The 109980-nt window shown below is 64.0% G+C and carries 114 protein-coding genes and 1 other RNA gene (1 of these 115 only partly in view); 48 read left to right on the forward strand and 67 right to left on the reverse strand.

Annotated elements, in window-relative coordinates; translation table 11 throughout:
- Positions 1-47 precede the first annotated feature (47 nt).
- Positions 48-182, forward strand: a complete 135-nt coding sequence (locus tag NDB2M4_RS20605; protein WP_280173537.1) for a hypothetical protein — start codon at positions 48-50, stop codon at positions 180-182.
- Between the two features lie 316 nt (positions 183-498).
- On the forward strand, positions 499-918 hold the full coding sequence (locus tag NDB2M4_RS13875) for a GFA family protein (protein ID WP_072376367.1): 420 nt from the start codon (positions 499-501) through the stop codon (positions 916-918).
- A gap of 8 nt (positions 919-926) precedes the next feature.
- On the opposite strand, the gene NDB2M4_RS13880 is transcribed toward NDB2M4_RS13875, so the two are convergent.
- The 18 genes from NDB2M4_RS13880 to NDB2M4_RS13965 form a co-directional block, all read right to left on the reverse strand.
- Positions 927-2219 (reverse strand): adenylosuccinate synthase, encoded by a 1293-nt coding sequence (locus NDB2M4_RS13880; RefSeq protein WP_072376084.1) that lies wholly within the window; start codon positions 2217-2219, stop codon positions 927-929.
- A 137-nt stretch (positions 2220-2356) separates the two neighbouring features.
- Positions 2357-4069, reverse strand: coding sequence for a mucoidy inhibitor MuiA family protein (locus NDB2M4_RS13885; protein WP_072376369.1), 1713 nt, complete (start codon positions 4067-4069; stop codon positions 2357-2359).
- Between the two features lie 118 nt (positions 4070-4187).
- Positions 4188-5345 (reverse strand): phosphoserine transaminase, encoded by a 1158-nt coding sequence (locus tag NDB2M4_RS13890; protein ID WP_072376085.1) that lies wholly within the window; start codon positions 5343-5345, stop codon positions 4188-4190.
- A 101-nt stretch (positions 5346-5446) separates the two neighbouring features.
- Positions 5447-6277, reverse strand: coding sequence for an outer membrane protein (locus NDB2M4_RS13895; RefSeq protein WP_072376086.1), 831 nt, complete (start codon positions 6275-6277; stop codon positions 5447-5449).
- A 233-nt stretch (positions 6278-6510) separates the two neighbouring features.
- The gene (locus NDB2M4_RS13900) at positions 6511-7341 is read right to left on the reverse strand and encodes an outer membrane protein (RefSeq protein ID WP_072376087.1); all 831 of its coding nucleotides are present in this window, start codon (positions 7339-7341) and stop codon (positions 6511-6513) included.
- Positions 7342-7588: 247 nt separating this feature from the next.
- Positions 7589-8941 (reverse strand): phosphoglucosamine mutase, encoded by a 1353-nt coding sequence (gene glmM, locus NDB2M4_RS13905; RefSeq protein ID WP_072376088.1) that lies wholly within the window; start codon positions 8939-8941, stop codon positions 7589-7591.
- Between the two features lie 302 nt (positions 8942-9243).
- Positions 9244-10329: a dihydropteroate synthase gene (folP, locus tag NDB2M4_RS13910; RefSeq protein WP_072376089.1), complete on the reverse strand. Its 1086-nt coding sequence runs from the start codon at positions 10327-10329 to the stop codon at positions 9244-9246.
- A gap of 90 nt (positions 10330-10419) precedes the next feature.
- Complete coding sequence (gene ftsH / locus NDB2M4_RS13915; RefSeq protein WP_072376090.1) at positions 10420-12348, reverse strand: ATP-dependent zinc metalloprotease FtsH; 1929 nt, start codon at positions 12346-12348, stop codon at positions 10420-10422.
- Positions 12349-12542: 194 nt separating this feature from the next.
- On the reverse strand, positions 12543-13907 hold the full coding sequence (gene tilS / locus NDB2M4_RS13920) for a tRNA lysidine(34) synthetase TilS (RefSeq protein WP_171988105.1): 1365 nt from the start codon (positions 13905-13907) through the stop codon (positions 12543-12545).
- Positions 13894-15000 carry a tol-pal system protein YbgF gene (gene ybgF, locus NDB2M4_RS13925; protein WP_072376091.1) on the reverse strand — a complete coding sequence of 369 codons (1107 nt, stop codon included), beginning with the start codon at positions 14998-15000 and terminating at the stop codon, positions 13894-13896. Before ybgF ends, tilS begins: the two co-directional genes overlap by 14 nt.
- 165 nt (positions 15001-15165) lie before the next feature.
- Positions 15166-16092, reverse strand: coding sequence for an OmpA family protein (locus NDB2M4_RS13930; RefSeq protein WP_083556370.1), 927 nt, complete (start codon positions 16090-16092; stop codon positions 15166-15168).
- A gap of 205 nt (positions 16093-16297) precedes the next feature.
- Positions 16298-16807: a peptidoglycan-associated lipoprotein Pal gene (pal, locus tag NDB2M4_RS13935; protein WP_072376373.1), complete on the reverse strand. Its 510-nt coding sequence runs from the start codon at positions 16805-16807 to the stop codon at positions 16298-16300.
- 557 nt (positions 16808-17364) lie between these two features.
- On the reverse strand, positions 17365-17490 hold the full coding sequence (locus NDB2M4_RS20610; protein WP_280173538.1) for a hypothetical protein: 126 nt from the start codon (positions 17488-17490) through the stop codon (positions 17365-17367).
- Positions 17491-18105: 615 nt separating this feature from the next.
- Positions 18106-19590, reverse strand: coding sequence for a Tol-Pal system beta propeller repeat protein TolB (gene tolB, locus NDB2M4_RS13940; protein WP_244536178.1), 1485 nt, complete (start codon positions 19588-19590; stop codon positions 18106-18108).
- Positions 19591-19652: 62 nt separating this feature from the next.
- A complete protein-coding gene (locus NDB2M4_RS13945) occupies positions 19653-20717 on the reverse strand; it encodes a hypothetical protein (protein ID WP_072376093.1) in 1065 nt (354 codons plus the stop codon).
- 180 nt (positions 20718-20897) lie between these two features.
- Positions 20898-21347 (reverse strand): protein TolR, encoded by a 450-nt coding sequence (gene tolR / locus NDB2M4_RS13955; RefSeq protein WP_072376097.1) that lies wholly within the window; start codon positions 21345-21347, stop codon positions 20898-20900.
- Between the two features lie 35 nt (positions 21348-21382).
- Complete coding sequence (tolQ, locus tag NDB2M4_RS13960) at positions 21383-22102, reverse strand: protein TolQ (RefSeq protein WP_072376098.1); 720 nt, start codon at positions 22100-22102, stop codon at positions 21383-21385.
- 264 nt (positions 22103-22366) lie between these two features.
- Positions 22367-23017, reverse strand: coding sequence for a carbonic anhydrase (locus NDB2M4_RS13965; RefSeq protein ID WP_083556374.1), 651 nt, complete (start codon positions 23015-23017; stop codon positions 22367-22369).
- Positions 23018-23261: 244 nt separating this feature from the next.
- On the opposite strand from NDB2M4_RS13965, the gene NDB2M4_RS13970 reads away from it, so the two are divergent.
- Positions 23262-23957: a hypothetical protein gene (locus tag NDB2M4_RS13970; RefSeq protein ID WP_139247287.1), complete on the forward strand. Its 696-nt coding sequence runs from the start codon at positions 23262-23264 to the stop codon at positions 23955-23957.
- 572 nt (positions 23958-24529) lie between these two features.
- Positions 24530-24895: a hypothetical protein gene (locus NDB2M4_RS13975; RefSeq protein WP_139247288.1), complete on the forward strand. Its 366-nt coding sequence runs from the start codon at positions 24530-24532 to the stop codon at positions 24893-24895.
- Between the two features lie 201 nt (positions 24896-25096).
- On the opposite strand, the gene NDB2M4_RS13980 is transcribed toward NDB2M4_RS13975, so the two are convergent.
- The 6 genes from NDB2M4_RS13980 to NDB2M4_RS14005 form a co-directional block, all read right to left on the reverse strand.
- Positions 25097-25381: a hypothetical protein gene (locus tag NDB2M4_RS13980; protein WP_072376105.1), complete on the reverse strand. Its 285-nt coding sequence runs from the start codon at positions 25379-25381 to the stop codon at positions 25097-25099.
- A 175-nt stretch (positions 25382-25556) separates the two neighbouring features.
- Positions 25557-25859 (reverse strand): HU family DNA-binding protein, encoded by a 303-nt coding sequence (locus NDB2M4_RS13985; protein ID WP_072376107.1) that lies wholly within the window; start codon positions 25857-25859, stop codon positions 25557-25559.
- Between the two features lie 166 nt (positions 25860-26025).
- Entirely contained in the window at positions 26026-26508 is a 483-nt protein-coding gene (locus NDB2M4_RS13990) for a YbgC/FadM family acyl-CoA thioesterase (RefSeq protein ID WP_072376109.1), read from the reverse strand.
- Positions 26509-26574: 66 nt separating this feature from the next.
- Positions 26575-27471 carry a metallophosphoesterase gene (locus NDB2M4_RS13995; protein WP_072376111.1) on the reverse strand — a complete coding sequence of 299 codons (897 nt, stop codon included), beginning with the start codon at positions 27469-27471 and terminating at the stop codon, positions 26575-26577.
- 104 nt (positions 27472-27575) lie between these two features.
- Positions 27576-28655 (reverse strand): Holliday junction branch migration DNA helicase RuvB, encoded by a 1080-nt coding sequence (ruvB, locus tag NDB2M4_RS14000; RefSeq protein ID WP_072376113.1) that lies wholly within the window; start codon positions 28653-28655, stop codon positions 27576-27578.
- Complete coding sequence (locus NDB2M4_RS14005) at positions 28652-29317, reverse strand: TMEM175 family protein (RefSeq protein ID WP_072376115.1); 666 nt, start codon at positions 29315-29317, stop codon at positions 28652-28654. Before NDB2M4_RS14005 ends, ruvB begins: the two co-directional genes overlap by 4 nt.
- Before the next feature lie 174 nt (positions 29318-29491).
- On the opposite strand from NDB2M4_RS14005, the gene NDB2M4_RS14010 reads away from it, so the two are divergent.
- Positions 29492-29887: a hypothetical protein gene (locus tag NDB2M4_RS14010; protein ID WP_072376117.1), complete on the forward strand. Its 396-nt coding sequence runs from the start codon at positions 29492-29494 to the stop codon at positions 29885-29887.
- Between the two features lie 130 nt (positions 29888-30017).
- The gene (locus NDB2M4_RS14015) at positions 30018-31268 is read left to right on the forward strand and encodes a S41 family peptidase (protein ID WP_171988106.1); all 1251 of its coding nucleotides are present in this window, start codon (positions 30018-30020) and stop codon (positions 31266-31268) included.
- Positions 31269-31271: 3 nt separating this feature from the next.
- Here NDB2M4_RS14015 and NDB2M4_RS14020 read toward each other — a convergent pair whose 3' ends face one another.
- From NDB2M4_RS14020 to ruvC, 4 genes are read right to left on the reverse strand one after another with little or no spacing between them, the layout of a single operon-like run.
- Complete coding sequence (locus NDB2M4_RS14020; protein WP_072376121.1) at positions 31272-31745, reverse strand: DUF992 domain-containing protein; 474 nt, start codon at positions 31743-31745, stop codon at positions 31272-31274.
- A gap of 60 nt (positions 31746-31805) precedes the next feature.
- Entirely contained in the window at positions 31806-32219 is a 414-nt protein-coding gene (locus NDB2M4_RS14025; protein ID WP_072376123.1) for a hypothetical protein, read from the reverse strand.
- Between the two features lie 10 nt (positions 32220-32229).
- Positions 32230-32844 (reverse strand): Holliday junction branch migration protein RuvA, encoded by a 615-nt coding sequence (gene ruvA / locus NDB2M4_RS14030; RefSeq protein ID WP_072376125.1) that lies wholly within the window; start codon positions 32842-32844, stop codon positions 32230-32232.
- Positions 32845-32885: 41 nt separating this feature from the next.
- Positions 32886-33401, reverse strand: a complete 516-nt coding sequence (gene ruvC / locus NDB2M4_RS14035) for a crossover junction endodeoxyribonuclease RuvC (RefSeq protein ID WP_072376127.1) — start codon at positions 33399-33401, stop codon at positions 32886-32888.
- Positions 33402-33754: 353 nt separating this feature from the next.
- Here ruvC and NDB2M4_RS14040 point away from each other — a divergent pair, with 353 nt between their 5' ends.
- Both NDB2M4_RS14040 and NDB2M4_RS14045 read left to right on the forward strand, forming a co-directional pair.
- Positions 33755-34645 carry an alpha/beta fold hydrolase gene (locus tag NDB2M4_RS14040; RefSeq protein ID WP_139247289.1) on the forward strand — a complete coding sequence of 297 codons (891 nt, stop codon included), beginning with the start codon at positions 33755-33757 and terminating at the stop codon, positions 34643-34645.
- Between the two features lie 118 nt (positions 34646-34763).
- Positions 34764-35411 (forward strand): 2OG-Fe(II) oxygenase, encoded by a 648-nt coding sequence (locus NDB2M4_RS14045; protein WP_210186551.1) that lies wholly within the window; start codon positions 34764-34766, stop codon positions 35409-35411.
- Positions 35412-35429: 18 nt separating this feature from the next.
- Here the strand turns inward: NDB2M4_RS14045 and NDB2M4_RS14050 are convergent, their stop codons facing one another.
- The 7 genes from NDB2M4_RS14050 to NDB2M4_RS14080 form a co-directional block, all read right to left on the reverse strand.
- Positions 35430-35870, reverse strand: a complete 441-nt coding sequence (locus NDB2M4_RS14050) for a hypothetical protein (protein WP_139247290.1) — start codon at positions 35868-35870, stop codon at positions 35430-35432.
- A 10-nt stretch (positions 35871-35880) separates the two neighbouring features.
- Positions 35881-36630, reverse strand: a complete 750-nt coding sequence (locus NDB2M4_RS14055; RefSeq protein WP_072376133.1) for a YebC/PmpR family DNA-binding transcriptional regulator — start codon at positions 36628-36630, stop codon at positions 35881-35883.
- A 234-nt stretch (positions 36631-36864) separates the two neighbouring features.
- On the reverse strand, positions 36865-37689 hold the full coding sequence (locus NDB2M4_RS14060; RefSeq protein ID WP_072376135.1) for a TIGR00282 family metallophosphoesterase: 825 nt from the start codon (positions 37687-37689) through the stop codon (positions 36865-36867).
- Positions 37690-38271 carry a 5-formyltetrahydrofolate cyclo-ligase gene (locus NDB2M4_RS14065; RefSeq protein ID WP_072376137.1) on the reverse strand — a complete coding sequence of 194 codons (582 nt, stop codon included), beginning with the start codon at positions 38269-38271 and terminating at the stop codon, positions 37690-37692.
- 5 nt (positions 38272-38276) lie between these two features.
- Positions 38277-38441, reverse strand: a non-coding RNA gene (gene ssrS / locus NDB2M4_RS14070) — 6S RNA.
- A 68-nt stretch (positions 38442-38509) separates the two neighbouring features.
- Positions 38510-38749, reverse strand: a complete 240-nt coding sequence (locus tag NDB2M4_RS14075) for a cell division protein ZapA (protein ID WP_072376139.1) — start codon at positions 38747-38749, stop codon at positions 38510-38512.
- A gap of 38 nt (positions 38750-38787) precedes the next feature.
- Positions 38788-39045 carry a hypothetical protein gene (locus NDB2M4_RS14080; RefSeq protein ID WP_072376141.1) on the reverse strand — a complete coding sequence of 86 codons (258 nt, stop codon included), beginning with the start codon at positions 39043-39045 and terminating at the stop codon, positions 38788-38790.
- Between the two features lie 309 nt (positions 39046-39354).
- Here NDB2M4_RS14080 and gap point away from each other — a divergent pair, with 309 nt between their 5' ends.
- Entirely contained in the window at positions 39355-40365 is a 1011-nt protein-coding gene (gene gap / locus NDB2M4_RS14085) for a type I glyceraldehyde-3-phosphate dehydrogenase (RefSeq protein ID WP_072376380.1), read from the forward strand.
- A 77-nt stretch (positions 40366-40442) separates the two neighbouring features.
- Positions 40443-41153 (forward strand): NAD-dependent deacylase, encoded by a 711-nt coding sequence (locus tag NDB2M4_RS14090; RefSeq protein WP_072376143.1) that lies wholly within the window; start codon positions 40443-40445, stop codon positions 41151-41153.
- 8 nt (positions 41154-41161) lie between these two features.
- Here NDB2M4_RS14090 and NDB2M4_RS14095 read toward each other — a convergent pair whose 3' ends face one another.
- Positions 41162-42412: a class I SAM-dependent RNA methyltransferase gene (locus NDB2M4_RS14095; RefSeq protein ID WP_244536179.1), complete on the reverse strand. Its 1251-nt coding sequence runs from the start codon at positions 42410-42412 to the stop codon at positions 41162-41164.
- Positions 42390-43124, reverse strand: coding sequence for a TlyA family rRNA (cytidine-2'-O)-methyltransferase (locus NDB2M4_RS14100; protein WP_171988107.1), 735 nt, complete (start codon positions 43122-43124; stop codon positions 42390-42392). Before NDB2M4_RS14100 ends, NDB2M4_RS14095 begins: the two co-directional genes overlap by 23 nt.
- Positions 43125-43201: 77 nt before the next feature.
- Here NDB2M4_RS14100 and NDB2M4_RS14105 point away from each other — a divergent pair, with 77 nt between their 5' ends.
- A complete protein-coding gene (locus tag NDB2M4_RS14105) occupies positions 43202-43675 on the forward strand; it encodes a DUF4399 domain-containing protein (protein WP_072376148.1) in 474 nt (157 codons plus the stop codon).
- 92 nt (positions 43676-43767) lie between these two features.
- Here NDB2M4_RS14105 and dxs read toward each other — a convergent pair whose 3' ends face one another.
- Together dxs and NDB2M4_RS20050 are read right to left on the reverse strand one after the other, a co-directional pair.
- Entirely contained in the window at positions 43768-45690 is a 1923-nt protein-coding gene (dxs, locus tag NDB2M4_RS14110; RefSeq protein WP_072376150.1) for a 1-deoxy-D-xylulose-5-phosphate synthase, read from the reverse strand.
- Positions 45691-45835: 145 nt separating this feature from the next.
- On the reverse strand, positions 45836-46018 hold the full coding sequence (locus tag NDB2M4_RS20050) for a hypothetical protein (RefSeq protein WP_139247291.1): 183 nt from the start codon (positions 46016-46018) through the stop codon (positions 45836-45838).
- A 312-nt stretch (positions 46019-46330) separates the two neighbouring features.
- On the opposite strand from NDB2M4_RS20050, the gene NDB2M4_RS14115 reads away from it, so the two are divergent.
- Positions 46331-46846: a hypothetical protein gene (locus NDB2M4_RS14115; protein WP_072376152.1), complete on the forward strand. Its 516-nt coding sequence runs from the start codon at positions 46331-46333 to the stop codon at positions 46844-46846.
- Between the two features lie 12 nt (positions 46847-46858).
- On the opposite strand, the gene NDB2M4_RS14120 is transcribed toward NDB2M4_RS14115, so the two are convergent.
- The 3 genes from NDB2M4_RS14120 to NDB2M4_RS14130 form a co-directional block, all read right to left on the reverse strand.
- On the reverse strand, positions 46859-47122 hold the full coding sequence (locus NDB2M4_RS14120) for an exodeoxyribonuclease VII small subunit (protein WP_072376154.1): 264 nt from the start codon (positions 47120-47122) through the stop codon (positions 46859-46861).
- Positions 47123-47150: 28 nt separating this feature from the next.
- The gene (locus NDB2M4_RS14125; protein ID WP_072376156.1) at positions 47151-48095 is read right to left on the reverse strand and encodes a histone deacetylase family protein; all 945 of its coding nucleotides are present in this window, start codon (positions 48093-48095) and stop codon (positions 47151-47153) included.
- A gap of 123 nt (positions 48096-48218) precedes the next feature.
- Positions 48219-49745, reverse strand: coding sequence for a hypothetical protein (locus NDB2M4_RS14130; protein ID WP_139247292.1), 1527 nt, complete (start codon positions 49743-49745; stop codon positions 48219-48221).
- 122 nt (positions 49746-49867) lie between these two features.
- On the opposite strand from NDB2M4_RS14130, the gene NDB2M4_RS14135 reads away from it, so the two are divergent.
- The 3 genes from NDB2M4_RS14135 to NDB2M4_RS14145 all read left to right on the forward strand — a co-directional run bounded on the left by NDB2M4_RS14135 (position 49868) and on the right by NDB2M4_RS14145 (position 52752).
- Positions 49868-50821 (forward strand): L-threonylcarbamoyladenylate synthase, encoded by a 954-nt coding sequence (locus NDB2M4_RS14135; RefSeq protein ID WP_072376160.1) that lies wholly within the window; start codon positions 49868-49870, stop codon positions 50819-50821.
- Positions 50822-51029: 208 nt separating this feature from the next.
- Positions 51030-52415: an FAD-binding oxidoreductase gene (locus tag NDB2M4_RS14140; RefSeq protein ID WP_072376382.1), complete on the forward strand. Its 1386-nt coding sequence runs from the start codon at positions 51030-51032 to the stop codon at positions 52413-52415.
- Positions 52416-52449: 34 nt separating this feature from the next.
- On the forward strand, positions 52450-52752 hold the full coding sequence (locus NDB2M4_RS14145; RefSeq protein ID WP_072376162.1) for a DUF6156 family protein: 303 nt from the start codon (positions 52450-52452) through the stop codon (positions 52750-52752).
- A 21-nt stretch (positions 52753-52773) separates the two neighbouring features.
- Here NDB2M4_RS14145 and NDB2M4_RS14150 read toward each other — a convergent pair whose 3' ends face one another.
- Together NDB2M4_RS14150 and NDB2M4_RS14155 are read right to left on the reverse strand one after the other, a co-directional pair.
- Entirely contained in the window at positions 52774-54423 is a 1650-nt protein-coding gene (locus tag NDB2M4_RS14150) for a Clp protease N-terminal domain-containing protein (RefSeq protein ID WP_072376164.1), read from the reverse strand.
- A gap of 144 nt (positions 54424-54567) precedes the next feature.
- The gene (locus tag NDB2M4_RS14155; RefSeq protein WP_072376166.1) at positions 54568-55254 is read right to left on the reverse strand and encodes an SOS response-associated peptidase; all 687 of its coding nucleotides are present in this window, start codon (positions 55252-55254) and stop codon (positions 54568-54570) included.
- 40 nt (positions 55255-55294) lie between these two features.
- Here NDB2M4_RS14155 and NDB2M4_RS14160 point away from each other — a divergent pair, with 40 nt between their 5' ends.
- The 3 genes from NDB2M4_RS14160 to NDB2M4_RS14170 all read left to right on the forward strand — a co-directional run bounded on the left by NDB2M4_RS14160 (position 55295) and on the right by NDB2M4_RS14170 (position 56624).
- Positions 55295-55753 (forward strand): NUDIX hydrolase, encoded by a 459-nt coding sequence (locus NDB2M4_RS14160; protein WP_072376168.1) that lies wholly within the window; start codon positions 55295-55297, stop codon positions 55751-55753.
- 40 nt (positions 55754-55793) lie between these two features.
- A complete protein-coding gene (locus tag NDB2M4_RS14165; RefSeq protein ID WP_072376170.1) occupies positions 55794-56201 on the forward strand; it encodes a TIGR02301 family protein in 408 nt (135 codons plus the stop codon).
- Positions 56202-56375: 174 nt separating this feature from the next.
- Positions 56376-56624, forward strand: a complete 249-nt coding sequence (locus tag NDB2M4_RS14170) for a hypothetical protein (RefSeq protein ID WP_072376172.1) — start codon at positions 56376-56378, stop codon at positions 56622-56624.
- 13 nt (positions 56625-56637) lie between these two features.
- On the opposite strand, the gene NDB2M4_RS14175 is transcribed toward NDB2M4_RS14170, so the two are convergent.
- Entirely contained in the window at positions 56638-57303 is a 666-nt protein-coding gene (locus tag NDB2M4_RS14175) for a LysE family translocator (RefSeq protein WP_072376174.1), read from the reverse strand.
- A 69-nt stretch (positions 57304-57372) separates the two neighbouring features.
- On the opposite strand from NDB2M4_RS14175, the gene NDB2M4_RS14180 reads away from it, so the two are divergent.
- The 3 genes from NDB2M4_RS14180 (at position 57373) to NDB2M4_RS14190 (ending at position 60515) form a co-directional block, all read left to right on the forward strand.
- A complete protein-coding gene (locus NDB2M4_RS14180; RefSeq protein WP_072376176.1) occupies positions 57373-57999 on the forward strand; it encodes a hypothetical protein in 627 nt (208 codons plus the stop codon).
- Positions 58000-58176: 177 nt separating this feature from the next.
- Positions 58177-59436 carry an Hsp70 family protein gene (locus NDB2M4_RS14185; protein ID WP_072376178.1) on the forward strand — a complete coding sequence of 420 codons (1260 nt, stop codon included), beginning with the start codon at positions 58177-58179 and terminating at the stop codon, positions 59434-59436.
- A 194-nt stretch (positions 59437-59630) separates the two neighbouring features.
- Positions 59631-60515: a L,D-transpeptidase gene (locus tag NDB2M4_RS14190; protein ID WP_072376180.1), complete on the forward strand. Its 885-nt coding sequence runs from the start codon at positions 59631-59633 to the stop codon at positions 60513-60515.
- Here NDB2M4_RS14190 and NDB2M4_RS14195 read toward each other — a convergent pair whose 3' ends face one another.
- The gene (locus tag NDB2M4_RS14195) at positions 60516-61844 is read right to left on the reverse strand and encodes a dihydroorotase (protein WP_072376182.1); all 1329 of its coding nucleotides are present in this window, start codon (positions 61842-61844) and stop codon (positions 60516-60518) included. It abuts the gene before it with no gap.
- 93 nt (positions 61845-61937) lie between these two features.
- Between NDB2M4_RS14195 and NDB2M4_RS14200 the strand changes: the two genes are divergently transcribed.
- The 8 genes from NDB2M4_RS14200 to NDB2M4_RS14235 all read left to right on the forward strand — a co-directional run bounded on the left by NDB2M4_RS14200 (position 61938) and on the right by NDB2M4_RS14235 (position 69414).
- On the forward strand, positions 61938-62837 hold the full coding sequence (locus NDB2M4_RS14200; protein ID WP_072376184.1) for a CAF17-like 4Fe-4S cluster assembly/insertion protein YgfZ: 900 nt from the start codon (positions 61938-61940) through the stop codon (positions 62835-62837).
- On the forward strand, positions 62834-63436 hold the full coding sequence (locus NDB2M4_RS14205; protein WP_072376186.1) for a DNA-3-methyladenine glycosylase I: 603 nt from the start codon (positions 62834-62836) through the stop codon (positions 63434-63436). The genes NDB2M4_RS14200 and NDB2M4_RS14205 overlap by 4 nt, the downstream gene beginning before the upstream one ends.
- Positions 63437-63459: 23 nt before the next feature.
- Entirely contained in the window at positions 63460-64068 is a 609-nt protein-coding gene (locus tag NDB2M4_RS14210) for a YfbR-like 5'-deoxynucleotidase (protein WP_072376188.1), read from the forward strand.
- Between the two features lie 109 nt (positions 64069-64177).
- Positions 64178-65212, forward strand: a complete 1035-nt coding sequence (locus NDB2M4_RS14215; RefSeq protein ID WP_244536182.1) for an NUDIX hydrolase — start codon at positions 64178-64180, stop codon at positions 65210-65212.
- A 232-nt stretch (positions 65213-65444) separates the two neighbouring features.
- Positions 65445-66512, forward strand: coding sequence for a quinolinate synthase NadA (gene nadA / locus NDB2M4_RS14220; protein WP_072376190.1), 1068 nt, complete (start codon positions 65445-65447; stop codon positions 66510-66512).
- Positions 66513-66569: 57 nt separating this feature from the next.
- A complete protein-coding gene (locus tag NDB2M4_RS14225) occupies positions 66570-68243 on the forward strand; it encodes an L-aspartate oxidase (protein WP_072376192.1) in 1674 nt (557 codons plus the stop codon).
- Positions 68240-69109, forward strand: coding sequence for a carboxylating nicotinate-nucleotide diphosphorylase (nadC, locus tag NDB2M4_RS14230; RefSeq protein WP_139247293.1), 870 nt, complete (start codon positions 68240-68242; stop codon positions 69107-69109). Before NDB2M4_RS14225 ends, nadC begins: the two co-directional genes overlap by 4 nt.
- Before the next feature lie 83 nt (positions 69110-69192).
- Positions 69193-69414 (forward strand): hypothetical protein, encoded by a 222-nt coding sequence (locus NDB2M4_RS14235; RefSeq protein ID WP_072376194.1) that lies wholly within the window; start codon positions 69193-69195, stop codon positions 69412-69414.
- Here NDB2M4_RS14235 and ppdK read toward each other — a convergent pair whose 3' ends face one another.
- Positions 69415-72141: a pyruvate, phosphate dikinase gene (gene ppdK, locus NDB2M4_RS14240; RefSeq protein ID WP_072376196.1), complete on the reverse strand. Its 2727-nt coding sequence runs from the start codon at positions 72139-72141 to the stop codon at positions 69415-69417.
- Between the two features lie 204 nt (positions 72142-72345).
- Here ppdK and NDB2M4_RS14245 point away from each other — a divergent pair, with 204 nt between their 5' ends.
- The 3 genes from NDB2M4_RS14245 (at position 72346) to NDB2M4_RS14255 (ending at position 75188) form a co-directional block, all read left to right on the forward strand.
- Entirely contained in the window at positions 72346-73755 is a 1410-nt protein-coding gene (locus NDB2M4_RS14245) for a dipeptidase (protein WP_072376198.1), read from the forward strand.
- Positions 73756-73776: 21 nt separating this feature from the next.
- The gene (locus NDB2M4_RS14250; protein WP_072376200.1) at positions 73777-74607 is read left to right on the forward strand and encodes a ribonuclease T2 family protein; all 831 of its coding nucleotides are present in this window, start codon (positions 73777-73779) and stop codon (positions 74605-74607) included.
- Between the two features lie 158 nt (positions 74608-74765).
- Entirely contained in the window at positions 74766-75188 is a 423-nt protein-coding gene (locus NDB2M4_RS14255; protein WP_072376202.1) for a hypothetical protein, read from the forward strand.
- 23 nt (positions 75189-75211) lie between these two features.
- Here the strand turns inward: NDB2M4_RS14255 and NDB2M4_RS14260 are convergent, their stop codons facing one another.
- From NDB2M4_RS14260 to NDB2M4_RS14275, 4 genes are all read right to left on the reverse strand, one after another.
- Entirely contained in the window at positions 75212-75964 is a 753-nt protein-coding gene (locus NDB2M4_RS14260) for a hypothetical protein (RefSeq protein ID WP_072376204.1), read from the reverse strand.
- 441 nt (positions 75965-76405) lie between these two features.
- Positions 76406-77254, reverse strand: coding sequence for a TorF family putative porin (locus tag NDB2M4_RS14265; RefSeq protein ID WP_072376388.1), 849 nt, complete (start codon positions 77252-77254; stop codon positions 76406-76408).
- A 262-nt stretch (positions 77255-77516) separates the two neighbouring features.
- Entirely contained in the window at positions 77517-78350 is an 834-nt protein-coding gene (locus NDB2M4_RS14270; protein ID WP_072376206.1) for a TorF family putative porin, read from the reverse strand.
- A gap of 291 nt (positions 78351-78641) precedes the next feature.
- Complete coding sequence (locus tag NDB2M4_RS14275) at positions 78642-79439, reverse strand: TorF family putative porin (protein ID WP_072376208.1); 798 nt, start codon at positions 79437-79439, stop codon at positions 78642-78644.
- A 361-nt stretch (positions 79440-79800) separates the two neighbouring features.
- Between NDB2M4_RS14275 and NDB2M4_RS14280 the strand changes: the two genes are divergently transcribed.
- The 3 genes from NDB2M4_RS14280 (at position 79801) to NDB2M4_RS14290 (ending at position 83611) form a co-directional block, all read left to right on the forward strand.
- Positions 79801-80535, forward strand: coding sequence for an SDR family oxidoreductase (locus NDB2M4_RS14280; RefSeq protein ID WP_072376209.1), 735 nt, complete (start codon positions 79801-79803; stop codon positions 80533-80535).
- Positions 80536-80758: 223 nt separating this feature from the next.
- Entirely contained in the window at positions 80759-82078 is a 1320-nt protein-coding gene (locus tag NDB2M4_RS14285) for a glucosaminidase domain-containing protein (protein WP_072376211.1), read from the forward strand.
- A gap of 99 nt (positions 82079-82177) precedes the next feature.
- The gene (locus tag NDB2M4_RS14290) at positions 82178-83611 is read left to right on the forward strand and encodes a glucosaminidase domain-containing protein (RefSeq protein WP_083556378.1); all 1434 of its coding nucleotides are present in this window, start codon (positions 82178-82180) and stop codon (positions 83609-83611) included.
- A gap of 80 nt (positions 83612-83691) precedes the next feature.
- Here NDB2M4_RS14290 and NDB2M4_RS14295 read toward each other — a convergent pair whose 3' ends face one another.
- The 3 genes from NDB2M4_RS14295 to NDB2M4_RS14305 all read right to left on the reverse strand — a co-directional run bounded on the left by NDB2M4_RS14295 (position 83692) and on the right by NDB2M4_RS14305 (position 87075).
- On the reverse strand, positions 83692-84837 hold the full coding sequence (locus NDB2M4_RS14295) for a ceramide glucosyltransferase (RefSeq protein WP_072376216.1): 1146 nt from the start codon (positions 84835-84837) through the stop codon (positions 83692-83694).
- 116 nt (positions 84838-84953) lie between these two features.
- Positions 84954-85925, reverse strand: coding sequence for a hypothetical protein (locus NDB2M4_RS14300; protein ID WP_072376218.1), 972 nt, complete (start codon positions 85923-85925; stop codon positions 84954-84956).
- Between the two features lie 154 nt (positions 85926-86079).
- On the reverse strand, positions 86080-87075 hold the full coding sequence (locus NDB2M4_RS14305) for an NAD(P)H-quinone oxidoreductase (RefSeq protein WP_072376390.1): 996 nt from the start codon (positions 87073-87075) through the stop codon (positions 86080-86082).
- A gap of 133 nt (positions 87076-87208) precedes the next feature.
- On the opposite strand from NDB2M4_RS14305, the gene NDB2M4_RS14310 reads away from it, so the two are divergent.
- Positions 87209-87400 (forward strand): DUF1192 domain-containing protein, encoded by a 192-nt coding sequence (locus NDB2M4_RS14310; protein ID WP_072376220.1) that lies wholly within the window; start codon positions 87209-87211, stop codon positions 87398-87400.
- Positions 87401-87767: 367 nt separating this feature from the next.
- On the forward strand, positions 87768-88328 hold the full coding sequence (locus NDB2M4_RS14315) for a DUF1465 family protein (RefSeq protein ID WP_244536183.1): 561 nt from the start codon (positions 87768-87770) through the stop codon (positions 88326-88328).
- A gap of 121 nt (positions 88329-88449) precedes the next feature.
- On the opposite strand, the gene rpmE is transcribed toward NDB2M4_RS14315, so the two are convergent.
- Entirely contained in the window at positions 88450-88674 is a 225-nt protein-coding gene (gene rpmE / locus NDB2M4_RS14320; RefSeq protein WP_072376224.1) for a 50S ribosomal protein L31, read from the reverse strand.
- A 327-nt stretch (positions 88675-89001) separates the two neighbouring features.
- On the opposite strand from rpmE, the gene NDB2M4_RS14325 reads away from it, so the two are divergent.
- Positions 89002-90732: an ABC transporter transmembrane domain-containing protein gene (locus tag NDB2M4_RS14325; RefSeq protein WP_244536184.1), complete on the forward strand. Its 1731-nt coding sequence runs from the start codon at positions 89002-89004 to the stop codon at positions 90730-90732.
- Positions 90733-90833: 101 nt separating this feature from the next.
- Positions 90834-91451, forward strand: coding sequence for a hypothetical protein (locus NDB2M4_RS14330; protein WP_139247295.1), 618 nt, complete (start codon positions 90834-90836; stop codon positions 91449-91451).
- Positions 91452-91533: 82 nt separating this feature from the next.
- Here NDB2M4_RS14330 and NDB2M4_RS14335 read toward each other — a convergent pair whose 3' ends face one another.
- From NDB2M4_RS14335 to NDB2M4_RS14355, 5 genes are all read right to left on the reverse strand, one after another.
- Entirely contained in the window at positions 91534-92562 is a 1029-nt protein-coding gene (locus tag NDB2M4_RS14335) for a peptidoglycan -binding protein (protein ID WP_072376228.1), read from the reverse strand.
- A gap of 3 nt (positions 92563-92565) precedes the next feature.
- The gene (locus tag NDB2M4_RS14340; protein ID WP_072376230.1) at positions 92566-93609 is read right to left on the reverse strand and encodes a flagellar motor protein MotA; all 1044 of its coding nucleotides are present in this window, start codon (positions 93607-93609) and stop codon (positions 92566-92568) included.
- 135 nt (positions 93610-93744) lie between these two features.
- On the reverse strand, positions 93745-94548 hold the full coding sequence (locus NDB2M4_RS14345) for an inositol monophosphatase family protein (protein WP_072376232.1): 804 nt from the start codon (positions 94546-94548) through the stop codon (positions 93745-93747).
- A 95-nt stretch (positions 94549-94643) separates the two neighbouring features.
- The gene (locus tag NDB2M4_RS14350) at positions 94644-95723 is read right to left on the reverse strand and encodes an SEL1-like repeat protein (RefSeq protein WP_072376234.1); all 1080 of its coding nucleotides are present in this window, start codon (positions 95721-95723) and stop codon (positions 94644-94646) included.
- Positions 95720-96355, reverse strand: coding sequence for a thiamine phosphate synthase (locus NDB2M4_RS14355; RefSeq protein ID WP_072376236.1), 636 nt, complete (start codon positions 96353-96355; stop codon positions 95720-95722). The genes NDB2M4_RS14350 and NDB2M4_RS14355 overlap by 4 nt, the downstream gene beginning before the upstream one ends.
- 148 nt (positions 96356-96503) lie before the next feature.
- Between NDB2M4_RS14355 and NDB2M4_RS19845 the strand changes: the two genes are divergently transcribed.
- The 3 genes from NDB2M4_RS19845 (at position 96504) to NDB2M4_RS14380 (ending at position 99583) form a co-directional block, all read left to right on the forward strand.
- Positions 96504-98321 carry an OmpA family protein gene (locus NDB2M4_RS19845; protein WP_083556382.1) on the forward strand — a complete coding sequence of 606 codons (1818 nt, stop codon included), beginning with the start codon at positions 96504-96506 and terminating at the stop codon, positions 98319-98321.
- A gap of 299 nt (positions 98322-98620) precedes the next feature.
- The gene (locus NDB2M4_RS14375; RefSeq protein ID WP_210186552.1) at positions 98621-99223 is read left to right on the forward strand and encodes an HdeD family acid-resistance protein; all 603 of its coding nucleotides are present in this window, start codon (positions 98621-98623) and stop codon (positions 99221-99223) included.
- Positions 99224-99256: 33 nt separating this feature from the next.
- Positions 99257-99583, forward strand: a complete 327-nt coding sequence (locus NDB2M4_RS14380) for a hypothetical protein (protein WP_244536185.1) — start codon at positions 99257-99259, stop codon at positions 99581-99583.
- Between the two features lie 70 nt (positions 99584-99653).
- On the opposite strand, the gene NDB2M4_RS14385 is transcribed toward NDB2M4_RS14380, so the two are convergent.
- Positions 99654-100088, reverse strand: a complete 435-nt coding sequence (locus NDB2M4_RS14385) for a GlcG/HbpS family heme-binding protein (protein ID WP_072376244.1) — start codon at positions 100086-100088, stop codon at positions 99654-99656.
- 202 nt (positions 100089-100290) lie between these two features.
- Entirely contained in the window at positions 100291-101325 is a 1035-nt protein-coding gene (locus NDB2M4_RS14390) for a class I fructose-bisphosphate aldolase (RefSeq protein ID WP_072376246.1), read from the reverse strand.
- Positions 101326-101518: 193 nt separating this feature from the next.
- On the opposite strand from NDB2M4_RS14390, the gene NDB2M4_RS14395 reads away from it, so the two are divergent.
- The 3 genes from NDB2M4_RS14395 to NDB2M4_RS14405 all read left to right on the forward strand — a co-directional run bounded on the left by NDB2M4_RS14395 (position 101519) and on the right by NDB2M4_RS14405 (position 102424).
- Positions 101519-101938, forward strand: coding sequence for a CHRD domain-containing protein (locus tag NDB2M4_RS14395; RefSeq protein ID WP_072376248.1), 420 nt, complete (start codon positions 101519-101521; stop codon positions 101936-101938).
- Between the two features lie 90 nt (positions 101939-102028).
- A complete protein-coding gene (locus NDB2M4_RS14400; RefSeq protein WP_072376250.1) occupies positions 102029-102178 on the forward strand; it encodes a peptide ABC transporter permease in 150 nt (49 codons plus the stop codon).
- A 15-nt stretch (positions 102179-102193) separates the two neighbouring features.
- Complete coding sequence (locus NDB2M4_RS14405) at positions 102194-102424, forward strand: hypothetical protein (protein ID WP_072376252.1); 231 nt, start codon at positions 102194-102196, stop codon at positions 102422-102424.
- 4 nt (positions 102425-102428) lie between these two features.
- Here NDB2M4_RS14405 and NDB2M4_RS14410 read toward each other — a convergent pair whose 3' ends face one another.
- Genes NDB2M4_RS14410 through NDB2M4_RS14425 form a run of 4 tightly spaced genes read right to left on the reverse strand, consistent with a single transcriptional unit; the run spans position 102429 to position 106296 of the window.
- Positions 102429-103022, reverse strand: coding sequence for a hypothetical protein (locus NDB2M4_RS14410; protein ID WP_139247296.1), 594 nt, complete (start codon positions 103020-103022; stop codon positions 102429-102431).
- An 8-nt stretch (positions 103023-103030) separates the two neighbouring features.
- Positions 103031-104257 carry an aminotransferase class I/II-fold pyridoxal phosphate-dependent enzyme gene (locus tag NDB2M4_RS14415; protein WP_072376256.1) on the reverse strand — a complete coding sequence of 409 codons (1227 nt, stop codon included), beginning with the start codon at positions 104255-104257 and terminating at the stop codon, positions 103031-103033.
- Positions 104258-104285: 28 nt separating this feature from the next.
- Positions 104286-105260, reverse strand: coding sequence for an NAD-dependent epimerase/dehydratase family protein (locus tag NDB2M4_RS14420; RefSeq protein ID WP_072376258.1), 975 nt, complete (start codon positions 105258-105260; stop codon positions 104286-104288).
- A gap of 28 nt (positions 105261-105288) precedes the next feature.
- On the reverse strand, positions 105289-106296 hold the full coding sequence (locus NDB2M4_RS14425) for an NAD-dependent epimerase (protein ID WP_072376260.1): 1008 nt from the start codon (positions 106294-106296) through the stop codon (positions 105289-105291).
- A gap of 390 nt (positions 106297-106686) precedes the next feature.
- On the opposite strand from NDB2M4_RS14425, the gene NDB2M4_RS14430 reads away from it, so the two are divergent.
- From NDB2M4_RS14430 to NDB2M4_RS14440, 3 genes are all read left to right on the forward strand, one after another.
- The gene (locus NDB2M4_RS14430) at positions 106687-107295 is read left to right on the forward strand and encodes an SIS domain-containing protein (RefSeq protein ID WP_083556384.1); all 609 of its coding nucleotides are present in this window, start codon (positions 106687-106689) and stop codon (positions 107293-107295) included.
- A 45-nt stretch (positions 107296-107340) separates the two neighbouring features.
- Positions 107341-108780 (forward strand): adenylyl-sulfate kinase, encoded by a 1440-nt coding sequence (gene cysC / locus NDB2M4_RS14435; protein ID WP_072376265.1) that lies wholly within the window; start codon positions 107341-107343, stop codon positions 108778-108780.
- Between the two features lie 139 nt (positions 108781-108919).
- Positions 108920-109345 carry a hypothetical protein gene (locus tag NDB2M4_RS14440; protein WP_072376267.1) on the forward strand — a complete coding sequence of 142 codons (426 nt, stop codon included), beginning with the start codon at positions 108920-108922 and terminating at the stop codon, positions 109343-109345.
- An 18-nt stretch (positions 109346-109363) separates the two neighbouring features.
- Here the strand turns inward: NDB2M4_RS14440 and NDB2M4_RS14445 are convergent, their stop codons facing one another.
- On the reverse strand, positions 109364-109980 hold the 3' portion of the coding sequence (locus NDB2M4_RS14445; RefSeq protein WP_072376269.1) for an MraY family glycosyltransferase. It continues 421 nt past the right edge of the window; only the last 617 of its 1038 coding nucleotides appear in the window; its start codon lies off the right edge, out of view; its stop codon occupies positions 109364-109366.

The following is a 109980-nucleotide window of genomic DNA, read 5'->3' on the forward strand; positions in this document are numbered from 1 at the left end:
CGTGCGCCTTCGTCCATCGGCGCACCTCACCCTTCAGCGGAACTCTTTTGGTCGTATCGGTGTTTTCCGGCGACAGAAACGAAGGAGTTCTCGTTATGGCCCGCGATCTCTTGCTCTGGCTGTTTGGCGTTCCGATCAGCGTGATCGTCCTGCTGCACCTGTTCGGCGTGCTGCATTGGTAGAACGGTGGATGCATTTTTCGCGCTTCTGAGCAGTCGCCTTGTGCCTTGATTTCAAGTTGCTTTTGGGATGAGCCATGAAGGACCGCTAGTTATTTGGCGCAGACCGGGAACCGAACACTGACCCAGCTCGTTATTCGGGCGGACTTGAGCCTCGCCTCCCCTCCCCCCCATTCCCTCGTCGAGGCGCGGGTCCACCATTGGGCGGGACACTCGCTACACAGCAAGTGTGGTGAGTGTCCCATCCAGCCCTCCCCCTCCGATTGAATTTGTGCGCAGCCGCTTCTAGTGTCGCGGCGTGGCGTCAATGGAGGCGGACGTGACGGGAAAATTTGCGGACGGGCGCTGTCTTTGCGGCGCAGTGACGTTTACCGCTTCGACGCCGCCTCTCCTCATGGTCCAGTGCCACTGCACCGACTGTCAGCGCGTATCTGGCAGCGGGCATTTGTCTATCGCCCGTTTCAAGCGCGATGACATTGCGGTCTCCGGCGAGACGAAAACGCATAGCGTGACAGCGGACAGCGGTAATGCCGTGACGCGGCATTTCTGTCCCAACTGCGGCAGCCGGCTCTTCAGCGAGACGACAGGGCGCCCGGGCATCATCGGCGTGGTAGCCGGCGCGTTCGATAATCACGCGTGGTTCGATGCGGACGTGGTGATCTTCAAGCGCTCGCAGCCGCTCTGGGACATCACCACCGAGGATGTGCCCTGTTACGACGCGCTGCCGCCGCCGACTTGAGGCGTGCCTCAGTCGGCGAACGGGTCCTTCATGAGGATGGTGTCCTCACGCTCCGGGCTGGTCGAGAGCATGGTCACCGGGCGCTCGATCAGTTCCTCGATGTAGCGCACGTATTTCACCGCCTGGGCAGGGAGCTCACTCCAGGAGCGGGCGCCGTAGGTCGACTGCGACCAGCCGGGTAGCGTCTCGTAGATCGGAGTGACGCGCGCCTGGGCGCCGCTGCCGGCGGGCAGCCGATCGATGCGCTCGCCGTCGAGCATGTAGCCGACGCCGACCTTGATCTCATCGAAGCCGTCGAGCACGTCGAGCTTGGTGAGAGCAATGCCGTCGATGCCGGCGATTTTCAGGGTCTGGCGAACGAGCGTGGCGTCGAACCAGCCGCAGCGACGCTTGCGGCCGGTGACGGTGCCGAACTCACGGCCGCGCTCGCCGATGCGATTGCCGATCTCGTCGGTCAGCTCGGTGGGGAACGGACCGGAGCCGACGCGGGTCGTATAGGCTTTGGCGATGCCGAGCACGTAACCGATGCTGCGCGGCCCCATGCCTGAGCCTGTTGCGGCCTGGGCTGCAACGGTGTTCGACGAGGTGACGAACGGATAGGTGCCGTGGTCGATGTCGAGCAGAGCACCTTGCGCGCCCTCGAACAGGATGCGCTTGCCGGCGCGGCGCTCGGTGTCGAGCAAGTCCCAGGTCACGTCGGTGAAAGGCAGAATTTTCGGCGCGATCTCGCTCAGCTCGGAGAGCAGAGCCTCGCGCGAGACCTCGGGCTGCCCAAGGCCGCGGCGCAGCGCGTTGTGGTGCACGAGGATGCGATCGACCTTGTCGCCCAGCGTTGCGGTGTTGCGGAGATCCTGCACGCGGATTGCACGGCGGCCGACCTTGTCTTCGTAAGCGGGACCGATGCCGCGCCCGGTGGTGCCGATCTTGCCGGCGCCCGCCGCTTCTTCGCGCATGACGTCAAGCTCACGGTGCAGCGGAAGGATGAGCGTGGCGTTGCCGGCGATGCGAAGATTTTCGCGGGTGACGGAAACGCCCTGCGTGCCGAGCTTCTCGATCTCGGCGCACAGCGCCCAGGGATCGACGACCACGCCATTGCCGATGACGCCAAGCTTGCCGGGGCGAACGACGCCGGATGGCAGCAGCGACAGCTTGAAGGTCTTGTCGCCGATGACCAGTGTGTGACCGGCGTTATGGCCGCCCTGGAAGCGCACGACGATGTCGGCGCGTTCCGATAGCCAATCAACGACCTTGCCTTTGCCCTCGTCGCCCCACTGGGCGCCGACCACCGTGACGTTCGCCATCTCAAGTCCCACTCACGACTTGGCCCCGGAACGGGCTCCGGGGCCATTCAGGGCCTTATAGCGCAGATTCGCTCCTGCCAACCCCCTCCTGAAGGCCCAACCTGGCCGGTGGGGGGCGGAAAGGGCGGAAATCCGGCCTATTGGTAGACGATGGCGCGGGCACCGGGCCAGATGACGCGGTAGCCGAACTCGATCTGGCGCTCTTCCTCGGGGTTCAGCTTGGATTTAAAGGCGATGACCCCGCGCTTGCCGTCGATGTCCTTCTCGGTCGGAGTGGGGCCAACATATTCGACCTTGATCTCGTCGTTGCGCGAGACGGGGATCTGGTCCTGGACAACGAGGTCCACGGCCCGCTCGTGCATATTCTTAACGGTGATGCGGAAATTGCGGCTGTCGGTCTTGGCCGATGAAATCAGCCCGGTCTCGCCGCGCTTCTCGTCGGCGATGGCATGGCGCACGCGGACCTGATCGTCGGCGCCGAAGCCCAATTCGTAGTCCTCGCCGGCGGCGAGCGCGGGCAGAGCGCCTGAGCCGACGAAGGTGCCGTCGCGGAACAGCGACACGGCACCGGGCAGCACGGGCGATCCCTTGGGTAGCACGAGCTTGGCGTAAAGGTAGGCTTTGGCGTCGAGCTTGGGCACCGTGCGGACGGTGAGGGTCGGCTCGATCTGATCCTGTTGCAGGAAGACGCGCTTGCTTTCGCCCGTCGAGGGCACGGTCAGGCGGCCGGGTACGGTGAAGACCGCCTGGAAGGGTGCGATGGCCGCAGCGGCGCCCTGCTCGGCGATGTCGACGGGAGCGGGAGCGCGCACGTCGGCATCGCGTCCCATCGCGAGCTTCTTCATGCGCCGGGGAGCTGCTTCTTCGGCTTCCATCACCGGCATCGGAGGGGGCGGGGCGAGGGCGAGGGCCGCAGCTTGCGGCTCGGGCGCAAAATCGATCGTCACGGTATCGATGGAGGGTGCCGAGGCATTGGCGGTTGGACGCGTGGTCGACAGCAGCAGAGCAACGCCGTCCCAGCTCTCGCCCGTGCGCTGGATGATGTCGGCGCGGCGCGCCAGCTCGAGGACGGGCGGTGCGGTCTTGGAGCCGGTGACGAGCCGCGCGTCATAGCGCGGGCTCCAGCTGGCATTGGGCACCTGATAGCGCACGGTGAGGTCGGCTTCGAGGGGTGCTGCGGCGACAACGTAGACTTTGACTTCCGTCTGCTCGACGCGTCCGGGCGCCAGCGCAGAGAGCTTCTTTTCCAGTTCCTCGATGCGGCGGTCGAGGTCGCGCTGTTTCACTTCGGCATCGAGCGCGGAACGCTGCGCATCGACCATGCCTGTGCCGATGAGCGAGAGGACCTGCTGCCAGTCGGTCTGCGGCGGAGCTACGGCGCCCGGTGCCGGTTGGCCTTGCTCGGGCTGCGGGCGCGCGGGAAGCTGGGCGAGATTCTGCAGCAGCATCTTTTGCGTCTGCGCGGCGTCCTGCTGGCCCTGGATGAGACCGCGCTCATCGCGCTGCTTCTCGATCTCGTCCTCGATGCTCTTGCGCTCGGCCTGCAGGGCGGCCTGGTCGGCGCGCGGAATGTAGCGGCGGCGCGTGTCGACGGACTGAATGTCGAGGCCGGCTGTTGCCTTGCCGTCAACGCGAATAGAGCCAGGGACGACTTCGGCCGGCAGATCGGTGAGCACCAGTGTGTGTTCGCCCTTCTCAAGGGCGAGCCGCGCGGCGCGGGTGGCCTCGGCGCCGGACGGGAAGACCGTCACCGACTCTATGTGTGAGGTAACTGGAATTTCGGCCGCCATCGCCGGTCCTGCGAGGACGCCTAGAACCACGGCGCCAATAATCGCGGCAGCGGTGCGCATCGTTTGCCCCATCCCTATTCTCGATCCAATGCCCCAAATCACCGGGGTGCCCCGCCCAGACGAGTGGGGGCGTTTCACGTCTGAATTATGACCGCCGGCGGCGCGGCCACGAGCGGCGTTAATTCTGTTGGCCCAAAGCCTTGCTGTAGGCCCAATCGAGCCAAGGCAGGAGCGCCTCCAGGTCGGCGCGTTCCACCGTTGCGCCGCACCAGATCCGCAGTCCGGGAGGGGCGGTGCGGTAGGCGCCGATGTCGTAGGCGACGCCGTCGTCGGCAAGGAGCGCCGTCATGCGGCCGGCGACGTTGCGCTCAGCGGGAGTGCCGCCGGCGACTTGAGTGAAGCGCATGCAGATGGACGTGTTCGAGCGCGTCGCCGGATCGGCGGCGAGGTTTGCGATCCACGGTGTGCGCGCGATCCAGTCGAACAGGACTGCAGCGTTTGCATCGGCACGCTGGCGCAGGGCGGTGAGCCCACCGACAGAGTGTGCCCAGCCCAGCGCATCCAGATAATCCTCGACGCACAGCATGGAGGGCGTGTTGATCGTCTCGCCGGCGAAGATTGATTCATCGAGCCTGCCGCCGTCAACGAGGCGAAACAGTTTGGGGATGGGCCAGGGCGCCCGATGCGATATCAGCCGCTCGATGGCACGCGGCGACAGAATGATCATGCCGTGTGCCGCCTCGCCGCCCAGCACCTTCTGCCAGGAGAACGTGGCGACATCGACCTTGGACCAGTCGATGTCCTGGGCGAAGAGTGCGGAAGTCGCGTCGACGAAGGTGAGGCCGCGGCGGTCGGCGGCGATCCAGTCGCCATTGGGAACGCGGACGCCCGACGCTGTGCCGTTCCACGGGAAGATCACATCGCGGTTGAAATCGACCGCGGAGAGATCCGGCAGGTGGCCGTAGTCGGCATTCAGCACGCGCACATCGCTCGGTCTGAGCTCGGCGACGATGTCGGTGACCCAGCGCTTGCCGAAAGCTTCCCACGCGAGCACATCGATACCGCGTGCGCCGAGCATGTTCCACAGCGCCATTTCGAAGGCGCCGGTATCGGAACCGGGCACGATGGCGACGCGATAGTCGGAAGGCAGTTGAAGCAGATCGTGCGTTGCATCGATCGCGTGCTTGATGCGCGCAATTCCTGCCGTGGAGCGATGCGACCGGCCGAGCAGCGCCGCGCTCAGAACATCAGGCGTCCAGCCGGGGCGCTTGGCGCACGGGCCACTGGAGAAGAGCGGGCGTTGCGGCCGCCGCGTGGGTTTATCGATTTCAGCCATGACGCGCGCATCTAGGTACGTGGGCGAGGGCGCGTCAACAGAAGCACAAAAACAAAAGGGGTGGCACGAGGCCACCCCTACGCGATCGCGGTGCGCCGGGCTCAGTTGACGTAGAAGCGGAAGCCGGCGCGGATCTGGTGCTCGTTGAGGTCGCCGATCTCAACCGTAGAAGTGGGCAGGTCGATATCGTCGAGCGTGACCTGAGAGCCGCCGATGTGGAGGAAGCGGTAGTTCACGTCGATGGCCCAGAAGGAAGAGAAATCATAGGAGACGCCGACCATGGCCGCGGCAGCGAATGCAACGTCGGTGCTGCGCTGGCTGGCTGTGATGCCGTAGTAGTCCTGGCTTTCGGTGTAGCTCTGCGTGATCTGGTTGACGGCAAAGCCGAGGCCGGCGCCGATATACGGCGTCCACGGCGAGCCAGTGCGGAAGTCGTAGTAGGCGTTGAGCATCAGGATGGTCGACATCATCTTGGTCTTGTCTTCAGCGCGACCGTTGGGGAACGCCGTGCCATCGAACGTCACGGCACCGCTGCCGGTCTGCTCGGCGTGCATGATGGAGTGAATATCGACGGTGAAGTCTGTGCGCCAGTTGGGGCTCCAGATGTAGCCGACGCCGACGCCGCCCGTAAAAGAGGGCTCGAAGCTCTGCGAATACTGCGATGAGCCGAAGATCGACTCGACGAGATTGGTGCCGAGCACGTTGACCGAAGGCGAGCCACCGAAGCCAGCGGCGAAGTCACCGCGGAAGTACCATTCGGCTTCCTCGATGGCGACCGGAATGGGAGCCGGCACGGGCGTGCGCACACCTGAGGGGTTGATGCCGTTGGAATAGTACGGGTCGCCGTCGGCCAACGCGGGCGACAAGGCGGCTGCGGCCATGCTGGCTGCGATCGCCAGGGCGAGCGAAATTCTGCTGAGTGCGCGATGCATCTGCGTCGATCCTTGCTTGACGGCTGGCTGGCCTTGAAGCCCACCCGACGTCCTAACTCTGCTTTTTAAGACCGGTCCGCCTCCCTGGCGCCGGTCTCACGCGTAAGCAAACTAGGAAATCGAACTTGGACTTCAGGCAGCCTCGATCGACGCCGGGCTGTTTGTGGCCGGGCCCATTGATTGAGCCCGACCAAGTCTTGCTAGTGGCGCCCCTTATGGGGAGCGCCTGCCGATTACTTCACCGGCATGTAGGAAACGGGCTCACGCTGCAGCTTGTAGCGCACGCCGAGCATCACATCGTTGGAGGTGATGTCCTTGATGTGCTGTCCGGAATACGCCGCAACATCAGTGTCGTAGGCGGTAACGGGTCCGCTCGCCGCACTACCGAGGTTAGCCCAGCGATAGGTCAGATCGAGCGTAACCTGTGAGGTGACGTCGAAGCTGGCGCCAGCGTAAAAGGCATAGGCGAAGTTGGTCGTTGTCTTATCCGCGCCGTAGGCGATGCTCGGGCTGTTATCGAATGCGCCGTAGCTGAGACCATCGTCCCGCAAGCCTTGCACCGAGATGGTCGCAAAACCGATACCGGCACCGACATAGGGCGTGAATCCGCACCAGTTGCCCATATCGATGTAGGCGTTGGCGAGACCAAGCCAGCTCTTGATGTCGGCCGTATATTCGTTGGTACCTGGCGCGTTAGAAAGATCGCTGCCAAGGAAAAGCGCATCTCCTCGATATTCAATCGTTCCGTCGAAGCGAAGCCAGCTGCGTGCCTGCCAGCCGACGCCGATGCCGTACAGCGTGCTCGACTTGATGTCGTGGTCCTGGACGGAAAAGTTTCCGCTATCGTACACCTCGTTCCACATATTGCCGACCTCGGGATTGGCCTGGCCGATGTAACCCTTGATGTAGATTCCGCGGTCGCTCGGCGGCGGAGGGGCAACCTCGTAACCGCCCTTGAGGCCTGCGTCGTAGATGTCTGCTGCGTTGGCAGGAGCGCACAAGGCGAGCACGAGAGCCGACCCGAGCGCGGCGCCTACCGCGTAGGAACTGCGATTGGTATTCATGTACTTCCCCTTCGAATTCGTCATGGCCGCCGGACTGGGCGGGCGCGAGCGGCGAACTCCATACGTGCTCAACGAGGGACTATGGGGAAGAAGGTTTAAAGACCGCTTAATTGCCGGTTCGCTTTGGGACAGTTCGTTTCTGACGGCGTTAACTGCGCATTAACCGGCGCAACGGCGCGCAAAAGATTGCGGCCTCGAGAGCTTGTCCCAAGGCCGCAAGTTGCACGTTCGAGAGAGAAATAAAAGATCAGGCGGCAGCGGCGGCGCGCACGGCTTCGACGATGTCTCCGACGACTGTCGAAACGAGGCGTTCATCGTCGCCTTCCGCCATGACGCGAATGACCGGCTCAGTGCCGGACGGGCGGATGACGAGACGACCGGCTTCGCCGAGCTTGGCCTTACCGGCGTCGATTGCCTTGACGACGCGCGTGTCCTCGAGCGGGCTGCCGTTCGCGTAGCGGACGTTCTTGAGAATTTGCGGCAACGGCTCGAAACGCTTGGTCACTTCGCTGACGGGAGAGCCAGTGGAGACGACGACGGCGAGAAGCTGCAGCGCGGTGATGAGACCGTCACCGGTGGTGACGTAATCGGACAGGACGATATGGCCTGACTGCTCGCCACCGACGTTATAACCGTGCTTGCGCATGTGCTCGACGACGTAGCGGTCGCCAACGGGCGTGCGCACCATGTCGAGACCGAGGCCCTTGAGATAACGCTCGAGACCGAGGTTGCTCATGACTGTGGCGACGACGCCGCCGGCGGTGAGCTTGCCAGCGCGATGCCATTCCTCGGCGATGACGGCCATCACCTGATCACCGTCGACGATGTCACCCTTCTCGTTGACGATGACGACGCGGTCGGCGTCACCATCGAGGGCGATGCCGATGTCGGCGCGTACTTCGCGCACCTTGGCGATCAGCGCGTCCGGCGCGGTGGAGCCGCACTTGTCGTTGATGTTGCGGCCATTGGGTTCGACGCCGATCTTCACGACCTCGGCGCCAAGCTCCCACAGGGCTTCGGGAGCAACTTTATAGCCGGCGCCATTGGCGCAATCGATGACGATGCGCAGGCCGTCCAGGCGCAGGTTCTTCGGCAGCGTGCGCTTGGCGAATTCGATGTAGCGCTCCTGCGCGCTTTCAACGCGGGTGGCGCGGCCGATGGCGCTGGCGGGAGCGAGCAAGCTGCCGGTGTCGGAATCGATCAGATCTTCGATGCGGCGCTCGGTGTCGTCGGAGAGCTTGTAGCCATCGGGATCGAACAGCTTGATGCCGTTGTCGTCGAAGGGGTTGTGCGAGGCGGAGATCATGACGCCGAGGTCGGCGCGCAGCGAGCGCGTCAGCATGGCAACGGCGGGCGTCGGCATCGGCCCTAAGAGAAACACGTCCATGCCAACGGCGGTGAAGCCAGACATCAGCGCCGCCTCAAGCATGTAGCCGGAAAGGCGCGTGTCTTTGCCGATGACGACACGGTGGCGGTAGTTCGATCCGGTCTGGAATATCTTGCCGGCGGCCATGCCCACCTTGAGGGCAATCTCCGATGTCATCGGATGCTTGTTGGCGAGACCGCGAATACCGTCGGTACCGAAGTAGCGGCGCGACATGGGGATCCCCTTGGTCGTTTGAATTGACGGCGTCGGCACGGGTTGTACCGCCTGCGGCACCGAGCGGGAGATAGCCTTGGGCTGTGACGGCCCGTTACGCAAGCTCGCCGGCTTACCGTTGCGCCGGCCAGGCACTTTACCGTTCCGCGAAGCAGATTGCATACGCCACCCTCACCACTCACCACCAATTCGTGGCTGGCAGGCTGGGTTTTACCCAATTCGCCAGCCGGCCCCTGCCCCGTCAATCTGGAGATCGCTCAAATTACCTTTCCTTCGGTAACGAAAGCGAAAACGTAGATGGGTCAGGCGAGGACCTTCTCACTGCCGGCCGCCGACGCGCGCCAGACATTGAGGGCCTGGCGGGTGGCGGCGACGTCGTGGACGCGGATAATCTGAACACCTTGCGCGGCGCCGACCAGGGCGGCGGCGAGCGATCCAGGGACGCGGTCGCGGGGGTTCGGCACGTCGGAGATGTGGTCGATGAGCTTCTTGCGCGAGGCTCCCAGAAGCATCGGCACGCCGAGCGCGTGGTATTGCGACAGCGCCGCCATGACGGCGACGTTGTGGTGCAGGTGCTTGCCGAAGCCGATGCCGGGATCGGTGATGAGCTTGGCGCGGGGAATGCCCGCCGCTTCGCAGACCAGGATGCGGCCTTCCAGATAGTCGAACACGTCGAGCACGACATCGGAGTATTGCGGGTTGTCGTTCATAGTGCGCGGGTCGCCTTGCGCATGCATGAGGATGATCGGCAGCCCGCTTTCGGCGGCGGCGGTCATTGCCTCGGGATCGTGCGTCAAGGCGGAGACGTCGTTGAGGATGTCGGCGCCCGCGGCGGCCGCGCGGCGCATGACCTCGGCCTTGCGGGTGTCGACGGAGATCAACGCGTCGGTGCGCGCGCGCAGGCCTTCGATGACGGGGAGCACGCGGCGCAGCTCTTCCTCGACGGGGACGTAGTCGGCGCCAGGACGGGTCGACTCACCACCGATGTCGAGGATTTCGGCGCCCTCCTCTGCCAGCTTCAGGCCGTGCGCGATGGCGTTTTGCGCCTCGTCGTGCTGGCCGCCATCGGAGAAGCTATCGGGCGTGACGTTGACGATGCCCATGATGCGCGGACGGTCGAGTGCCAGGCCTGCAAGGCGCGGTCGGGGGGCGGAAAGCGCTTCTAGATCGCGGGCGGCGTCGATGGTGCCGCGGCCCCAGTCGCGCTCGACAGCATCACCGAGGGTGACGATGCGGCGGGATACGCGCGAGCCGTGGCGCTCGGCGATCTCGACGGTGGTGAAGCGCAGCGGCTGGCCGGCGAGCGGCAGGCCGGCGAAAGTCGCTTCATCGGGGTCGGCGGGCGCGGGGAAGATGCCGACCGGGCGCAGATAGATCGAGCGCTGCATGCTGCGTATTGCCCTCCGGAAAGCAAAGCGGCCGCGAAAGAGTTCGCGGCCGCTTCTAGTTCGTTTGCAACCCTCAGGTCAAAGGGGGCGTCAGGAGGGCTGGGGCTCCATGGGACCAGCGCCGCCCGAGGGACGCAGGCGGCCGCCTGCGCTCGGCACGGCTGAGCCGCCCATCTCACCCTTGGGCAGGTCGTCGTCCGGCTTGCGCACGATCTTCTCGCCACGCATCAGGGCGGCAACCTCGTCGCCAGAGATGGTCTCGTACTCCATCAACGCCTGGGTGATGGCCTCGAGCTCGTGGCGGCAGGTCTCGATCACCTCACGCGCCTTGTTCTCACCGTCGGTAACGATGCGGCGGATCTCCTGGTCGATCAGGCGCGCGGTGTCTTCCGACATATTCTGGCGCTGCGTGATGGCATGGCCGAGGAAGACTTCCTGCTGGTTCTCGTTATAGAGCAGCGGGCCGAGCTTCTCGCTCATGCCCCACTCGGTCACCATGCGGCGGGCGATGTTGGTCGCCTGCATGATGTCGCTGGAGGCACCGGTGTTGAGATGCTCCTTGCCATAGATGGCCTGCTCGGCGACGCGGCCGCCGAACGACATGGCAACACGCGCTTCGCACCACTGCTTGGAGTAGCTGAGCTTGTCGCGCTCGGGCAGGTTCATGGTCACGCCGAGGGCGCGGCCACGCGGGATGATGGTCACCTTGTGCAGCGGATCGCCGCCGGGAACCTTGAGCGAGACGAGCGCATGCCCTGCTTCGTGGTAGGCGGTGGCGAGCTTCTCTTCCTCGGTCATGGCCATCGACCGGCGCTCGGCGCCCATCATGACCTTGTCCTTGGAATCTTCGAATTCCGACTGCGTCACGAGACGCTTGTTGCGGCGAGCCGCCAGCAGCGCTGCCTCGTTGACGAGGTTGGCGAGGTCGGCACCGGAGAAGCCCGGCGTACCACGCGCGAGCACCCTGGGATCGACATTCGGCGCGACGGGAACCTTGCGCATGTGCACGCGCAAGATCTTTTCGCGGCCGGCGACATCCGGGTTCGGCACGGTGATCTGGCGGTCGAAGCGGCCGGGACGCAGCAGCGCGGGATCGAGAACGTCCGGGCGGTTGGTCGCGGCGATGAGGATGATGCCCTCGTTCGCCTCGAAGCCGTCCATCTCGACCAGCAACTGGTTCAGCGTCTGCTCGCGCTCGTCGTTGCCGCCGCCAAGGCCTGCGCCACGGTGACGACCGACGGCGTCGATTTCGTCGATGAAGATGATGCAAGGCGCATTCTTCTTCGCCTGCTCGAACATGTCGCGCACGCGCGAAGCGCCGACGCCGACGAACATCTCGACGAAGTCAGAGCCCGAGATCGTGAAGAAGGGAACGTTGGCCTCGCCGGCAATGGCCCGCGCGAGCAGCGTCTTGCCGGTGCCCGGAGGGCCGACCAGAAGGGCGCCGCGCGGGATGCGGCCGCCGAGGCGCTGGAACTTCTGCGGATCGCGCAGGAACTCGACGATCTCCTGCAGGTCGTCCTTGGCCTCGTCGACGCCGGCAACGTCCTCGAAGGTGACACGACCGTGACGCTCGGTCAGCAACTTGGCGCGCGACTTGCCGAAGCCCATGGCCCGGCCGGAGCCCGACTGCATCTGGCGCATGAAGAAGATCCACACTGCGATCAGGAGCAGCATGGGGAACCAGTTGAGCAGCATGCCCATGATGGAGGGAACGTCCTCATCGGACGGACGGGCGCGGAACTTGATGCCCTTCTTCTCGAGGCGCTCAACCAGGGTTGGATCCTGGGGCGCATACGTCGTGAAGGAGGTGCCGCCGTCGCGCATCGTTCCGTAGATACGATTGCCGGCGATGGTGGCGTCGGAGACGTTGCCGCTGTCGACGGCCGTCAGGAATTCTGAATAGGAAATGTCGGTGCCGCGCCGGCTCTGCGTCGGATTATTGAAGAGGTTGAAAAGAGCGGCGAGCAGGACGAGGATCGCGACCCATATGGCAAGCTTTTGAAAGTTCGAGTTCATTTCGTTCCCTTAAGGACGCGAACACGGCTTGCGCCCAACCCGCTTCCTGGATGGCTCCAGGCGCCGTTCGCAGCTTCGCGTTAACATAGGAGCCGGGCACGCAGTTGCCAAGTTACACGCCTCTCGCTCCCCAGGAGCTTAACGAGGGACCAAAAACAGGGCGACTGCCTCACGGTCGCAGTAGATTTACGGCTCTAGCCAAGAAATTCGGCCGAATAGAGTTCGGCGGACCCCCGCCACAGGGCCTTTGCTTCGGGTAGCTCAGCGAACAAGGGCACACACATGAGCTCTGTCCCGCGCCAGAAGGCGGGCAGCGTTGCCGCGGCACTGGCAGGCAACTGGACCGTCTTTTCATTAAGCTTACGCCGCAGCTTGGCATAAGCCTCGCCGCCGAGCGCCCGGACTGAAACCGGCTCGGCGCCCTCGCGGGCGATGGCGACGCGGAACCGGCGGTCCCAGATTGCCACCATTCCCGGGCCAAGTTGCATTGTAGGCAGTGGTGAGCGACCGGCTTCGCGTTGCACATGAATCTGGTGGCGGCGGTTTGCAATTGCGGCGCCTGCAAGGGTCGCACCTTCGAAGTCCGGCTCGGACATGCGCGCGAGCAACTGCTCGAGCTGGGACATGCGCAGCGGCTGTTCCTGCCCACCGAAAGCGCGGAGCAAGCGCGCCAGAAGGCGGAGCTTCAATTCATCGGGCGCGGCGTGCCAGGGGGCTGCCGCGAAACTGGCGAACGCGCCTTTGTGCAGATCGAGATGCGCATCGCGCTGGAGAGCGTCGACGCCTGCCTCCAAGGCTTCCTTGGCGCGCGCCAGCCGCCGTGCGCTGAGCGCCATCTTTGCATTGGAGAGGCCGAGCGCTGCGAGGGTCTGCCGCGCCTTGCGGATGCGCACGCGCTCGAAGCGCTCTGCGTCATTGCTCGGGTCTTCGAGCCAGGGGCGGCCGGCTGCACGCAAGGTTGCCCGCAACCGCGCCCCGGGAATGGCCAGCAGCGGTCGCGCCAGAACCACCTCGACCGGGCCGTCGTCGAGGGTTCGCAGCGGCGCCATGGCCGAAAGACCATCCAGGCCGCTGCCGCGGGACAGGCGCATCAGCAGCGTTTCGGCCTGATCGTCCTCGGTGTGTGCGGTGACGATGGCGATGGGGCCTTTGCCAGCCGCGCTGGCGAACTCGGTCAGCAGACGATAGCGGGCGTCGCGGGCCGCATCCTGAATGCCGGTCGTCGGCTTTTCTCCCGACCAGGTCAGCAGCGCGGGGTCGAAACCGAGGGCTGTCGCTTCGGTTGCGACCCGTTCCGCTTCGGCGCGCGCCTGGGCGCGCAGTCCGTGATCGACGGTTGCGACGATGGTCTCGGGCGCATCGGACCTGGCGGCGAGCCAACGGTGAGCGAGCAGCATCAGCGCCATGCTGTCGGCGCCGCCGGATACTGCGAGGATCAAGACTTTGAAGTGGGCGAGCGGCGCAAAGAGCGCATCAAGCTCGCGATCCGAAACCGGCTGATCGCCCGTTCCCGATCCGATGCTGCGCGAGGCAGCGGCGTTCTCGTCAGCTGCAGCCAATGCGCTGGCGCTCTGACTTGGCGCGCATTTTGACGTTCTCCGGCGCATTGGGGAAACGCGTCGACAGCTCACCGAACGATGAGCAGGCGGCGTCCTTCTGGCCAAGACGATCGAGTGACATTGCCAGCTTCAAGAGGCTGTCGGCAGCACGCGGGTTGCCGGCGTAATTCTGATAGCCCTTGAGGAACGAACTGGCGGCGGCCTTGAACTCGCCGCGCACGAAGTGGGCTTCGCCGAGCCAATACTGCGCGTTGCCCGCGAGGGAATCCTGCGGGTAGCGATTGAGAAAGTCTTCGAAGGCGCCCTGGGCGGCAGAATAATCGCGCTGCATGAGATAGCCGTAGGCGGTCTCGTAGAGCTGCTTGGCGCCGCCGGGGTTGTTGTCGGCACCGGGCGCCGTTGCCGCGCCGAATGCCGGCGGGAGCGCTGCCATCTCGGGTGCCGGGCTCGCCGCGGCGCCGCCGGGCGTTGCAGGGGCTGCGGGCGCTGTCGGGACGGCAGCTGTCGCGGCTGCGTCGTTCTCGATCAGGCCGCCGATGGTGTCGCCGGTTGCGGCGGTCACCGTCGTCGAACCGAAGCGAAGATCGTCGGCTGCAGGGGCTGACGAAGCAAATCCGCTGGGCGGGGTTTGGCTGGGCGGTGTCTGGCCGGGCGCGGCGTCCGGCATCGGCGCAGCATCGGACCGACGCGGCTGCCCGCCGAGGGCGCGCATCTGGTCGGTCAGCTGCTGGACCTGGGCAGCCAGCGCGCGAAGCTGTGTTTCGAGGCCATCAATGCGGACGCTATCGGCGCCGCCGCCGCCACTGAAGCTGCCGCCGTCGGCGGCCGGTGCCGCGCCACCACCACCGCGAGCGAGCGATTCGAGTGTGCCGATAACGACCTGCATATCCACCAGCTGGGCTTCGAGCTGGTCGATGCGCTGGCGCAGCGCCGAATCGTCGGCGCCAGCCTGGGGCGCTGCCGCAGCCGCAGCCTTTGCCTTGGCGGGCGGCGTGGCCTGGGCGAGGCGCAGCGGCTCGGCCGCCGCGGCGCCGAAGGCAACCGCAGCGATCGCCGCGCTGGCTAAGATTATGGAGGCGAAGGGGCGAAGCATAGGTACTGACTATCCCGGCTATCGAAGAGATCGCCTTGCGGGCGATCGGGCCAGCGCGGCGCCAGGGGGAGCGACCGATGCTGGGTTGATCAGGCAAGGTGCTGACATCGCTAGACGCTGCACCGGCAAAATTCCTCTCCTAGGCATCACTTGGCACCAGGGTTGTCAACGCGTCATGCCTGCCGTCTGAGTGGCGGTTAGGGCGGCCGCCTCGGCTGCTGTCGGGGTGGGCACGGGCGCTCCGGACAGGGCCGTGGCCATTGGAACGGTGTTGAGCAGGCCGAGCCGCTCGCGGGTGCCCGTGGCGAACACGAGGGTTACGGCGCGGCGGTTCTGGGCGCGGCAGTCGGTGTCGGCGCAGGTGGCGATGCGGACGGAGCGGCCCAGCGGGACGATGGCGATGCGGCTCGGCTCGACGCCTTCCTCGATCAGGCGCTGGCGAACGGCCTCGGCGCGACGCTGAGACAGAGCGACGTTGTCCTGCTCGCTGCCCGGCTCGTCGGCGTGGCCTTCGATAGCCGCTTCGAACTCGTGCCAGCGCATGAGCCAGTGCGCCTGTGCGTCGAGCGCTGAGCGCGCCCGCGATCCGAGTTCGGCGCTGCCCGGCGAAAAGAAGACGCGGTCGCCCGCCTCAATGCGCAGTTTCGACTGGATCGATGCGTTGCGGCGGAGCTCGCGATCCCATGCGGGTGCGCGCTGCTCGCCAGCCGCGGGCATGTCAGCCAGCGCCGGTAGCGAACCCGTCACGGTAATGGCGTCGAACGAATCGGTGTTGCGCGCCTCGACTGGCTCGCGCGCGTCGAGGTCGCCGAGCTGCTGGCGCGCGTTATCGGCTGCTTCGGTTCCCGGGAAGCGGGCGACGACCGATTCGAACGTTTGCCGCGCGTAATCGGGATGGCCACCAGCGAGCTTTTCGACACCATCGAGATAGAGTTCGGCGGCGCGCTGCTCGGCGTCGTAACCGGAGGTGGTGCGCCAGGAGAACGGATCGGCACGCAATGGTACGGACGAGGTGCCAGCGGCGATCATGAGAGCCATCACGAACACACAGCGTCCGGCTACGCTACATTGTGCACGCATGGGCCACCGCATTGCATTCCCCTCGCCGCCAAATCTCTGAAATCGCGGCAATCATTGCTCAGGATTTGCGGCGATTCTTTGCTGTGTTGCGCGGTGGTGCGCAGAGCTGTGGAAGTGGGGCAGGACAGCCACAGCGTTCAATCCGGCGGCGCGGCACAAACGAAAATCCCGCGGACGAAAGCCGCGGGATCAAACCGTCGAAGACTTTGATCGGAAATCAGTTTCCGGCGGTGCGCGAGTTGAGCACCGTTTGTGCGCGGCGATTCTGCGACCAGCACGAGATGTCGTTACACACCGCCACCGGGCGCTCCTTGCCGTAGGAGATGGTGCGCAGTCGGGCGCCATTGATGCCGTTCTGGGCGAGGAAGTTGCGCACTGTGGTAGCTCGGCGGGCGCCGAGAGCGATGTTGTATTCGCGCGTGCCGCGCTCGTCGGCGTGGCCCTCGATGGTGATCGTGTACTGCGGATACTGCTGTAGCCACTGCGCCTGCTTCTGCAGCGTCGCGGTGGCTTCCGGCGTCAGATCCGAGCTGTCGGTGGTGAAGTAGACGATGTCGCCGACGTTGACTGCGAAGTCGCGATGCGTGCCCGGCGTCACCGAGCCGTCGCGGCCCGTGAGCGACGAGTTTGGCTGGTTCTCGTTATTGGCGCAAGCGGCGACCAGACCACCCACAAGCAAGACCGCAAGTAGGCGCGCTGCGCGGGTGAACCAGGATGTCGTGGCCATGCAAATCCCTTTCGTCGCCCACTGATCAACGTAACGTCTGAAGCGCGGCGACTGTTTCATCTCGATGAGGAGTTAGCGTGCCGCTCGTACGAAAATGTGGCCGCTTATCCGCTTCATCAGGACCTTTGTGCGATTCGTCGCCCGGAAGGACCTGAATGCAATCATTATCCGGTGCAAAGAAACCGCGCGCAGCGACCAAAGGACCCGGTGTGGCGCTGCTGCACCGCAGCTATGCCACACGTGCAAGCCTCGCTTGCAGAGCAGACGCCGGCACGTCCTGTGGTGTCGTCGGGGATCGCGTCGAGCAACGCTCGATGGGCGGCGAATCAATCGCACCTGCCCGGCTGAAATCCGAGATGCGCTCGGCTGCCCTATCGAGGCGCCCGGTGCGCCGAGCGTGCCGGCGGCCTGATTAGCGAATCAATCGGCGGCGTGATGGGTGGAGACGAAGCAAAACGATACGCCAGAAACGATCAGGGCCGAGACCGACACACGAAGTGTCGATCTCGGCCCTGTAGATCGGTCTTCCCAGCGAGACGTGCCAGGAAGCTAGCTGTTTAGCGCACCGACTGCGTCGAAGCCGGAACGTCGGCGCCGAGCTTCAGCGGAGCGGGCTCCTCGCGGCGGCAAGCGCCGAGAGCAACAGCAGCGGCAACGGCCGCGATCAGGATGGCCCCCTTCATCGTCGTATCTCCTAAAAAGTTTGTCCCCCTCGACTAAGCGTGATGCTTAGCGAGCAACTTCCGTGGTCATGTCAGCGCCGAGCTTCAGCGGAGCAGGCTCTTCACGACGGCAAGCGCCCAGAGCAACAGCAGCGACGACGACGGCGAGCACGATTGCACTCTTCATAGCATTTTCTCCTAATGTTGTCCTGGCCTTGCCGCCTGCTCTTAGCGAGCGGGCTGCGTAGCGGCAGGCAGATCAGCGCCCAGTTTCAGCGGCGCGGGCTCTTCACGACGGCACGCGCCCAGAGCAACGGCCGCAACCACTGCTGACAAAACGATCAGCCCCTTAAAACCCTGCATGGTCTCATCTCCTGATGCTTTATCGGCACTAGCCATATACTGGGGTACTTGCGCGGCTCGACTTGATCAAGAACAGAGGCGTTTAGCCCTCAGTTTTCCAAGTCGGCAGATGCGAAAATGCAACTGCGTTCCGCGGGGTTCTCAGCGTCTGACTGGGTCCGATGGTCCTCACCGAAAAAGCCCGAATTTACGCGGTAAACTCGCCCCTTCGGTGCCGAGGCGTCTGGGCATCATTGATGCTCGGGGTTAGTTAATTTCAGGTTAAACGGTGTTTCAATTCAGGAGCGGCGACCATGCGGGATCGGACGCGAAGGCCGGCGTCTTGATCACGCGCTCGTTGTAGCCGGTCAAATCGATGGAATAGATTCGCGGACCGCCCGTCGGGCCCTGCGATTCGCGGAAGAACATCAACACGCGGCCGTTGGGTGCCCAGGTGGGGCCCTCGTTGTGGTAGCCCTCGGTGAGGATGCGCTCGCCGGAGCCGTCAGGGCGCATTACGCCGATGAGGAATCGGCCACCGAGCTGCTTGGTGAAGGCGATGTAGTCGCCGCGCGGGGACCAGACGGGCGTCGAATAGGAGCCCTGTCCCTGGCTGATGCGGTGGGCGGCGGACCCGTCCGAATTCATCACATAGATCTGCTGTGAGCGGTCGCGGTCGGATTCGAACACGACCTGACGTCCATCGGGCGAATAGCTCGGGCTGGTATCGATGGCGAGGCCCTGGGTGAGCTGGCGCCGCTGGCGCGTTCTCAGGTCCATCTCATAGATGGCCGAGTTGCCGCCCTCCTGCAGACTGAGAATCACGCGCTGGCCATCGGGCGAGAAGCGCGGCGCGAAGGTCATGCCGGGGAAATCGCCGACCGTTTCGCGCTGGCCGGTCTCAAGATTCATAAGGAAGACGCGCGGCGAGCCGCCGCCGTACGACATGAAGGTGATTTCCTGGTTGGTCGGCGAGAAGCGTGGCGTGAGCACGAGCTCCTGGCCCTTGCTCAACAGGCGGACGTTGAAGCCGTCCTGGTCCATGATGGCGAGGCGCTTGATGCGGCGCTCTTTCGGACCGGTCTCATCGATGAATACGACGCGAGTATCGAAATAGCCCGACTCGCCGGTGAGTTGCTTATAGACCTGATCTGCGATGATGTGGCCGACGCGCCGCCAGTTCTGCGAGTTGGTGGCGAATCGCTGGCCGGCGAGCTGGCGTCCGGTCGCTACGTCCCAGAGGCGGAACTGAGCGACGATGCGGCCGTCGGCGCTGCGCCCGACGTCGCCCACCACGAGTGCATCGGCCCTGATGGCGCGCCAGTCGGGGAAGCGAGGGGCGGCGTTTACGTCGCGCACCTGTTCGAGAAAGGAGCCGCGGTCGAGCGGCTCAAACAGACCCGAGTTGCCGAGGTCCGCGGTGACGACCTCGGCGATATCGGCGGCGAGCTTCTGGTCGGGGCCAAGGAAATAGGGAATCGCAATCGGAATCGGCGCGATGGTGCCCTGCGTCTGGCGACCCTGCAGACCACCGGCGCCGCTGCCACCGGAAAGACCGCCGCCGCCCGGAGGGGCGGAGGAACCGCCCTGGAACTCGCGCAACTGAGCGTCGAGTCCGCCGCCATCAGAGGGGCCTTTATAGCTGTCGTCGGGACGTTGCGCGGAGGCCGGCGTCAGAGAAGCACTGGCGAGGAGTGCGGCGAGCACACCGAACAGCATCGTCCGCCAAGACCTGGCTTTGCGCGCATCCGCTACCATTCGTCCGTTCCCATCGTGCATGTGGCTCTGATCCTCTGCCCTTTCCGGGGCTCCTTAGCACCGAATTGCGCCCGTGCGCATACCTAGCGCTGTACCAATCCTAAGATGACGGGCCAATCAAACGCCCAAGTGACCGTGCTCCAGGCTCCATACATGTCGGGCGGAAGCTGGAACGGGGCACATTGCTTGATCGCACGGACCGAAGCGTCGGCGGCGATAAGAAACAGCGGCGTGTTCTGGCGATTGATTACGACGGGCTCGCCGTTGAGCGAACCATCCTGATTGAGCTGAAAGCGCACGTTGACGACCGGCGTGTCGGGGCCGCCGCCGCCGCCGGGAAGGCGCGCGCATGGCTCCAGCTGCCGGTTGATCATGGACAGGAGAAGATCCTGCTGGCGCGCGGACAAGACCGTGTCGTGTCCCTGCCGCTCGCCTGCCGTCGGCCCCTCGTAATCGGTGGGCTTGGTGGGCGGCGTCGACGACTTGGGAGCGCCGCGCTTGTCGGGCGTCTTGTCGAGCAGAGCGGCGATCTTGTCGGCGTCGAACTTGCTCTTCTCGCGCTGCTTGCGCTTCTCCTCGGCAAGCTTGCGCTTCTTCTCCTCGGCCTTCTTCTTGGCCTCGAGCTTCTTTTTCTCCTCGGCCTTTTTCTTCGCCTCTTCCTTCTTCTTTTCCTCGGCCTTCTTCTTTTCCTCTTCGGCCTTGCGCTCCTGCTCGAGCTTCTCCTCGAGCTTCTTCTTCTCGTCGAGCGTCGGGCCAGGCTCCGGCGTCGGCTCGGGCGGAGCGGCCGCTAGCTTTTCGGCGATCGGGTCTTTCTTCGGCTCGGGCGGCGGCTCGGCCTTTTTCGGCTCGCTCTTTTCAGGCTCGGGCGGCGGCGGTTCGGCAGCCGGGGGCGGCGCGACGACCGGATTGGGCTTGTCGGCTTCCTTCTTGGAAGTCTCCTCGGGCGGAGGCTCCTCCTTGGCTTTGGCTTCAAGCTGCTTGGCGTTCGGATCGCCCTGCTTCAGGCGCGTCAGCTCGGACGGCGTGACGATGGTCGCCTCGATGGGGATCACGGTCGGCAAGTCCAGCGGCTGCTCGTGGAAGGAGAGCAGCGCGTAGGCCAACAGCAGTGCGTGACCGATAAATGAGGTGATGAACCCGCGGTACACGCCTAGTGTCCTGACGCAGAGTTTCGCCAGAGTTCGCTAGTGGCACCACGAGCGAACATCGGCACCATGAAGGGCGGCTTCACGACCGGCACTGGGCGCATGGATTGGCTCGTGCGGCGCAGATTCAGAAATTCGCTCGATACGTGACCGAAAATGATGGCGAATTTCGCTATCACCCCACTAGCCTCCATCCTCCACTTCCGTGACAAGCGACACTTTACGGAAGCCGCCGGCGCTGATGCGCCCCATGACCCGCATGACCGTGCCGTAGGCGACGCCCTTGTCGCCGCGCACGAAGATCTGCTCGTCGTAGCCGTTCTTGGCGATCGCCTTGAGCTTGGGGGCGATCTCGTCGAGCGGGACCGCGGTCTCGCCGATGAAGACGTTGCCGTCTGACTTCACGGAGATGACGAGCGGCTCCTTGTTGGCTTCGAGCTGCTTGCCCTTGGCCTGCGGAAGCTCGATCGGCACGCCGACCTGGAGCAGCGGTGCGGCGACCATGAAGATGATCAGCAGCACGAGCATCACGTCGACCATCGGCGTGACGTTGATCTCGCTCATCGGCGCATTGCGCGCGCGACGGCGACGCTTGCCGCCGCCTCCGGTGTTCGCCTTGATGCTCGCGCCCATACCTGCTTAAGCCTTCCTAGTTGCTGCGCGGAATGTCAGCTTCTCACGTCGATCTGGCGCGAAACGATGGCGGCGAACTCGTCCGCGAACGCTTCAAGCCGATGACTGATGGCAGCGCTGTCAGCGGAGAATTTGTTGTAGAAGATAACCGCGGGAATGGCGGCCACGAGGCCGAGCGCCGTCGCAAACAAGGCCTCGGCGATGCCGGGCGCGACGACCGCAAGGTTGGTGTTCTTGGAAACGGCGATAGCCTGGAAGCTGGTCATGATGCCCCAGACGGTGCCGAAGAGACCGACGAACGGCGCGGTCGAGCCGACCGTCGCGAGAAACAGAAGCCGGCGGTCGAGGCGCTCCATCTCGCGGCTGATGGTGACGTCCATGACCTTCTCGACGCGGAGCTGAATGCCGCCGAGGGCGCGGATGTTGCCTTCGACCGATCGCTTCCACTCGCGCATGGCGGCGACGAACAGGGCGGCCATGGTGATGGGCTTGGTGCGCGAGAGGGCGGTGTAAAGCTCGTCCAGCGACTGTCCCGACCAGAACATGTGCTCGAAGCGGTCGGACTCGATGCGCGCACGGCGGAAGGCGAAGAACTTCTCGACGACGATGGCCCACGACCAGATGGAGGCGATGAGCAGTCCGGCCATGACAAGCTGCACGACGATGTGCGCCTGCATGAACAGCTCAAGGAACGAGAAACCGTGCGCTGCCGCCGGCGGAGCGATAGCTTCCTGCGCGAGATCGGTAGGATTCATTTGGTGGTTATCCAGTGACGGAGGAAGAGCCCGGAATGCGAGCGCCCGCAACAGCGGCGCAAGCGGCCGGTGCAGCCGGCCATGCGCAACCGAAGCTTGAGTTTGTCTTGCTTCGCCCACATCCCCAAGAGGGCATGTTGCCTCGCAATATGACCAAACGGCGGCGGGCGATGCGACTCGACTTGCTGGGCCATACTAGACCATGCGGCAAGCGTCCGGCTGCACGGGAAGGCCGGCAAGCGGCGTCTTTCCCCTACCTCAGTTTCAATCCAGGAGGCCGCGCCAGCCGCCGGTCTGCGGATCGTAGGTGGTGAGCTCGCCCGTGAACATGTCGTAGAGCCAGCCGTGGATGTTGAGGCGGCTGGCGGCGATGCCGTCTCGCACGATGGGGTAGGTCATCAGGTTGTCGAGCTGAAACTGGACGTGAGCCTTCACGGTCTCCGTCAGCCGTTCCTCGTCGGGAACGCGTGCAGCAGCAATGAGTTGATGGGCGGGCCGGGTGAACTCCATCCAGCGGCCCAGCGGGGCGGCGCGGTCGAGCGCCATTGGTTCGAGCAGGGCAGCGATGCCGCCGCAGCCCGTGTGGCCGCAGACGACGATATCGTCGATGCCGAGGTGGCCGACGCCATACTCTATGGCGGCTCCGACCGTATCGTCGGCAGCGTCGGCCGGCGGCACGACATTGGCGATGTTGCGGACCTCGAACAGCTCGCCAGGGTCGGCATTGGTGATGGTTGCCGGCACCACACGACTGTCGGCGCAGCCGATCCACAGGAGGCGCGGCTTCTGCTTCTTGGTTGCCAGGGCACGATAAAAGGCGCGGTCGCGCTCGAATTGCTGGCGGAAGCGCTCGTGGCCCTCCATCGCATCCTTGATGTCGAGGTCTATGCCTTCGGCATCTTTTTCCTGCGTCATCCCCGTCCCTCCCGACAACCGACCCCGAATTCCCGCATCATGGTTAGCTGCGCGGCGGTTGTCGATGCCACGAGTAAATCCTGGGCTAACCAAGCGGCTACACTTTGTTCGGATGCGCCAGGGTAAGGTTATATCGAGGCCGACAGGGGCGATCGGGTTGCAGCGTCCTAATTCGGGCTAATTCAGCCACTTAATTCCCCGCTACCAAGGGTGCCGGGGGGCCGTGCAAGCCTGGTCAATGGTCATGTTGCGTATTCACGCGTTACTCGCCACCGCCCTTTTGGGCTTTGCTGCCGCTGCCATCAGCGATGCAAGGGCCGAGGAAGAGTTTGTCGGACGCAGCGTCACCCTTGCAGGCCGCAAGGTGTCATGCGGGAAAGCCGACATCATGATCGACCGGAGTCTGCCCAGCGAGGGCGGTGCCGGCGATACGATCCTCATTCTCAATCCTACGATGCTGAACCAGCAACCGCCGACGGTGCGGCTGTTCGTGTTCAACCACGAATGCGGCCATCTCACCGTGGGCGATAGCGAGCTCGCTGCCGACTGTCATGCCGTGCACCGCGGCGTCGCCGAGGGCTGGCTGGACCGCAAGGGATTGAAGCAGGTGTGCGACAGCTTCGAGGGGGCCCCGGAAACGGATACGCATCCTTCGGCCAAGCGCCGGTGCGCTTACCTCGACAAATGCTATGCCAAAGCGCTGGCGGAACAGACGCCGATAGCGCCGAAGCCGATACCGGTGCAGGCGCCAAGCAAGGTTCCCGCGACGATTACAGCGTCGGCGCCCGAGCTTCCCGTCGCCAAGAAGGCCGCTCTCGGGCAGCCGAAGGTCATCTCGGCTTGGCGCTGCACCGATCCGCTGGATGTGACCGGCAGCAATCCCGACCCGATCGGGCACGCCATCAACAAAGACGCAGAGCGCGCGGAGCGCTGCCGCTAGAGCCGGCGCGCACCGGGAAGACCGAGCACCGCGCGCGGGCCAGCCGTGGCGTCTTGCGCCCGCCGGCGTGTCTTCATGAGCATGTGCGGAGCATGACCGGCCGAGGAGAGCCGCGCTCTGGTAGATGGAAAGCTGCTTTCCTCGCATCGCCCCCGGCGGCGCCAATGCGCCGGGCAAAAGTTCCTCGCTCGATTTCCAATCGGACTCGAATTGCGTAGGCAATTATTTTTTTGCATTTACTCGAAACGGCCAATTGCGACTCTAATCGTTTCGGCAATCAAACATCGGTTTATTAGCTTTTGAACCGAAATGAACGGTTGCACGGTCACCTCGCTGCTTAACTTACAAAAATATAGTTACCTCCTGTATTTCTGGTCGTTTTGACACGCAAAAAGCAGCAATCGATGCCGTTCATTAACCATAAGCAGCGATGCATTCGTTTTGTTTTTCCGGCTAACCGATTTTTACGTGGCCCGCTGTTATCCATTTTCACGTGCCGTTCGGCGTAACCCGGCAAATTGCCGAAATGTCGAACATTGAAAAATCTACGTGGGTGAATTTGGGAGTTTCGAATGCGTGGGCTTCTTGGAGTTCTGGTTGCCGCTGGCGTAATGGCCGGCACGAGCGTGGCGATGACGTCGTCCGCTGAAGCAGGTTTGTTCCATCGTGACTGCTGCACTGTCGCGAAGAAGGTCTATTATCGCGAGCCGACCACGAAGCTGGTTCCGCGCGTGACCTATGAGCGCGTGCGCAGCTATCGCACTGTCTGGGTGAAGAAGGCCTATTCCGACCGTTGCGGCTGCCGCAAGTTCTATCGTCGCGTCGCCGTTCAGCAGCCGACCGTGTCGGTTGTGAAGAAGGTCGTTTATGAGCGCGTGCGCGCTTATCGCACCGTCGCTGCCGTGAAGTACTTCCGCAAGCGCTGCTGCTGCCACTAAGCGGACCGCAGTTTCTGCTGCCAAGGGAGGATGCGGCCGCTGCCGCATCCTCCCTTGCTTTTTCCGGTCTTACATCGTTCGGGCGAAATCGTCTCATTCGGAAATCGCCAGCCGAAACGGCCAGCCGCCTTGGGCGGCTTTTTTTATTGCCGAATTGATCGGCGCAGGAGCGATTGCGAATTCGCCCCTGTGAGGTGCGCGCTATTTCCCGCGCTCGTGATCGCGCTGCCAATAGACGAACAGCACCGTCACCAATGCGGTCAGCACCATGGTGGCGAGAATGTCGCTGCGATTGATGAAGCTGACCCAGACGTCCCAACCCTGAGACAGGCGTCCGCGCGGCACCAAAAGTCCGCTGCCGATGAGAATCGCGAGGGCGACGCCCGATGTGATCGCGACAGCGGCAAGAATCTGCAGGCCGCGTTTCAAGAGGCGCGGCACCGTCAACTTCTTGCCGGGTACGACAAGGATAGTTTTCTCGGACATGTCACCTCCCTCAATTTCTGCCGGCGCAAAGGTAGCCGATTCGCATTCTATGGCCGGCAGGTGGCAAGACTTTGGTTCGATGCGCGTTCAGGCCAGCGCGTGACCAAAAAGAAACGCGCCAGTGCGTGAGCACCGGCGCGATCATCGTGCGTACAAAGAAACCGCGAGCTTTGGCTCAGATGGATTCCTTGAGCTCCTTGGCGGCGCGGAAAGCGACCTTCTTCGACGCCTTGATCTTGATGGTCTCGCCAGTCGCAGGATTGCGGCCCATGCGCGCCGGGCGCTTGCGAACCTGCAGCACGCCGATGCCGTTGATGCGAATCTTGTCGCCCTTCTTCAGGTGCTTGGTGACCATGATCACCAGATCCTCAAGTATAGCGGCCGTCGTTTTCTTGGGGAGATCATGCGCTTCCGAGAGTGCAGCACCGATCTGGCGGAGCGTGATCGTGTTTTGCTTCGGAGCGGGTTTTTCAGCCATCGGTTGGTTCCTTGAGAGAATCGTTCTGCCGGAGGATACTACGCGAATTGCACGCACAATGTGCCGTCGGCCGAGCGCGAATATGCGGGATAAAGCCCAAAATCAAGCGCTTTTTGCACATCTGCGCACACAAGTGCTGCTCGCAGACCCCAAATAATGCCCTTGTTTAGGGGCTTTCGAAGGATTGGCGCAGCGCGCCGGAGATGCGCAGCGGCTTGCCGGAGACCGAAATCAGCACGACCGTGACCTCTGCTTCTACGAGAGTCGTGGCCCCACGTCTTACGCGCTGAAGAAGCGTCAAACTGGCCGCGCCCACGGCCTTCACGCGCGTTTCGACCTCGAGCAATTCGTCGATGCGGGCGGGCTTCAAGAAGTCGAACGTCATGCGGCGCACGACGAACGCTGCGGGCTCCCCGCCGTCAGAGCCGTCGATCAAGCGTCGATGATCGCCGCCGAGCAGGCGCAGGAAGTCGGAGCGTCCGCGCTCGCACCAGCGCACGTAGCTCGCGTGATAGACGAGGCCGGAGAAGTCGGTGTCCTCGAAGTAGACGCGGATGGGCAGGACGTGCCCGCGGGTGCCGTCGATGTCGACGAGGCGGCCGGCAAGGTCGGGCCACTTGGGATCGGTGTTGCTCGGTGTATCGCTCATGGCAGGTAGAAAGCCGATCGCACCGGGCTTGTCACGTGCGCTTTCGTCACGCGCGCTCGCCTCGGATCAGGCGCTGAGCGCGATCTCCACGATCTCGGGCGGAGAGCCGAGGCGCACGGGCAATCCGCTGCAGCCGAGCCCGCCGGAGACGATCAGGTTGCGCCCATCCTCGACGACGTGACCATAGACGTAGCGGGCGCCGAACTTCGAGGGCACGACCGGCGCATAACCAAACAGGCGCACCTGCCCGCCATGCGTATGGCCCGCGACAGTCAGGGCGACGCGCTCAGGCACTTTGGGGAAGATGTCGGGCTCATGCACCATCAACAGCAGCGGCGCGTCGTCGGTCACCTGTGCGAGCGTGCCGGGAAGATCGTCGATGCCATCGTAGCCGCGGCTGTTCTTGCGCCAGAAGGCCCACTGATCGCCGAGACCGGCGAGCCAGAACGGCTGGCCATTCTTTGCAAGACGCACGCAGGTATTCTCGTGCAGGGTGATGCCGGCGTTCTGGATCGCAATGCCAGCGGGTGTATGGCCTCCGCGGTGTTCCTGAACCTGGGCGTCTTCCCACCAATCGTGATTGCCGAGGACGGCGTGCACGCCGAGCGGCGCTTTGAGGGCGCCCAGCGCGCCGGCCCATTCGCGGTGCGGCACGGGCGCCCCGTAGCGCGAGAGACGATGGCCGGCGACGAAGTCGCCAAGAAGCAGCACGCAGTCGGGCTTCATGGCGTTGACTTGCGCGACGATGCCCTCGATGCGCTCAACGTCCATCCACGGGCGGCACGCGTGCAGGTCGGTGAGCACGACGAGCTTGAGCGCCAGGCCGGTGGGCCAGCCGGGCGGGCTCAGACGATAGCGGGTGACGGTGGTCGAGAACGACTCGGCCAGCGCATAGCTGCCGAAGCCGACGCTGCCGATGGCCGCCGCACCAGCGGTTTTGATGAGTTGTCTGCGGGTGATCAAGACGTTTGCCGGTGCTGCCTGTCGATGGGGTTGCGCGCGTTGTGGCGCAAAAGATGTGCCAAAAATTGGCCCCCATGCGGCAGGCTTGCGACCCCTACGCTTCGTCAGGCTGTCCCTGTCTGGTCCTCGGGATCGTCAGATGTGTCCTCTTCCGGGACATCGAACAGGGTGCTTTGCGGGCTGGAGGAACGCTGGGGACCCGACATCCCGAGATGCTTGTAGGCCTTGAGTGTGGTGATGCGCCCGCGCGGCGTGCGGCTGATGAAGCCCTGCTGCAGCAGGTATGGCTCGACGATCTCCTCGAGCGCGTCACGCGGCTCTGACAGCGCTGCGGCGATCGTCTCGATGCCAACGGGACCACCGTCGTGCGCCTTGGCGATGCAGGCGAGGTAGCGGCGGTCGAGCGCGTCGAGGCCTTCACTGTCGACCTCGAGTGCATTGAGCGCCTTGTCGGCGAGCGTTGCATCGATGATGGGGGCATTGGCGACGGCTGCGAAGTCGCGCACGCGTCGCAGCAGACGCCCGGCGATGCGCGGCGTCCCGCGGGCGCGGCGGGCGATTTCATGCGCGCCGTCAGGCCCGATCGCAGCGTTGAGCACGCGGGCACCGCGGGCGACGACGCGTTCCAGTTCAGCGACGGTGTAGAAGTTGAGGCGCACAGGGATGCCGAAGCGATCGCGCAGCGGCGTCGTCAGCAGGCCGAGACGCGTGGTGGCGCCGACGAGCGTGAACTTGGCGAGGTCGATGCGCACCGAGCGCGCGGCGGGGCCTTCGCCGATGATCAGGTCGAGCTGGAAGTCTTCGAGCGCGGGATAGAGGATTTCCTCGACCGCGGGGCTCAGGCGATGGATCTCGTCGATGAAGAGAACGTCGCGATCCTCGAGGTTGGTGAGGAGCGCAGCAAGGTCGCCGGCCTTGGCGATGACGGGCCCGGACGTGGCGCGGAAGCCGACGCCAAGCTCCTTGGCCATGATCTGCGCCAGCGTCGTCTTGCCGAGGCCGGGGGGGCCCGCGAACAGGACATGGTCGAGCGCTTCGCCGCGGTCGCGCGCAGCCTGAATGAACACGGTGAGGTTAGCGCGCGCCTGCTCCTGGCCGATGAATTCGGCGAGCGATTGTGGGCGCAGCGATGCTTCGGTGGCATCGCTATCGCGCCTTGAGCCGGTGACAAGCCGATCGGTCATGATTTGTTCCTGACGTGGTTCGCGATGCGCGTCAAGGCGGCGAAAACATCACGCGCGGGAGAGACGGTCACCGATAGGACCGGCGAGAGCGGCGACCAGCCAGCTCCACTGCGCGGGCGTGGCTCCATAGCCATAGGCGATGGGATCGAAGCGGCAAAGACGGTGGCGACGAGCAGCGGGGAGATCACACCGATGCGGCGCAACTGGCGGGAAACGTCGGACCGCACGAGCCCGGTGCGGGCGCAGGCATACCCCCAGATGGCTGCCAGCAGCAGGCAGCTCACCATCAGCACGAGCGCATAGAGGACCGTGGGCAACGGCCCATCGAAGTCGCTGAGGATGCTGGTAACGAATGGGATCAGCACCACCGACATCAGAAAGAACAGGTTCAGCCAGACGACGACGGCATCGACGCGCCGGATGTTTGCAAACTGGGCGTGGTGCGCCATCCACAGGACGCCGATGACAATGAAGCTCAGCACGTAGCACCAGAATGGGTGGGCGAGTGCCGCAAGGCCAGCGTACAGGCTGGCCGGAGATGAGCCCTCGGGGAGCTTAAGCGCCAGTACCAGCACGGTTATCGCGACAGCCATCACGCCATCGGAGAAGAACGTCAGGCGATCCGCCGGATAGGAGCGATCGAATGGGCTCTCAGTGCTCATAACGGTGGGGTGGGCTGCTTTGCGATGAGCGTCAAGCACTCGTTGTCACGCGATGTTGCAGAGCAGAAACGATTTCGATCAAAACCTCGCCACTTCACAGGCTTATAAGAAGGGTCTAGCCTGCGTTGCGTGGGGGTCGGTCGTTCCGTTGCTCGGCGATCGGAAGGAACCAGTATGATGCGTTTGCTCGTTCTCGTTGCGGCCGTAGGTGCCGCGGTTGCGGTTTCTGCAAAAGCCGGTGAACTGTGCGTCGCCTGCGACGAGCCGTCGGCGACCTATCGGTGTTCGATCGAGCAGCCCTCGGAGAAATATCAGCTCAAGGGTGGGCTCGCCGGCGAAGTCTGCAGCAAGGTGCTGGCGAAAAAGGGCGCGCACCAAAAGTGCCATATCGCGGAGGTGCCGGAGGGCGCCGCTTGCGAGGGCGCGGAGCGTGTTGTCACCATTACCGATTACCAGCGCGCGGTAAGCGACAGCGGCGAATCCACCTACGAGGTGGGCGCATTGGAAATCGCGCGGCGTAACGTGCACGATACGTGGCTGTGCGTGACGTCGATTTTCAAAGATTGCTGATTTGTAAGGCGCCGCGGCCGATTCGGCGGCGCTATCCTCCTCGCATCGCAGACTTCTGCCCCTACATTGCAGGTGTCGCTGCGGGCGCGATTGCGCCCGTGTGAGGAAGCCTCGAATGAGGAAGATAGACATGCGAGCACTCGTGCGCTCTGGAGCTTTGGCCGTTGCCGTTGCTGGTGCGCAGGCGTTTCCCTCTCTGATATCGGAGGCGCGCGCATACGAGCCCAAGCGCGAAGACGAGACCGCCGTCTACGAGGAAGTGTGGCGCCTGGTGCGCGAGCGGTTTTATGACCCGAAACTGAAAGGGCTCGACTGGCAGGCGATGGGCGATAAGCACCGCGCCGCCTATGCCGCGGCCAAAACGGATAGCCAGCGTTCGACTGCGATCAACGCGCTGCTCGGCGAACTCGATGCCTCGCACACGCATCACTACACGAAAGACGAGACGGCCTATTACGAGCTGGTCGATATCTTCGCTTATCCGCTGCGGCGGCAGATCCCGAAGCACTTCTCGGGCGGCAAGGTGCGCTACGCCGGCGTTGGCATGTTCACCCGCGATATCAATGGCAAGACATTCGTGACGGCAGTGTTTCCGAACGGTCCTGCCGAGAAGGCAGGGCTTCTCGCCGGGGACGAGATCGTTGCAGCGGACGGCAAGCCGTTCCAGCAGGTCGGCTCGTTTCGCGGCAAGGCGGGCGAGAAGGTTGCGCTGGCCGTGCGGCGCGCGGCTGGAGAGGCCACGATCGACATCGTTGTTGCTCCGAAGTGGATCGATCCGGGCGAGATATTCGAGGCCGCCGTGCGCGACAGCGCGCGCATCATCGAGGCGAACGGCAAGCGCATCGGCTACGTTCGCATCTATTCCTATGCCGGAAGCGAATACCAGCGCCAGCTCGAGGACGTGCTGAGCGATGGCAAGCTGAAAGACGCCGATGCCCTGGTGTGGGATCTGCGCGATGGCTGGGGCGGTGCGCATCCAAGCTATCTCAGCATCTTCAACACCTATGGCCCGACGCTGGCGCTCACGGGGCGCAACGGGGCGACGCATCTCGTCGGCTATCGCTGGGGCAAGCCGGTGGCGATGCTGGTCAATGACGGCACACGATCGGGCAAGGAAGTGCTGGCGTACGGTTTCAAGAAGAACGGCTTCGGGCAGGTCGTCGGCGAGCGAACGGCCGGCGCGCTGCTGGCCGGTACGGCATTCCTGTTGTCGGACGGCAGTCTGCTGATCCTTGCCGTCGAGGACGCTGCGGTCGATGGCGAGCGGCTCGAAGGCAAAGGCGTAGCGCCGACAATCGAGGTGCCGTTCGACGTGCGCTATGCGGCGGGCAAGGATCCGCAGCTCGACCGCGCCATCGCCGTGCTGGCGGACGGCGCGTAAAGATCAGCCCGGCGTCGACTTTATGCGCAGCTCAACGACGGTGACGCTGGGCTCGACGTTTTCCTTGTGCGCTTCGTCCACGATCGGCTGCAGGCTATAGGCGTCATCGCGCTCACCAACGAGCAGCTTGGCGGTTTCAGACTCGCTCGCGCCTGCGACCCTGCCGATATAGGTCTGCTGAAGGATGGCCGGCGTCAGCTTGCGATCGGACGGACCCAGCACGGACCAGATCAGAACGCGCTTGCCGGTAAGCGCCGTCTGACTGCCGACGCGCTTCACCTCGCCAATGTAGACCTCGCCCGGGCCGTTGCCTGCCGGCTTGAAGGCGCAGTGCATCAACTTGGTCTGGCTGTCGGGAGCGGTGTCTTTCTCAGCGTGCTCGGCGAGTGTGCAGGTCAAAATGCCGACGTCGGTCTGCATTGCGGCTGTGGCAGACACAGCGCCAGCGAGTTGAGCGGCAAGGATGATTGGCAGCATGGGAAATCCTCCATCGTCGGGGAGGAAACGCCCAGAGCGCCGATCCGTTGCGCCGTTATGTCAGTCAGGAACAATATCGGCCTGAATCAGCACCTGACGCACGACGATGGACACGACGCCGGCGAGGAAGGCCAGATAAGGGCGAGCGTCGTGCAACTCGAGCGGCAGCAGCAGGGCAGCCCCAGCAAAGGCGATGATCGCGACGGCGGCGGCCGCCATCCACGACAATGCGCCGGTGCGCCACACAACGGCGGCGAGAATGATGCCAGTGAGGACCGAGGGCACAGCCGACCAGACAAATGTGGCGAGCGCTGCCTCGCCAAGCCCGCCGACGTTATCGGGGACGAAGCTGTTCAGTCCGGTTGCGCGCGCCAAGGCAACGAAAATGACGACACCCAATCCGGCGAAGAAAGGCGCGGCCAGTGCATAGAGCAGAAACGTCCAGAGTGCGCGTTGACCGTTAGATACCATCATTACTCAGGCGTCAGCGCGCCAGCTCCTTAAGTCCACGGCGGATGAGCTTGGCGGTGTCCGCGCCTTCGCCCAGCTCCTTCATGGCCACCGCTACGGCGGCCGAGGCTTGAGCTGGTTGATAGCCCAGATTTGACAATGCCGACATGGCTTCGGCCGCGGCATTGTTCTCCGGCGGCGCCCCGGCCCCATGGCCGGCGGCCGGGATCGTGAGGCCGGCTGCGGTCAGGCCAGGCGCCTTGTCCTTCAGCTCGGCGACGATACGCATCGCCAGCTTCTTGCCTATGCCCGGCGCCTGCTCGACGCTGGCCCAGTCTCCCAACGCTATGGCGTTGGCCAGCTCCTGCGGCGAGAGCGTGCCGAGGAGGCCGAGCGCCACCTTCGAGCCCACGCCTTGCACGTTCTGCAACGTGCGGAACCAGGACCGCTCGACTTCGCTGGCGAAGCCAAACAGGCGGATCGAATCCTCGCGCACATGGGTGTCGATGGTGAGCGAGACCTCGTCGCCGATTTTAAGGTTGCGCAGCGTACGCGAGGAGGCCTGGACCTCGTAGCCGACGCCGCCCACGTCGACGATGAGGAAGCCCTCGCCAATGGCGTCTACCTTGCCTCGCAGCTTGCCGATCATTGATGGTTCTCCCCCGGCCGGCGGATCTCGCGCGGCAGCATCTATCGCCGGGCGGCGACGGCCAGGCGCACCCGCGCCTGACGATGGTTGGCATGACAGATGGCGATTGCAAGCGCATCTGCCTCGTCCGCGCTTTCCACTTTCGCCTTCGGTAGCAGGAAACCGATCATGGCCTCGATCTGGCGTTTTTCGGCGTGCCCGGCGCCGGTCACCGACTTCTTGACGAGGTTGGGCGGATATTCGGCCACGACCAGACCGCCCATGGCCGGGGCCAGCAGCGCCATGCCGCGCGCCTGCCCGAGCTTCAAGGTGGAGCGGGCGTTGTCGTTGACGAAGGTTTCTTCCACCGCTGCCTCGTGCGGCTTGAAGGCGGCGATGACGCTGGCAATGCCCTCAAATAATTCGCGCAACCGGTAGGCGAGGTCGAGGTCGGTGGGCGCGGTGATGAGACCGCTGGCGACGTAGCTGAGGCGGACGCCGTCGCTGTCGACGACGCCCCAGCCAGTGCGGCGCAATCCAGGGTCGATACCGATGATGCGTGTGAAGGTTGTGCCCATGATCGCGACGCATAGCACGAAGCCGATTCGCCGCAGTGCCTATGGTGCATCGCGGCCGGAAATTCCGGCGAGACAAATAGTTGGCGGGCGCGGCCGGTGCATGGGCTGTGGCCCCTCCCCGCTAAATCTGGGGGGATGCGGCAGGCTGGCCGTTGCTGGGCATTTTGGAGCGGCGTAATTTCACGGCGTATTTATCGTTTCAAATTATTTATCGCTTTTCGCGGTTGCTCGGGCTCGCCGACAAGGTTTCCGGATCATTGAGCCTCGCGCCGCTTTGAACTTGTGCAGTGACACTGGACTTTCGGGAGAGACGCATCTTGGCGCTGCGTTGTCCGCGACCTCGAGCCGTCGCCATGCTCGACGGACTACCGCCGGCCCTCGCCGGCGATATGGCTTTCCGCATTTTCTGTACGCCCGAGCTTTCGCAGCATCGGAGCGCCAATCACGACATCCTGACGGCGCGGGCGCGGTTTCACTTGCGCAATGCGCGCTGGCAAGTGGTGCCAACGCCGGTTGGCGAGGTGCAGGCCTACGTCTACGAGCCCGACGGCCAGCCGCGCGGAACCGTGATGCTGGTGCACGGCTGGACCAGCGAAGCGGCGTTCATGACAGCCTTTACCGAGCCGCTACGCCGTTCAGGAATGCGCGTTGTCGCGTTCGATTTTCCGGCGCATGGCCTCAGCCCGGGGCGGCGCACGAACCTTGCCGATTGCGCGCGGGCGATGCTCGCCGTGTGCGATTACTTCGGGCCGATCGACGGCGTCGTGGCGCACTCGTTCGGCGGCTTCGTTGCGTTGCTGGTGGCGGAGGGCGGACCGCCACTCGATCACGCACACCGGATCGGGCATTTCGTGCTGATCTCGTGTCCGAACCGGTTGTCAGAGGTCACGCGCGACTTCGGTAAGACGCTGAACCTCTGCCCCGCAGCGCAGCGTGCCTATGAGCGGCATCTCGAGCGGGTCGGACACAGGCCGGTGTCGACGTTCTCGGCCGCGGCGCTGCTGCGCGAGGTCGAGGCCCCGGTGCTGATCGTGCATGGGCGGGAGGACGAAGAAGTTGCGTTCCAGAACGCCGAGGACATCGTCGCGGCGCACCCCGGTGCGCGGCTCATGGCGTTCGAGGGGCTTGGCCATCGCAACGTGCTGTTCGCGCCGCCCGTATTCCGCGCGGTGATGAATGAGCTGGCGCCGCGGGATGCGGCTCCGGCACGGCGCGTCGATCGGGATATCAAAGCTTCGGCGTAGTCCGGCCGCACTCCGCAACGAGTGAACAGTGGACAGCGATCGCTGTTTGACCTTGCTCAAGTTTGGTCGACCTCAGCATCCCTAGCGTTTCACCGATCAACGAAGATCGGGGGATCATATGCTTACGCTTGCGGAGAAGACTGCTGCGGACACATTCCTCGGATGCCTGGAGCGCTCGTTGCACGTTGAGCAACCGTTCGATTATTGGTTGCTCGATGGTGCGTTGCCTGAAGGCGATATTGACGCCGTAATAGACCTTCCATTCGCGCCGCCCGGCGCCGACGGTTTCAACGGCCGCCGCGAGACCAACAATTCGGCGCGCACATTCTTCAATGCCGAGAACCAGAAGCGCTTTCCGGTGATCCTGCGGATCGTCGAGGCGTTCAAGGATAGACGCGTCATCGAGGCGATCGAGCGCACGACGGGCGCAAACCTCGATGATACGAGGTTGCGCATCGAATACTGCCAGGATGCGCCGGGCTTCTGGCTCGAGCCGCATACCGACATTGCCGTCAAGAAGTTCACGATGCTCGTCTACCTATCGAGCGCGCCGGCATTGCGTATGTGCGGCACCGACATTCATGAAGGTCCGCCAGACTATAAGTACGTGGCGACCGCTCCGTACGGGCGCAACCTCGGTGTGATCTTCATTCCGGCGCACAACACTTGGCACGGCGTGGGGCAACACCCGCTGACAGGTTTGCGCCGCTCGATCATCATCAACTACGTGACGGCCGATTGGCGCGATACGTACGAGCTTGCCTGACGCGCGAGGGCGGGTCGCTCAACCGGCTTCGCCCTGCTCACAGCGGATCTTGCCGGTGAGGACCTCGCCCATCTGTGCGTATCGGTAAGTTCCCGTGCAGGCCTTTGCCCGGCACGTCGTATCGATCAGCAACTGCACCGGCTCGGGCTCACCGCCGTTGTAGCGCGACAGCGATATGCGGAAGACGTCGTCGCCCACCCAGAACTGCTCGATGTCGTCCGACGCAAAGTAGATGGGGTTTACTTTTCGCCCATCTTTGCCCGCGCGACGCGCGGCTGCATCGATCTGGCCGACGGCGATCCTGCCGGCCGTGCCTTGGTTGAAGGTCAGCAGCACGTTAAGGTCGATCGACGCGTCGACTGCCTTGCAAGTGTAGTCCCAGTTCGCCGTGGCCCAGGCCGGTCCGCTGCCCGCGCCAAGCACAGCCACGAACATCGCGCCGACCGCCGCTATACGCATTGGGCACTCCCTACGCGGCAGTGAGCTTCTTCAGGACTTCGTCGGAGATCTCGAAGTTGGCGTAGACGTTCTGCACGTCGTCGTCGTCTTCGAGCGCTGCGATCATCTTCATGATGCTCTGCGCGCGCTCTTCATCGACCTGGGTGGTGAGGTTCGGCTTCCACACGGCTTTGACGCCGGAGGGCGGACCCAGCTTCTCTTCGAGCGCGGCGGCCACGGTGCCGAGGCTTTCGAACTCGGTGGCGATGACGTGGCCGTCCTCGTCGGAGACGACATCATCGGCACCGGCCTCGATGGCGGCTTCGATCACTGCGTCGGCAGAGCCGACCTTCGCTGGATAGGTGATCTCACCGACGTGGTTGAACATGTGCGAAACCGAACCGGTGGCGCCGAGGTTGCCGCCGTACTTGGTGAACACGGCACGCACCGCACCGCCGGTGCGGTTGCGGTTGTCGGTCAGCGCTTCGGCGATCACGGCGATGCCGCCGGGACCATAGCCCTCGTAGCGGATCGCCTCGTAGTTTTCGGCGTCGCCGCCGGCCGCCTTCTTGATGGCGCGCTCGATGTTGTCCTTGGGCATGTTCTCGGCGCGTGCGGCCTGAATGGCGAGGCGCAGGCGCGGGTTCATGCCGGGATCGGGCGAGCCCATCTTGGCCGCCACGGTGATTTCACGACCGAGCTTGGAGAACATTTTGGCGCGGGCCGCGTCGGCACGGCCCTTCTTGTGCATGATGTTCTTAAATGCTGAATGGCCAGCCATGGGAGCTCTTCTCGGATCGGGCTATCTGGATTTGCGGGATTTATTGCGCGAGAGGGGGGGCCCCGGTCAAGCCCATCCCCGTTCTGTCATCCCGGAAGCGGCGAACGACGTTAGCCGTTATCGGGAGCCAGCAAGAAAATCCATCGAAGATGCCCGTGGAGCCTGCGGCGCTTATCGTCTGGGTCCCGGGTCTCGCTCGCGATCGCTCGCTTCGCCCGGGATGACAGAAAAACGCTAGGTCGCCCAGAAGGCCGGGGCGGCGGGCTCCAGGTGCGGGCCGATACGCAGCGCCCCGCAGGCGGTCGCCAGCCCTGTTTTATCGTCGATCTCGACGGCGAGGCCGGAGATGGTTGCCGGGCCGTTGGCCGGCTCGAAGCGCTGGCGCGGGATCTTGGTAATGAAGCGGTTGATCGGCTCTTCGATGTCCATGCCGAGGACCGAGTTGTAGTCCCCGCACATGCCGGCGTCAGAAATGTAGGCGGTGCCGTTGGGCAAGACGCGGTCGTCGGCCGTGGGCACGTGCGTGTGCGTGCCGACGACGACGCTGGCGCGGCCATCGACGAAATAGCCCAGCGCCTGCTTCTCGCTGGTCGCTTCGGCGTGCATATCGATGAGGATTGCGTCGGCGCCCTGCTTGAGGCGGCAAGCCGTCAGCTCGGCATCGATGGCCCGGAAAGGATCATCCAGCTCGGGCATGAAGATGCGGCCCATGACGTTGATCACGAGCACGTCGGCGCCGCCCGCAGTCCTGATCAGCGAGGCGCCGCGGCCCGGCGTGCCCTTGGGGTAATTGACCGGGCGGATAAGCTGCGGATAGCGCTCAATGAAAACGAGCGCGTCCTTCTGATCGAAGGCGTGGTTGCCGAGCGTGACGGCGTCGGCGCCGGCTTCGATCAGCTCCTCCAAAATCGACTGGGTGATCCCGAAGCCGCCGGCGGAGTTCTCGGCATTGATGACGACGCAGTCGAGCGCGTAGCGGCGGCGCAGGCCCGGCAAGGCATCGACCACGGCTTTGCGACCGGAGCGGCCGACGATATCGCCAAGAAAGAGAAGTCGCATTCAGGGTTCCAGGCAGCGCAGCGGTCCTGACGGCGTCAGGACCCAATCAAGCCGCTCGTCATAGCTCTGATGCGGAACGGCGTCGACCTTCAGCTCGTCGTAGGCGATGCCGACGGCGATGACAGGCTTAATGGCGCGCAACCTGTCGAGCGTGCGATCGTAAAAGCCTCCGCCGTAGCCGAGGCGGTAGCCGGCGGAATCGAAGGCGAGAAGCGGCACGAGCACTACGTCGGGCTCGAGCACCGGCTTATCGGGTAGCGGTTCGGCGATGCCCCACTGAACCTTGCCCATCTCGTCGCCCGGCGCCCAGGCGCGGAAAACGAGCGGCTTGCCCTTGCCCTCCATTACCGGGAGGCAGAGGTGGTGGCCCTGGCCGTGCAGGTGGTGCAGGAGCTGGCCGGGGTCGATCTCGTCCCGGATCGCCGAAAAGCCGGAAATGGTGCTTCCTCGAGCGAGGTGAAGGAAAGAAAGACCGTGCGCAGCAAGCCGCGCCCCAGCGGCACTTCCGTGCGCCGCGAAGGCCGCGGCACGACGGGCGAGTGCCCGGGCTCTCTCTTCCCGTTTCTCCTCGCCAGTCTGCATCGAATTCAAATGCCGCGGTGGCCGTCGAAGCGGATGATCCCGCGCTGGTCCCTACGAGAGTAGGTGGGCGCCGTGTGTCCGAGACCACGGTCTCGGCCAGGGACAGCTCCCGTGCGGATCTTATAGGCCCCGGGGAACATATATGCTTCTAACGCACCCCGCAGCGGGGTGAATGTAGACGATGGGCGATGAATTTTCCAGCTACAGCCAAGCGTTATCTGTGCAGCGCTGGCGGGCTTTAAGCCGCATCCGTCTTGGCGGGCTGGCAATCGGCGGCCGTGGCGTCCCAGAGGTCGTCGGCGATCATGAGCGCGGTCATCAGCAGCAGGCGCTCCTCGCCGACGTTGCCGTGCTCTTTCTTGAGGCCGTCCATGCGGCTGGTGACGTAGGCGGCCAATTCCTTGAGGCGCGCCTCCTCGCCGGCTTCGCAGGCGAAGCGGTAGCACCGTCCGTTGACAGTGATCGCGACCTCGCTCATCGCCTCCACCGTTGGCTGCCGGCACCCTTACGAGTTGCTCAGGCGCTGTTTTCCAGCAAGTTATGCAGCGAGTCCAACGCCCAATCAATGCGGTTGACCGCGTCGTCGCGCGCCTGTTCCAGCTTGGTCAACTGCGCCTGGGCTGCGGCAAGCTGTTCCTTTAGCAGGTCTCGCTCGCGCTCCAGCGCCTCGACTTTTGAAACAGTCGTCCGCTTCGCACGCACGGGCGCCGTACGCGCGGTGCGACGCGCCGATGCTGCCGGTTGCTTGCGCTTCTGACTTACCCGCTCAGCCATCTCGCCCTCCGAGAAGATGCCCCCTCAAGTTCCATGGCGATTCCCATGGCAATGCACGGCTATCGTCCCGTGTCATGACCTTAAGTATCGCTCTTCGAAGCCGTCAATAAGCGATGCCGGGAAGCAGCGAATACCCAACAGAAATTTGCTGTCATACTTTTTTGCAGGGCGCATGAAGGCCTCGCTTTCAGTACTCCTGGGTATGCCGCATTGACACCGATGGCCCTCGTCCAGTTAATTGCCGCGCCTTTGGGCATGCGCCATCTGCATGGACCGGAAGAAGAAACACGCCAAGGAGGCGAACGCGCGATGACTGTGAAGGTTGCGATCTCGGGTTTTGGCCGCATCGGCAGGAACGTCCTGCGAGCAGCAGCCGAGGCAAAGCGCACGGACCTTCAGTTCGTCGCCATCAACGACCTCGTCCCGACGGACGTGAACGCGCATCTGTTCAAGTACGATAGCGTACACGGGACATTCCCGGGCGAGGTGAAGGTCGACGGCAACGAGATCGACGTTGGTCTTGGCAACCCGATCAAAGTGCTGGCGGAAAAGGATCCGTCGAAGCTGCCGTGGAAGGATCTCGGCGTCGATATCGTGATGGAGTGCACGGGTATCTTCACCGACAAGGAGAAGGCCAAGGTGCACCTCGATGCCGGTGCCAAGCGCGTGCTGGTGTCGGCGCCGTCGAAGGGCGCGGATATCACCGTCGTCTACGGCGTCAATCACGACAAATTGTCCGCCGATCATAAGGTGGTGTCGAACGCCTCGTGCACGACCAACTGCCTCGCGCCGGTGGCGAAGGTGCTGAACGATCTCGTCGGCATCCAGTCCGGCTTCATGACGACGGTTCACTCCTATACGAACGACCAGCGCATCCTCGACCAGGCACATAAGGACATGCGCCGCGCGCGAGCTGCGGCTCTGTCGATGATCCCGACGTCGACCGGTGCGGCGGTGGCCGTCGGCCTCGTGCTGCCGGAGCTCAAGGGCAAGCTCGACGGCACGTCGATCCGCGTGCCGACGCCGAACGTCTCTGTGATCGATCTGAAGTTCATCCCCGGCCGCGAGACGACCGCGGAAGAGATCAACACGGCGATGAAGCATGCCGCCGAGCAGCAGCTCAAAGGCGTGCTCGATTATGTCACCGCCGAGCTGGTCTCGATCGACTTCAATCACTCGCCGTTCTCGTCGAGCTTCGATTCCACGCAGACGCAGGTTGTCGACGGCAAGCTGGCGCGCGTTATGTCCTGGTACGACAACGAGTGGGGCTTCTCGAACCGCATGCTCGATACGGCGGTGGCGATGGGTAAGCTGCTGTAAGAGGCAATGGGCAATAGGCACTCGGCAAAAAGGGCGTCTCCAATGCCCATTACCGATTGCCTAGTGCCCGAACTTTGATGAAGCGTTTCGACAGCATCGTCATTCTCACAGGGGCCGGGCTCTCCGCGGAGTCCGGCCTTTCTACGTTTCGCGACAAGGACGGCATCTGGGCGAAGTACGACTATCGCGAGGTGGCAACGCCCGAAGGCTTCCGCGCCAATCCAGTGCTCGTGCACGACTTTTACAATCAGCGGCGTCGTGCGCTCGCCGATGTGCAGCCGAACGCGGCGCATTTGGCGCTGGCGCGACTCGAACGTGAGCACGCGGGTGGCGTCACGATCGTGACGCAGAACATCGATGCCCTGCACGAAGCGGCGGGCTCGCAGCATCTCATTCACATGCACGGCGAGCTGATGAAGGCGTTGTGCGCGCACTGCGGGGAGCGGCATGCCTGGGGCGGCGATCTAGGCCTCGACACGGCGTGTCCAACGTGCGGCCGCGTCGGCGGCATGCGCCCGGATGTCGTCTGGTTCGGCGAGATGCCGTATCAGATGGAGCGCATCTACAGGGCGCTCACGGCTGCCGACCTGTTCATCTCGATTGGAACGAGCGGCAACGTCTATCCGGCTGCGGGCTTCGTGGCGGAGGCGCGGTCTGCGGGGGCGCATACGGTGGAGCTGAACCTCGAGCCATCCGAAGGCGCGAGCGTGTTTGCCGAAGCGCATTACGGTCCGGCGACGCGGATCGTACCGGCGTTCGTCGATACGCTGCTCGGGGCGAAACGCTGAGCATCGCGTTAGCGGCGGAAGATGGCTACGGCTTCGATGTGCGGCGAATAAAGGAACTGGTCGATCGGCGTTACCCGCTCGAGCGCGAACCCTGCGTCGATGAGGATGCGCGCATCGCGTGCCAGCGTCGCTGGATTGCAGGACACGGCCGCAATCGTATTGACGGGAGAGCCCGCGAGGGCCGCCGCCTGTGTCGCCGCGCCCGCGCGCGGGGGATCGAAGACCGCGGCATCGAAGCCCGCCAGCTCGCGCGCAGAAAGTGGCTCGCGGAAAAGATCGCGCACCTTGGTATCAATCGGCTTGAGGCCGGGCGTGCGCTTGACGGCGTTCTGCAGCGCAGTCACCGCCTGCTTGTCGCCATCGACGGCCAGCACGGGCGCGCGCTGCGCCAGCGGGAACGTGAACGTCCCCATGCCGCAGAACAGATCGACAATCTTCTTGGCACCGGCGAGCGCGCTCGAAACGATGCGCACCATCTCTGCTTCGGCAACAGGTGCAGCCTGGAGGAACGAGCGTGCCGGGAGCACAACATTGGCCGTGCCGAAGCGCACGGCTGGCACCGTCGCCTGATACAGCGTGTCGCCGGCGAGCGTGAGGCGCGCAAGCTTCAGTGCCGTCGCTTCGCGGGCGAGAAACTCGCGCACTTCGAGCGATGGATCGGCGGGCACGTCCTCGATGGCGACGTCTAGGCCGTTGGCGGCCATGGTGACGACGACGCGGCCGGGTGCGCGGCGCGACATCAGCGGCTCGACGAGGCGACGCAATCCAGGGAGCGCGCGTACGATGGCCGACGCCGTCACGGGGCATTCCTGCAGGTCGACGATGTCGATGCCTTTGGCCTCGTGAAAGCCGAGCACGACGCCGCGGCCGGTGCGCCGCGCGGAAAAGGCTACGCGCCGACGCGCGCCAAGCCCCACGCTGACGACATTGCCAACCGGAGCATCGATGCCGCGGGCCGCGAACGCGCTCGCTACCATGTCGCGCTTCCAGGCGAGGTAGGCGGGCATGCGAAGATGCTGCACAGCGCAGCCACCGCAATGGGTGAAGTGCCGGCAGACTGGCGCGATGCGATCGGGGCTCGGTGTCGTCACGGCGATGAGGCGAGCGCGCTCACCGCGCACATCGGCCTGCACGCGCTCGGCCGGTAGCGCGTAGGGCACGAAAACGGCCCCCGATGCAGTATCGGCTATACCGTCGCCCTGCGCTCCGAGGCGGGCGATATCGAGCGACTGGGTGTCACCCATCGTAGCGTGCGCCAAGGAGAAACTCCTCGTTCCCCGATCCACCTTTGATCGGCGATGGAATGGTGCCGGCAACGCGCCAGCCAGGCTGAGCGGCGATCCAGGCGGTGACGGAATGCAATGCGTCGTCGCGAGCCGTCGCATCACGCACGATGCCGCCCTTGCCGATGCGATCGGGGCCGACCTCGAATTGCGGTTTGACAAGCGCGACCAGGAAGGCACCGGGCGCGGCGAGCCCGAGTGCGGGGCCGAGCGCCTTGATAAGTGAAATGAAACTGACGTCGGCGGTGATGATCCCGACGGGATCGGGGACGATTTCGCGGCTCAGGTGACGCGCGTCCAGCCCTTCCAGCGATATCACGCGCGGATCGGATTTCAGGCTCGGGTGCAACTGATCATGGCCGACATCGGCGGCGTAGACCTTCCGCGCGCCCCGCTCGAGCAAAACCTGGGTGAAGCCGCCTGTGGAGGCCCCAACGTCGAGGGCGATACGCCCCGCGGGATCGAACGCGAAGGCGCCCAATCCGGCGGTGAGCTTTTGGGTGCCGCGCGAAACCGCCCGCGCCGCTTCGGCATCGGCGAGTGTTACGGGCACGTTCTCGGCGATCTCGGCGCCGGCCTTGGTGCAGACCTCGTCGCCGACACGTACGAGGCCGGAACGGATCAGATCGCGGGCGCGCGAACGGGTCGGCACAAGGCCGCGCTCGACGAGGGCTAGGTCCAGACGCATTCGCATATCGGGAGATTTACTATATGTTCGCCGCGATCGCGCACACCCCATTTGAACAGCTTCACGGAGTAAAAACGATGCGCCTTGCGTTCGCCGCCAGTCTCATAGCCCTGTCATTAGCCGCATGCGGGGACAACAGCACCCCTTCGCATGAAGAAGCCCACAAGGATGCTGCACCCACAGCGGAGGCGGTCACGCGCACGCCGTCGCCGGCTGGTGCCAAAGTGTGGCTGATCGAGCCGACGGAAGGTGCGGTCCTCAAGAGCCCGATCACCATCAAGTTCGGTGTCGAAGGCATGAAGCTGGCCCCGGCCGGAAGCGATGAGCCCGAGAGCGGGCATCACCACCTGCTGATCGACACCAAGCTCGAAGACTACAACGCGCCCATCCCGGCCGACGACAAGCACAAGCACTACGGCAAGGCGCAAACGGAAGCGACGATCGAGCTGGCGCCCGGCAAGCATACGCTGCAGGACGTGCTCGGCGACAAGAACCACATTCCGTTCGAGCCGTCGGTGGAATCGCCGGTGGTCAACATCACGGTTGAGTAATTGCGCACTAGAGCACGCCAGCCACTGGTCTGGCGTGCTTTTAGCCGCGAGCCTGCTGCCAGAGAACCGAACGCAGCGAACTGAGAATGCCGCTAAGCGCGGCTGGCGGCGTCCGAAAGCGTCTCACGGCCGAGCGCGCCCAGCACCGATGTGACGATGCCGGTGGCGTTGATGCCGGCCTCCTCGTACATCTGATCGGGCTTGCCGTGCTCGATGAAGGTGTCGGGCAGAACGAGGCTACGCACCTTCAGGCCACGATCAAGCAGGCCGCTTTCAGCGAGGAACTGCAGCACGTGGCTGCCGAAGCCGCCGACACTGCCTTCCTCCACCGTAACAAGTACCTCGTGGTTCTGCGCGAGGCGGCGGATCAGATCTTCGTCGAGCGGCTTGACGAAGCGCGCGTCGGCAACCGTCGCCGACAGGCCGAATGTTGCGAGCTGATCGGCAGCCTTGAGGCATTCGTAAAGGCGCGGGCCCAAAGCAAGTAGCGCAACGGCCGATCCCTCACGCACAACGCGGCCCTTGCCGATTTCGAGCGGGATGCCCTCGGCGGGGAGAGGCACGCCGACGCCTTCGCCGCGCGGGTAGCGGAACGCGGACGGGCGATCATCGATGGCAGCAGCGGTGGCAACCATGTGCACAAGCTCGGCCTCGTCGGACGGGGCCATCAGCACCATTCCAGGCAGGCAGCCGAGATAGGCGAGGTCGAACGAGCCGGCGTGCGTCGGGCCATCGGCGCCGACAAGGCCGGCGCGGTCGATCGCGAAGCGCACGGGCAACCTCTGGATCGCGACGTCGTGCACGACCTGGTCATAGCCGCGCTGCAGGAACGTCGAATAGATGGCGGCGAACGGCTTCAGGCCCTCGGCTGCGAGACCAGCGGCGAAAGTCACCGCGTGCTGCTCGGCGATGCCGACGTCGAAGGTGCGCTCCGGGAACGCCTTGCCGAACACGTCAAGGCCGGTGCCATCGGGCATCGCCGCGGTGATGGCGACGATCTTTTCGTCCTTCTTGGCTTCGGCGACGAGGCTGTCGGCAAAGACGCGCGTATACGTCGGCGCCTTGGGCTTGGCGACGACCTGGGCACCCGTGACGACGTTGAAGCGCGACACGCCGTGATACTTGTCGTCGGACGCCTCGGCGGGCGGATACCCTTTGCCCTTCTTGGTGACGACGTGAACCAGGATCGGCCCTTGCCGCGCATCGCGCACGTTTTTCAGGACGGGCAGCAGCTGGTTGAGATCGTGGCCGTCGATGGGGCCGACATAGTAGAAGCCGAGTTCCTCGAACCAGGCGCCGCCTTGCCACAGATGACGGGTGTATTCCTCGACACGCGCAGCGCGGCGCTCCCAGCTTTTCGGGAGCTGCTTGGCAAGCTGCTTGGCGATGTCGCGCAGGTAAAGGTAGGTGCCGCTCGAAGTGATGCGCGCGAGGTAGGCGCTGAGCGCGCCTGTCGGCGGTGCAATCGACATGTCGTTGTCGTTGAGCACGACGATGAGGCGTTCATCGCGCGCGCCAGCGTTGTTCAGCGCCTCGTACGCCATGCCGGCACTCATGGCGCCATCGCCGATGACGCAGATGACGTTGTTGTCGCGCTTTTCCAGATCGCGCGCGACGGCCATGCCGAGCCCAGCGGAGATGGACGTTGAGGAATGCGCGGCGCCGAACGCGTCGTACTCACTCTCGGCGCGACGCGTGAACCCGGACAGGCCGCCCGGACTACGCAAGGTGCGAATGCGATCACGGCGGCCGGTGAGAATCTTGTGCGGATAGGTCTGGTGGCCGACGTCCCAGATGAGGCGGTCGCGCGGGGTATCGAACACCCAGTGCAACGCAACCGTCAGCTCGACGACGCCCAGCCCGGCACCGAGATGGCCGCCAGTGACGGAGACAGCACTGATCGTTTCCTGGCGGAGCTCGTCCGCAAGGCTGCGAAGTTCGGATTCATCGAGGCGGCGCAGATCCTCGGGCGTCTTTACGCGATCGAGGAGGGGCGTCTTGGGAGCACTTTCCACCGAGCCATCCCTGCTTTTGTAATGCCTTGTTATGTCACACTGTCGCGGCCCCGCAAGGGTGCAATCGCCGCGGCCTTGGCATTCCAAATAAAAAGCGCGGCTCCGGGGGGAGCCGCGCTCATCAGCCGGTAAGCTGACTACAAGATTAGCGGTGGCACTTGCGGTGCTTCTTGCAGTGCCAGTGGCCGTGCTTCTTGCACTTAGCGTGCTTGAAGTGCTTGTGGTGATGATGGCACTTCTTGAAGTGGGCCTCGGCCGGCGAGGTCGTGGCGACGCTAACCACAGCAAGGCTGCTGAGAGCAACGGCCAGGGCCATAAGAGTCTTCATTTGGTCTTCTCCCCAATTATAAACACACGGCCCAAAGTGACGGATCAAAAGCACTAAATGCCGCCTCCCGGTCTTCGAGCCGGGCGCACCCTAACGGTGTTAACCCCAATCCGCTAGAGGGCCACATTGCCACTGTGAAACGGGCCCCTGGGGTGGTTAATCCGCCCACAGCTTAACTCACGCCCGGCCAAGGCAATTTTCAGCCCGGCGAATGCTGAGCCGGGCAACTGGGCGACAAAAATCAGTGCCTATGTGGCTTCTACGGCACCCGGAGGCGATTGACGCGCCCTTGATGGTGCGTAGCGTGACGCGATGGGCAGCAAATGGGTGACCGTCAACGATCGGATGCAGAAGGGTTATCGCTACCAGCGTGTGGCGCGGCCCGGCCGTGACTTCGACGCGGAGTTCCGCCCCGACCTGACGCCGGCGGAGATGCTGAGCCTCGGCGTGTTCTGCGGACGCTACATGACCGACTGCAGGGAAGAATTCCCCGACAGCTGGTTTGCGCACGCCAAGCTGGCCGAGGGGGCGCGCGGGCGCGATTGCGCTCTCAACTTCTTCGGCGTCGATGCGAGCCAGCCTTTATCGGAATGGAAGCGCAAGGGCTGGATCCATCCCGACGATCCGCGCGGATGGTTCCAATGGTACTGCCGCTACTACATGGGCCGGCGCATGCCGGAGGAAGATGCGCGGCAGATCAAGCGATGGAAAGCGATCAAGCGTCACGTGCGGCAGGTGGAGAAGAACTGCGAGAAGGGCGATCTTTTGTGTCGGCGGCGGCAGCGTCAGGCGCTGCTGCATTGGGCCTATGACAGCCGGAAGATCTAACGCCTGTGCGAATTATGGATCGAGCGGCTCAGAGCCCTTGGGTGAGCCATCGGCGGAAAAAGTCAGCTTCTCGACCTTCGCCTCGGCCTGACGCAACAGCCGATCGCAGTGCTCCTTCAGGACTTCACCGCGCTCGTAGATCGCGATCGATTCCTCGAGCTCGACGTCGCCGCGTTCCAGCCGCGTGACGATCGTCTCAAGCTCTTTCAAGGCGCGCTCGAAGCTCATGTCCTTGACGTCGGCGAACTTGGGCGACTGGGCGCTGGCGGATTCCATCCTGAGTTCCGATACCTTGCGTTCAAACCTAGGTGCCAGCGTCCATCAGCGCCCGAACGTGTACGGCTACCGATCGCGCCAGCGAGGTGAGGTCGTAGCCTCCTTCGAGCATCGATACAATGCGGCCATTGCTGTGGCGCCTGGCAAGATCAGCCAACTTCTCGGTGGCCCAAAGATAATCGGCTTCTACGAGGCGGAGATTGGCCAGTGGATCATTCTCGTGGGCGTCGAAGCCGGCAGAGATAATGACTATATCGGGGCCGAAGTTGTGTAGCCCAGGAAGGATGCGCGATTCGAACGCCTCGCGGAACCGCTCGCCGCCATCGCCGGCACGCAGCGGGGCGTTGGTGATATTGCCGACGCCGGTTTCGCGAGCGGCGCCGGTGCCGGGAAACAGCGGCATTTCGTGCGTCGAGCCGTAGAACAAGTCCCTATCGGACCAGAAGATGTTCTGTGTGCCGTTGCCGTGATGAACATCGAAATCGACGACGGCGATGCGCTCGGCGCCGTGCTTCTTGCGTGCGTAGAGGCCGGCAATCGCGGCATTGGAAAAGAGGCAGAATCCCATGGCGCGATTTGCTTCGGCGTGATGGCCCGGCGGGCGCACCTCGCAGAAGGCGTTGGCCATACGGCCGGTCATGACGGCGTCGACGGCGGCAAGTCCGGCGCCGACCGATCGCAACGCTGCTTCCCAGGTGCCGGCGGAGATGACCGTATCGCCGTCGATGTGTCGTGGGGTTTTCAGTGAGGCTTCGGCAAGGCCGCGCATGCCAGCCAGGTGCCCTTCGGGATGCGCGAGAAGAATCTGCTCCTCGACGTCATCGCGCAGCGGGGCTTCTTCGCGTACCAAACTGTCGAAAAGCTCATGCGAGAGGACCTTGTCGATGGCGCGAATGCGATCTGGACGTTCGGGATGCCCTGGCCCGGTATCGTGGGCGAGAAATGACGAGTGCGTGAGAAGAAGCGTGGACATCTATGCGCTTGCCGCGGTTCCGGGTGTTCGTGGGGGCTTTTGGCTCATGTTAGCCCGCCGCGGCCTCAAAGGGCCAGCGCAACATCGGCTAGGTCATTAAGAATGCCTGCTTTTTGCAGCGCATCATCCGGTGCGCGGCTCAGCACGTACGAAGAGGCGGCGCAGCGCGCGAACAAGCTGCGTAGCAAGATTCCAGAATTGCAGGATGCCCGAGGCGATGAACGCCGGCAGACCGACGATGGGAAGGAACAGCAATATGAAAGCGGCAAGTCGCATAACCTGTGCGGCGCGATAGCCGAACGCGTTGCCATACTCGCTGCGCTGCTCCGGCGGCCAGATGCGCGCGAACCAGGCGCTGGCAACCGGCCAGCCGAGCACGCCGGCGCCAAGACACATGAGATAGAGGATCTGCATCCATGCCGGCACGCCGGGAACGATGCGCGTATCGAGTTCACGCTGCCGGTCCTCGTCGCGTGCGTGCACTTCGACGGCAGTCGTCACCACGTTGCCGGTGATGTTCGACATCGTGTTGGTCCACAAGTCGCCGACCATGCCGGTGATATTGCCGGACTGCGCGTTGAGCGGCACGGCTCGAATTGAAACGCGGCCCGAATCTTCGCGCCCGACAGAGACGCGGAACTCACCCTGCGCCTTGCCGAGCGCGTCGAGGAAGTCGCCTAATGTTGCGCGCTTCAAAGCATCGTCGAGACCGCCGACGGAAATGCGCTGCCAGAGCCAATTGCGGCCACCCGGCTGGCGCGGCGTTGCCGCGTGCAGGAGAACGAGATTGACGTCGTAGTCTGCCGCCGCGGTCATCAGATCGGAGAGCTTGATGCTCTGCTCTGCTCCGCTCGATGGATAGAAATAGAGCAAGTTGTTCTCGACGCGCCCGGTGACGAGCACGGTTTGTCCTTTGACGGATGAAAGCGCGACGGGCAGCGTCGCCGGATCGACACTGTCGACCAGCGCCACCCTGGTATCGGGATCGATGCGCGGATAGGAAGACAGCGTCGGCGCCCCGCCGGGCTCCAGCGCCAGCGTGCGGATGCTGGAGCGGCTGAGCGGGCGCTCGAGCTGAGACAAGGCTTCATCGAACAAGGCTCTATCGCGGAGTTCGACGAGCAGGTTCGGGCGCACAGCGGCATACATTGCCTCGCCGCCGCTCATGGTGCGGGTGATGAGCGGATAGCTCTCCTTACCGGCGACAACATACAGCGTGCCGGCGGATGGCAGGTCCTTCAGCAGCGCGCGGTCACCGAAGAGCGTATCTTCGGACAGGTAGATGCCGAGCTTCGATCCGGGCGTCGTGTTGGGGAGCAGCGTCGGGATGGCGCGCTGCAGCTCCTCCGGCGTGCCGGCGGTGAAAACGTCGCCGTCGCGGTTGACGAACTTCCAATGGCCTTCGGGTGTTGCATGGGCCGCCAGCGCCGCGCCGCTGCCCGGAGGCAGCGACTTGATGTGCGCGGCGGCTCGCTCCAGCTCGACGATGCCGATGCGGCCGGCCTTGGGCGCGACTTCGCCAACCTCGGCGCCAATGCGCGAGATGCGCGAAAGCCAGTTGGCCTGGGCGGCAGGAACGGCGAAGGCGAGCAGCAGCGCTGCGCAGCCAATGCGCATCCATTGGTGACCGATCGTGAGGCTGCCCCGCATGCCTTGGCCGTCCATCCTTATCCCGCTTCCGATGCGAAACCTTACACACCCTTTGGACAGAATTCAGGTGGTGTGGTTATGACAGGCGCCCCGAAAGGGGATGAACCGGGATTGGAAAGCCAATGGGCGTCGAGAAGGCGGAAAAAGGAGCGATTGCCGCCGCGGCAGAGCATCTGCGCGCGGGCAGGCTGGTCGCCTTTCCCACCGAGACGGTCTACGGGCTCGGCGCGGACGCGACCCATTCGCGGGCGGTGGCGGAGATTTTCGCCGCCAAGGGACGGCCGACGTTCAATCCGCTGATCGTGCACGTTCTGGATGTGGCGGCGGCCGAGCGGCACGTCATCTTTACGCCGCTGGCGCGGCAGCTCGCGGGGGCGTTCTGGCCGGGACCGCTGACGCTGGTGCTGGACAAGCGCGAAGGCTCGCCGCTGTCCGATCTCGTTACGGGCGGGCTGTCGAGCGTTGCCGTGCGCTCACCCGACCATCCGGTCGCGCGGGCGCTGCTGGAGGCAACAGGCCGGCCGCTGGCGGCGCCATCGGCCAATCGATCCGGGCATGTCAGCCCGACCAAGGCGGAGCATGTGGCGGCCGATCTCGGTGACAAAGTCGCGATGGTGCTGGATGCCGGGGCGACGGCGCATGGGCTCGAATCGACGATTGTCGATGCGCGCGGCGACCATCCGGTGCTGTTGCGACCGGGCGCGGTGACGGTGGAGACGATCGAGGCGGTGATCGGTGGAAAAGTCGTGCGCGGCGATATCGATGCGGCACGACCGAGTGCGCCGGGACAACTGCTCAGCCACTATGCGCCGAGCGCGCGGGTGCGGCTTGAAGCGCGCGACGTGCTCGCGGGAGAAGCGCTATTGGCGTTTGGGCCCGATGTTCCGGCCACCGCGGGGGCCATGATCAATCTCAGTCCGGCGGGCGACCTTACCGAGGCGGCATCAAACCTTTTCGCGGCATTGCGTGCGCTGGATGCGAGCGGCGCTGAGGCCATCGCGGTGATGCCAATTCCGCAGTCGGGGCTGGGCGAGGCAATCAATGACCGCCTCCGGCGCGCGGCGGCACCGCGCTAGCCGATCAGGCAGCCAAATGGGTTGCATGAGCGCGGTTGGGCACAGCTAACGGCAATCTGTGGCTGGGCGAGTTGCTGAAAGCCGTCTTTTCCGTCAACAGTTCCCCTCTCATAGCAGCAACGCGAGACGTCCCTTGGCCCGCAAGCGCGCAGACAGCAAGACAACCCGTGCGGCCGGTTCCGGATCGCGCGAGGATGCGCTCAGCCGAATGTCTGATGTCGTTGGCGCGGCGCATGCGCTGATCGATCCCGAGCAGCAGCTTCCCTATCTGCGCGAATGGCGTGGCCTCTATCAGGGGCGCGCGGCGCTGGTGTTGCGCCCGGAGAGCACCAGCCAGGTTTCCGAGATCGTCGGCATCGCCAATGCGGCCGGCATCGGCATCGTGCCACAGGGCGGCAACACAGGGCTGGTCGGCGGGCAGATGCCGTCCAGTGACGGCACGGAAGTGGTGCTGTCGCTATCGCGGCTGAAGCAGGTGCGCAACGTCGATGCGGCGGGCGGCACGATGATCGTCGAAGCGGGCGTGACGCTGGCCGACGCGCAAAATGCGGCCGAGCGCGCGGGGCGGCTTTTTCCGCTCAGCCTCGCGTCGGAGGACAGCTGCGAGATCGGCGGCGTGCTGGCGACGAATGCTGGCGGCACCGGCGTGCTGGCTTATGGCAACGCTCGGGCGCTGACGCTGGGGGTTGAAGTGGTGCTCGCCAGCGGCGAAATCTGGGACGGCCTGCGCACGCTGAAGAAAGACAACACCGGATACGATCTGCGCGATCTGTTCGTCGGTTCGGAGGGGACGCTCGGCGTCATTACTGCGGCTGCGCTGAAGCTGTTTCCGCGGCCGGCAGAAACAGCCGTTGCCCTCGCCGCGCTGCCAACGCTGGAAGACGTGGCGACGCTGTTCCGTCTGTCGGAGGCACGCGGCGCGCACTCGCTGACGGCATTCGAATTCATGAGCCGCTTCACGCTGGAGCTGGTGACGCGCCACGTTCCGGGCACGCGCCTGCCGGTGCGAGAAGAAGCGCCGTGGTACGTGCTGCTCGAACTATCGAGCGCGGTGGAAGGCGGGGCCGCGGAAACAGCGATGCAGCGGCTGCTGGAAGAGGCGAGCGAGAAGCACATCATTTCAGATGTGGTGATCGCCGGGTCGCTGGCGCAGGCGCAATCGCTGTGGAAGTTGCGCGAGAGCGCATCGGAAGCGCAGCGCGGCGAAGGCGGCAGCATCAAGCACGATGTGTCGGTGCCGGTAGCGCGCATCCCCGAGTTCATCACGGAAGCGGGCATGGAAGTGGAGCGTGTCTGCCATGGCGCGCGGCCCGTCGTGTTCGGCCATTTCGGCGACGGCAACGTGCACTACAACGTCACGCAGCCTATCGGTATGGACAAGGCCGAGTACCTGGCGCTGTGGAACGAGATGGCCGGCGCGGTGCATGATGTGGTGGCGCGCTTTTCGGGGTCGATCTCAGCGGAGCACGGCATCGGACAGATGAAGCGTGCGGAGCTGATGCGCTTCAAGAGCCCGGTGGAGGTTGCGATGATGCGCAAGATCAAAGCGGCGCTCGATCCCAACGGCATCCTCAATCCGGGCAAGCTGCTCTAGCCTTGGGAATAGTTCTTCGAAGGAGCGCCTCGACGTGCAGGAAACTTATCCCGATTGCCGATATTTCGGCACCTATGCCGGCGTGAGCCTGCCGTTCAATCTCGTCAATGCGATCGAGCCCGAAGCGCTGTCGAACCGCAATACGTTCATCAAGGCGTACTACGACGACGCCGGAAAACTGATGGGCTTCGAGAAGCTGGTCTATGGCGAGGTGGAGCTGACCCACCGCTATCAGTATCACGGCAACGGCGCGCTGAAGCAGGCGGAGATCGTCATGCTGGATGAAGACCCCGTGACGGTGCTTTTCGACGAGGACGGCAAGCCGGTGAAGGGCTGACGAGACGCCCATGCCGTCGCGCTATAGCGCCGAGCTGCGGCGTTTGAACGGCCAGAAGCCGCCTTTTGATGAATGCTGCGGCTTGGGCTCCGGAGGGGTTCTGCCGGCGCGTCTCCAGCTGGCACGGATCCAGTCCTCGGTGCCGTAGAGCCACTGCTTGAAGCTCGAGCGCGGCGGCGGCTGGCTGCGATCTTCGAGCACAAGCTGCGATAATGTCTCGACGTCGGCGCACAGCTTCTCCAGCGCGGAGAGGCGCTTGGCGCCGTCTTCGTGCACCGCGCCGATGCGCGCGTTGATGAGGTGGATCTCGCCAGAGTCGTTGTTGCGCCAGCTATCGAGCGCGCCGGCGAGCGTATGCTGATTTGCGCTGATTTTCATGAGCGCGTCGTGCACCTCGGAAAGCTCGCTGCTGTAGACCGCGTGCGCTTCGGCGGTTTTCTGGTCGTAGGTGTCGAGCACTTTCTCGATTGTGGCGATGCGATCGCCGATGCTGGACGACAAGTCGATGCGGTTCTGATCGGAGTTGTCGCCGAACTGCTGCAATTGCAGAACGACAGACTGCACTTCGGCTACGATCTTCTGCATCTCCTCGCCGAACTGTGCCTGCGCCTGCTCGCTCGCCTGGGCGGCAAGGCGCACGGCGCTGCGAACGGCGGAAATCTCATCTGAGAGCTGCGTGATGGCGCTGGCGCGTTCGGTGCGCTCGGTGCCCAGCGCGTGCTCAATGGCCCACAGCCGGTCGGTGATCGCGGGATCGATCGCAGCGACGCCGCCGCCAATAGGCTGGCTCTGCAGCGCGGCTTCGATGGCAACGAGGCGGTTGTCGAGCGGAGATATATCGATGGGCGCAACAGTCGGCTGACGCGAGAGCGCGGCCTCCAGCATGCCGAAGCGTTCGGCGAAGGATCGCTCTGCGTCAGACAGGCGCGTGGTGAATGCGTTCTCCACCTCGGACAGGCGATCGAACAGGCGCTGGATGAACGTTTGATCGATGGCGGGCGCGGGCGGGTGTGCTGCGGCGAGCGATTGCTTCTCGCCCTCGCCTGCGTCAGGAGCCGGGGCGGCGGGTCGCTGCAGGGTCCGATGCCCCGTGACCGCGCCCCAATATTCGCGCGAATGGCGCGGCACGTGACGCGTGACGAGCTCGCCGCCGGGCAGGTCGCCACCGATTTCGGACAGCGCCTGGATGACATCATCGACGGTCGCCGGTTCACCGTGCGACGTCGCGCGAGAGGCCGCAACGCGCAAGACATCCTCGAGTTCGGGCGAGCGCCGCGGCGTCTCGCCCTCGGATGCGATGGAGGGAAGCTCGGCGGCGATGGAGACGGCGCAGTCGCGACGCAGGGCGGGGACGCGAACGCCATGCCGCTCCAGCGAGGCAGAAGCCGGCTCGATGCGTGTCATCGCCAGCAGGAGATGTTCGAGGCGAACCTCGGCCGACCGGTACGCGAGGGCGATGTCGTAGGCCTGGTTGGCACAGGCGAGGACGGTCTCGTCGACCCAGATGGGGGCCGAGCGGGCGGGGAGCGCTGAGCGCGGCGCGGTTGCATGGGCGGGTGTTGCCTGGGCGGTGTGGGAGCCCGACGTCACTTCCCGCCAGCCGGATGGATCGGTCGACGTGGCGCTCCAGCGCGACGTCCTGAGGTCAAGGTCGTGCCCCCGATAATCCATACGCGATGCTCCTCACCAGTCCCCGGCCGACCTTACCCCCGAACTGGCATTGCTGCGAGGGGGCCGCGAGAGGGCAGCGGCCCTCGCGACACGTATCGCCATAGGATCGTGACGTTTCCTTGCTGCTAGAGGGCGATGGTTAAACTAGAGGAGCGACGCCGTGACCGGCACCGGCTCCTGCACCTCGGGGCCCTCGTTGGCCGGATTGTTGAGCTTGCGGCTCACTTCGACGATGTCGAGGAGATCGTCGGGGGCAGGCACGAGAAGGTCCGTAATGTGGGTTGCGGTGCCGGGGCGGCAATCGAGCCACACATCGAAATGTTCCGGCGGAATGATTACCGGCATGCGGTCGTGAAGGCGCGCCATCGGCCCGTTAGCGGCGGTGGTGAGGATCGCCATGGTCTCGATCTCGCTGCCGTCGGCGCCAAGCCAGTGCTCGTAGATGGCGGCAAGACCCATCGTACCGCCACCCCTAAGACGGGCTAGATGGGGCCGCTTGGCGCCAGCGGGGCCGGTCCATTCGTAGAAGCCGTCGGCGGGGACGAGGCAGCGCTTGTGGCGCAGGCCGGCGCGGAAGGACGGCTTGTCGGCGGCGCTCTCAGACCGGGCGTTGACCAGCATCTTGAAGGCGCGCGGGTCCTTCACCCATGATGGGATCAGCCCCCAGCGCACCAGTGCCAACTCGCGGCCGCCGTTATGCGTGTCGCGGACGATGGCGACAGGCTGGGACGGGGCGATATTGTAACGGGGCGGAAATATCGCCTCGTTCAGATATCGGAAATAGGCGCGGACCGCTTCAGGCGGAGATGTCAAGGAATAGCGCGTACACATGATGTGAAGGTAGTCGTTCGAGCCAAGCTGGAGAAGATGGATGTCGGACCACGGCGGGACTGATCACGAAGCTGGCCCCTGGCCTAGAGCTGCCGCCAGTGCGGTGCTGTTCCGAGGGGAAGCGGTCCTGCTGGTGCTGCGCGACAAAGGGCACGCCGCAGGGATGTGGAGCCTGCCGGGGGGCGCCATTCACGCAGGTGAGACAGCCGAAGCGGCCGCCCGGCGCGAGGTGGAAGAGGAAACCGGCCTCATCGCCCACATCGAAGGGCTCGCCGGCGTCTACGACCTCATAGACCGGAACGAGGGTGGCGAGGTGGTGCTGGACTACGTCATCGCCACCTATTACGGCCGCGCGGACGATGGCGAGCCGCGGGCGAAAGACGACGTGCGGGATGCCCGCTTCTTCGCCCTCGACGCCGCCAAGGATCTGGAGTTGACGGAGGGCACCTATTTCGTCATCGAGCAGGCTTGGCGACTTCTTGCCGCCAGCGTGGAATAGGTGCCTCTGGAACGTCCAGAATCGGTGATAGAGTGAACTTATGAGGGGTTATCGACAGCACCGTCGGCCTGCGCGCCGCCGCCTTGCCGCGGTGTGTGCGATGCTTGCTGGCGTGTCGATGGCGCTTCCAGCAGCGGCCGCACCCGACAGCAAACCCTATGACGACCGCCTGTTCCGGCTTTCGGAGATCCTGGGCGCGGTGCACTACCTGCGCGAGCTGTGTGGCGCTGACGAAGGTCAATTGTGGCGCGAGCGGATGACCGACCTATTGCAGTCGGAAGGCACCTCGGCGCTGCGCAAAGCCAAGCTGACGCGCAGCTTCAATAAAGGTTATCAGAGCTACAGCCGCACCTATAACACCTGCAGTCCTTCGGCTCAGAACGTGATCAACCGCTTCGTCACCGAAGGCGCGGCGATCGCGGACACTCTGGTGCGCTCGGTCCCATAGGGACTGCACCGCTTTTTTCTTGCAGAAGTTTACTCTGAACGAGGGCTGCGCTTTGCCCCCGAGACACGCGTGATATGCACGTTATGTCGACGTGCTGCGTGTGCGATGCGCGCAGCCATTCACAGCGAGCCGGGGCGGAGATCGGGGCGCCGTTGCTCGCAAGGGGGAAGACCGATGCAACAGTTGCTCGAGGGACTAGACACGGACGATTCCACGTACCGTGCGCTATCGCTAATACTCGAAGCTTGGGACGAAGGTACCGAGAGCGGTGTGCCGAACGAGCAGATGGCTTATGCCGCCCTGTTCACGGCGCTGACCGATCTGGTTTCACAGTTCGGCGAGGAAGCCGTGGTGAAGCTGGCGGAGGGGCTCGAGAAGCGCATCCGCGTCGGCGAGTTCACGCTTCACCGGACGCGGCAGTAGACCTCAGCTGGCTTCACAGCAGGCCGATGCGTTTGACGACGACCTCGCCGATGAGCAAGAGGCCGAAGCCGACGAGCAGCAGCCCTGCGACGTGATTGATGAGCAGCAGACGCTCGACCGAGAGCCTGTGGCGGAAGCGTGCGATGAGGTGCGAGAGAGAAACCCACCAGGCCAGGCTGCCGCCCATGACGGCAGCGACGATGGTGAGCGCATCGATGTAGCTGTTCACCTCTACGAAGGTAGAGACGCCTCCGAAGATGGCGAACAGCCCCAACACAGCCCCTGGATTGGTGATGGTGAGCAGGAACGTCTGGGGGATGTCCCAGACGAAGTCTCGCAGAGTTTCGGCATGCTCGCGGTTCGGCGTCACGGGCACGAACCGCGGCGAAGAAAAATAGAGCTTGGCGCCGAACGCCACCAGAACGAGCCCGCCGAGCATCTGAATGGTCATGCGGTGAACCTGCACGGCGCCGGAAATGGCGCCGACGCCCAGGGCCGCGCATAACGCGATCAACCCGTCGCCCAGCATTGCGCCCAGCCCCGCCGCAATACCTCCCCAAAAGCCACGTTCGATTGCCCTCTGGATGCAGAGGACGTTGACGGGGCCGACCGGGGCGGCGACAAGGATTCCGATAATGATGCCTACGGGTATGATGAGCGGATTAGGCAGAAAATCCATGCACCTTCCTTCGCCGGTCCGCCATGCGTGCCGTTTGTTCTCGTTCCCAGCGCTGTTGGGCACCGGAGCATGAAGACGCTCCCGCTAAGTCGCGCAAGCCTTTGGACATTGGTACTGGCCGGGGTCGGGCTTGTCCATGCGGCCAACCTAGCGGCTGCGCCAAAGCCGGCGGCCGAGGAGAAGGTCACGGGCACTTCAACCACGGCGAAGAAGCAGCGCAAGTCGATCGACGACCCGGGAAAGTTGCCTCCCTCGGCAGAGGAGATGCGACAGGCGCTGTTGTTTGCGACGCGGACGGGAAACATCGAGGATTTGCGCGAAGCGCTGGACTGGAACGAGATCAAGCCGGAGACGGCGGCGCCGGCCGGCGAGGATCCTATTGCCTTCTGGAAGCGCAGCTCGGGTGATGGTCATGGACGCGAGGTGCTTGCGGCCCTCGCCGAGGTCATGTCGCTGCATCCTGCGGAACTTCCGCTCGGGCGCGATCTGGAAAACAACATCGTCTACGTCTGGCCGTATCTCGCCGAGGCTGCGCTCGATCAGCTGACGCCGGCGCAAGAAGTTGAGCTGTTGCGGCTGGTCGGACCGGCCGAGGCCAAGCAGATGCGCGAGAAAAAGAAGTGGACGTGGTGGCGCCTCACCATCGGCGCCGATGGCGTCTGGCATTCCTTCAAGAAGGGCGATAGCGGCCGCTGATGCGGGCATTTGTTCAAAGGTTCGTCTGACCGACAAGCTCGCCCGAAGCAACAACTTGTAGCCGTCCTCCTAACTTGCTAACCCATGCACCCCGGGGCGCGTCGCGCGTCTATCTTCGCCCATGAAGTGTCCTCGCGGACCGCCTGCGGCACCTCCAAATCCTCATAGGAAGCCATTGTGACACCTGCCTCCGGCGCGTGCGGCCTTGACTTCGGCACATCCAACAGCGCGATCGGCCACGCTGCGGAAGCTCATCCCTCTCTGATCCCCCTGCAGGAGGGCCGCGCTTCAATCCCCACCGCAGTATTCTTCAGCTTCGAGGACGCAAGTATCACCTTCGGCCGCGATGCCGTCTCCCGCTACTTGGAGCGCGAGGATGGGCGCCTGATGCGTTCGCTGAAATCGGTACTCGGATCATCGCTCATCCACGAGCAAACGCAGGTTGGAGCCAAGCGGCTCCGGTTCGATGAGATTATCTCGCTTTTCCTGAGCTACGTGCGCAAAGCTGCCGACGAGCCGTCGTCCGTCGTCATGGGCCGGCCTGTGTTTTTCGTGGACGAGAACCCGGAGGCCGACAGAAACGCAGAGGATCAACTCCGGCAGGCCGCGCAGCTCGCAGGCTTCAAGCACGTCGAATTCCAGTTCGAGCCCATCGCCGCTGCCCTCGACTACGAACGCCAAGTGGGCGGCGAGGAGCTCGCATTGGTCGTCGACATCGGCGGCGGCACTTCGGACTTCTCCATCGTCCGCGTCTCTCCTCACCGGCGCGGCAAGCCGGACCGCAAGTCCGACATTCTCGCCTATTCGGGCGTGCACATCGGTGGCACCGATTTCGACCGTCGCCTTGAGCTCGATGCCGTGCTTCCCGATCTTGGGCTTGGTGCCAAGCTTCGCCACAAGAACATGGAAACACCGTCGTGGTGGTACCAGGACCTTGCCACCTGGCAGCGCATCAACTTCCTCTATGATCCGAAGCTCTTCGCGGACATTCGCCAGGTGCGCCGCGATATGGTCGAGCCCGAAAAGCTCGACCGGCTACTCAAGGTTCTGGAGTACAGGAGGGGTCACGCGCTGTTGACCGCCGTCGAGGACGTCAAGATCCAGCTCTCCTCCGCAAACGTCGTGGCGATGGATTTGCAGAAGCTCGCTGGCATCGCGCCGCTCAACATCACGAGGAAGCAGTTTGAGCGCGCTATTGCCGACCAGGTCGGCAAAATTCATAAGGCGATTAGAAGCACACTGAGTCAGAGCAACGTTACCGCCGATGCCATCGGCTCAGTGTTTTTGACCGGCGGCTCGTCGCGAATACCTCTGCTGCTTGCGACGTTGCGCGGGGCATTCCCCAATGCCCGCATCGTCGAAGGCGATGCGTTCGGCTCCGTAGCCACCGGGCTCGCACTTGAAGCCCACAGCTGCTTTGGTGCGATGCGCGTTTGATGATGACATGTTGTTCGCGGCGTCCCTATCGCGTGGCTTCGGTAGACCGCTTCCGTGCACGGTCGTCGAGCCGCCTGCGAGGAAGCCGACAGGCGTCGCCATAGCGCGGCTCACAATCAATTTTACCTCCTATCGCTTGTCATGCGCGGCGCTGCCCCCAGATGTAAGGGCGCAGCAACCGGAGGGATTTGCTTATGATTTCGCGCGTCGCCCTCGCAGCCGCGGCGTTTATCGCCATCGGTGAGACAACGCCCGCGAGTGCCCAGTTGTATGGCCAGTGGGACAGTTACGGCCGCAGACCGTTCTGGGAGCAGCAACCGCGCAGTCGCCAGCAGTGGCGTAACGACAGCTATGACGATTGGGGTAACAGCGCGGAGCGGCGCTCACCCATCACGCGCAGCGGCGGTGCGCGCCCGGCAATAGCTCCAGCAGCGCCGCCGAAAGTGGCATTCAACAGCAGCTACCCTGTGGGCTCTATAGTCATCGATAGCGAGGGGCGCATGCTCTATTACGTGCTGTCGCCCACGCAGGCTTACCAATATCCGATCTCGGTGGGGCGTGAGGGATTCTCGTGGACTGGCACGGAGACGGTCAGCCGCAAACAGGCATGGCCCGACTGGCATCCGCCCAAGGAGATGATCGCGCGCGATCCGCGGCTCCCGAACAAGATGACGGGCGGGCTGAAAAATCCGCTCGGCGCAATGGCGCTCTATCTCGGCAATACGCTCTACCGGATTCACGGCACCAATGATCCGAAGAGCATCGGGCGAGCGGCGTCATCGGGCTGCTTCCGCATGATGAACGAGCATGTGCTGCATCTGGCCTCTCTCGCCGACGTCGGCACGCAAGTAACAGTGGTGAAGCATCTGCCGGCGCAGTCGGTGGCTTCGCGCCCGGCTCCGCAGCGTGCATCGGCCCAACCGGAGCCGGATGCTGATCCATATGCGGCGGAGGAACGCGACGAAGATCCGTACGCCGATCCAGGATACGAGCCGCGCTATGACCGCTATGGACGATACCGCGGCGGCTACAATCCCTATGCACGCTACCGCTACAATCGCTGGGGCGATCCGCTGTAGCTAGACGCCTTCGAGGAAGCCGACGGGAGCGCCGTGTGCGGGGCCGATGATCTCGCCATCCCACATGACGCGGCGGCCGCGCACGAATGTGCCGATGGGCCAGCCTTTGACGCGCTTGCCATGGTACGGCGTCCAACCGGCGCGGCTTGCGACTTGCTCATCGACGATGACTTCCTCGCGGTTGAGATCTACCACGGTGAGGTCGGCGTCATAGCCCACAGCGATGCGGCCCTTGCCGCGGATGCCGAACAGACGCTGCGGGCCGTGACTCGTCAGGTCGACGAAGCGCTCTAGCGACAAGCGGCCAGCGTTGACGTGATCGAGCATGATGGGGACGAGCGTCTGCACGCCGGTCATGCCGGAGTGCGATGCGGGATAGGCATGGTCCTTTTCCTCGCGCGTGTGCGGGGCGTGATCGGAGCCGAGCACGTCGACGACGCCGGCGGCCAATCCTTCCCAGATCGCACGGCGGTGGTGCTCATCGCGCACGGGCGGGTTCATCTGCGCATAGGTGCCGAGCGTCTCGTAACATTCAGGGGCGACGAGCGTCAGGTGATGGGGCGTCACCTCGACGCTGGCCCAATCCTTGTGCTCGGCGAGGAAGGCCATCTCAGCAGCGGTCGAAACGTGCAGCACATGGACGCGGCGCTTATGCTTTTCTGCAAGGCGGACGAGGCGGCGCGTGGAGATGATAGCGGCTTCCTCGTCGCGCCATTCGGGATGCGAGGATGGATCGCCGGGCCGGCGCACGTCCATGCGCGCAATGAGGCGCGCCTCGTCCTCGGAATGGAACGCGGCGCGGCGGCGAAGGGCGCCGATGATGCGGTCGAGCGAGGCTTCGTCATCGACCAGCAAGTCGCCGGTCGAGGAGCCCATGAACACTTTGATGCCGGCCGAGCCTTCCAGCCTTTCAAGCTGCGGAATCTGGTCGATGTTCTCGCGTGTGCCGCCGACATAGAAGGCGAAGTCGCAGAACATGCGATTGCGTGCGCGCGACACCTTGTCGGCAAGGCGTTCTGCCGTGGTCGTCAGCGGCTTGGTGTTGGGCATCTCGAACACGGCGGTGACGCCACCCAGGACGGCGCCGCGCGATCCGGTTGCGAGGTCTTCCTTGTGCTCCAGGCCCGGCTCGCGGAAATGCACCTGCGTATCGATGACACCGGGCAGCACGTGGAGGCCTTTGGCGTCGATGATCTCACCGGCAAGGCTTTGATCAATCTCGCCGATTGCAGCAATGCGTCCGCCGCGAATGGCAACGTCCCGCACGCCGATGCCGTCATGATTGACGAGGGTCCCTCCCTTCAGCAGGAGGTCGAACGTCGATGCCATTTTATCTCCTCGGCGTACACTATGGCGCCTTGCCTCTGGACTTAGCCCCGCATACGTAAATCAATCGCCGGACGCAACCGGAGCGGGGAAACTATGGCCGATACGAAGATCGCTTTGCTGCCCGACCGGGGCGCCGTCACCATTGCGGGCGAGGATGCCCGCACGTTTTTGCAGGGTCTCGTCACCAACGATATGGCGCTGATCGACAAGCAGCCGGCCCTCTACGCCGGTCTGCTGACGCCACAAGGTAAGATTCTGTTCGACTTTTTTGTAGTCGCCACGCCCGAGGGCTTCTGCCTCGAGGTTGCGCGCAGCAAGGCGGGCGAACTCGTGGAGCGGCTTAAGATGTATAAGCTGCGTTCCAAGGTCGAAATCCTGGATGCTTCCGCCGACTATACGGTTGCGGCGATCTGGGGCGGCGAATATGCGCCGCACGGCAACGGCAAGCCGCCGCTGCTGTTCGCCGACCCGCGCCTGCCCGGAATGGGCTATCGCGAGATGACGACGTTGCGTTCGGACTGGGCGCTCGGCGGGGAGACTTGTGACAGCGCCACGCAGGACGAATACCACGCGCACCGCATCGGGCTGGGCGTGCCGGAAGGCGGGCGTGACTATGCGTTCGGGGATGCCTTCCCGCACGAGGCGCTGTTCGACCAGCTCCAAGGCGTATCGTTCAAAAAGGGCTGCTTTGTCGGCCAGGAAGTGGTCGCGCGGATGCAGCATCGCGGGCTGGCGCGACGCAGGGTGGTTCCGGTGGTGGCGGCGAGTGCGTTGCCCGATCCGGGGGTGCCGATCACTGCGGGTGGCGTCGAGATCGGCAAGCTCGGATCGACTGCCGGCAACCGCGGGCTTGCGGACATCCGTATCGACCGTGTTGCGGAATTTAAAGCGAAGGGCGAGAGCGTGCGCGCGGGCGATGTCGAGGTGAACGTCGAGCTCCCCGCGTGGGCGACCTTCTCGCTCGAAGCAAAGCCGGCGGGATCGCCCGCATGACAACGTCGCCGGGTGGTTCCGTGGTGCGGTGCCCGTGGACTGGCAACGACGCCGAGTATCAGCGGTATCACGACACCGAATGGGGCGTGCCGCTGAAGACCGATCGCGCGATATTTGAAAAGCTGGTGCTGGAAGGCTTCCAGGCCGGTCTTTCCTGGATCACCATCTTGCGCAAGCGTGAGAACTTCCGGCGCGCGTTCGACAAGTTCGATGCCGAGCGCATTGCACAATACAATGCGAAGGACATCGCGCGGCTGATGGCGGACGAGGGCATCGTGCGTAACCGGGCGAAGATCGAGGCCACGATCGATAACGCGCGCGCCTACCTGAAACTACGGGAGCGAACGACGCTGAAGAAGCTCTTGTGGGATCACCTCGGCGAGGGCGGGCCGCTGCAGCGCGGCGCCAAGACGATTACGGAGATCCCTGCACAGGACGATGTGTCCAAACGCATTTCAAAGGCGCTGAAGGCGGAGGGCTTCCGCTTCGTCGGGCCGACAACGGTTTACGCCTTCATGCAGTCGGCCGGGATGGTCAACGATCACCTCGTCGGCTGCTTCCGCTATGATGCGTGCTCGAAGCTACAGCACAAAGCCTGATACCCGTGACCTCAGTGAACGATATGCAAAAGCCGAAGCGCGCGTGGCAGCGCATGCTGTCGGGGCGGCGCCTCGATCTGCTCAATCCTTCGCCGTCGGACGTCGAAGTCGAAGACATTGCGCACGGACTGGCACGCGTCGCGCGCTGGAATGGGCAGACGATCGGCGCGCACGCGTTCTCTGTGGCGCAGCATTCCCTCGTCGTCGAAGAGATCGCGGCAGCACGCAATTTGGAGTGGGACAGGCGCTGGATGCTGGCGACGCTGCTGCACGATGCGCCGGAGTATGTCGTGGGCGACCTCATCAGTCCGTTCAAGACCGCCATCGGTCTCGACTACAAAGCCTTCGAGCTGCGACTACTTGCAGCAATCCATGCGCGCTTCGGAATCCCTGAAGAGCTGCCGAGCGACGTTCAGTACGAGATCAAACTTTGTGACCGAGTTGCAGCATTTTTCGAGGCGACGCGGCTCGCCGGGTTCGAGGAAAACGAAGCGGTCATCTACTTCGGCGAACCAGGCGGGCTGCTGCCCGATGCCACTGCAGTATCGCTATCGGCCCTTACTCCACTGCCCGCGAACGAGGCTCAAGAAAAATTTCTCGCTCGATTTAGAGTTTTGATTGAACCTTTCTGAGTATTGCGCGTTGTCCCGGCGATTGCACGGCGGAGTGCGAAGACGTCGGAAAAGCGCCATGTTCCGCGTCAAGCCTCCGGCCGGGGGTCTCCACTCACTGGAGGAAGCCATGGCCTACGGACAGCTCAGGGAATCAACAGCCCGAGTGAGCAGCGAACCAGAACCCAGTATCGAAGCGGGCACCGCGCCGGTCGAGATCGGCCTCAACGCGGCGATCGTTGCGGTGACCGGTAACGAGCCGGTGGTCTTAGTCATCCGGCATGAAGCCGATTCCGCGGGTGCCACGGACGGGCTTCCGTTCGGACCATTCTCCCCGTTGCAGCACAGGACACTGGAAAGTGGCCTGCGCGCTTGGGTACATCGGCAGGCCGGCTTGGAACTGGGATACGCCGAGCAGCTCTACACATTCGGCGACCGCGGACGCCATGCGCAACCGGGCGATTTGAGCCCGCATGTCGTGTCAATCGGATACCTGGCGCTTACGCAGGTGAAGCCGTCGATGGAGATGCAGCACGGCGTTTGGCGCAGCTGGTATCACTACTTCCCGTGGGAGGACTGGCGGCGCGGCCGACCGGAAATCCTCGAAGCGACGATGGAGCCGAGGCTGCGAGAGTGGGCCAGTGAGCGCACGAGCGTGCCGCAGCCCGTCAGCCGCCAGGAGCGTGTGCGCATCTGCTTCGGTCTCGATGGCGCGGCGTGGGACGAGGAAAAAGTTCTCGAACGCTACGAGCTGCTCTACGAAGCCGGCCTCATCGAAGAGGCGGCGAGGGACGGACGCGATGCTGCACGTCAGTGGAGCCAGCGACCGCGGCTTGGCGTGCCGATGCAGTACGATCACCGCCGCATTCTCGCGACGGCGATCGGACGCGTGCGCGCAAAGATCAAATATCGCCCGGTGATCTTCGAGCTGATGCCGGACGACTTCACGCTGTTCGAGCTGCAGCGCACCGTCGAAGCCATTCTCGGCCCGCATCTGCACAAGCAGAACTTCCGCCGGCTGGTCGAAGGCGCGGGGCTGGTGGAGCCCACCGGCGATGTGAAGATGCGCACGGGCGGACGGCCCGCAAAGCTCTATCGTTTCCGCCGCGAAGTGTTGATGGAGCGTCCTGCTCCCGGCGTGCGCGTGAAACCGGGCAAGGTCTGAGACGTTGCTCTAAAGGCCGTATGACGGTTGCGCGCGATGCGGAGCTGAAACGCGCGCAAGTCCTAACTCTTATGTGGTCACAGACGGCTTGATGAAGTAATCTTTCATCACCCTTGGAGTGCTCAAAAAGAGCATTATATGACCTAACATCCGGCCAATCCCGTGCCGGCTCTTTAGATGGCCCGTTTATGCTCAAAGTGAGCATAGCTGTCTTGGGGAGACTTGGGGAGACATGATGGATACGCTCGACGTCCGACCTGCCGTTGCCCGCCGCCCGCGCCCTGCGCCGGCCCCCGAGGCACGGCCGCTGCCGGAGTTCACGCCGGAGCTCGCCGCCGAGATGGCGCCGCTCTACGCGCGCGTTCAGCACGTGATCACGCCGATGGAGTGGCCCGCCTACGCGCCGCTGATCAAGGCGATCAACGAGCTGAAGAAAGAGCGCAACGCCGTCATCCTGGCGCACAACTACATGACGCCGGAGATCTTCAACTGCGTTGGAGATTTCCGCGGCGATAGCTTGCAGCTCGCGCGTGAAGCAGCACGCACCGAGGCCGACGTCATCGTGCAGGCCGGCGTGCACTTCATGGCCGAGACCTCAAAGCTGCTGAGCCCGGACAAGAAGATTCTCATTCCGGACATGAAGGCCGGCTGCTCGCTTGCCGAGTCGATCACGGCCGAGGACGTGCGCATGCTGCGCGAGGCCTATCCGGGCGTGCCGATCGTCACCTACGTCAATACGTCGGCGGCGGTGAAGGCAGAGTGCGATATCACCTGCACCTCGTCGAACGCGGTGAAGGTTGTCGAGAGCCTCGGCGCACCGCGCGTGCTGCTGATCCCGGACGAATATCTCGCCCGCTACGTGCAGACGAAGACGAAGGTCGAGATCATCGCCTGGAAGGGCCACTGCGAGGTGCACGAGCGCTTCACCGCCGAGGACATCGCGGCCATGCGCGCCGCCGATCCCGGCATGAAGGTTATCGCGCATCCGGAGTGCCCGCCGGACGTGATCGCTGCCTCCGACTTCACCGGCTCGACTGCCGCGATGATCAACTACGTCACCAGCAACCGGCCGCGCAAAGTGGCGCTCATCACCGAATGCTCGATGGCGTCGAATGTTGCGGTCGAGGCTCCGGACGTAGAGTTCATCCGGCCGTGCAATCTGTGCCCGCACATGAAGCGCATCAGCCTGCAGAACATCTACGAGGCCCTGCGCGACATGAAATACGAGGTCACGGTTGATCCAGCCGTCGCCGTCAAGGCGCGCCGCGCCGTAGAGCGCATGATCAACCTCACCAACTGAGGCAATTGCCGGCGGCCCATGCCGCCGGCCCCCGCAACCCGCCTTGGACGATATCGAATGCCTATTGCATCGAAATCCAGATTCGACGCGCGCGCGTTCCGCCCTGCCGGTGATGAGCCGCTGGGAGCGGCCGGCGATGTGATCATCGTCGGCGCGGGCCTTGCCGGGCTGTTCACGGCGCTGCAGCTGGCGCCGATGCCGGTGACTGTGGTCGCGGCGGCGCCGCTGGGCCAGGGCGCATCGACGGGCTGGGCGCAGGGAGGCGTCGCCGCTGCCGTCGGGCGCAATGACGCCGCCGAGCTGCATGCAGCCGATACGCTGGCCGCTGGCGCCGGTACGGTCGATCCGGATGTGGCGCGCTTCGTTGCCATTGAAGGTCCAGCGCGCATCGCCGATCTGGTGCGCTATGGCGTGCCATTCGATCGCGATGCCAACGGCGATTTTGCATTGAGCCAGGAGGCTGCGCACTCGCGGCGCCGGGTGGTGCACGCGTCAGGCGATCGCACGGGCGGCGAAATCCTCGATGCGCTGGTTGCCAAGGTGCGGGCAACGCCGTCGATCCGCGTTCTGGAAGGCTATGAGGCAGACGATCTCATCGTCGTCGATGGGCGCGTCGAGGGCGTGCGTCTCGTGCGCGTCGGCGAAGGCAACAAGGAAATCTACGAGTACTTTCCCGCCAGCGCGGTGGTTCTCGCGACGGGCGGCATCGGCGCACTCTATGCGGTGACGACCAACCCGCCGTATGCGCGCGGTGAATCCATCGCCATGGCAGCGCGCGCCGGCGCAGTCATTGCCGATCCGGAATTCGTGCAGTTTCATCCGACGGCTATCGACATCGGCATCGATCCGGCGCCGCTGGCTACCGAGGCTCTGCGCGGCGAAGGCGCAACGCTGGTGAATTCGGCTGGCGAGCGCTTCATGGCGGCGGTCGATCCGCGCGCCGAGCTTGCGCCGCGCGATGTGGTGGCGCGCTCGGTGTTCAGCGAGATCGCGGCCGGGCGCGGGGCATTTCTCGATTGCCGCGCGGCGATCGGCGAGAGCTTCGCTGCCCGCTTTCCAACCGTCTACGGCTTGTGCCAGGCGGCTGGCATCGATCCGGCAAAGCAGCTCATTCCAGTGGCACCTGCCGCGCACTACCACATGGGTGGCATCGCCACCGACTCGCGCGGGCGCTCGAGCGTCGCGGGGCTTTGGGCCGTGGGTGAAGTTGCTTCGACGGGCCTGCATGGCGCGAACCGGCTGGCATCCAATTCGCTTCTGGAAGCCGTCGTGTTCGCCGACAGGGTCGCCGCCGACATCCGCCACATGGCAAGCAACGGCCGGCATATGACGCGGACAGCGCTCGAACGGGTCGGCAGCATCAGTGCCGATCATTCGGCAATGCGTGGGCCGCTCGTTGCGCGGTTGCGGCGCACGATGAGCGAGCATGTCGGCGTGGTGCGCGATGCGCGCGCTCTCAAGAAGGCAATCGCCGTGCTGCGGGATATCGAACGTCAGGCGGGCGGTGATCGTGTGCTCGCCAACATGGCGCTGGCCGCGCGCTTCGTGGCGACGGGCGCGCTATTGCGCGAGGAGAGCCGCGGTGCGCAGGCGCGCAGCGACTTCCCCGAGGTGAGCGATGCCTATGCGCAGCGCACATTCCTCACCCTCGACGACGTAGACGAGATCGGCGTGCGCCGCGATGCCGGACTGCCGAGTGCGTGGGAGTGGCAGGCGGGAGCGGCGCGATGAGCGACGCGATGGCTGGCCTGCACCTGCCCTCCTCTGTCGTCGACAAGGCAGTGGCGGAGGCGCTGGCCGAGGACCTTGGCCTTGGCGGTGATGTCACCACGGTTTCGACGGTGCCGCACGGGACGCGCGCGTCGGGGGTCATCGCGGCACGCAAGGCGGGCGTGGTTTCAGGCGTGCAGCTCGCCGAAGCCGCTTTCAAGACGCTCGATCCCTTTACCGAGTTCGAAGTCGTGGTCGGTGATGGCGGCAAGGTGGAAGCCGGCGGCGTTATCGCTCGCGTCTCGGGCGATGCGCGCGTGCTGCTGACGGGCGAGCGCACGGCGCTGAACTTTCTCGGGCACATGAGCGGCATTGCCACGCTGACCGCGAAGTACGTTGCTGCGGTTGCCGGCACAAAGGCGCGCATCATCGATACGCGCAAGACGACGCCGGGGCTGCGCGCCATTGAGAAGTTCGCGGTGCGTTGCGGCGGCGGCGTAAACCACCGCTTCGGGTTGTTCGACGCGGTGCTGATCAAGGACAATCACATCATAGCCGCGGGCGGCATCGGGGCGGCGCTGGAGCGCGCGCGGTCGCATGCCGGTCACATGGTGAAGGTCGAGATCGAGGTGACAAACCTCGATGAGGTTGACGAGGCACTGAAGTATGCGCCCGACGCCCTGCTGCTCGACAACATGCCCCCTGCCCTGTTGAAAGCTGCAGTTGCAGAGGTCGCCGGACGCGTCATCACAGAAGCTTCCGGCGGTGTGACACTCGAAACCGTGCGCGGGATTGCCGAAACCGGCGTCGATCTCATCTCGGTCGGAGCCCTCACCCACTCCGCTCCGGTGCTCGACATCGGCCTCGACTTTAACGCACAGTCGTAGAAGGCTACTGCGGGCGCTTGATTTCGCCACAGTTGCTGCGCAAACACCCACATGGACGGCTTTTGTCCTCAAGGGAGGACCACATGGATTTTCTTCGCGGAATCGTCATTTGGGGCGGCATTGCGCTCGCCTCCGGCATAGCGGGCGGCTTGCTCGCAGGCGTGAAGAACCGCGACTATTCCGCGTGGATCGCGTGGTGCTTCATTCTCCCGCCGCTCGTGCTCGTGCTGCTGGTGGTGCCGAAGCATCAAGGTCCGCGCCCGCGTCAGCCGCGCCTCGACGCCGACGAGAACCACAGCTTCTAGTCAGCGCTGGTCAATTTCCGCTTTGCCGCCCGAGCGCGCGTTGATCGCTGCCTGCGCCGCAGCAAGGCGCGCGATGGGCACGCGATAGGGCGAGCAGGACACGTAATCGAGATCGATGCTGTTGAAGAACGCGACCGATTTGGGGTCGCCGCCGTGCTCGCCGCAGATGCCGATCTTCAAGCCGGGCTTGGCGGCGCGCCCGCGCTCGACGCCGATGCGGATCAACTCGCCGACGCCATCGATGTCGATCGAGACGAACGGGTCGATGGCAAAGATCTTCTTTGCCGCGTAGTCCTCCAGGATCGAGCCGGAATCATCGCGGCTCAAACCTAGCGTCGTCTGCGTGAGATCGTTGGTGCCGAACGAGAAGAATGCAGCGCCAGCGTCACCTTCGGCCACGTCGGCCGCACGCAGAGCCGCGCGCGGCAGCTCAATCATGGTGCCAAGCAAATAGTCGATTTTGGTGCCGCAGTCCTTCTCGACTGCAGCGGCGGTGCGGGCGATGACGTCGCGCAGGATGTCGAACTCGCTGCGATAAGCGACGAGCGGCACCATGATCTCGAGCTTCACGGGCGCGCCCGTGCGTTTCTGAACGGCGACCGCCGCCTCGAAAATTGCTCGCGACTGCATCTCGGGGATTTCGGGATAGACGATGGCGAGGCGGCAGCCGCGGAAGCCGAGCATGGGATTGAACTCGGACAGTTGCGAGACGCGCTGGCTCAGGCGCTCGGGTGCGACGCCGAGCTCGGCAGCGATGTCGGGGATCTCGTCCGGGTTCGTGGGCAGGAACTCGTGCAGCGGCGGATCGAGCAGGCGCACAGTAACCGGCAACCCGGCCATGATCTCGAACATCTGCTCGAAGTCGCTGCGCTGCATGGGAAGGATTTTTGCCAATGCGGCGCGGCGCCCTGCGGTATCGTCCGCGAGGATCATCTGGCGCACGGCCAGGATGCGCTCTGCCTCGAAGAACATGTGCTCGGTGCGGCAAAGGCCGATGCCTTCGGCGCCGAACTCGCGCGCCTGGCGTGCATCGCGCGGGGTGTCGGCGTTGGCGCGCACGCCAAGCCGGCGCTCGGCATCCGCCCATTGCATCAACGTGGCGAAGGCGCCCGACAGCTTGGGCTCGCGCATCTTGGCTCGGCCGGCGAGCACCTGACCGGTGCCGCCATCGATGGTGACGATGTCGCCCTTCTTGAGGACACGGGCACCGACCTTGAGCGTGCCGGCCTTGGCATCGATGCGCATCGCGCCGGCACCCGAAACGCACGGGCGTCCCATGCCGCGAGCAACCACCGCGGCATGGCTGGTCATGCCACCGCGCGCAGTGAGAATGCCGACGGCGGCGTGCATGCCGTGAATGTCCTCGGGGCTCGTTTCCAGCCGCACAAGAATGACTTCATGGCCGTGGGCGCGCGCGGTCTCGGCGTCGTCGGCGGTGAAGACGATCTCGCCCGAGGCCGCGCCGGGAGATGCCGGCAAGCCGGTGGTGAGCACGTCACGCGCGGCATCGGGATCGAGCGTCGGGTGCAAGAGCTGATCGAGGGCGGGCGCGTTGACGCGCATCACCGCCTCGGGCTTGGAGATGACGCCCTCTTCGGCGAGATCTACGGCGATGCGCAGCGACGCCTCGGCAGTGCGCTTGCCAGAGCGGGTCTGCAGGATCCAGAGCTTGCCGTTTTCGATGGTGAACTCGACGTCCTGCATGTCGCGATAGTGCTTTTCGAGGCGCGCGAACACCTCGACCAGGTGCGCGTAGAGGCCGGGCATCTGCTCTTCGAGCGAGGGGGTTTCCACGCGCGCTTCCTGGCGCGCCTTGGCACTCAGCGGCTGTGGCGTGCGGATGCCGGCGACCACATCCTCGCCTTGCGCGTTTATGAGGAACTCGCCGTAGATTTCCTTGGCGCCTGTCGAAGGATTGCGCGTGAAGGCGACACCGGTGGCGCTGTTTTCACCGAGGTTGCCGAAGACCATGGCCTGCACGGTGACGGCTGTTCCCCAGCTGTCGGGGATGTCGTGCAGGCGGCGATAGGTATTGGCGCGCGCGTTCTGCCAGGAACCAAACACCGCGGCGATGGCGCCGAAAAGCTGCTCGGAGATGTCTTGCGGAAACGGCCGGCCGAGGTTGTCGATAACGGCTTGCTTGTATTCCTCGATGATCTGCGTCCAATCCTCGGCGGTGAGCTCTGTGTCGGAGCCGAGCGCGTTGAGGTTCTTGAAGTTTTCGAGAATGTCCTCGAAGACGCCGTGGTCGACGCCAAGTACCACGTCGGCGTACATCTGGATGAAGCGGCGATAGCTGTCGTATGCGAAACGGCGGTCGCCGGAGCGCTTGGCTAGTCCTTCGACAGTCTCATCATTGAGGCCAAGATTGAGGATGGTGTCCATCATGCCAGGCATCGACGCGCGCGCACCGGAGCGTACGGACACGAGCAACGGACGGTCGACATCGCCGAAGGTGGCGCCGACGGCATCGCCCACGAGGCGGATAGCTTTTTCGATCTGCGGTTTCAGCGCCTCGGGAAGCTTGCGGCCGAGCGCATAGAACTCATCGCAGACTTTGGTGGTGATGGTGAAGCCGGGAGGAACCGGCAAGCCGAGGCTCGCCATCTCGGCGAGGTTGGCTCCCTTGCCGCCGAGCAGCTCCGTCATGTTGGCGCGGCCGTCGACGTAGCCGGCCGCGAAGGCATAGACGAGCTTGGGCTCGGACTGCGAAGACCTGTCTGACATATCGTCCGCTCCCCGCGACGGATTATCTCGCGCTACTGCGCATTGGCCGTCGTCGTGTGATGGCATATCAGCCTCTGGCCTTGCCTTAAAGGTGCGCTGCCGCAACGCAGGGAGAACCTACCGTCGCGGCCCGGCGTTCCAGCCGCCTTTGACGCAGCAGCTGAGCTGCTCCACTGTGGCGGCCGCCAACCGGGAGAAGAGCTTATGAGCGAGCAGTTGAATCAAGTCCTGACGACGCTGGACGATACGAGCGATGCGGCGCTGGCAAGGCTGTTCGAACTGTTACGCATAGAAAGCATTTCGACGGACCCGACCTACAAGGGGAGCTGCCAGCAGGCGGCGGACTGGTGCGCAAACGAGCTGCGCGACCTTGGATTCGACGCTCGAGTGGTGCCTACCACCGGGCACCCCATGGTGCTGGCGCATGACGCGGCCGAACGCGTGTCAGGCGTGCCGCACGTGCTTTTCTACGGTCATTACGACGTGCAGCCGGCCGATCCGATCAACCTTTGGGAATCCCCCCCTTTCGAGCCGATCGTGCGGGCGGACCACGCCAATGGGCAGGTGATCGTCGCGCGCGGGGCCGAGGACAATAAGGGGCAGCTCATGACCTTCCTCACCGCGGTGCGGGCGTGGAAGGCGGTCGCCGGCAAGCTGCCAGTTTCGGTTTCGGTGCTGCTGGAGGGCGAGGAGGAATGCGGGTCGGCCTCGCTGCCGGCTTTCCTTGCCGAATACGGCGATGAGCTAAAGGCCGATTGCGTGCTCGTGTGTGACACGGGTCAGTGGGACAAGGACACGCCGGCCATCACCACGATGCTGCGCGGCCTGGCGGCGATCGAGGTGACGCTGACGGGGCCGTCGCGCGATCTGCATTCGGGCATCTACGGCGGACCGGCGCTCAACCCGATCCGCACGCTGGCGCACATCGTTGCTGCAATGCACGACGACAACGGCCGCGTCATGATCCCGGGTTTCTACGATGGCGTGAGCGAACCGGCGGCAGCGCAAAAGGAACAGTGGGGCAAGCTCGGCTTCCGCGCTGAGGATTTTCTCGGGGCAGTCGGGCTGAAGCAGCCCGCCGGCGAAAGCGATCGCTCGGCGCTGGAGCAGCTGTGGTCGCGGCCGACGCTGGAATTCAACGGCATCGGCGGCGGCTATCAGGGCGTTGGCACCAAGACGGTCATTCCTTCCAAGGCTTCGGTGAAGATTACCTGCCGGCTGGTCGCCGGCCAGGATGCCGACAAGATCCTCACGGGAATCGAAAACTTTGTTCGGGAGCGCCTGCCGGCAGACTGCACGGCGGAGTTCTCACACAAGCAGACGGGGACGGCGATTGCGTTCTCCACGGACACGCCAGTCATGCAGGCGGCGGCGAGCGCGCTCGCCGACGAGTGGGGCCAGCCGACGGTGCTGATGGGCTCGGGCGCCTCGATCCCGATCGTCACCTCATTCAAGGAGGTGCTGGGCTGTGACAGCCTGATGGTCGGCTTCGGCCTCGACGACGACCGCATCCACAGCCCGAACGAGAAGTACAATCTGTCGAGCTTCAAGAAGGGCGCGCGGAGCTGGGCGCGCATCCTCGAACGCCTTGCGAGCGCCGAAAATGCGGCGTAGTTGGGCGTTTGAGGTGATCCGATGAGCGCACGCAACGTCTGGGCAATCATCATCGCGGGCCTAGCCTGCCTGGTGGCCGCGCACGCTTGCGCCCAGTCGCTGCGCGACGTCCCGTGGCCGAGCGAGGTGTTCAACCAGAAGCCGAGCCAGAACAACGTCGCGGGCAATTTCGATTACTACACGATGGTGATGTCGTGGAGCCCGACGCACTGCGTCACCGCCGAGGAAGGGCGAGATGACGAGCAGTGCGCGCGTCTCGACGGGCTGCGATACGGGTTCGTGCTGCACGGACTGTGGCCGCAGTACCAGAAGGGGTATCCGGAGGCGTGCCGCACCGGGCGCAAGCCGTTCGTTCCCAACGATGTCATCAACGGCATGCTCGACATCATGCCTTCGCGCGGCTTGGTCATTCACGAGTACAAGCTGCATGGCACGTGCTCGGGTCTCGATCCGGCAAATTACTACAGTCTGTCGCGGCGGTTGTTTCGCAGCGTGCGGATTCCCGAGAAGTTCAAGAATCCATACGAGACGCAGTTCATGTCGCCGGGGGATGTCGAAGCGGCATTCCTGCGCGAGAATCGCTGGCTGCGGCCGGACATGATCGCGATCACGTGCGGAGGAGCGGGCAACCGGTTGCGCGATGTGCGCATCTGCATGACGCGTGACGGCAAGGGACGGGCGTGCGGTGAGAATGAAGATCAGCGCAAGTTGTGCCGCTCCAATCAACTGCACGTGCCGCCGGTGCGCTCCACGCGCTACGACGGCATCATGTCCGACAAGAAACCCATGCCGCCGCAGCGCGACCGCGGCTTGCCGCGTCCGCAAGTCATCGAATCACCGATGCGCCAATAGGGTTCGGGCGGCGCAGAGATGCGTAGGCCGGTGACTGTGGAAATCGGCCCGAGCGCAACACCGTAATTGTGGCGCTCGTCTTGCCCCACCGGCGTCTCGTCCACAGACTTATCGCAATGATTCTTTCGATAGATTCTGGGCGATAGGTTCTGAACGAGATGCGATCAGCGGCAACGAAGGCGGCGCAGGCCAAGGCACCGACGGGTGCTGGAGAGAGCGCAATTGCCGCGGCGGTCCGCCGTCCCGCACGGGGCGCTGCTTTATGGGCTACGATCGGCTTCGTCAGCGGGGCCGTTTTCTGGCACGCGGTCGGCTTCTGGACGTTCATGTCGGAGCTGGTGCTCGACGGCAGAGAGGCTTCCGCGTCCGAGGAAATGATCGAAGTGGCGGCAGATATCGAAACCGGCAGCTTGCCGAGCGTATACCGCGTCGATCCGCGGAAGTGCACCAGCCTGGTCCTGAAGCGCGAGGCGAACTACACGGCGGCTCAGGCCTGTCCGCGCGAGGGGATTGCTCTCCGGCTCGACACCGAATCGACGCGCGAGGACATCGCCGTCATTGCCGACGCCGGCCCGCGCTAATCGAAGCTCCACATCGTGAGATTTCAGGCGGCCTTACGGGTGCGCTCGGTGCGCCAGCGGTAAGGGGCGGTTGCGATATAGCCCAATCCCGCCGGTGCGTGCGAGACGTGCAGCGTCGTGGGGTCGATGCTCCAGGAGTTCGCCAGCCGCAGAACGTGATCTTCGGTCGGGTGGAGGATGATCTCCCCGCCAGCGTCGCCTTTGCGGCCACGCACGCCACGCAGTTCAAACAACTTGAGACCGAGCGAGCGCTCCTCGCGGCTGGGGCGGCCCTTGTTCCAGACGACGCCCTCGTCGCTGACGGCGAACGCGCGCACGAGGCGCCCATCCTTCACGCGCGCCCAGGCGTAGTAATCGATCGGCGGATAGCTGAAGAAATACTGAGTCTCGGAGAAGCGGCTGCCGAGGTCGACGAGGAGCGGCGTGCACTTATCGGCGAAGCCGGTGCCGAGCGGATGTGGCAGCGACAGGCCGACGGCGAACACCCAGCCCTCGACCGCTGGCGAAACGAAGACGCGCGTTGCGCCCAGCCAGTCATCGTAGACGGCGCCGATACCAGAATTCCAGTTGCATGCAGAAGCGTCTTCGAGTTGCAGCGCCTCGAGAACCTCGAGCGGGTCGTCGCTGCGCACGGCAAGCCACGCCATACTGCAGCCGAAGGCGCATGGCCCGTCCGGCGCCTGCGCGAAGTAGACGCGCTTCTCGCCGCCGGCGCGGGCGAGGAGAAAGGCTCCGGCGACGGTCAAAGCCGTCATGCAAAGGATGATGATGATCACGCTCGCCGGCCCTGGCGCTATCGTTATGACAGGGTTTTATGGTGCCGATCGGCGCTATCGCGCAAGCTGAGGAGACGGCCAGATTGGGGAAAAGCCCGGTGCGACGGCCGATCTCGGGCTAAGGCGCGGGCGGAGTGAGGCCAGCTTGCGCCGCTAACCGGTAGCGGGTCTCCGGCGAACGCCGCAAAGCTGGCCCCTGGCCTCGCTGAGCACGCCGTTTGAGGGCTGTGGGCGTGCCCTGCGTCTTGGCTGCCGAGGCCACCGCTGGCAACCCAACGGAACGGCCGGCGGCCAAACTCGAAAAAGCACGCGTACGGATATAGGAGCCTTATGACAGGGCTGTGTCTATCGATTCGCTCCGTGAGCCGCTGCGCGAATAAAATGGAAAAGGCGGCGCTGTCGATGCGCCGCCTTTGGATTTCAGTCGGGCCTTGCGGGCGATCAGGGGATCGCCACCTTGGCAGAGAAGACGAAGCGGCCATCGCACAGCGTATCGACCGGGCAGATGTTGGCGGCGTCGCCACCGATGTTGGTGTCCCAGTAGCGGAAATCGAAGGTCATACCTTCGACGGCGAGCGCGAGGCCGACGTTCCAGTAGTAGTATTCGTTGTCGGTGGCGATCGCGTTGACCCAGTAGCCATCGCTGATGCTACCGCGCTGCCAGCCGAGCACGCCGTTGACGGTGGGCGTGAAGACGGAAACCTTCGGCAGCGTCCAGGCAGCCATGGTCTCGATCGTCCAGACAGAGCCGGTCTTGGCGAAGTACTCGGGCGACCAATAAACGGTGGTGCCGGTGACGAGGCTCGGGTGCAGGACCGACCAGCTATAGCCAGCCTTCAATTCCCAGTAGTTCGGGTCGGCGGTGGCAACAGGCAGAGAGTTGTCCGGATTGGCGCCCGGGTATGAGTAGTAGATGAAGCCGAAGTCGAGGTTCATCGCGCCGAGCGGAGACTGCCAAGTGGGGCGAATACCGCCATACCAGTCCACCTCGGCGTTGGCCGGGGGTGCGTTGTTGAAGTCGACCATCGACGACCAGACACCGGCATAGAGCATGCCCCAAGAGACGTCGGCGCCTCCCTGGAGGGCCGGGTCGTTATCGGACTGCGAGATGCCGCGGAACACGTAGTCCGAGGTCACGCCGATGTTGAAAGAGTAGGTGAATTTGCGCCCTTCCTCGACCGGCGCCGCGGGAGCGGCGACTTCGTAGCCATCGGCGAGAGCGGCGGTGGATGCGGCGGCTGCAGCTGCGAGCACACCGCATAGTGCAAAGATCTTGCGAGATACGGTCATGTGGTCCATCCCCTCGTGGCATAGACGCGCCATACACCGTGCCGCACTGCGGCTTCGATCAAGAAGGCCTGATGCGCAGGCCCCGCACAAGTTCCATTTGATCCAGCTCTCGCGCTTGCTGTGCCTGTGTGGCACACCCGCAACAACCTCTGAATAATGTGTTAATTGCGCACCCTCGGGCCGAGGGGAAGTCTTTCACGCCAAAACGAAAACGGGGCCGGAAGTGATCCAGCCCCGTTCCGTCGTGTATCGAGAGAGTAGATTAGGGAAGAACAACCTTGGCGCTGAACACGAAGCGACCGTCGCAGTAGTCGTTGATGCAGGTGAGCGTATTGGACGTCGAGTTGGAAGCGTCCGTGCCCCAGTAGCGGAAGTCGAAGGTCAGCTTGTCGACTGCGAGAGCCAGACCAGCGTTCCAGTACCAGTAGTTGTTGAAGCCGTTGGCGGCGGAGTATTCGTCGCCACCGGTCACGTAGCCCACCACACCGTTGATGGTCGGAACGAACGGTCCGATCTGGTGGAAGGTGTAACCGGCATTGCCTTCGATGGTCCACACGCTGCCGGTCTCGGCGAAGGAATCGGGTGACCAGTAGACGTTGAGGCCGGTGGCCATGTTCTTGAACAGCTCGCCGCTCACGCCGGCCTTGAGTTCGACGTAGTTGAGCTGCGGACCGTCGGTGACCGGGAAGATCCAGCTCTCACCGGGATAGGTGTAGTAGATCACGCCGAAGTCGAACGTGGCTTCGCGCCAGGTCGGCTTGATGCCGGCGTACCAGTCCATCTCGACGCGGGCGTCGTTGGTGGCTGCGCTGCCACCGAAATCGACGCCAGAGGCCCACCAGCCAGCGTAGAAGATGCCATAACCGATATCGACGCCGCCCTGGATGGTCGGGTCGTTATCCGACTGAGAGATGCCGCGGAAGACGTAGTCCGACACGACACCCAGGTTGAAGGAGTAGGTGAACTTGCGGCCCTCGTCGGCAGGCGCTGCCGGTGCCGCAACCTCGTACCCGTCGGCGGCGGCGGTCCCGGAGATCGCTGTGAGCGCAAGACCCACCGCCCCGCACAGGGCAGCAAGCTTTCTAGTGTTCGTCATGAGAAGCCAATTCCCTCTTGCTTTCGAGGGCAAGAACGCGCCCAACCGCCAAAATCTGCATCCGCGGTGCGCGTTACGGGAATCCACGGCGTAGAAGAGAGAAACGACGCAAATCACCGGCGTTCACAAGATGTAATCAGCTTATCCAAGTGTTCTCCCCAAAAAGCGTGGCCGGAGAGCAACGGCCCTAACAATCGCAATGCTTTAGATGATTACAATTTGGGCACATGACGCCAAAACGGGGCCGATTTCTCGGCCCCGTTGGCAGGGTTTGATCTGGGGTTTGCCAGATTAGGGCAGCGCAACCGTGAGGCTGAACACGAAGCGCTCGTCGCACTTGCTCGTGCCGAAGCACTCGGCTTTGCTCAGGTCGGTATCCCAATAGCGGAGGTCGAATGTGATCTTGTCCACTGCGAGAGAGAGACCGGCGTTCCAGTAGGTGTAGTCGATGAACGACGCGGCGTCGGCATCCACATGGCCCACGAGGCCGCTGACCGTCGGCGAGAAGATCCACAACTGCGGCAGGGCATAAGCCAAACTTCCCTCGAACGTCCAGGTCTCACCAACCTCGCCGGTATACTCCGGCGACCAGTAGGCAACACCACCGGCAGTCAGCCCCTTGAGGATCTCGCCGCTCACACCGGCCTTCAACTCGACGTAGTCAAGCTCGGCTAGGCTGTCGCCCGCCCCTGGGTAAGTGTAGTAGATGACGCCGAAATCGAAGGTCGCGGGACCCCAGGTCGGCTTAATGCCGGCGTAGTAATCGATTTCGACCTGAGCGTCCTCACCAAAGCCCGTGGAGTCCCCGCCGAAGTCGAGGCCCGAACCCCACGCGCCGGCGTAGAAGATCCCGTAGCCAATACCCACCGAACCCTGGATGGTCGGATCGTTATCGGTCTGAGAGATACCGCGGAACACGTAGTCGGACGTGCCCGTGATGGAGAAGGAATAGGTGAACTCGCGCTCCGGCTTTACAGGCGCATCCTTGATGCTGCCCTCATATCCGTCGGCGAGGGCACCGCTGGTGAGCGCGAGAAGCGCGATACCTGCTACGCCAACCAACTTAATTACGCTACGAGACTCGGCCATGATGGAAACTTACCCCCGTACACTACTGACCACTTAAAGCGCCGAACTCGTCGGTGCCGCTGGGAGGCGGCTCTTCTCGAACGCTTCTGGAGTGTAGAAAAAGCGTAAACGGGGCTTGCTACAAGCCGAATCGGACTTATCCAACGTCTCGTGTGCAACCCTGTAACCCATATGCAACGAACGGTGTTCTTTGGCTAGAAATTGGACAAAACACGCTTTGTGACAGGGCATGGACCGATTCTGATATTGGTCAAGCCGAGTGCGGGTGCTCAAAATATGATCAGGCGTGTTGCACCGCACCAGCGTACCCTCTCCCATCCTTGGCGAAAGCTCCCCACCCCGATGACCTCCTGCTTCTCGAATGGCTAGCGCTCCCCGTCACACAGCCTTGATTACGGGCGCCGCCCGGCGCATCGGCCGCGCGATAGCGCTCGACCTCGCGGCGCACGGGTGGCAGGTCGGTATCCACTACCGGAGGTCACGGGAGGAAGCCGAGGGGCTCGCGAGCGAGATTCGCCGCGGCGGGGGCGAGGCGGTGGCTCTAGCCGCCAACCTTGCCGATATCGAGGACGTGCAGTCGCTGATCCCGCGGTGCGCCGAGGCCCTGGGTCAACCCACCTGCCTCGTCAACAACGCTTCGGAGTTCTTCCTCGACACCATCGGCTCAGTGACGCCGGAGGGGTGGCACACGCACCTCGACATCAATCTGAAGGCGCCTGTGTTTCTGGCGCAGGCGCTCTACGCGAGCCTGCCGGAGGGGGTCGACGGCAACGTCATCAACATCATCGACCAGCGCGTCTGGCGACCGACGCCCGACTTCTTCTCGTACACAATCTCGAAGGCGGGTCTGTGGACGGCAACGCAGACGTTGGCACAAGCGATGGCGCCACGGGTGCGCGTCAATGCAATCGGGCCGGGGCCGGTGCTGCAGAGCGTGCATCAGACAGCGGACGACTTCGACGCCGAGAAGCATGGGACGCCGCTGCGACGCGGCCCATCACTTCAGGAGATTGCCACTGCGGTCCGCTTCATCCTCGCAACGCCGTCGATGACCGGCCAGATGATCGCGCTCGACGGCGGACAACACCTGGCGTGAGGGACCGCGCGAAATTACAGCGTTTACCGCTTATTGACTTTGCCGAGGCGCCACAATTCCGCTCCTAGTTGCTCTAACTCGCGCCCTATTGGTGCTGCTTGCTCGTCAGCGTCGGGGGTGCCGACGATTCGTAAACCACCTGTTAACGTTAAGCCTTTAAGAACGTTTGGTGGTTTCGTGTCGGGCGCACGCATCAGAAGCGCCGCGTGGGACGGGTAAAATAATGAAGAGCTTTTTTGGAGCATCGCTGGGCTTCGCTCTCGCCGCCGCAATCAGCGCATCAGCCTTTGCGGCCGATCTTCCGGAAGTGAAAATCTCCGCCGCCAACAAGGTACCGGCCTGCGCAACGCCAGGGCGGCTCACGGAATACCTCAAAGAGCGCAATCCCCGGCTCAACAGTCGTTACGAGCAGCTCGCAGCGCTCTACAAGAAGCACGGCGAAGCGCTCGGCATCCGCTGGGACACTGCCTTCTTCCAGATGATCCTCGAGACAGGTGCGCTGCGCTATACCGGCGATGTGCGCCCTGACCAGAATAACTTTGCCGGTCTTGGCGCCTCGGGCGGCGGCGCGCGCGGTGAGCGCTTCGCCGACATCTCGAGCGGCGTCAAAGCACATCTGCAGCATCTGCTCATGTACGCGGGCGATCACATCGATGATCCGGTCGCCGATCGCACGCGCAAGGTACAGGAATGGGGCGTGCTCACCGATTGGCAGCGCTCGATCGATGGCCCGATGACCTACACTCTGGTCGCTCGTCAGTGGGCACCCACGTCGCGCAACTATGTGCGTGACGTCGAGGCGATCCAGGACGGGTTCTATTCCAGCCACTGCAATACGCCTGATCCAGACCCAACGGCTAGCCAGGAAGCGCAGCTCGACACACCGCAGGCGGAGCCGGAGAAGGTCGCGGTGGCGGACGAGACTCCTGCCGCTTCCAAGGGTGCCGAGATCGCCAAGCGCAACATCGAGGCCGAGCGCACGCAGGGCGGCGCTCTGAGCGGGCTGGGCGCGGGGATGCTGGCCAGTGTCAACGCCTCATCAGCCAAGGCGGCTGCGGCACCGGCAGCCGAAGAGGATGCGCCTCCGGTGAAGCTGCTCAACGGCAATCAGAGCAGTGACGCAGTAGCTTCTGCCGACAGCAAGCCCGCAGCTCCGAGCAAGTCTGCTGCGAAGGCCGACAGCAAGGCGAACACCAAGCAGGCCGCCAAGACGAAGCCGGCGTCCAGCGATAGCGCCAGCAAGGGTGCCAACGTGCAGACGGCATCGATCGGCAGCGCCGCGACGCAGCTCAAGGTGCCTTCCGCGAAGAGCAGCAAGTGCAAGGTGTTCACCGCCAGCTATGGCGGTCAGCGCGCCGTCATCATCAAGGCAAACGGGGACGGGCAGACGAACTACACCGTCCTGGACGTGACGGAAGCCAACGAAAAGCGGGAGATCGAGGCGTACATCGCTGCCTATGCAAAGGGCGGCGAAAAGGTCGGCTCGTTCAACAACCAGACGAAGGCGCTGACGAAGGCCTTCGAGCTCTGCCCCGAGGGCTGATCGCGCACGCAATGACGGGCGCGTCCACCCGATGCGCCCGCCGACGAGAAGAACGACGCGCCCCCAGCAGCCGTCAGAGATGAGACCGTAGAGAGCGCCATGGTAACCCCATTGACGGCGAACGGGCGATTTGCGTCCTGCGCCCGCCACGTTGCTCGCGCGAGCATCGCGGTGCTTGCCATGCTCGTTGCCGCGCACGCGGAGGCCGCCCCGCCGAAGATTCGTACCGATGCGGGCAACACGGTTCCGCGATGCGTCACCCCGCAACGACTGATGGCCTTCCTCAAGACGCGCAACAGCAATCTCGATCCGCGCTTTTCCAACATCGCCAGCTTCTACAAGAAGCACGGCGAAGCATGGGGCGTGCGGTGGGACTACGCGTTCTTCCAGATGGCGCTAGAGACCAACTTCCTGACCTATCGCCGTGGCAACGGCGACTGGGGCGACGTCAATCCGCGACAGAACAACTTTGCGGGGCTAGGGACGACGGGCGGCGGCGTCCCCGGCGACAGCTATCCGGACGTCTCGACAGGCGTGCTGGCGCAGATCCAGCATCTCGTCGTCTATTCGGGGCAGCGCATCAACAATCCAGTAGGGGCGCGCACGCGACTGAAGCAGGACGACATCATCGCGGTGATGGCGAGCAAGAACGGCAAGACGACATTCGGCGATCTGGCGCGCCGCTGGGCTGCGGATCGCAACTATGGTGCTTCGATTGAATGGGTGGCGACCAGCTATCGCCAGTCGTTCTGCACCGGTCCTGATCCTGTCGAAGAGGTGCGCGCGGCGCCGGAGAAGCCCGTGCGCCAGGCTCGCAATAACAAAGAGAAGCTCGCCAAGGCCGCGAACCTCGGTGGACCACAGGCCGCCGCAGAAGCGCCGGTGCGCACCATCTGGTCTGCCGGCAACGCCGAACCCGGGGCCGCAGTGAGCGATGGCGCAGCGGTGCCGAAGACACCTCAGGTGAGAGCGGTAAAAGTGCGCACCGCGCCGATGCCCGAGCGTAAGCCGGAAATGCAAGTTGCTGCGCTCGACAGCGGACCTGTCGTCTCCGAGCAGATGATCCAGACGGGCAGCGAACCCGCGCCGGTGGCGGAGCTTGCGCCCGCGGCCGAGAGCGTGGCGACACCGCTCGTGAGCGATACAGCGGCGGCCGCAGAGCCCGATGCCCCGAGGTCCGAGGCGGCGCCCGCCGTCGCCTTCGCCTATGCAGGCGCGCTGGCATCGGCGCTGCCACGGGCGCAATCAGCGACGAAGGCCGACATGGAAGGCTGCCGCGTGGCGACTGCGAGCTACGGCGGCAAGAAGATACTTCTGGTGCGCTCGGCCGATTCTGAGCCGCTGCAGCTCACGTTGCTGACGGTGCTCGACGGCTTCGAGAAGTCGATGCTCGACAACTTCCTCAAGGCGCACGCGCCGGGAGGATCGAGCGTCGGCGAGTTCACCAGCCGGGATGCCGCGCTCGCAAAGGCCAGGGAACTCTGCTCGCGTGCGGCGGGCGGGACCTCTGGCGGGGGAGCGAGCGCAGGCTAGACGGGGGACCGCCTCTCTTCGGCAGCGCTCTCAACCGGGCGTGTCGGAGAGAGGCGGCGCCGAAACCGGCCCATCATTACTCAGTTGCTGGGAACCGCGTTGGCGAGGTGCATGTCGTTGCCGCGCCAGCTGAAGGAGTTGCCGAGCCACGCCTGTACCCAGAGCACTGGCAGCATCGCGTCACGTGCCAGCCAAGCGAGCGGCGACAGCGGGCCGATATGCCAGCCGGCGGCGCGCGCAAGCATCGCTTCCGAGGCGTACCAGGCGAGGCCCAGGCCGCCGACGATGCCGACGATCGAGAGGTCGAACGCGTAGGCAGCAAATCCGGCGGCGATCAGCGGCGCGACGCTGCCGGAGAGAAGCTCGGGCACAAAGAAGAGCGGGAAGGTGACGCGGCGAAGTTTGGCCCAGCGCACCTGACGTGACCAGATCTGACTCGCTGTCCGGCTGCCGAGAGGCTGGCCGAAGGCGCGATCGACGAGGCGCACGCGCTTGCCAGTCCGGCGCACGACTTTGGTGGCGGCCGCATCCTCTGCGATTTCTGCGCCGAGCGCGCGGATGCCGCCCGCCTGCTCGAGATCGGCGCGGCGCCAAAGCATCGTCTTGCCCTGGGCGAAGCCGAGCCCGACTGTGTCGGCGGCGTACTGCCAACGCGCCTGATAGGTGTTGAGGAATGCGCACTCGACCTCGGCCCAGAAGCCTTTCGGCATGCAGCCGATGGGCGGAGCGCACAAGAGCCCGGTGTCGGCGCGCCAACCAGCCAGGAGGCGCTGCAGGTAATCGGCCGGCATCAGCACGTTGCTGTCAGCCATGACAACCCAGGCATGACGCGCATCGCGCCAGCCTTTGATCAGGTTGTTCAGCTTCGGGTTGGAACAAAGAACGTCGCGGCCAATGAGCAGCTTGGCATCGACGTGATCATACTCCGCCATTAACCGGCGGATCAGGGGGACGACAGGGTCGTCAGCATCTTCGCAGCACAGGATGAGTTCATAATGCGCGTAGTCGAGCGTGAAGCTCGAACGCAGCGTTATCTCATCCAGAGGATCGAGCCCGCGCACGGGCCGCAACACGCTGATGGGCGGAAGGCTGGGCGAAGGCGCGTCGGCGAGAGCCGGTGCCTCGTGGGAGCGGCGTGCGCGATAGGTTGCGAGCAGCGCGCTAGCAAAGTGCAGCAGCGTGGCGAGGCCAACGAATACAGCACAGCCCCAAGCGATCTCGTCCATGAGCAACCTTGCGCAATAGCCTATTGTGCAAGGTTTTCAGCGGATTCCATGACACGTTGATGACGAGGCCTCCGCCATTGCGACGCAGGCTGACCCAATCGTTACCGTGCGGACATTCACTCAGCGGGCGTGAGATACTTGAGCGCGACGTTGGACAGCGCGCCTCCGACGACGCAGGGCACGCCCATGTAGGCCTGGCCCATCACGCCCGCAGCGACGCAACCCAGCGCGAACGCGGTCTGGCCGGCCTGGCCCCACCAGGAAAAGTTGCGCGCGCTTTCGGGGCCTTTGGTCTTCAGCTCCTCGATGGATGCGAGCGCGTCCTTGCGGATCTGGGCGAGTTCGAATGTCTCGGCGCCCTCTATGACCTCGGCGAGCGGCTTTTCCACCTTCTCGGGCTGATGCGGCAGTGAGGTCTTGAGGTAGCTCAGGAGGTCGTGATCCTTGGAAGCGTTCTGGGCGAGCGTCCACTTGACCATCGAGCCGATCGTCAGCTTTTCGACGTTGTTCTTCTCGCGCGACCAGGCGAGCGTGCGCACGAGGCGCTGAATAGGTTCGGAGGAACCGGTGGCGAAGTAGTAGCCCCAGTTGGCGTCGACGGCGATCGGGCTATCGAGAGGCAGGTCGCGCAGCACCTGAAGCTTGCCGTAGAGGTAGCGCTCGATGATGACTTTGCGCGCGGGCATGCGCTCGACGAACTTGCCCATCAGCTCCTTCCAATCGGCAAGCCCCGAATAAGCGATCGCCTTGATGACGACGACCTGATCGTACGGCGGCATGGGGAACATGTCGGCGATGAGCTTTTCGGCCTTATCGGGATTGGAGCCGATGACGCCGGCGATGAAGCCGACATAGATGCCGGCCTGCTCGATCTCCTTGAAAGACCCCTGCTCGCGCATTGCTTTGAAGGCGGCGGGCAGGCGCTCGGGCGTGGGATTGAGGCGATAGTCGTTGATCCAAGAAAGGATCATCTCGGGCCGCGAGAACGGCGGGGGCTCGGGCTTTCTCTTAGCATCAGCGCTTTGGGCGAACGTAAGCACAGACAGTGCTGCCAGTGCGGCACCGATGATGCCCCAAAGCCGACGCATATGAACACTTCGCACGAGCACGTGCGCTCCCCTTCGAATTACGGCTTTTGCGGTTCCCACCCATGGGTCCGGACAACAGAAAACCGCGCATTGTCAATTTGATGGCAGGGGCGGAATCCCCCCACCCGCCAGGCGTCCCGGCGGAAAATAAACCCTAAACCGTCAAGACGATCTTGCCGACGTGGGCGGCGTCGATGCGGGCATGAGCGGCGGCGGCCTCGCGCAGCGGGAAGGTGGCGTCGATCACGACCTTGATCTTCTTGTCGGCGAGCAACGGTGTCACCTTCTCTTCGACCGCGCGGGCGATGGCGGCTTTGACCTCGGCCGGGCGGATGCGCAGGGTCGAGCCGGTGACGGTCAGCCGCTTCAGCATGATGCGCATCATGTCGATCGTGACCTTGGAGCCCTGCTGGTAGGCGATGTTGACGAGGCGGCCATCGTCGGCGAGCGAGCGGATATTGCGCTCGACGTAGTCGCCGCCGACCATGTCGAGGATGACGTCGACGCCGCGCCCGCCGGTTTCAGCCTTCACGGCCTCGACGAAGTCCTCGGTCTTGTAGTCGACCGCGCGCTTGGCGCCGAGCTCAAGGCAGGTTTTGCACTTCTCGGGCGAGCCGGCCGTGGCGATGACGTTGGCGCCCAGCGCGGCTGCAAGTTGAATTGCAGCAACGCCGATGCCGCTGGTGCCGCCATGAACGAGGAACCACTGGCCGGGCTTCAGCCCACCGCGTTCGAACACGTTGTGCCAGACGGTGAAGAAGCCTTCAGGCACGCCCGCGGCCTCGACCATCGACAATCCGGCGGGGACAGGCAGGCACGAGCCCTCATCGGCAACGCAGTATTCGGCGTAGCCGCCTCCATTGACGAGCGCCATCACCTTGTCGCCGAGGGCAAAGCGGCTGGCATCGGGGCCGAGCGCGGCGATGGTGCCGGAGACTTCAAGTCCTGGAATTTCGGAATGACCTTTGGGAGCGGGATAAAGACCGAGCCGCTGCATCACGTCGGGACGATTGACCCCGGCGGCTTCCACTTTGATCAGCACCTGACCGCGGCCCGGCTGCGGCACGGGCACCGTCTGAGGCTGCAGCACCTCGGGCCCACCTTTGCCGACGATTGCGATGGCGGTCATGGTCTCGGGAACAGCGGTCATCATTTACCCTTTCGGCTGGCCTCGATGCCCTGATGCCCGAGCAGCCAGAAAGAGACAAGCGGGGCGTGCGCGCAGGTTGCCGCGGCGGAACGGTTGGCGCAGAGTCGTCGGCCCTGGATCACGGAGGCCGCGCATGGACTGGGACGATCTCGCGCCGAAGAAGGCAAAGAGCATTGCAAGCATCGGCGACAGCCTCGCCACGCTTTCCGTTGCGGAACTCGAAGCACGCATTACGGCGTTCGAGGAAGAGATCGCTCGCATCAAAGTGGAACTCGAGGCAAAGCGCCGGCACGAAGCTGCGGCCAACGCTCTCTTCAAGAAGTGAAGGCACGCACGCTGCCTTCCCAAACGGTAATCGCCCGGTCAACGCGCATTAACACTTGTGATGGCGCGCCTTCATTGGCGATAGCGCAAACGTGAGGAAGAAGCTCTTCAGAGGTCGTTAGCCTTTAAAGCTTTGTTAGGGTTAGGCCGATAACGTCATATCATCCAGTCACCTGGATCCTGAGCGGCACGGCCGCTCTGTTTGACGCCTCCCTGTTTGACTTCAGAGCCGCTGCAAAGCGGCTCTTTTTTTGCATATCCCCAAACTTGATCGAAACGGTGCTTCGATCGTCCCGCTTTTGGTCATGTTGTTAACTATGGCTTGGCAGGATGCGAGCGTGTTAATTGTGAGCAGCAGGTGAGTGAGCGTGTCAAATCTAGTCATGAGCAACGTATCGCGTGCTGAAGCGGTCTCGGCCGCAAATGGTGTCACCGTATCGTTTGGCGAGCGCTTCCAGGCTTCCGCTCAGTTCGACATGGTGTTCAAGCAGGGCATGGCGCTCGTCGAGCGCACCGCCGCGTATCTGGAGGGTCCAGGTCGCGCCGAGGCCAAGCGGCTCCCCGCCGCCGTCAACGTTCTTTACGCCAGCGAGAGCATGCGGCTGACGACGCGTCTGCTCGATATGGCTTCGTGGCTGCTGGTCCGCCGCGCCCTGAAAGAGGGCGACATCAGCGAGGCCGAGGCACAGCGAAAGCGCAAGGGCGCAGCCCTGAACGCTCCGGCTCGTTCTTCGCATACTGCCGGGTTCGGCGAGCTGCCGGAAACGCTGCGTGGGCTGGTCGAAGAAAGCTATGCGCTGCAGGACCGGGTGGCGCAGCTCGACCGCGCGATGAGCATCAAGGCCGACAACGTCGCCTCCAGCGAGGCGGCATTTTCCAATCCAGTCGGCTCGCAGCTCGACCGGATCCGTGTCGCCTTCGGGGCCTGATCTCAAGATTTCAGTGGCGCGCCCTGCCGTTCCGGCCGGGCGCCTTCGCTGTTAACGAATGCTCAACGAAAAAAGCCCGGCGCGTGCCGGGCTTTTTTGTTCGCTCGACGATCGTCGAGGATCAGAACAGGCCTTCGAACTTCTTCTTGAAGCGCGAGAGGCGGCCGCCGCGGTCCATGAGGCGCTGATCGCCACCGGTCCACGCGGGATGCGAGGTCGGGTCGATGTCGAGCTGCAGCTCATCGCCTTCCTTGCCATAGGTGGAATAGGTGATGAACTCGGTGCCGTCGGTCATCTTGACCTTGATCTGGTGGTAGTCGGGGTGCAGATCGGGATCGTTCTTCATCGTTGCGCTCGCAATGGCTCGCCCTTTGGCGAATAGCCGCTTCAATCGGGCAATTTGGGTGTTTCGAGCGGCCTCTATAGTCGAGAAGGACGGCGGGCACAAGCACGGGTATTGAGGCCGGTATACCAATGGGCACCGCGTCCTGATGCCACTTGAGCGGGGGCACCCCGTCGGGCATGGTCCCTTGTAACAATGTTCGCCGGCAGTCTGGATGCCGATCTCAAGAGTATTGCCGTGGCTCGACGCAAATCCCAATCAGACGGGGAAAACCCCGCGACAGGGGAAACTGACCAAGGAAAGCGCTCTCGGCCCGAGTTGCGGCCGCTGATGGCGCTCTGGCCGTATCTGGCCCGCTATCCCGTCCGGGTGGCGCTCGCCGGCGTCGCGCTGGTCGTCTCGGCGCTTGCCATGCTGATCATACCGATGGCCGTGCGCCGGGTCATCGACCTCGGTTTCGGCTCGCACGACGGGATCTTCATCGACCGCTATTTCGGGATGCTGATCGTCATCGGCTTCGTGCTGTCGGTCGCCAGCGCCGCACGGTTCTATTACGTCAACTGGCTGGGTGAGCGCGTCGTCGCCGATCTGCGCAGCGACGTGTTCCGCCATGTCGCCGATCTCGGGCCTTCGTTCTTCGAACGCACGCATTCGGGCGAGCTGATGAGCCGCCTCACGGCGGACACCACGCAGATCAAAGCGATGGCCGGTACATCGTTGTCGCAGGCGCTGCGCAGCGCGATCATGCTGATCGGCGCGCTGGTCATGATGTTCGTCACCAGCGCGCACCTGTCGCTGCTGGTGCTGCTCGCGATTCCGGTGACGGTGCTGCCGCTGATCGCATTTGGGCGGCTGGTGCGGCGCCTGTCACGGCGCGCGCAGGATACCCTGGCAGAGGCTTCGGCTTACGCCGCTGAGAACCTCGCCGCCTCGCGTACCATGCAGGCCTTCGCCTACGAGAGCGTTGCGGCCAAACATTACAGGGATGGGGTCGAGGTAGCTTTTGACGCCGCCAAGGAGCGGATGCGGGCGCGCGCTGCGCTGACGGCGCTCGCCATGTTCCTCGTCATTGCCAGCATCACCAGCGTGCTGTGGTTCGGCGCGGCCGCTGTGGTCGACGGAAGCCTCAGCGTCGGGCGGCTCAGCCAGTTCGTGCTGTACGCTGTTTTCGCAGGAGCCTCCTTCGCCCAGGTCTCCGAGATCTGGGGTGAGGTCAGCCAAGCGGCGGGCGCAGCGGAGCGGCTGACAGAGCTGCTGGCGGTGCAGCCCGAGATCAAGTCTCTGGCCAACCCCGTGCCGCTGCCTACGCCAGCGCGAGGCGAGATCGAGTTCAAGAAGGTCAGCTTCTCCTATCCCGGGCGATCGAGCCTGCCCACTCTGCAGGACGTCACCTTCCGCGCCGCGCCGGGCGAGACGATTGCGCTCGTCGGGCCCTCGGGCGCTGGCAAAAGCACGATCTTCAATCTGCTCCTGCGCTTCTTCGATCCGCAGTCGGGCGCGGTTTGCGTCGACGGTGTCGATGTGCGCGAGGCGGCGCTGGACGCTGTCCGGGCACGCATGGCGCTGGTTCCGCAGGACGTCGCCCTGTTTGCGGGTACCGTTGCCGACAACATCCGCTACGGCAAGCCGGACGCAGACATGGACTCGGTGCGGAGGGCAGCTGTTGCGGCCCAGGCAGATGACTTCATCAGCGCCCTGCCACAGGGTTACGAGACCCGGCTGGGTGAGCGCGGCGTATCGCTGTCGGGCGGGCAACGCCAGCGTATTGCCATCGCCCGCGCCATCCTGAAAGACGCCCCGATCCTGCTGCTCGACGAGGCGACGAGCGCCCTCGACGCTGAGAGCGAGGCCGGAGTGCAGCGGGCGCTGGAACGACTGATGGTCGGGCGCACGACGCTGGTGATCGCCCACCGGCTGGCCACGGTTCAGAAAGCCCGGCGCATCCTCGTCATGGACAAGGGTCAGATCGTGGAGCAAGGCACCCACGCCGAACTGGTGGCAAGGGGCGGTCTTTATGCCCGCCTTGCCGAGATGCAGTTCGCTGCCGAGGCCGCTGAATAGCCTAAATTCGCAGCATTCCTTACCGCGCGATGATATCGCTAATGGGGAGAACGGCGCCCGTATCGACGGCGCGCCGGCGATAACCGAGGGGAAAAGCATAAATGCAACCGGACCTTGAGCCGATGCTGCCGCCTGAGCCGCGGACCAGCACGGCCCCGCCGTTGTGGGTTTGGGCGCTGGTCGTCGGAATGGGAGCCGTTGCCGCTTATTCGGGCTACACGGCCCTGTCGGCCAATCAGCTTTATCACGAGGGTGAGAGCGTTCGTCTCGATCTCGCCCGCCAGCGCGACCGTTTGAAAGCCAATGTCACGGACCTCACGCGTCAGTTGGAGCAGGCGAACCGCTCGCTCGGCGAAGTCGAGAATGCGCTGAAGCAATCGCGCGCCAATACCGAGTCTGCTTCGGCGCAGATCACCGACCTGCAGAAGCAGGTTGGAGAACTGCAGCAGCAGGTGACGGATCTGCAGCAGCGCTCGGCCGACTTGGAAAAGGCGCGTAATGCTGCCGAAGCGGAGGCCAAGGCGGCAAAGGATGCCGTGCATGGTGCAAAGGATGCATCAGCCAAGGAAATCGCATCGCTTAAGTCGCAGCTCGCAGCCGCGCAGAAGAAGTTGAACCAAGCGCTGGCGGACCTGAAAAAAGAGCGCGAGTTCGTGAGCCCGGTGCCGATGCCGCCGCCTTCGGGCGAGGTACCCCAGGATGCGCCTCCGCCGCGTTGAGGCTTGGCGCGATCGTTTGGCAAAAAACTTTGCATCCCGGGGCTTAGCCCCGGGATTTTTTGCGCGCAGTGAACCTAGGCCATCAGCGGTTGGTAAGCTTCAGCTCGATGCGGCGGTTGCGCTGCAGGCTCGCCTCGTCGATACCGGTCTCGAGCGGCCGGAACTCGCCGTAACCCGCGGCGACGAGCCGGTTGGGCGACACGCCCCGCGTGATCAGGTAGCGCACGACCGAGATGGCGCGCGCGGTCGACAGCTCCCAGTTGGATGGGAAGGTCGGGCTGGCGATGGGGCGGATGTCTGTGTGGCCATCGACCTGAAGCGCCCAGTCGATCTCCTTGGGAATTTCTCTCTCGAGCTGGATGATGGCGGAAGCCAGCTGGTCCATCGTCGCCAGACCCTCGGGCGTCAACTGGTTCGAGCCGGACGGGAACAGAACTTCCGATTCAAAGACGAAGCGGTCGCCGACAACGCGGATGTCCTTGCGGTTCTTGAGAAGCTCGCGCAGCCGGCCGAAGAAGTCGGAGCGGTAGCGCTGTAGCTCCTGGACCTGGCGCGCCAGCGCTGCGTTGAGGCGGGCACCGAGATCCTTGATGCGGGTCTGGCTCTCGGCGTCCTTCTTCTCGGATGCCTCGAGCGCTTCGTTCAGCGCGGCGATCTGGCGGCGCAGCGACAGCAGTTGCTGATTGAGGATGTCGACCTTGGCCAGCGCTTCGTCGGAAATCTTCTTCTGGTTCTCAAGGTCGGTGGTGAGGCCGGAGATGCGGGCCTCGGCGGCCTTTGCCGCTTCATCCCCCGACAGCGCAAAGCCCGACAGCTTGGAATTTTCCTCGCGCATCGAAGACAACGATGCCTGTAGCGCGGCCAGTTCGTCGGCGGCCGACTTGGCCTTGCCCTTCTCGAGCGCGAGCAGGCTCGTCAGCTCGGAAATCTGCAGCGTCAGGCGCTTCAGCGCGGTGTCCTTACCGCTGGCCTCCTGGCTGGCGAAGTACTGCGCCAGCATGAAGATCGACATTAGGAACGTGACGACGAGCAGCAGCGTCGACAGCACGTCGACGTAGCCCGGCCAGAAGTCGGCGTATTCGTTGCGCCTGCGCGTGCGTCCGCCCGCCATGCGCTATCCTCGACGCTGCATGTTGGCGGCGAGCTGCTTCAGGGCCTGAGCAACCTCGGAGTGCTGTGCGGCCTGCTCGTCGACCCACTCGCGCACGACTTTCTGCTCGGCGCGCATCTGGGTGACGAGCTGGTTCACGCCGCGGGCAAGCTCGCGCAGTTGCTCATCCCCTCCTCCCTTGCCGGCGATGGCGCTGGCCATCGACTGATCAGAGAGACGCGTCGAGAGATCTTCGACAGCGCGCTGCATGTGCAGGATGGCGCTGGAAAGCTGGCGATTGACCTGGTCTGTCGTGCCGCTGGAGCCGGGAGTCAGCTCGGTGATGCCGGACAGCCATTCCTCTAGCTCGTTGTAGAAGCGGTTGTGCGCGTGGGACGCCTGCAGCTCGAGGAAGCCGAGTACGAGCGAGCCAGCAAGGCCGAGCAGCGATGACGAGAACGCCGTGCCCATGCCCTTGAGAGGCGCGGCAAGGCCCGCCTTCAGATCGGAGAACATGGTGACGTTGTCGGTGGCGTTGGTGTCGATGGAATCGATGGCGCCGCCGACCGATTGGATGGTTTCGAGCAGACCCCAGAAGGTGCCGAGCAGGCCGAGGAACACCAACAGGCCGACGAGATAGCGGCCGGTGTCGCGCGCTTCATCGAGACGCGAGCTGATCGAATCCATGATTGATCGCAGCGAGGCGGTCGAAAGCGAAAGCGCGCCGGTGCGGTCGCGCAGCATGGCCGCCATCGGCGCGAGCAGCACGGGCTGATGCGCGATCGAAAGGCCGGGATCGGCAATGCGGAAAGCATTGACCCAGCGGATTTCCGGATAGAGGCGAATGACCTGGCGGAACGCGTAGAGAATGCCGAGCAGCAGCACGCCGACGATCAGGCCATTGAGGCCCGGGTTGTTCAAGAAGGACGTTATGAGCTGCTTGTGCAGGATCGCTGCCAGGAATGCGACCAGCGTCAAGAAGATCAGCATACGAATGAGGAACACGCCGGGTGGCGTCAGCGGTTGGTGTCCCAGTCCCGCTGGATCGTTCTGTCTTCTTCTGGCCATCCCGAGCTCCGCCCGCCACGTTATCAGCCCCGTGACATTACCCGAAGCCAATGACAGTACAAACCGGGCAACATCGTGCCCGCGAGGACACGATTATTCTTGGTGATGCGAGGCCGCGTTCTCAGTGCGGCGTGGTCAGGTGCGGGCCGACGAATTGGCGACCAGTGGGAAGAACTCCTTGTGGAGTGAGCTATTGGAGGCAAGCACCTGCCCCTTCTCCAGCATGTCCGAGCCGCCCGAGAGGTCTGTGATCGTACCGCCCGCCTCTCGCACGAGGACGATGCCGGCAGCCAGATCCCAGGGTTTGATGTCCCGCTCCCAGTAGATGTCGAAGCGGCCGGCGGCGATCCAGGCGAGATCGAGCGCGGCCGAGCCGGTGCGACGAACACCGGCGACATACTTGGTCACCTCTTTGATCTCGCGCTGGAAGACGGGATGTCCGGGACGGCCGAGGTGCGGGATGCCGGTGGTGACGAGCGAGTCGGACAGGCTCTTGCGGGCGGCAACGCGGAGCCGGCGGCGGTCATTGAGGAAGGCGCCTTTGCCCTTCTCGGCAGCGAACAGCTCGTCCGAGATCGGGTTGTATACGAGACCCGCAACGAGCTGGCCTTCGCGCTCCAGACCGATGGAGATGGCGAACATCGGGACGCCGTGCAGGAAGTTCGTGGTGCCGTCGAGCGGATCGACGACCCAGCGATGCGATTGGTCGTCGCCGATGATCTCGCCCCGCTCCTCCATGAGGAAGCTGTAGCCGGGGCGCGCCTTGGACAGCTCGCGATAAAGGATCTCTTCCGCCCGCAGGTCGGCGGCGGTGACGAAGTTGCCCGGTCCCTTGACCGAGACCTGGAGCTGCTCGACCTCGCCGAAATCGCGGGAGAGGCTGCGGCCGGCCTTTCGGGCGGCACCAATCATGACGTTCATGAGCGCTGAAGCGGGCATGCGGGGGAGTTCCTTCGGGGGCGCCGTCGCATCAGGCGGCTTAGCGCGCCCGACTACCCCCTGAGCGCGACGCTGGCAAGCCCGTGCTGGCGCTATCAGAACAGTCCGGCCTGTTCGCGCCATTCGAGCGCGGCCTGCTGAGCCTTGCTGCGCTCGGCTTTGGGAAGCTTGTCGATGAACTTGTCGAGCGTCTCGTCCTTGAGGCCGCCAGCCTGGGCGATGAAGCGCCACTTGGCCGCTTCCTGCTCGCTCTTTTTGACGCCAACGCCCTCGGCATAGACGTAAGCCAGCCGGTTTTGGGCAGCGGCGATGCCCTTGCGGGCAGCGGAGAACAGATACGGGATGGCCTTGGGCTCGTCCTTCGTCAGGCCGAGGCCGCGCAGCAGCACAACAGCGTAATCGAACTGCGCTTCGGCCATGCCTTGCTCGGCTGCTTTGCTGAGCCAGCGCGAAGCTTCCAACGCGCTCGGCTGCACGCCCTCCCCGTTCTGATAGAGACCGGCAAGATCATATTGGGCGACAGCGATGCCCTTCTCGGCGGCGTAGCGAATGTGCATGGCGGCGCGATAGGAGTTCTGCGGCTTGCCATCGCCCTTCAGGAACAACAGACCGAGATTGTAATTGGCGAGCGGATGGCCGGTGCGTGCAGCCTTCTCGAAATACTCGGCAGCCTTGACGCGATCCTTTTTCACGCCGCGGCCTTCGGCGCAAAGCACACCGAGTGCGAACGAGGACTGCACGTCGCCCATCTCGTCGCCCTTGGCGTACCACTTGATGGCCGTGCGCATATCTTTGGGCACGCCCAGGCCTTCCGAATAAAGACGGCCGAGCAGCGTGTGCGCCTGCGGATCGCCGCGCTGCGCCGCTTCGGTGGCGAGCTTGGCTGCGGTCAGGTACTGGCCCTGGTCGAAGGCGATGTAGGCGGCTTCCTCACCCGACGGTTCGACGAGCGACTTGGAGAGCGTGCCAGCTTTCGGCCGGGTGTCCTTGTTGCCGGGAACAGGCGTCTTGGAGAATTTCTCAGCAGGGGCGACTTTCACCGGGCGACCGGGCCGGGGCTTCGGGGCTTCGGTCGTTTCCATCACCCAAGAGCTGGTCTCGGCTTGCGCGACCCCGATGGCGACGGGCATCGCCAAGACGCAGAGCGCGGCAGCTAAGACGTGGCGATGCTTCATGTCGTCGCCTCGGGCTGGGGCGATGCTGCAGCAATGTCGTGCGCGAGTTGTTCTGGCGACGAAAGATCGAAATCGGCGCGCATGGCGATGAAGTCGGCGCCTACGCTTGCCAGCGCAATCGCCTCGTCCGCGCTTTCGACGTCGAAGGCCACGCACGGCACCTCGAATATCTCGCTCCACCAGCCGACGAGTTCGCGGCGGCGCGCGGCGGCGGCGTCGCGATCCTCGACGTGGGCGGGAATGCCGAAGCCGATGTAGTCAGCGCCGGCCTCGGCGAGGTCCATGGCGTCGTGGCGCGTGCGCCCGACGTCGACACCGACGATGTAGCGGTTGCCGAGCACCTCACGCGCTTCGGCGTACTGAGCGACGACGTCCTTGCTCCAAGGCACGTGAACGCCATCGGCTCTCAACGTTCGCGCAAGTTGCGCATCGCCGTTGATCAGCGCCGCGATGTCTTTGCTTTGTGCCAGCTCGACAAGCGGGCGGGCCAAGGTCGCCGTCAACGGGGTCGAAGCATCCGCCATCACGAGCAAGGTTGCTGCCTGCGCGGCCTCAAGGGTCGCCGCAAGGCGCGCCAAGTCGGCCCCCGCGGTAGCGACGACATAAAGCCTCGAGCGGAACTCCTGCAGCATCAATGCTCCTCAATCCGGTGTAAACACAGCCTATTAGGGCCTAATGGGGCGAAAAGGCGACCTGTTTGTGCCCGTTGGCATGCGGGCCACAACCTCAACATTATTTACGCTATCGGTGCGGTGATCTGCATTTGCCAAGGTCCAACCGATGCGCCGCCTTCTAATCGTTCCAACACTCTCAATCGCTGTGCCCGCGCTGCTCTGTGCCGCAGCGCAGGCAGCATCGCCAATCCCAGGAGCCTATGAGGTTGCACAGGCGCCCATACGGCTTCAAGGGACGCCGCCCGACGATGAAAAGTCCCAGGACAAGAAGCAAGGGGACGACAAGGGCCGGCGCGAGGGCGGCCGCCAGGGTGGCGGCAAGCCACAGCAGGACGGCCAGGGCGCTCAGCAGCGGCGCGACGGCGGCGGAGAGCGCGAGCAGCGCCGAGACAATGCGCAACAGCGCAAGCCGCAGCAGAACCCGCAAGCGCAGCAACAGCAGCAGAAAAAGCCGCAGGACAATCCACAGGCGCAGCAGCCGAGCCGGCAGAACCCCAACCAGGCCCAGGACAACCGCAAGGACGACCGGCGCAACAACAATGCCGGACCTGGTGCGCCGGGCGCACCTCAGGGTCAGCGCGACGGCCGTCCCAATGACCGCGACCGCAATCAGCGTCCCGGCCGGGGCGATCAGGCTGGGCAGGGAGGCCCGAAAGGTCCACCGCCACATGGGCTTCCCGGCAGCCCTACGGGCAAGGGCCCCGGCCCCAGAGACAACGCTGGTCCGCCTCCCCGCTCGGGGAATGAGCCTCCACGCCAGGATGCGCAGCGCAACGACAATGCCGGGCCTGGCGCGCCGGGCGGACCTCAGGGGCCGCGCGACGGCCGTCCCAATGACCGCGACCGCGATCAGCGTCCCGGCCGTGATGATCAGGCTGGGCAGGGAGGCCCGAAAGGTCCACCGCCACAGGGGCTGCCCGGCAGCCCTACGGGCAAGGGCCCCGGTCCTAGAGACAACGCTGGTCCGCCTCCCCGCTCAGGGAACGAGCCTCCACGCCAGGATGCACGGCGCGACGACAAGCGGCCGGGCGGACGCGGTTCCATCGATGAAATCAAGCGAGGCAGGCGTGAGCGCGTCGAAGATGGCGGCCGGCGCACGATCATCGAAGAGCCGGGCAACCGCACCATCGTGCAGCAGAAGGGTCGGCCGCCAATGATCCGGCACGACGAGGGCGATCGCATGCGGCGCACCTCGCGTGATGTGCGGCGCGAGCGGCGTCCCGACGGCGGCAGTCTCGCCATCGCCATCCGTCCAGGCGGTATCGAGGTCTATTCGGAATTCGACGACACAGGTCGCCTGATGCGGCGCTATCGTCGTGACCGCGATGGGCGCGAGTGGGATCTGATCGACAACCGCCGCTTCCGCGGCGCGCCGATCTTCCTTGATCTGGGACCGCCGCGGCTGCGTATGCCGCGCGATCGTTACATCCTGGATTACGATCGCGCCTCGGACGAAGATCTCTACGATGCATTGATGGACGGCCCGGTCGACGAACTGGATCGCGCCTATTCGCTCGATGAGATCCGCTACAACGCTTATCTTCGTGACCGCATGCGGCGCGTCGATCTCGATACGGTGACGTTCGATTTCGGCGCGTGGCAAGTTCCGTACGATCAGTACGGGCGGCTGGAGCGCATCGCGCGCACCATCAACCGCATCCTCGACCGTCGCCCGAACGAGGTGTTCCTAATCGAAGGGCACACCGATGCGGTGGGCTCGGATCTCGACAACCTCACCCTGTCCGACAGGCGCGCGGAAGAAGTTGCCGTTATCCTAACAGAGACGTTCGGCGTGCCGCCTGAGAACCTCGTCACGCAAGGCTACGGCGAGGAGTTCTTGAAGGTGCCGACGTCCGGACCCGAGCGCGCGAACAGGCGCGTTTCAGTCAGGCGCATTACGCCACTCATGGCGCGGCGTCGCTAAAGGTAGAGCAGCCATCGGTGCAGTTTGCCGGTGGCTGCCTTCCACTGACGCGCATCATTCCCGCTCGCAACAATTCAACGAGTTGCATCGTCCGCGCGCTAATTCTGCGCGCGAAATTTTGCGTTCATTCGAAGCCATTTCGTTTGAACAAAAGGCTGGCGGCAAGGAAACGGCGACGGCTCGATCAAAACTGGAACGGCCATTGGCAGTCACGCCACCATAGAAGGATGAAACGCAACAGCTTGCATGTGGGTTGAGCTATAACCATCGCCGGATAATCAGGCCTAGGGAGGACCTCCATGGCTCAGCCGATGACACTCTCCGATTTCGAATCAACTGTTGCAGAGACCAAGCAGCTTATATCCGACAAGTGGGGCTGGTTCCTTGCTCTCGGTATCGTGCTCCTGCTCGCCGGTCTTGCGGCCATCGCCTTCCCGCTGCTTTCGGGCATCGCGGCGAAGATCGTGCTTGGATGGCTGTTCCTGATCGGCGGCGTGATGCTGATCGTACATGCCTTCCAGGCTCCCGGGTGGGGCGGCTTCCTGTGGGAGCTCATTATCGGCGCTCTCTATGTGGTCGTCGGCGGCTACCTCGCCTTCTTCCCTCTCACCGGCCTCCTCACGCTGACTGTGCTGATTGCAGCGCTGTTCATCGCCGAGGGCGTGTTCGAGGTGATCATGGGCTTCCGCGTCCGGCCGCACGAGGGCTGGGGCTGGCTCGTCCTGAGCGGCATCGCGGCTCTCGTGGTTGGCGCCATCATCGCGATGGGTCTGCCGGAATCGGCGGTTTGGGCGCTCGGCCTTCTGGTCGGCATCAACCTTCTATTCTCAGGTTGGAGCTATATTTTCCTCGCGCTGGCGGGACGGCGCGCACACGAGGAAGCGATCGCCACAGCGCGCTAAGCTCTCAGTGTGCTGAGGCTTAGTGGGGTGGCTATGGAAAAGCTCGCGATGTTTCCGGTCCTGGCACTGGGTGCCGGCCTGTTGCTCAACGCTCTAACCCTGGGCGGTCCAGACGCCCAGGCTCAGGCTCAACAGTTGGCCGAAGTCACGGCGGTGCAACCCGCCGACGACGAAGTGCCGCCGGATATCATCGCGGTGCAGATCCGCAAGCAGGGCTACGAGTGCACGAACCCGAGCAAGGCCAAGCGCGATCCACAAGCATCGCGCCCCGACCTTCCGGTGTGGATCCTGACCTGCGAGAACGCGACCTACCGCGTCCGCCTCGTCGGCAACCTGGCAGACAAAGTCGAGAAGCTCTGAGCTTCACGCAAACCGATATGCAAAAGGCGGGGCCGAGACCCCGCCTTTTTTATTCGTTCGCTGGAAGCGATCAGGTGCGCCAGGGATGGGCCGGCAGCTCGCTGACGCCGACAACCTTGGCACCGGCTGCGGCGACCTTGTGATCGTTCTCGACGGAGCTGCCAGAGACACCGATGGCGCCAACGAGAACGCCTTCGTCGTCGACGATGGGCAGGCCGCCTGGGAACGTGATCAAGCCCTCGTTCGAGTGCTCGATGCCGTAGAGCGATTTGCCGGGCTGGGAGAGCTTGCCGATCTCGCCGGTCGGCATGCCGAAGAACACGGCGGTCTTCGCTTTCTTAATAGCAATGTCGATCGAGCCGACCCAAGCGTCGTCCATGCGCACGAACGCCTTGAGATTGGCGCCGCTGTCGACGACGGCGATACACATCTGGGTCTTGAGCTTCGTGGCTTCCTTTTGCGCGGCCTTGATCGCTGCAAGGGCGCTTTCCATCGTAACGTGCATCGTGTTCCTCCGGTTCGGGGCTGGTCGACAACCGACGATATGTAGGCGGCCGCCAAGCTGGCAGAAGCGGGTAAACGACTGCCCTATTGCCGCGGTGCAATGGCGGATAAACGCGCCGGAAGCCTCAAGTGCCCCAGCAAAAAAGAAACACCCCGGGTTTAAGGCCCGGGGTGCCGATTATCGTCAGGTCGTGGGCGGCCGCTCAGGCGGCCTTTTCGACCTGCTGGTTCCACTTGCCGAGCGCTGCCAGCGAGTTCATGCGGGCGCGGTGCGCGAAGGCGCGCTGGCCGGCGGCGACGTTTTCGCTCTTGCCGCCCCAGGCCTTGAGAGCAGCGGCCTGAAGCGCGCGGCCATACGAGAAGGTGACGTTCCACGGCAGGTTGCCGATCTCGTTGATGAGCGAGAGGTTCTCGGTCGCCTGCTCGTCGGACTGGCCACCGGAGAGGAAGGCGATGCCGGGCACCGCAGACGGCACGGTGGCCTTGAGGCACTTCACCGTGAGTTCAGCGACCTGCTGGGGGCTCGCCTGCGTCGGGCACTTCTGTCCGGCGATGATCATGTTGGGCTTGAGGACGATGCCTTCGAGCGCGACACGCGCGTCGTACAGCTCGCGGAACACCGTGCGCTGCGTCCACTCGGTGACCTCATAGCAGCGTTCGATGGTGTGGCCGGCGTGGGCGCCGTCCATCAGCACCTCCGGCTCGACGATCGGCACGATGCCGGCTTCCTGGCACAGCGCGGCGTAGCGCGCGAGCGCGTGCGCGTTGGCCTTGACGCAGTTCCACGACGGCAGATCATCGGTGATGGTGATGACAGCGCGCCACTTCGCGAAGCGTGCGCCGAGCTTGTAGTATTCGGCAAGGCGCTCGCGCAGGCCATCGAGGCCTTCGGTGACAGTCTCGATCTTGCAGGTGGGACCGGCGAGCGACTTGGCGCCGGTGTCGACCTTGATGCCGGGAATGGAGCCGGCCGCCTTCATCACATCGACCAGCGAGGTGCCGTCCTTGGCATTCTGGCGGATCGTCTCGTCATAAAGGATGACGCCGGAGACGTAGTTCTTCATCGCGTCATTGGCGCGGAACAGCATCTCGCGGTAATCGCGGCGCGTGTCCTCGGTGGAGGTGACACCGATGGAATCGAAGCGCTTCTTGATGGTGCCAGAGCTCTCATCGGCGGCCAGGATGCCTTTGCCGGGTGCAACCAGGGCTGCAGCGATTTTGGCCAGCTCTTCAGTCATGAAATCCTCGCATCGAAGGGCGCTATTTTTGCTGGAGAGCACTTAGCGCCAAAACGGCTTCTGGACCAGCCCCCGGTGTCAAACGCGGCCTTTGCGGCGCTCCGACAGCGTGCATAAAATGCCCGGCGTCATGCTCCGGGCAAATTGGCTGTGAATTGTGGGGAATGGCGGGCACGCCCGCATCGGAGGGGATATGGCCAAAGCTGGCTTTTACACGGGGTTTTTCGTTGTGGCCGCGGCGTTTGCCGCCGTCAGCGCCCCCGCCCGGGCGGAGACGCTGCAGTTCAAGGCCGACCTCAAGCCCGTTGCGGGGACCGGCAGCACCGGGTCGGGCATCGTGACGGCCGAATATGACACCGACAGCAAAAAGCTGACCTGGCGCGGCAGCTATACGATCAGCACCTATGCCACATCGGGGAGCTTCCATGGCCCCGCCAGCGGCCCGCGGAGCGGGTTTGTGCGCATGCGCAATATCGACAGCCCGTTCGAGGGGACTGCAATCCTATCGCCGCCGCAGGGCGAAGGGCTCGTCGCGGGCGAATGGACAGTCGTCATCCGCACCGCGCGGTTTCCCAAGGGGGAACTGATCGGCCAGGTGGTGCGCGGTAACTAGCGTTAATTTCCGCGCGAGAATGCCCCGGGAACCCCGGGCGAGGAACGCGCATTAGCCTTCAAACGTCTCGGGTTTGAAGAGGTGCGTTTCATGTCTGGTGAGAACTCACGAGCACCCTATCCCGCGGAGAAAGCGCGACAGGGTGAGATCATTCTCAGAACTCGCACTCAGCGCATCATCTTCATCGGCGGGCTGGCCGGCATGCTGATTGTCGGTCTGGTCGCCACGTTCATGTGCTAATCGAGGGAGGGGCCGATGCCCGTCTGCGATACCTGCGGCAACGATTACGACAAGGCCTTCAAGGTCACGAAGGCCGGCAAGACGATGACCTTCGACAGCTTCGAGTGTGCCATTACAGCGATGGCGCCAGTGTGCGCCCACTGCGGGTGCCGCGTTATCGGACACGGCGTCGAAGAGAGCGGCGGCAAGATCTTTTGCTGCGCGCATTGCGCCGATCACGTGAAGGGCCTCAAGGACCGCGCGTAGTCGCTCAGGTCTGAAAAAGGCGGCGCTGCAGGAATTCGGCGTAGCTATCGTTCTGTGTATCGGCGATGCCAATTTTTTGCATCAGCGCTTCGGCTGCCAGCGGGTCGGCGGCTTCGATGGCGACGGTCTCTATCGCATCATCGCCGATGGTAAGATGCGTGAACTCGGCAACGCAATCTGCAGTATCGTACAGCGTGCGCTGCTTGACGACGACGATCGTCGCCAGGGCATGCTGATCGCCCAGCAGGGCCAATAGCGCGCTTTCGACGAGCGCACCTCGCTCGCCAATCTCGAGATCGAGGCCGAGCGCCGGCAGCACGATATTCTCGATGTCGGCAACGGAAACCGGGAACTCGGCATCGAGTGGGCGCGCCCATTGATCGAGCAATCCACGGCGCGCCTGAAGCGTCTTCACCTGCAGGCGGCCGCCGCGGATCTTGACGTTCGATTCAATATTGAGGCGCGTGACGATGTAGGTTTCGCGGCTCTCGGGCAGCTGATTTCCTTGTGCCATGGCAGCGAGCGCATCGCGCACCGACGACAAGTCCGGGGCGAAGATGCGAAATTCGAAGCGGGTCTCGTCGGGTGCGAACTTCATTGTTGCGCTCATGAGGTCGCGAAGCTGGCGAGAGCTGCCAGCGCTTCGTCAATGTCGGCGGTCGAGTGGTCGGCGCTGATCTGGAAGCGGATCTCCTCCTCGCCCTTAGGCACCACGGGAAACGCAAGGCCGGTCGCGAGGATGGCATTGTCGCGCAAGTGCTTGACCAGGGCGATGGTGCGCATGGTGTCGCGCACGAGCAGCGGCACGACGGGATGCTCGCCCTCGACGGTTTCTAGCCCCTGCGCGCGCAGCCCCTCGCGGAAGCGGTTGGTCATGGCGCGCAGGTGGTCGAGCAGACCGCGGCCCTCGGCGCTGTCGACGCGGTCGACCGCGGTACGCGCGGCTTCGGCTTCCGACGGCGTAATGGGATTGGAGTAGATGTAGAAGGGCGAGGTTTCGCGGAGGTAGTCGATGACGGGCTGCGAGGTCGTCACGTATCCGCCGTTGACGCCGAACGCCTTGCCGAGCGTGCCAATGAGAACGTCCACCTGGGCGCCGACGACCTCCTCGGTGCCACGTCCTGTTTCGCCGAAAGCGCCAACGCCGTGCGAGTCGTCGGCGATGACGATGACACCCTCGGCGTAGAGGGGGTGGAACTGCTTGCAGATGCGCATGATCTCGTCGAGGCGCGCGTGGTCGCCCCGCATGGAGAAGACGCCATCGGTGACGACGACGGCGCGGCGGCACTTGTTGGTGTAGGCGCCCAGCTGGCGCGTCAACTCGTGATAATCGAGGTGCTTATAAACGCGCTTCTCGGCGGGGCGCGCGAGCGCAATCGCGTTGATGATGGAGTTGTGATTGAGCTCATCGCTCAACACGAGCGTCTGGTCGGAAATGAGCGGGGGAAGCACGCCCATCACAGTTGCGTAGGCGGAGCTGAACAGCATCGCCGCCTCGCGGCCGTGGAAGGCGGCAAGGCGCTTTTCCAGTTTCACGTGCGGCGCCCAGGTTCCGGAGATGAAGCGCACGGCGCCAGGGCCGACGCCATAGCGGCGCACGGCTTCCTCCTCCGCTTCCAGCACGCGCGTTGCAAAGGAAAGGCCGAGGTAGCTGTTGGAGTTCATGCGCAGGAACGGGCGTGTGCCGTGGCCCTCGATGAGGAAGCGCGGGCCTTTGCCGGCGGTCGGCTCGACGATGCCGGTGGTGATGGACTCTGCTCCCTTAAGGCGCCCGGACGCATCGAACTCGCCGAGCTTCTCCTTGAGCAGCGGTGTCAGCTTTTCGATGGGCATTGGTGCCTCCGTTGGGTCGCGTTTCTCGTCAGTCGCGTTTCTTGCGCGAGCCCGTTTTGAGCTTGGCTTCGAGACGGGAGAGCATGTCGGCCGTCATGGCGCAAAGATCATAGTGCGGAGCCCAATCCCAGTCGGCGTGGGCGGCGCTATCGTCGAGCGAGCGCGGCCAGCTGTCGGCAATGGCCTGGCGAACGGGATCGACATCGTAGTCGATGTCGAAGCTCGGGATATGCTGACGGATCGCGGCCGCGATGTCTTCAGGCGTCACGCTCATCGCGGTGATGTTATAGGCGTTGCGATAGCGCAGACGGTCGGCGTCGGCTGCCATGAGATGGATCATGCCGGCGATGGCATCGGGCATGTACATCATGTCAAGGCGCGTGTCGGCCGACAGGAAGCACGTGTAACGGCCGTAGCGCAGCGCGTGATAGAACATCTCGACGGCGTAGTCGGTGGTGCCGCCACCGGGCGCTGCAACGTACGAGACGAGACCGGGAAGACGAAGCCCGCGCGTGTCGATGCCGAAGCGCGATGCGTAGTAGTCGCACAGCAATTCGCCGGCCACCTTGGTGACGCCATAGATCGTCGTCGGGCGCTGGATCGTGACTTGCGGCGTGTGATCGCGTGGTGTCGAAGGGCCGAAAGCGCCGATGGAACTGGGAAAGAAGACCTGGCAGCCGTAGCCGCGTGCAACCTCGAGCACATTGTAAAGTCCGCTCATATTCACCTGCCAGGCGAACTGCGGGGCGGCTTCGGCGGACGCGGAGAGCAATGCTGCAAGGTGATAGATGGCGCCGATGTCGTGTCGGCGGACGGCCTCGTGCAGCTGGTGCGGGTCAGTGCAGTCGAGGTGATCATAAGGGGCGAGCGCGGCGGCGCCGCTCGGCGGCAGCACTTTCAGATCGGTGGCGATGACCTTTGCGGCGCCGTAGCGCTGGCGCAACGCCGGTACAAGCTCGGAGCCGATCTGCCCCAGCGCACCGGTCACCAGAATGTTCTTCATGCGTGCCTCCAAGGGCCGCGAGTAGAACTCAGACGCCGTAGTAGCTGCGATACCACTCCACGAAGCGGGCGATGCCCTGATCGAGCGGCGTTGCCGGAGCAAACCCGACGTCGGCGATCAGATCGTCGACATCGGCAAAAGTCGCCGGTACGTCCCCGGGTTGCATCGGCAAAAAGTTCTTCTTCGCCTCGCGACCCAGCGTCCGCTCGAGCACTTCGATGAAATGCATCAGCTCGACAGGACTGTGATTGCCAATGTTGTAGATTCGGTAAGGCGCCGAGGAAGTGGCCGGGTCGGGCGCGGCACCGCTCCAGGCAGGGTTCGGCCCGGGAATGCGGTCGGCAGTGCGCAGGACACCTTCGACGACGTCATCGATGTAGGTGAAGTCGCGGGCGTGGTGACCGTTGTTGAAGACGTCGATCGGCTCGCCAGCGAGGATCGCGCGCGTGAACTTGAAGAGTGCCATGTCCGGCCGGCCCCACGGGCCGTAGACGGTAAAAAACCGCAGGCCGGTGACGGGGAGCCGATAGAGGTGCGCGTAGGTGTGCGCCATCAGCTCGTTGGCCTTCTTGGAGGCGGCGTAGATGCTGAGCGGGTGATCGACGTTCTGATGCACGCTGAAGGGCATCGTCGTGTTGGCGCCGTAGACGGAGCTCGACGAGGCGAACACCAGATGCTCGACGCCATGGTGGCGGCAGCCTTCCAGCACATGCAGCGTGCCGACGATGTTGGAGTCGACGTAGGTGTGCGGGTGATCCATGCCGTAGCGCACGCCGGCCTGGGCAGCGAGGTGGATGACGCGCTGCGGGCGGGTGGCGGCGAATAGCCGTTCCATGCCGGCGCGGTCGGCAAGATCGAGCTTTTCAAACGAGAAGCCCGGGCGGCCAGCAAGCCCGGCAAGCCGCGCCTCCTTCAGGCTAACGTCATAATATGAATTGAGATTGTCGATGCCGACGACCTCGTGCCCGCGGCCCAGGAGGGCTGCCGCGGTATGGTAGCCGATGAACCCGGCCACTCCGGTCACGAGGATGCGCATGGGCTATATCCTTGGTTTTAGGCCGCTAGCCGCGTCCTCATGCCGCCGGCATATCGCCCAGCGCGGCTAAGTGATACAGTGATTGGTGTCAAGCAGGCGCTAATAGATGCTGGCCGCATCGGCCGCGGGTCGCCATTGAATGCATGTTAGGGATGGCGACATATTGCGCGCCTCGTATGTGGCCGCGGCGCTAAGGTTCTCTAATCTTGGCCGCAATTATCCAAGAGGGTTACCGGCGCTCGTGGGTGTGTCTGACGGCGAATCCTGTCAGCGTTTGACTAAGTTCAAGTCGGGGTGCCCGAAAGCAGCCTATCCCGTGCGCAAAAATAATGTCACGGAAGCCGTCGCGCCGCATGGGCGCAGCAAATTTGGTTCTGGAGGGCTACACGCGTGTTGAAGGGCGTCGTCGAGGCAAAACCTACCGATCCCATTTCGACCTATTTCGATGAGCTCTACCGTGCGCTCGCCGCTGTCCGTGTGAGCGACAACGAGGGCAAGCCCCTGGATATTCAGGCGGGTTTCGAATGGGTCGCCGACACTGCCCGTGCCGCACACAAGGCCGGTAACAAGGTGGTGCTGATCGGCAATGGCGGCAGCGCCGCGATCGCCAGCCACCACGCGATCGAGTTCCTCAAGAACGGCGGCATCCGCGCCGTCTCGCTCAACGACCCCGCCGCCCTCACCTGCCTCAGCAACGACCTCGGTTATGCCAACGTGTTTTCCGAGCAGCTGAAACTGCAGGGTCTGCCGGGCGACCTTCTGCTGGCGATCTCCAGCTCGGGGCAGTCGGTGAACATCCTCAAGGCGGTCGAGGTGGCCCGCGCGAACGGCATGAAGATCGTGACTTTGAGCGGTTTTCAACCAGACAACCTGCTTCGCGGGCGTGGTGATGTGAATTTCTATGTTAATTCCAATCAATACGGGTTCGTAGAGGTTGCACATCACGCACTGATCCAGGCCATACTGGACATCTACGTGTTTCCGCGGCGCTCCGCGTGAGTTCGACGGCGCCCGGGAGGAAACGCCAAGCGGGAAGCCGATAGGATGCCGAGCACCAAGCCCAATGCACTTCGAAGCGATGGGCAAGTGAAGTTCTGCTTTACCGATGCGACCGGAGCCGCGTCACTCGCCAGCCATCTGCGCGGTATGATGGCGTCGGCCACCGTAGAAGAAGCGGACTTTTCAGCCCTCCCCGACGTGGCGCTGGTTCTCGTCGATGCTGTGAGGGGATTTACATCCCAGGCTCGAAATGCCGTCGCAATGGCATGGACAGCCGGTGTTCCACACGTCATTCTCGCAGTGGCGGTCCATCCCTCCGACGATGCGTCGGTGATCGAAGAGACGATTTCCGCCTTCGAAGACTTTGCAGAGAAAACAGAGTTCGCATCAGCCGTTGCCGTTTCGCTGAGCCTCATCGCGCGAAATGGCAGGGACGTCTTGACGGACAGCAACTCTAAGCTCACCGCACATCTGACACGCATCGCTTCAGCCGCGCTGCAGAACGCAGCAGAGCCCTCCGCCGCTGCTCCCGCGAGCGAGCAGTTCGCCGCCCACATCGGCTGCGTGTCGAAACAGGACCTCATTCCCGGACGCGAGTACCGCTTGCGCATCTCCGGTCAGGAGACGCCGGCGAGCGTCAACGCGATCAAGTACCGGCTCGATCCCGACACGCTGCGCCGCGTGCCCGCGCGCACGTTGGCGCAAGGCGAGATCGGGGCCTGCACGATCGCAACCGACGTGCCGCTGGTTCTGGGTGGCGGGGATTCCGGGGAAGACGATTCGCGCTTCACGTTGAGCGATCTCTATACCGACGAAGTGGTGGCGGCGGGCACTGTCGACTTTGCGCTTCGGCGCGGCGTCAACGTGCACTGGCATCCGTTCACGGTGACGAAGGAGCTGCGCGCGGCGGCGAAAGGACAGACGCCGTGCATCGTGTGGTTCACCGGATTGTCGGGAGCGGGCAAATCGACCGTCGCTAACCTCGTCGAAGGTTGGCTCGCGTTGCAGGGGCGGCACACATATCTGCTGGACGGCGATAACGTGCGCCACGGGCTCAACAAGGATCTCGGTTTCACCGCGGCGGACAGGGTCGAGAACATCCGCCGCGTGGGCGAGGTGGCGCGACTATTTCTCGATGCAGGCACGATCGTGCTGTGCTCGTTCATATCGCCGTTCCGCGCAGAGCGCGAAGCCGTGCGCAGCCTCGTCGGCCCAGGCGAATTCTTCGAGGTTTACGTTACCGCGCCGCTGGATGTGTGCAAACGTCGCGACCCCAAAGGCCTTTATGCAAAGAGCCTCGCCGGGCATCTGCCCAACTTCACGGGTATCGACTCTCCTTACGAGGAACCAGAGGAGCCCGATCTCGTGATCGATACGACGACAGCCCCGGCGGCTGAACTCGCACAGCGCGTGGTCGCGCTGCTGCAGGCTCGCGGTATCGTTGCGAAGCCGGACGAACATTCAGGATCGCCCGGCAGCATCTGATCGCTGCAATCGCCTCACAAATCGGCAGAGTTATCCCCAACGTGTCCACAGGAACACATGTGCCACATTTGTTGCGTGCCCTGATGGTCGCCGCGGCTCGCCGTGCATACATTGCGGCGAGAGGGGAGATTCGCGGGGAATGACAGTGATCTGGGGGCCATTCTCGGTTGTGGGCAAATTTGCCCTGATCGGCATTGTGGTTGCCGGCGCGGCTGGCTGCTCCGCGGTGTCCGAACTCAGTGGTGCACCACGCGCGGGGTACCAGAACGACGGCACGTATGTTCTCAGTGCGCAGGAGCAGACATTAGGCTGTCGCGATTTGCGCGAGCGTCAGGTCAGCCTGCAAGAGCAGTTGCAGCAGCTCCCTTCGAAGGCCGTGCAGCAAATGCAGGAACTGCCCAAAACAGTCGTGGACGCGTGGGGCCGCCTCGTGGGCTCTCCCGATCAGGGTGTGCCGGCGCTCGCTGCGTACAACGAGGCGAAAGCGGAATCCGAGGCGGTGAACCAAAGCCTTCACCAAAAGGGGTGCGGAACCTCGGTGGAGACAGCGTCGGTTCCCCGCTGATCCGGCAGGCCCGGACGATTACACCCGCTTGCGCGTAAAATCGATCATCAGCCAGCTCACCACACAGATGCCGGCCAAGACCGCCAGCGCATGCGACAGCGGCGCGCGCGCTACGACGGTCAATGCTGCCAGCGCGACGAGCGCCAGATTGACTGCAAAAACACGTCCGACGATCTGCATGTTGGTGAGACCGTTGTCGCGTGCGCGCTGGTAAAAGTGCGTGCGGTGCGCGACCCACAAGCGCTCCCCTGCGCGCGCGCGGCGAAGAAGCGTCACGCTCGCGTCGGCGAAAAAATAGAGCGGCAGCAGAACGGCGGCGGCGAGATATCCCGAGGCCGCAACGACGATCAGCAGCCAGGCCAGGAGAAGCCCGATCGGGAGGCTTCCCATGTCGCCCATGAACAGCCGCGCGACCGGGCGATTGAACGGCGCGAAGCCAAGCATGGCAGCGTTGAGCGCGAGCGAAAGAATGAGCGCCTGCGGCGGCAGCGTCCCCAGCAGCGCAATGACAGCGATGCCGGCGGTGATGGGCACCACCTCGGCGACCATCATCCAGTCGATACCATCCATGAAGTTGACGAGATTGACGAGCCACAGCGCGCCGAAGAACAACAAGGTGCGCTCAAGCCAGACCG

The sequence above is a fragment of the Hyphomicrobium sp. NDB2Meth4 genome (genome assembly GCF_900117445.1).
GTDB lineage: Bacteria > Pseudomonadota > Alphaproteobacteria > Rhizobiales > Hyphomicrobiaceae > Hyphomicrobium_A.

Coding starts and splice junctions, on each gene's coding strand:
- NDB2M4_RS13880 (WP_072376084.1), bottom strand. CDS start 2,219: ATGGCGAACGTCACGGTGGTCGGCGCCCAGTGGGGCGACGAGGGCAAA.
- NDB2M4_RS13885 (WP_072376369.1), bottom strand. CDS start 4,069: ATGCGCACCGCTGCCGCGATTATTGGCGCCGTGGTTCTAGGCGTCCTC.
- NDB2M4_RS13890 (WP_072376085.1), bottom strand. CDS start 5,345: ATGGCTGAAATCGATAAACCCACGCGGCGGCCGCAACGCCCGCTCTTC.
- NDB2M4_RS13895 (WP_072376086.1), bottom strand. CDS start 6,277: ATGCATCGCGCACTCAGCAGAATTTCGCTCGCCCTGGCGATCGCAGCC.
- NDB2M4_RS13900 (WP_072376087.1), bottom strand. CDS start 7,341: ATGAATACCAATCGCAGTTCCTACGCGGTAGGCGCCGCGCTCGGGTCG.
- glmM (WP_072376088.1), bottom strand. CDS start 8,941: ATGTCGCGCCGCTACTTCGGTACCGACGGTATTCGCGGTCTCGCCAAC.
- folP (WP_072376089.1), bottom strand. CDS start 10,329: ATGCAGCGCTCGATCTATCTGCGCCCGGTCGGCATCTTCCCCGCGCCC.
- ftsH (WP_072376090.1), bottom strand. CDS start 12,348: ATGAACTCGAACTTTCAAAAGCTTGCCATATGGGTCGCGATCCTCGTC.
- ybgF (WP_072376091.1), bottom strand. CDS start 15,000: ATGCTTCGCCCCTTCGCCTCCATAATCTTAGCCAGCGCGGCGATCGCT.
- NDB2M4_RS13930 (WP_083556370.1), bottom strand. CDS start 16,092: ATGCGGTGGCCCATGCGTGCACAATGTAGCGTAGCCGGACGCTGTGTG.
- pal (WP_072376373.1), bottom strand. CDS start 16,807: ATGGCCACGACATCCTGGTTCACCCGCGCAGCGCGCCTACTTGCGGTC.
- NDB2M4_RS20610 (WP_280173538.1), bottom strand. CDS start 17,490: ATGAAGGGGGCCATCCTGATCGCGGCCGTTGCCGCTGCTGTTGCTCTC.
- tolB (WP_244536178.1), bottom strand. CDS start 19,590: ATGCACGATGGGAACGGACGAATGGTAGCGGATGCGCGCAAAGCCAGG.
- tolR (WP_072376097.1), bottom strand. CDS start 21,347: ATGGGCGCGAGCATCAAGGCGAACACCGGAGGCGGCGGCAAGCGTCGC.
- tolQ (WP_072376098.1), bottom strand. CDS start 22,102: ATGAATCCTACCGATCTCGCGCAGGAAGCTATCGCTCCGCCGGCGGCA.
- NDB2M4_RS13965 (WP_083556374.1), bottom strand. CDS start 23,017: ATGACGCAGGAAAAAGATGCCGAAGGCATAGACCTCGACATCAAGGAT.
- NDB2M4_RS13970 (WP_139247287.1), top strand. CDS start 23,262: ATGTTGCGTATTCACGCGTTACTCGCCACCGCCCTTTTGGGCTTTGCT.
- NDB2M4_RS13975 (WP_139247288.1), top strand. CDS start 24,530: ATGCGTGGGCTTCTTGGAGTTCTGGTTGCCGCTGGCGTAATGGCCGGC.
- NDB2M4_RS13980 (WP_072376105.1), bottom strand. CDS start 25,381: ATGTCCGAGAAAACTATCCTTGTCGTACCCGGCAAGAAGTTGACGGTG.
- NDB2M4_RS13985 (WP_072376107.1), bottom strand. CDS start 25,859: ATGGCTGAAAAACCCGCTCCGAAGCAAAACACGATCACGCTCCGCCAG.
- NDB2M4_RS13990 (WP_072376109.1), bottom strand. CDS start 26,508: ATGAGCGATACACCGAGCAACACCGATCCCAAGTGGCCCGACCTTGCC.
- ruvB (WP_072376113.1), bottom strand. CDS start 28,655: ATGACCGATCGGCTTGTCACCGGCTCAAGGCGCGATAGCGATGCCACC.
- NDB2M4_RS14005 (WP_072376115.1), bottom strand. CDS start 29,317: ATGAGCACTGAGAGCCCATTCGATCGCTCCTATCCGGCGGATCGCCTG.
- NDB2M4_RS14010 (WP_072376117.1), top strand. CDS start 29,492: ATGATGCGTTTGCTCGTTCTCGTTGCGGCCGTAGGTGCCGCGGTTGCG.
- NDB2M4_RS14015 (WP_171988106.1), top strand. CDS start 30,018: ATGCGAGCACTCGTGCGCTCTGGAGCTTTGGCCGTTGCCGTTGCTGGT.
- NDB2M4_RS14020 (WP_072376121.1), bottom strand. CDS start 31,745: ATGCTGCCAATCATCCTTGCCGCTCAACTCGCTGGCGCTGTGTCTGCC.
- NDB2M4_RS14025 (WP_072376123.1), bottom strand. CDS start 32,219: ATGATGGTATCTAACGGTCAACGCGCACTCTGGACGTTTCTGCTCTAT.
- ruvA (WP_072376125.1), bottom strand. CDS start 32,844: ATGATCGGCAAGCTGCGAGGCAAGGTAGACGCCATTGGCGAGGGCTTC.
- ruvC (WP_072376127.1), bottom strand. CDS start 33,401: ATGGGCACAACCTTCACACGCATCATCGGTATCGACCCTGGATTGCGC.
- NDB2M4_RS14040 (WP_139247289.1), top strand. CDS start 33,755: ATGCTCGACGGACTACCGCCGGCCCTCGCCGGCGATATGGCTTTCCGC.
- NDB2M4_RS14045 (WP_210186551.1), top strand. CDS start 34,764: ATGCTTACGCTTGCGGAGAAGACTGCTGCGGACACATTCCTCGGATGC.
- NDB2M4_RS14050 (WP_139247290.1), bottom strand. CDS start 35,870: ATGCGTATAGCGGCGGTCGGCGCGATGTTCGTGGCTGTGCTTGGCGCG.
- NDB2M4_RS14055 (WP_072376133.1), bottom strand. CDS start 36,630: ATGGCTGGCCATTCAGCATTTAAGAACATCATGCACAAGAAGGGCCGT.
- NDB2M4_RS14060 (WP_072376135.1), bottom strand. CDS start 37,689: ATGCGACTTCTCTTTCTTGGCGATATCGTCGGCCGCTCCGGTCGCAAA.
- NDB2M4_RS14065 (WP_072376137.1), bottom strand. CDS start 38,271: ATGCAGACTGGCGAGGAGAAACGGGAAGAGAGAGCCCGGGCACTCGCC.
- NDB2M4_RS14075 (WP_072376139.1), bottom strand. CDS start 38,749: ATGAGCGAGGTCGCGATCACTGTCAACGGACGGTGCTACCGCTTCGCC.
- NDB2M4_RS14080 (WP_072376141.1), bottom strand. CDS start 39,045: ATGGCTGAGCGGGTAAGTCAGAAGCGCAAGCAACCGGCAGCATCGGCG.
- gap (WP_072376380.1), top strand. CDS start 39,355: ATGACTGTGAAGGTTGCGATCTCGGGTTTTGGCCGCATCGGCAGGAAC.
- NDB2M4_RS14090 (WP_072376143.1), top strand. CDS start 40,443: ATGAAGCGTTTCGACAGCATCGTCATTCTCACAGGGGCCGGGCTCTCC.
- NDB2M4_RS14100 (WP_171988107.1), bottom strand. CDS start 43,124: ATGCGTCTGGACCTAGCCCTCGTCGAGCGCGGCCTTGTGCCGACCCGT.
- NDB2M4_RS14105 (WP_072376148.1), top strand. CDS start 43,202: ATGCGCCTTGCGTTCGCCGCCAGTCTCATAGCCCTGTCATTAGCCGCA.
- NDB2M4_RS20050 (WP_139247291.1), bottom strand. CDS start 46,018: ATGAAGACTCTTATGGCCCTGGCCGTTGCTCTCAGCAGCCTTGCTGTG.
- NDB2M4_RS14115 (WP_072376152.1), top strand. CDS start 46,331: ATGGGCAGCAAATGGGTGACCGTCAACGATCGGATGCAGAAGGGTTAT.
- NDB2M4_RS14120 (WP_072376154.1), bottom strand. CDS start 47,122: ATGGAATCCGCCAGCGCCCAGTCGCCCAAGTTCGCCGACGTCAAGGAC.
- NDB2M4_RS14125 (WP_072376156.1), bottom strand. CDS start 48,095: ATGTCCACGCTTCTTCTCACGCACTCGTCATTTCTCGCCCACGATACC.
- NDB2M4_RS14130 (WP_139247292.1), bottom strand. CDS start 49,745: ATGCGGGGCAGCCTCACGATCGGTCACCAATGGATGCGCATTGGCTGC.
- NDB2M4_RS14135 (WP_072376160.1), top strand. CDS start 49,868: ATGGGCGTCGAGAAGGCGGAAAAAGGAGCGATTGCCGCCGCGGCAGAG.
- NDB2M4_RS14140 (WP_072376382.1), top strand. CDS start 51,030: ATGTCTGATGTCGTTGGCGCGGCGCATGCGCTGATCGATCCCGAGCAG.
- NDB2M4_RS14150 (WP_072376164.1), bottom strand. CDS start 54,423: ATGGATTATCGGGGGCACGACCTTGACCTCAGGACGTCGCGCTGGAGC.
- NDB2M4_RS14155 (WP_072376166.1), bottom strand. CDS start 55,254: ATGTGTACGCGCTATTCCTTGACATCTCCGCCTGAAGCGGTCCGCGCC.
- NDB2M4_RS14160 (WP_072376168.1), top strand. CDS start 55,295: ATGTCGGACCACGGCGGGACTGATCACGAAGCTGGCCCCTGGCCTAGA.
- NDB2M4_RS14165 (WP_072376170.1), top strand. CDS start 55,794: ATGAGGGGTTATCGACAGCACCGTCGGCCTGCGCGCCGCCGCCTTGCC.
- NDB2M4_RS14170 (WP_072376172.1), top strand. CDS start 56,376: ATGCAACAGTTGCTCGAGGGACTAGACACGGACGATTCCACGTACCGT.
- NDB2M4_RS14175 (WP_072376174.1), bottom strand. CDS start 57,303: ATGGATTTTCTGCCTAATCCGCTCATCATACCCGTAGGCATCATTATC.
- NDB2M4_RS14180 (WP_072376176.1), top strand. CDS start 57,373: ATGAAGACGCTCCCGCTAAGTCGCGCAAGCCTTTGGACATTGGTACTG.
- NDB2M4_RS14190 (WP_072376180.1), top strand. CDS start 59,631: ATGATTTCGCGCGTCGCCCTCGCAGCCGCGGCGTTTATCGCCATCGGT.
- NDB2M4_RS14195 (WP_072376182.1), bottom strand. CDS start 61,844: ATGGCATCGACGTTCGACCTCCTGCTGAAGGGAGGGACCCTCGTCAAT.
- NDB2M4_RS14200 (WP_072376184.1), top strand. CDS start 61,938: ATGGCCGATACGAAGATCGCTTTGCTGCCCGACCGGGGCGCCGTCACC.
- NDB2M4_RS14205 (WP_072376186.1), top strand. CDS start 62,834: ATGACAACGTCGCCGGGTGGTTCCGTGGTGCGGTGCCCGTGGACTGGC.
- NDB2M4_RS14210 (WP_072376188.1), top strand. CDS start 63,460: ATGCAAAAGCCGAAGCGCGCGTGGCAGCGCATGCTGTCGGGGCGGCGC.
- NDB2M4_RS14215 (WP_244536182.1), top strand. CDS start 64,178: ATGGCCTACGGACAGCTCAGGGAATCAACAGCCCGAGTGAGCAGCGAA.
- nadA (WP_072376190.1), top strand. CDS start 65,445: ATGATGGATACGCTCGACGTCCGACCTGCCGTTGCCCGCCGCCCGCGC.
- NDB2M4_RS14225 (WP_072376192.1), top strand. CDS start 66,570: ATGCCTATTGCATCGAAATCCAGATTCGACGCGCGCGCGTTCCGCCCT.
- nadC (WP_139247293.1), top strand. CDS start 68,240: ATGAGCGACGCGATGGCTGGCCTGCACCTGCCCTCCTCTGTCGTCGAC.
- NDB2M4_RS14235 (WP_072376194.1), top strand. CDS start 69,193: ATGGATTTTCTTCGCGGAATCGTCATTTGGGGCGGCATTGCGCTCGCC.
- ppdK (WP_072376196.1), bottom strand. CDS start 72,141: ATGTCAGACAGGTCTTCGCAGTCCGAGCCCAAGCTCGTCTATGCCTTC.
- NDB2M4_RS14245 (WP_072376198.1), top strand. CDS start 72,346: ATGAGCGAGCAGTTGAATCAAGTCCTGACGACGCTGGACGATACGAGC.
- NDB2M4_RS14250 (WP_072376200.1), top strand. CDS start 73,777: ATGAGCGCACGCAACGTCTGGGCAATCATCATCGCGGGCCTAGCCTGC.
- NDB2M4_RS14255 (WP_072376202.1), top strand. CDS start 74,766: ATGCGATCAGCGGCAACGAAGGCGGCGCAGGCCAAGGCACCGACGGGT.
- NDB2M4_RS14265 (WP_072376388.1), bottom strand. CDS start 77,254: ATGACCGTATCTCGCAAGATCTTTGCACTATGCGGTGTGCTCGCAGCT.
- NDB2M4_RS14270 (WP_072376206.1), bottom strand. CDS start 78,350: ATGACGAACACTAGAAAGCTTGCTGCCCTGTGCGGGGCGGTGGGTCTT.
- NDB2M4_RS14275 (WP_072376208.1), bottom strand. CDS start 79,439: ATGGCCGAGTCTCGTAGCGTAATTAAGTTGGTTGGCGTAGCAGGTATC.
- NDB2M4_RS14280 (WP_072376209.1), top strand. CDS start 79,801: ATGGCTAGCGCTCCCCGTCACACAGCCTTGATTACGGGCGCCGCCCGG.
- NDB2M4_RS14285 (WP_072376211.1), top strand. CDS start 80,759: ATGAAGAGCTTTTTTGGAGCATCGCTGGGCTTCGCTCTCGCCGCCGCA.
- NDB2M4_RS14290 (WP_083556378.1), top strand. CDS start 82,178: ATGGTAACCCCATTGACGGCGAACGGGCGATTTGCGTCCTGCGCCCGC.
- NDB2M4_RS14295 (WP_072376216.1), bottom strand. CDS start 84,837: ATGGACGAGATCGCTTGGGGCTGTGCTGTATTCGTTGGCCTCGCCACG.
- NDB2M4_RS14300 (WP_072376218.1), bottom strand. CDS start 85,925: ATGCGTCGGCTTTGGGGCATCATCGGTGCCGCACTGGCAGCACTGTCT.
- NDB2M4_RS14305 (WP_072376390.1), bottom strand. CDS start 87,075: ATGACCGCTGTTCCCGAGACCATGACCGCCATCGCAATCGTCGGCAAA.
- NDB2M4_RS14310 (WP_072376220.1), top strand. CDS start 87,209: ATGGACTGGGACGATCTCGCGCCGAAGAAGGCAAAGAGCATTGCAAGC.
- rpmE (WP_072376224.1), bottom strand. CDS start 88,674: ATGAAGAACGATCCCGATCTGCACCCCGACTACCACCAGATCAAGGTC.
- NDB2M4_RS14325 (WP_244536184.1), top strand. CDS start 89,002: ATGGCGCTCTGGCCGTATCTGGCCCGCTATCCCGTCCGGGTGGCGCTC.
- NDB2M4_RS14330 (WP_139247295.1), top strand. CDS start 90,834: ATGCAACCGGACCTTGAGCCGATGCTGCCGCCTGAGCCGCGGACCAGC.
- NDB2M4_RS14335 (WP_072376228.1), bottom strand. CDS start 92,562: ATGGCGGGCGGACGCACGCGCAGGCGCAACGAATACGCCGACTTCTGG.
- NDB2M4_RS14340 (WP_072376230.1), bottom strand. CDS start 93,609: ATGGCCAGAAGAAGACAGAACGATCCAGCGGGACTGGGACACCAACCG.
- NDB2M4_RS14345 (WP_072376232.1), bottom strand. CDS start 94,548: ATGCCCGCTTCAGCGCTCATGAACGTCATGATTGGTGCCGCCCGAAAG.
- NDB2M4_RS14350 (WP_072376234.1), bottom strand. CDS start 95,723: ATGAAGCATCGCCACGTCTTAGCTGCCGCGCTCTGCGTCTTGGCGATG.
- NDB2M4_RS14355 (WP_072376236.1), bottom strand. CDS start 96,355: ATGCTGCAGGAGTTCCGCTCGAGGCTTTATGTCGTCGCTACCGCGGGG.
- NDB2M4_RS19845 (WP_083556382.1), top strand. CDS start 96,504: ATGCGCCGCCTTCTAATCGTTCCAACACTCTCAATCGCTGTGCCCGCG.
- NDB2M4_RS14375 (WP_210186552.1), top strand. CDS start 98,621: ATGGCTCAGCCGATGACACTCTCCGATTTCGAATCAACTGTTGCAGAG.
- NDB2M4_RS14380 (WP_244536185.1), top strand. CDS start 99,257: ATGGAAAAGCTCGCGATGTTTCCGGTCCTGGCACTGGGTGCCGGCCTG.
- NDB2M4_RS14385 (WP_072376244.1), bottom strand. CDS start 100,088: ATGCACGTTACGATGGAAAGCGCCCTTGCAGCGATCAAGGCCGCGCAA.
- NDB2M4_RS14390 (WP_072376246.1), bottom strand. CDS start 101,325: ATGACTGAAGAGCTGGCCAAAATCGCTGCAGCCCTGGTTGCACCCGGC.
- NDB2M4_RS14395 (WP_072376248.1), top strand. CDS start 101,519: ATGGCCAAAGCTGGCTTTTACACGGGGTTTTTCGTTGTGGCCGCGGCG.
- NDB2M4_RS14400 (WP_072376250.1), top strand. CDS start 102,029: ATGTCTGGTGAGAACTCACGAGCACCCTATCCCGCGGAGAAAGCGCGA.
- NDB2M4_RS14405 (WP_072376252.1), top strand. CDS start 102,194: ATGCCCGTCTGCGATACCTGCGGCAACGATTACGACAAGGCCTTCAAG.
- NDB2M4_RS14410 (WP_139247296.1), bottom strand. CDS start 103,022: ATGAAGTTCGCACCCGACGAGACCCGCTTCGAATTTCGCATCTTCGCC.
- NDB2M4_RS14415 (WP_072376256.1), bottom strand. CDS start 104,257: ATGCCCATCGAAAAGCTGACACCGCTGCTCAAGGAGAAGCTCGGCGAG.
- NDB2M4_RS14420 (WP_072376258.1), bottom strand. CDS start 105,260: ATGAAGAACATTCTGGTGACCGGTGCGCTGGGGCAGATCGGCTCCGAG.
- NDB2M4_RS14425 (WP_072376260.1), bottom strand. CDS start 106,296: ATGCGCATCCTCGTGACCGGAGTGGCCGGGTTCATCGGCTACCATACC.
- cysC (WP_072376265.1), top strand. CDS start 107,341: ATGCCGAGCACCAAGCCCAATGCACTTCGAAGCGATGGGCAAGTGAAG.
- NDB2M4_RS14440 (WP_072376267.1), top strand. CDS start 108,920: ATGACAGTGATCTGGGGGCCATTCTCGGTTGTGGGCAAATTTGCCCTG.